This is a genomic window from Mesorhizobium sp. C120A (assembly GCF_030323105.1).
Taxonomy (GTDB): Bacteria; Pseudomonadota; Alphaproteobacteria; order Rhizobiales; family Rhizobiaceae; genus Mesorhizobium.
In genome coordinates, this window is the sequence record NZ_CP100476.1 from 4,366,234 (window position 1) to 4,478,003 (window position 111,770).

Consider the following 111,770-nt stretch of genomic DNA (forward strand, 5'->3'; position numbering starts at 1 on the left):
GGGCGAACCCGGCTTTTCAACATTCTCTGAAAAATTTTTAGTTGACCGCGTCCTTGAGGCCTTTGCCGGCCGAGAACTTCGGCACGGTACGCGCCGGAATCTTCACTTCCGCGCCAGTCTGCGGGTTGCGGCCAGTCGATGCCGCACGCTTGGAGACGGTGAAATTTCCGAAGCCGACGAGCCGTACATCGCCGCCCTTCTTCAGTTCGCCAGTGATGACGGAGAACACCGCCTCAACCGCCGACTGTGCGTCACCCTTCGAAATGCTCGCGGATTCAGCGACAGCGGAAACCAGTTCGTTCTTGTTCATAAAAATTCCCTTCCATGAGAAAACCGGAACTTTCGACTCATCCGGCAGGAGAGGGACTTTAGAAAGAAGCGCTCGCAAACCCAAGTCAAAAAGCCGGAAAAAAGTTGAAAAAAGCCCGGAAATGGTGGGTTTTTCACATGAAAAGCCGGGCTCAAGGCCCGGCTCTCTCTTTGTGCACTGCAACTTTAGTAGTTTCTAATGTGCAAGCGACTTTCCAGCATCGTCAACGGTATCGGTGGAAGCCGGCGGATTGACTGGCTCGACCCACTCGATTGGCTCCGGCATGCGCACCAGCGCGTGCCTCAGAACCTCGCCGACACGTGAGACCGGAATGATCTCCATACCGTTCTTCACATTGTCCGGTATCTCCGCCAGATCCTTGGCGTTGTCTTCCGGGATCAGCACCTTCTTGATGCCGCCGCGCAGTGCGGCGAGCAGTTTCTCCTTGAGGCCGCCGATCGGCAAGATGCGGCCGCGAAGCGTTATCTCGCCAGTCATCGCCACATCGGCCCGGACCGGAATACCAGTCATGACAGATACGATGGCCGTCGCCATGGCAGCACCTGCAGACGGACCGTCCTTCGGCGTGGCGCCTTCGGGCAAGTGGACGTGGATGTCACGCTTGTCGAACAGCGGCGGCTCGATGCCGAAATCGATGGCCCGCGAGCGGACATAAGAGGCCGCCGCCGAGATCGATTCCTTCATCACGTCGCGCAGATTGCCGGTCACCGTCATGCGGCCCTTGCCGGGCATCATGACGCCTTCGACCGTCAGCAGCTCGCCGCCGACTTCCGTCCAGGCAAGACCGGTGACGACACCGACCTGATCGTCAGCCTCGACCTGGCCGAAGCGGAAGCGCGGAACACCGAGGTAATCGGCGAGGTTCGCCGCCGTGATGCTCACCGTCTTCTTCTTCGTCTTCAGGATCTCGGTCACCGCCTTGCGCCCGAGCTTCATCAGCTCGCGCTCCAGGCTTCTGACGCCCGCTTCACGGGTGTAGGTCTGGATGATGCCGCGGATCGCGTCCTCGCCGACGGAGAATTCCTTCGGCTGCAGGGCATGATCGCGGATCACCTTGGGCATCAGGTGACGCTTGGCGATCTCGATCTTCTCGTCCTCGGTGTAGCCGGCGATACGGATGATCTCCATGCGGTCCATCAGGGGCGCAGGGATGTTCAGTGTGTTCGCCGTCGTCACGAACATCACGCTCGATAGGTCGTATTCGACCTCGAGGTAATGGTCCATGAACGTCGAGTTCTGCTCGGGATCGAGCACCTCGAGCAAAGCCGATGACGGATCGCCACGGAAGTCCTGGCCCATCTTGTCGATCTCGTCGAGCAGGAAGAGCGGGTTGGACTTCTTGGCCTTCTTCATCGACTGGATGACCTTGCCGGGCATCGAGCCGATATAGGTGCGGCGGTGGCCACGGATCTCGGCCTCGTCACGCACGCCGCCAAGCGCCATGCGGATGAACTCGCGGCCGGTCGCCTTGGCGATCGACTTGCCGAGCGAGGTCTTGCCGACGCCGGGAGGGCCGACGAGGCACAGGATCGGCCCCTTCAGCTTCTTCTGGCGGCTTTGCACGGCGAGATACTCGACGATGCGGTCCTTGACCTTGTCGAGGCCGAAATGATCGGTGTCGAGCACGTTCTGCGCAAACGCCAGGTCCTGCTTGACCTTGGAGTTCTTGCCCCACGGGATCGACAGGATCCAGTCGAGGTAGTTGCGCACGACGGTCGATTCCGCCGACATCGGCGACATCGTCCGCAGCTTCTTCAACTCGGCTTCCGCCTTTTCGCGGGCCTCCTTGGAGAGCTTGGTCTTCTTGATGCGCGCCTCGATCTCGGCGGCCTCGTCGCGGCCGTCCTCGCCTTCGCCGAGCTCCTTCTGGATCGCCTTCATCTGCTCGTTGAGGTAATATTCGCGCTGCGTCTTCTCCATCTGGCGCTTGACGCGCGAGCGGATGCGCTTCTCCACCTGCAGGACGGAGATTTCGGCTTCCATGAAGCCCATCGCCTTTTCCAGCCGTTCCTTGACGGACAGCGTGGCCAGCATCTCCTGCTTCTCGGGGATCTTGATGGCGAGGTGCGAAGCAACCGTATCGGCGAGCTTGGAATAGTCGTCGATCTGGCTGGCGGCGCCCACCACTTCAGGCGAGATCTTCTTGTTCAGCTTGACGTAGTTTTCGAAGTCGGTGACGACCGAACGGGCGAGCGCCTCGACCTCGACCTCTTCCTCCTCCGGCTCGACCAGCGCCGTGGCGGTAGCTTCGTGGAAGTCCGGACGGTCGGTGAACGAGACGATCTTGGCACGCGACGCGCCTTCGACCAGCACCTTGACGGTGCCGTCGGGCAGCTTCAGCAATTGCAGCACATTGGCGAGCGTGCCGATGTCGAAGATCGCATCGGGCTCGGGATCGTCATCGGCGGCATTCATCTGGGTGGCAAGCAGGATCTGCTTTTCCTGACCCATAACCTCTTCCAGCGCCTTGATCGACTTTTCACGCCCGACAAAGAGCGGAACGATCATGTGCGGGAACACCACGATGTCGCGCAGTGGGAGGACTGCGAAGACGCCGTCGCTGGGAGCCTTGGATATTTTGGCCATTGTCCAACCTTTCATGTCGCGGCCGCTAATCGAGCCAACCGCGAATCTCATATTAACGACCGAGGATCGTTCCGCCTACCACCGTTTGTGACGGGAGTTTTACAGCACAGAATTCGGCACCACGGCCTTCCGATGTTAGTTGGATGCACGAGGGGCAAAGATCAAGGGTCGACACGTTCGTTCATCCACTCCGTCACAAGGATCGGTACCTCACCACAGCAAAACGGCGCCCCGCGGGCGCCGTTCCATAAAAAGGTTAGGCCAGATGCCAGATCAGGCGCTGACGTTGCCCTTCTTTTCCTTCTGCTCGGAATAGATGTAGAGCGGCCGGGCGCTGCCGGTCACCACTTCTTCCGAAATCACCACTTCGCGCACGCCTTCCAGGGCGGGCAGTTCGAACATGGTGTCGAGCAGGATCGCTTCCATGATCGAGCGGAGGCCACGGGCGCCGGTCTTGCGCTCGATGGCGCGCTTGGCGATCGCCGACAGCGCATTCTCATGGAAGGTCAGGTCGACACTTTCCATCTCGAACAGCCGCTGATACTGCTTGACCAGCGCGTTTTTCGGCTCGGTCAGGATCTGGATCAGAGCCGGCTCGTCGAGGTCTTCCAGCGTCGCCAGGACCGGCAGACGGCCGACAAACTCGGGGATGAGGCCGAACTTCAAGAGATCCTCGGGCTCGACCAGGCGGAACACGTCACCGGTGCGGCGATCCTCGGGCGAAGCGACGATGGCGCCGAAGCCGATGGAAGTCTTCCTGCCGCGATCCGAGATGATCTTGTCCAGCCCGGCGAAGGCGCCGCCGCAGATGAACAGGATGTTGGCGGTGTCGACCTGCAGGAACTCCTGCTGCGGATGCTTGCGGCCGCCCTGCGGCGGCACGGAGGCAACGGTGCCTTCCATGATCTTCAGAAGCGCCTGCTGCACGCCCTCGCCCGACACGTCGCGGGTGATCGATGGGTTGTCGGACTTGCGCGAGATCTTGTCGATTTCATCGATGTAGACGATGCCGCGCTGGGCGCGCTCGACATTGTAGTCGGCCGACTGCAGCAGCTTCAGGATGATGTTTTCGACGTCCTCGCCGACGTAACCGGCTTCGGTCAGCGTCGTCGCGTCGGCCATGGTGAAGGGCACGTCGATGATGCGGGCCAGCGTCTGGGCAAGCAGCGTCTTGCCGCAGCCGGTCGGGCCGATCAGCAGGATGTTGGACTTCGCCAATTCGACGTCGTTGTTCTTGCCGGCATGCGCGAGGCGCTTGTAGTGGTTGTGGACCGCCACCGACAGCACGCGCTTGGCGTAGGGCTGGCCGATGACATAGTCGTCAAGAACCTTCAGGATCTCCTGCGGGGTCGGCACGCCCTCGCGCGACTTCACCATCGAGGTCTTGTTCTCCTCGCGGATGATGTCCATGCATAGCTCGACGCACTCGTCGCAGATGAACACCGTTGGGCCGGCGATCAGCTTGCGCACCTCGTGCTGGCTTTTGCCGCAAAACGAGCAATAAAGCGTGTTCTTCGAATCACCGCTGTTGTTGCCGACTTTGCTCATTTTCCTGTCCTTTCATGGCCGCCCGCCGATGGTCTGGCTGAAAGGGCGCATATTCTATCTATCGCGGGAATTCGCCGCCGCCAGTGTCCCGGCTCCCGCAACGCATTCCGTACGAAACACAAATCAGAAAACGTCGCAATGATTCGCGCCAACCCTGCACAAAGCTAAGCCGTCGAAAATCAACATAGCCTTAACGTAGGCAATCCCATCCACCGAGGGAACAGCCAATTGTGGCCGAAATGCCGCAAATCCCAGCAAAAGCGCGTTATCCCGCCACCCAACTGCCATGCAGCGATTATGCCGCAGCGCCTTCGACCGGCTCGCGCGACGAAATGACCTTGTCGATGAGGCCGAAATCCTTGGCTTCGTCGGCTGTCATGAAATGGTCGCGGTCAAGCGTCTTTTCAATGTCTTCGTAGCTCTTGCCGGTGTGTTTGACGTAGACCTCGTTGAGGCGGCGCTTCAGCTTGATGATGTCCTGCGCGTGCCGCTCGATGTCGGAGGCCTGGCCCTGGAAACCGCCGGAAGGCTGGTGAACCATGATACGGGCGTTCGGCGTGGCAAAACGCATGTCCTTGTGGCCGGCGGTCAGAAGCAGCGAGCCCATCGACGCCGCCTGGCCGATGCACAGCGTCGACACCGCCGGCTTGATGAACTGCATGGTGTCGTAGATCGCCATGCCCGAGGTCACCACGCCGCCCGGCGAGTTGATGTAGAGATTGATCTCTTTCTTCGGGTTCTCGGCCTCGAGGAACAAAAGCTGTGCACAAACCAGCGTCGCCATACCGTCTTCGACCGGGCCGGTGATGAAAATGATGCGCTCTTTCAGCAGGCGCGAGAAAATGTCGTAGGCCCGCTCGCCGCGATTGGTCTGCTCGACCACCATCGGAACGAGGTTCATGTAGGTTTCGACGGGGTTCTTCATGGACTACCCTTTTTGGAGATGGGGATTCCGGCGCCGGAACATCGGGCAGAATCGGTTCTTGATGGTTAGAATGTAAATAGGATGCCGGCTCACCCTAGCGCAAGGCCGCCTCCTCCTAGCCATCTGGTTAAGTCGAATCAAGGTTTCCGCGCAAGGGAAAGTCCGAACGCGGCCAGCGGCGTTTTTGCGGTGTAGCAATTCCTTAACCGCGTCGCTTAACGAAATGCGGCGAAACCGCTTTCCCCCGGAGAACCTTCCCCTACAATTCAACATTGAACCTCACGTTTCGGGTTCAAACAGGGGGAGTGCCATGATCAGGAAAACTGCTTGCCTCGCCATCTCCGGCCTTGCCGGTCTCGGCATGGTGTCCGATGCGGTTGCCGGCGGCCGGGCCGCCGAATGCTATGAGCCGGTGCACAGGCCGGCGCTCTATGACGCCGTCTATGAAGACGTCATGGTCAGTCCCGGCGGGCAGTTGGTCGACTATGATCCGCCGATCTATGGCACCATGGAGCGCGTCGAGCAGATCGCGCCGCCCCGAGTCACCTATGACATCGTACCGGCGAGAACCCGCACCGTTTACCGCACGGTCCAGGTCGACGATGGCGGCTATGCCTGGGAATGGCGCGTCATCCACGGCCGCAAGGTGCTGTGCAAGGTGTGGCGCAAGGCCCGCTACGCGCGTGTGGCCGAAACAGTGGTGGTTGAACCGGAGCGCACCCGCCGGGTTGTGCTGCCGGCCGAATATGAGAGCGTCGCCCATGAAGTGCTGGTGCGGCCCGAGCGGCGGCACGTCACCCAGATAGCGCCGTCATACCAGAGGATGGCGCGCCGGGTGGTGGTGCAGGAAGGCTCGACCAGCTGGCGCCGCGTGCATATTGCCAGGCATTGCGAGGATTAGACTTCGGTACTTCGCCGAGGTCCGCCTCGGTTGGCTCAATCCATAGGGCCGTCGGGTGCCAACATCCGGTCTGGCACCAAGCCGGCAAGCCGCGGTAATGGTCTGGCATGACCACATCCATGCCGCCCTACCTCGCCTTTGATCCAGCCACGCGCCGCCTGCGGCTCGATCCGCACGAACCGGCGTTTTTCCAGAACCCCTACGACGCCTATGCCGTCCTGCATGGCGCATCGAATGCCTTCTTCTGGGAGGAATTCGGCTTTTGGTGCTTTGGCGGCTTCGACGACGTCAACCGGCTGTTGCGCGACCGCCGCTTCGGTCGCCAGAACCCGGCCGGCATTCCCGACAGCCGCGGCATCGGCGAGGATCGCTCGCATTTGGCCGCTTTCGACGGCATCGAGAGCAATTCGATGCTGGAGCTGGAGCCGCCGGTGCACACCAGGCTCAGAACCCTGGTCAACCGCGCCTTCGTCTCGCGCCAGGTCGAGCGGCTGCGGCCGCGCGTGGAGGCGCTGGCCAATGAGCTGATCGACCGTTTCGAACCGCGCCAGGTCGATCTATTGCCCAGCTTCGCCGCACCTTTGCCGATCACCATCATTGCCGAAATGCTCGGTGTGCCGGTCGAAATGGGGCCGCAACTGCTCGACTGGTCGCACCGGATGGTGGCCATGTACATGCATGGCCGGACGCGCGAGACCGAGGAAGCGGCCAATCGCGCCGCGCACGATTTTTCCGACTTTTTGCGCGGCTATGTCACCGAGCGGCGGAAGAAGCCTGGCGACGACCTGCTATCGCTGCTGATCGCGGCACAAGAGGATGGCCAGAAGCTGTCGGAAGACGAGTTGGTCTCGTCTGCCATCCTGTTGCTCAATGCCGGCCACGAGGCGACCGTCCATCAAACCGGCAACGCCGTGCGCACGTTGCTGGCCCAAGGCGGCGACCCCGGCCGTTTCTTCACCTCGCCGGAAGCAACCGCTGCGACGGTCGAGGAGTGCCTGCGCTTCGACGCGCCGCTGCACATGTTCACCCGCTACGCCTATCAGGAGGTCGAGGTGACATCCGGGGTTGTCGTACAACCGGGCGAGACGGTCGGCCTGCTGCTCGGCATGGCCAATCATGATCCGCTTGCCCTTGCCGAACCCGGCGCCTTCCGGCCCGGCCGACCAGACCAGAAGAATGTCTCGTTCGGCGCCGGTATCCATTTCTGCATCGGTGCGCCGCTGGCGCGGCTGGAATTGCAGGTGTCGCTGAAAACCCTGTTCGAGCGGCAGCCGCAACTCCATCTTGCGGAGCAGCCGCGCTTCCGCGACACCTATCATTTCCATGGGCTGGAAAGGCTCATTGTGAGCTTGTGAGGACGGCGGAGCCGACGCATGCCCGAGAAAATGAGATTCGCCTTTCTACAGGAACCACCCTTCTGCTTTATCGACGGATCGGGACGTCTGGGCGGCAGCGATGCCCAACTGGCCAAGAGGTCTGCCTGACGCTCGGGCTGGAACTTTTGCCCATCGAGACCGAGTTTGCCGAGCTGCTGCCTGGGTTTGCCGAAGATCGGTGGGACATAACCACCGGCCCTGTTCATTTCCGACGACCGCCGGAAGCTGGTCGACTTCACAAGGCCGATCTGGATGCTGGCGGATGGATTGCTGGTCGCGAAAGACAATCCCCGCGCCTTCGATAGCTATCGGTCCGTCGCCAATGATCGGACGGCGCTGATCGGCGTCATATCGGGCCAGATCCAGCACCGGACGGCCCTGCAAAACGCTATTCAGCCCGAACGGCTAAGGATATTTGCCACTCAGGCCGAAGCAGCTAACGCCGTCGCGGCCGGCGTGGTGCATGCCTATGCGAGTGCAGCGCTCGCGCATCGCGGCTATCTGAGCCGGCGACCCGACGCGCCTCTCGACGTCCCGACAGTCGAAAAACAGCCAGCGCCCGGCGCTTTCGCTCTCGCCAAAGGCAGTGCCACCCTGCTCCAGCGCGTCGATTTATGTCTCAGTGATTTGCTTGGAAGTCCCTGGCACAGGGAGATGATGAGCGGATACGGCTTTCCGACACTGACATCGATCGGCTTTTGTGAAGTCCAAGCGCGACCGAGCGGTCAGAGCTTGATCACATACTCCTTGCGGGTCGTTTCAAGCACTTCCCAGCTGCCCCTGAAGCCTGGCCTGAGCACGAAGCTGTCGCCGGCCCGGACCGTGCGCGCCTCGCCGCCATCCTCGGCAACCACCGAGACGCCGGACAGGATGTGGCAGAACTCCCATTCGTCATATTCGATGCGCCATTTGCCCGGCGTCGCTTCCCAGATGCCGGCATAGAGCCCGCCGTCGCGCTCCTCGACATTCCAGGTGCGGAACTTCGGATCGCCCGCAATCAGACGATCCGGCGCCGGGGCGCCAATCTCGGCGTCGACGCTGTCGGTCAATATGGCCAGGTAATGCGCGGACAGGATTTGCCTCCAACAGGTTAGTGAGTAGTGAGTAGTGAGCGGAAAGCGCTCCCTCGAACGGGTGGCTAATCACTAATCACTGCTAACTAGTGAATACCGACCACTACTCACTACTCACTACTCACTTCAAAAAATCAAACCTTGGCCAAAGCCTGTTCCAGATCGGCGACGATGTCGTTGACATCCTCGATGCCGACGGAAAGCCGGACCGTGTCCGGTCCCGCACCCGCCTTGACCTTCTGCTCGTCGGAAAGCTGGCGATGCGTGGTCGATGCCGGATGGATGACCAGCGACTTGGTGTCGCCGACATTGGCGAGGTGCGAGAACAGTTCGAGCGCCTCGACGAACTTGATGCCGGCCTCGTAGCCGCCCTTCAGGCCGAAGGTGAAGACAGCACCGGCGCCTTGCGGCGAGTATTTCTTCTGCAGCGCGTTGTTCTTGTCGCTGGGCAGGCCGGGATAGTTGACCCAGGCGACCTTGGGGTGGTTGGACAGCCAGCCGGCTACGGTGATCGCATTGTCGCAATGGCGTTGCATCCTGAGCGGCAAGGTCTCCAGCCCGGTCAGGATCAGGAAGGCATTGAACGGCGAAATCGCCGGGCCGAGGTCACGCAGGCCAAGCACGCGCGCGGCGATGGCGAAGGCGAAATTGCCGAAGGTTTCGTGCAGGACAAGGCCGCCATATTCGGGGCGCGGCTCCGACAGCATCGGATATTTGCCGGATTTCGACCAGTCGAACGTGCCGCCATCGACGATGGCGCCGCCGATCGAATTGCCGTGGCCGCCGATGAACTTGGTCAGCGAATGGACGACGATGTCGGCGCCATGCTCGATCGGCCGCACCAGATAGGGCGAGGCCAGCGTGTTGTCGACGATGAGCGGCAAGCCGTGCTTGCGGGCGATGTCGCCGATTTTCTCTATGTCGACGAAGGTGCCGCCGGGATTGGCCAGGCTCTCGATGAAGATCGCCTTGGTCTTGTCGTCTATCTGGCTTTCGAAGGTGGAGACGTCGTTGGTGTCGGCCCAACGCACCTCCCAGCCGAAATTCTTGAAGGCATGGCCGAACTGATTGATCGAACCACCGTAAAGCCTTGTGGCGGCGACGAAATTATCGCCAGGCCGCATGAGATTGTGGAACACGATCACCTGTGCGGCATGGCCGGAAGCAACGGCAAGTGCAGCCGTGCCGCCTTCGAGCGCCGCGATCCGCTCTTCCAGCACCGCCTGGGTCGGGTTCATGATGCGGGTGTAGATGTTGCCGAAGGCCTTCAGCCCGAACAGCGAGGCGGCATGGTCGGCATCGTCGAACACAAAGGAGGTCGTCTGGTAGATCGGCGTGGCGCGTGCGCCCGTTGCCGGGTCGGGCTTGGCGCCGGCATGGACGGCGAGCGTGTTGAAACCGGGCGTGCGGGTCATCGAAAACCTCCCTGAGCGGTAAACGTGTGAATGGTGAAATGATGAATGGTGAGCGATAAATGGTGGTCGCAAAGTCGGCCAGTCCCACCTTGATTGCAAGCCGCTCATATGCGGCTTTACCCGGCTTCCAGGAAAATCCTTCTATTCACCATTCACCATTCACTGCCTTACTTCTGGCGCACACCGAAACTCTGGAATCCCGACCGCATCAGCGGCTTCTTCGACGAAAGCACACCGGAGTTGACGCCGGTCCAGCCGATCTCGCCCGACAGCTTGCCATATTCGATCTTCGGGCAGCGGTTCATCACCACCTTGATACCGGCCGCCTCGGCACGCGCGGCCGCCTCGTCGTCGCGCACGCCAAGCTGCATCCAGATCACCTTCGGCAAGGGGTCGAGCTTCAGCACCTCATCTACAATGCCGGGCACCGCTGCAGAGGCGCGAAAGATGTCGACCATGTCGACCGGCTCCGGCAGATCGGCAAGGCTGGCATAGGTCATGCGGCCGAGGATTTCCTTGCCGGCCTGCCCCGGATTGATCGGAAACACCGAAAAGCCCTTGGCCAGCAGATATTTCAGCACGAAAAAGCTCGGCCTGACATCGTTGGCCGACGCGCCGACCATGGCGATGGTCTTCACAGAATTGAGGATGCCGCCGATATAGGCATTGTCGTAGCTATCGTGATTCACTCGTCGGTCTCCCTCAGTGCTTCCTCCATAAAGGACTGCGGGTCCGTGCAGAAGTCGCGCATCATGCGAAAATGATCGGTATCGGTGAAATCTGTGGGGTCGAGGCCGAAGCGGCTGATGCGGAACAGCCGCGCGCCCGGACAGGCCATCAGCAGCGGCGAGTGCGTCGCCATGATCACTTGAGCCGTGCCGGACCGGTCCATGCGCCGCAGCATCTTCAGCAGCTCGATCTGCCGCGATGGCGACAGCGCGCTTTCGGGCTCGTCGAGGATGTAGATACCTTGCCGGCGGCAGCGCTCCTCGAAGAAGCGGATGAACCCTTCACCATGCGACCAGGACAGGAAATCCGGCGGCGCCCCGCCAGATTCCAGCGCCGCCTGATCGAGATAGCGGGCAACCGTGTAAAAAGATTCGGCGCGGAAGAACCAACCCGCTGTGACCTTCGGCAGCCAGTGGCCGCGCAACGTGTCGGCAAGCGCTGCACCACTCTCGTCGATGGCGCCGGAGTGGTCGACGGGCATGTAGCCCTTGCCGCCGCCGGCTTCGTCGTAACCGGCCACCGCGCCGATCGCTTCCAGCAGCGTCGATTTGCCGGTGCCGTTTTCGCCGACAATGATGGTGATCGGCGTGGTGAATTCGAGCTCGAATTCGCGGCCGCGGAACAGCGGCAGGTTCCAGGGATATTTTTCCCAATCTTCCACGCGCTCGGGGTCAATCAGGATGCGTTTGAGATAAGGCGCCTTAAGCCGGGTCAGTTGCTTGCGATAGCCCATGCGGACGCTCAATCCGGCAGCGAGATGGTGCCGTCATCCGCGATCGGGAAGGCCGGATTGTGCGCCACTTCCCAGACATGGCCGTCGGCATCGGCGAAATAGCCGTACCAGCCGCCCCAGAAGGCACGGCCGGCCGGCTTGACGATTGTGCCGCCGGCCTTCTCGGCTGCGGCCAAGACCTCGTCAACCTCGGCATCGGAGCGGGTGTTGTAGGCGAGGTAGACCGCCGACGGTGCTGCGGCGAAGGCAATGCCTGAATCCTCCTCGGCGCTTGGCCGCGGGAACAGGCCGAGAATGGCGCCGCCCATCTGGAAGAAGGCGACGCCATCGGTGATGCCGGCGTGGCGCTTCAGGCCCATGCCCTCGTAAAAGCGCACGGCGCGCTCGAGATCGTCGGTGGCGATGGTGATGATGGAGATGCGCGGTTCCATGGATCGAAAACCTATTCGTCCGTCCATTCCGGTTTGCGCTTGCCGATGAAGGCGCCGATGCCTTCCTCGGCGTCGCGGGCCAGCATGTTCTCGACCATGACGCGGCCGGTATAGGCATACGCGTCCGCCAACCCCATCTCGGCCTGCGCGTAAAAGGCTTCCTTGCCGGTCTTGACCACCAGAGATGATTTGGAGGCAATGGTTTGCGCGTATTTGGTGACGATCTGATTCAGGTATTCGCGCGGCACGACGCGGTTGACCAGGCCGAATTCCTTGGCGGTTGCGGCATCGATGGTCTCGCCGGTGAGCAGCATTTCCATGGCGTGCTTGTGAGACACGTTGCGTGACAGCGCCACCATCGGCGTCGAACAAAACAGGCCGATATTGACGCCCGGCGTGCAGAAGGTCGCTTCATGCGAGGCAATGGCGAGGTCGCAACTGCCAACCAGTTGCAGCCCCGCAGCAGTGGCGAGGCCATCGACTTCGGCGATGATCGGGAGCGGATGGCGCACGATCTGCTGCATCAACGCCGCGCAAGCCGAAAATGTCTGCTCGAAAAACCCCTTGCCCTTGTCTGCGTCGGCGCGGCGCGCGGTCATTTCCTTGAGATCGTGGCCGGCGCAAAAGACTTTCGCGGCGGCCGCCAGGACGATGACGCGGACCGATTTGTTGGCCTTGGCATGGTCGAGCTCGGCGCTCAGTGCCGCCATGACGGAAAGCGACAAGGCATTGGCGGGCGGATTGGCGAGCGTCAGGCGCAGCACGCCCTTGTCCAGCCTGGCGATGACCGGCCCGTCTATGGCAACAGGTTTGATAGAAAGGATTTCGGCCATGACAAGGTCTCCGCGATTCCGCCGGCGCGCCAGACTATCTAATATCGGATCGAGTTTCATCAACACCCATCGCTTGCGCCAGAGGTGTTGCCAGAAGCGCATCATTGAGTTCATACAGGCCCGGCATTGAACGAGAGACCGACATGCCCGCCCAGGACAATCTCAAGCCGGTGCTGACGGCGGCTGAAGTCAATGCGCTGATGGCCAGCGTCTACCCCCAGCTCAACGACGAGTTCACGTCGTATGAGGCGCTCGATGTGTTTCCCGGCGGCTGCACGGTGCGGCTCAACGCCAGCGAACGGCATTTGCGTCCCGGCGGCACGGTGTCCGGGCCCTCGCTGTTCACGCTGGCCGACATTGGCGGCTATGTCTGCGTGCTCAGCCATGCCGGGCCGGATGCGCTTTCGGTTACCGTCAACCTCAACATCAATTTTGTCCGCAAGGCCGAAGCCGGGCCGATCGACGGCCATTGCCGCATCCTGAAGCTGGGCAAGAGCCTGATGGTGTTCGATATCGACATCGTCGCCGGACCGAAGGGACACACGGTAGCGCATGCGACCGGCACCTATTCGATCCCGCCGAAGCGCGCCGCCGATGTGGTAAAATAATACCTTTTGATCAAACCTTTGTTTTTATTACACTTTACGAGCAGACGTGCTTTTCCCGCGCCTTGACGTGCACCACCCCCTCGCCTATAAGCCGTCACGAAGCAGCGGCCCGCAAAGGCCGCCGTTTTGTTATTGGCGGCGGGCAAGTGCCTTGTCGCCAATCCAAGCAACAAGAAACGCCTTCTTCGGAAGGTCAAAATCGAAAGCAGAAAATCCATGGCAACCTTTTCGCAGAAGCCTGCGGATGTGGTGAAGAAGTGGGTGCTGATCGACGCCGAGGGTCTCGTCGTCGGCCGTCTCGCCACTGTCATCGCCAATCATCTTCGCGGCAAGCACAAGCCCACCTTCACCCCGCATGTCGACGACGGCGATAACGTCATTGTCATCAATGCCGACAAGGTGGTGTTCACCGGCAAGAAGTTCACCGACAAGGTCTATTACTGGCACACCGGTCACCCCGGCGGCATCAAGGAGCGCACCGCGCGCCAGCTGCTCGAGGGCCGTTTCCCCGAGCGTGTCGTCGAGAAGGCCGTCGAACGCATGATCCCGCGCGGGCCGCTCGGCCGTCGTCAGATGAAGAACCTCCGCGTCTATGCAGGCACGGAACATCCGCATGTCGCCCAGCAGCCCGTCACCCTCGACGTCGGCGCGCTGAACGCCAAGAACAAGAAGGTTGCATAAGATGGCTGAGCTTTCCTCGCTCGCAGAATTGGGCGCCGCCACCGGCAACACCAACACCCAGCCGGCAGCACCCGTCCATGTCCAGAAGCTCGACAAGTCGGGCCGCGCCTATGCCACCGGCAAGCGCAAGAACGCCATCGCCCGCGTCTGGGTGAAGCCGGGTTCGGGCAAGATCGTCGTCAACGACAAGGAATTCGCGACCTATTTCGCGCGTCCGGTCCTGCAGATGATCCTCAACCAGCCGATCATCGCTTCCAACCGCGCCGGCCAGTACGACATCGTCGCCACCGTCATCGGCGGCGGCCTGTCCGGCCAGGCCGGTGCCGTTCGTCACGGCATCTCCAAGGCGCTGACCTACTATGAGCCGGCACTGCGCGCCGTGCTCAAGAAGGGCGGCTTCCTGACCCGCGACAGCCGCGTCGTCGAGCGCAAGAAGTACGGCAAGGCGAAGGCCCGTCGTTCCTTCCAGTTCTCGAAGCGCTAAGCGCTGCGACGTTCCAGACATCGAAAGGCCGCCTCCGGGCGGCCTTTTCTTTTGGGTCTCGGCAGTCACCCCACCCGGCGCTTCGCGCCGACCTCCCCATCGAGGGGAGGTAGGAGGTCGCGGCAGTTTTGCCGCCCGGACAATCCACGATGGTCCAGCGGCTACAAACCAGTTCGACCATAAAAACGCGGCACCCTACCTCCCCTCGATGGGGAGGTCGGCGCGAAGCGCCGGGTGGGGTGATGGCGCCGGCCTCGGTTCAAGTCTCAGAACTTGCCGGCCTTGATGTAATCGATAAACGCCCGTAGCGGCGCTGGAACCAGACGCCGTCCGGGATAGTACAGAAATGGTCCGGGAAAACTCTGCCACCACGGTTCGAGCACGGGCTCCAGGGCGCCGCTTTCGAAGTGAGGGCGAAGCCAGCCCTCGAAGAGAGCGACGATGCCGCTGCCGGCAATGGCCGCATGGACGGCAAGATCGCTCGCCCCGCCGATCCGCACGATCAACGGCCCCGTCGTGTCGACACGCACCACCTCGCCGTCGCGCTCGAATTCCCACGGCAGCATCGCACCGCTGGCAAAACGACCGCGCAGACAAGCATGGCCAAGCAGGTCGCTCGGGTGCTGCGGCCGCCCATGGCGCTCGAGATAGGCGGGGCTGGCGCCAGTGGCGAAGCGCTGGACGCGCGGTCCGATCGGCACCGCGATCATGTCCTGCTCCAGTCGCTCGTCATAGCGGATGCCGGCGTCGCAGCCCGCCGCCAGCACGTCGACGAAGTTCTCATCGGCGATGACCTCCAGCCGAATGCCGGGATAGGCGGCGAGGAAGCCCGGAACGATGTCGGGCAATATCAGCCGCGCGGCGCTGACCGGGACGTTGAGGCGCAGCGAACCAGCCGGCCTGTCGCGAAAGCCATTGACCACGTCGAGGGCCGCCTCCACCTCCGACAGCGCCGGGCCAAGCCGTCCGAGCAGGCTGAGACCTGCGTCGGTCGGAACGACGCTGCGTGTCGTGCGGTTGAACAGCCTGACGCCGAGCTGCGTCTCCAGGCGGCGCACCGCTTCGCTCAGGCCCGACGCGCTGCCGCCGCCGGCGCGAGCCCCTTCGCGAAAGCCGCCGGCACGCGCCACCGTCACGAAAGCGTTCAGATCGCCAAGGTCCATCATTGTTCGCCATTCCGCACAAGCTGTACGGATTGTACCTTATTATCCCGAGGTTGAGCAGCGTCTATCTTCGCCTCCTCAAAGGAGACCGACCATGTCCACCATCCAAAAATCCGGCACATTCACCCTCGGCAGCCACACCGTGAAACGGCTCGGCTACGGCGCCATGCAACTTGCCGGCCCGCACGTTTTCGGTCCGCCGAAGAATCATGACGCGGCCATTGCAGTGCTGCGCGAAGCGGTGGCCTCCGGGGTCAACCACATCGACACCAGCGACTATTATGGCCCGCATGTCACCAACCAGCTGATCCGCGAAGCGCTGGCGCCCTATCCGCAAGACCTCGTCATCGTCACAAAGATCGGGGCGCGGCGCGGCAGCGACGGCTCATGGCTGCCTGCCTATTCCGCCAAGGAACTTGAGCAGGCCGTGCACGATAATCTCAGGAATCTCGGTCTTGAGGTGCTGGATGTCGTCAATCTGCGCATCATGTTCGGGGTGATGGGTCCCGCCGAGGGCTCGATCGAGCCGCAGTTGACCGCGCTTGCCGAACTGCAGCGCAAGGGTCTGGTGCGCCATATCGGCCTGAGCAACGTCACCCCAGCGCAGGTCGAGGAAGGCCGTGGGATCGCCGAGATCGTCTGCGTGCAGAACCAGTACAATCTGGCGCATCGCGACGACGACGGGTTGATCGATGAACTGGCGCGCGCCGGTATCGCCTACACGCCGTTCTTCCCGCTCGGCGGTTTCAGCCCGCTGCAGTCGTCGACCTTGTCGGATGTGGCCGCGCGGCTCGGCGCCACACCCTTGCAGGTTGCGCTCGCCTGGCTGCTGCGCCGCTCGCCGAACATCCTGCTGATCCCGGGGACGTCGTCGATCGGGCATTTGAGAGAGAACCTGGCGGCGGCGGAACTGGAGCTGTCGGCCGATGTGCTAAGGGAATTGGATGGGGTGGCGAAAGCGGCGTGAAGATTTTGCGGGCGGCGCTGTCACCCCACCCGCGCCTTCGGCGCGACCTCCCCATCGAGGGGAGGTAGGAGGTCGCGGCAGCCTTGCATGCCTCGCAATCGCTACGACTGTCGGAATCTAAAGCGCCAACGCCCTACCTCCCCTCGATGGGGAGGTCGGCGCGCAGCGCCGGGTGGGGTGATGGCGCCGACGTACGATTTCTAATTGATACTCGCCGTATTCGCGGCTCGGCCGGCTTCGCCTCATCCACATAAGGCACCTTAAACCCGTTGGCCCCCAGCCAGCCAATGGCAGCCTTCGGTTCGTCGGTCTGGATGATGGTGGCGCCGCGTTCGGCCCAGAAACCGTGGTCTCGGCCGGCATGCCGGCCTGCACCGCCAGTTCATCGCCGCAGCCGCCGGAGAGGAAGCCGCCGGGCCTTGCACCTTGGCGATACAAGTCCTTCGCCAAGCTGTGACTGGCATCTTGCGTGCCGGTTCTGTAGTTGTGGCAGCCCGATGAACAAAGAAGGACCCGTAATGGCGAACCAGACCATCGACAACGCGTTCACCGCCCGCTCCAAGACGGGGCCTTCCTTCGAGCCGACCTATGCCGGCGCGCTGTCGTTCATGCGGCGCAAATACACCAAGGATGCAAAGGGCGCGGACGCCGTCGTGTGGGGCATTCCGTTCGATGCCGCCGTCACCAACCGGCCGGGCGCGCGCTTCGGGCCGCAGGCGATCCGCCGCGCCTCGGCGATCCTCGACAACGACCCGCAATATCCGTTCTCGCGCGACCTGTTCGAGCATCTCGCCGTCATCGACCATGGCGATTGCCTGCTCGATTCGGGCAATCACCAGAAGACACCAGGCACGATCGAGCGCGAGGCGGCGAAGATCCTGAAATCGGGTGCCTTCCTGTTGTCGCTCGGCGGCGACCATTTCGTCACCTGGCCGCTGCTCAAGGCGCATGCCGCCATCCATGGGCCGCTGGCGCTGGTGCAGTTCGACGCGCATCAGGACACCTGGCCTGACGATGGCAAGCGCATCGACCACGGTTCGTTCGTCGGGCGCGCCGTCAATGAGGGCATCATCGATCCTGATCGTTCGATCCAGATCGGCATCCGCACGCATGCCCCCGATACGTTCGGCATCAAGATCCTTTACGGTCACGAGATCGAGGAGATGCGGGCTTCCGACATCGCCTATGCGATCGTCGACCGCACCGGCGGCAGGAAGACCTATCTCACCTTCGACATCGACTGCCTCGACCCGGCCTTTGCGCCCGGCACCGGCACGCCGGTTGCCGGCGGACCGTCCTCGGCGAAAATCCTGTCGACGCTGCGCCAGCTCGGCCAAGTCGATATTGTCGGCGCCGACGTCGTCGAGGTTGCGCCGGCCTATGATCACGCCGATATAACGGCGATCGCCGGCTCGATGGTGGCCATGCACTATCTCGGCCTGGTGGCCGAGCGAAAAGCGCGGGCGGAAGAGCTGAACAGCGGCAACCATGGCGCGGCAAACCATGGCCAGGGCATATAGGCCTGAATTAGCAGGGAATTGACGGGCACATGAAACCGAAAATCTTCATCGATGGCGAACACGGCACCACCGGCCTGCAGATCCGGGCGCTGCTGGCCGAGCGCGGCGACCTCGAGATCATCTCGATCCCGGCCGAGCGCCGCAAGGAAACGGCGGCGCGCGCCGAGTTCCTCAATGCAGCCGATGTCGCCATCCTGTGCCTGCCGGATGCGGCTGCCAAGGAAAGCGTATCGCTGATTGCCAACGACACCACCAAGGTGATCGACGCCTCCACGGCACATCGCGTAGCCGAGGGCTGGGAATATGGCTTTGCCGAGATGGAAAAGGGCCAGGCCAAGATCATCGCCAATGCAAAACGCGTCGCCAATCCCGGCTGCTGGCCGCAAGGACCGATCGCGACACTGCGGCCGCTGGTCGCCGCCGGCCTGCTGCCGGCGGATTTCCCGATCACCGTCAATGGCATTTCGGGCTATTCGGGCGGCGGCCGGCCGATGATCGAGGACTATGTCGCCAAGGGCGAGGATGCCTCTGAATTCCAGGTCTATGGGCTGACCCTGCAGCACAAGCATGTGCCGGAGCTGCGCACCTATGCGAAGCTGTCGCACGATCCGATCATGCAGCCGGCGGTCGGCAATTTCGCCCAAGGCATGATCACAGTGGTGCCGCTGCAGCTCGGCGGGCTCGACCATGTGCCGGCCGGCGCCGAACTGCACGCGGCAATCGCCGACCATTTTGCCGCCATCAAGGGCGGCGTGGTCGAGGTAGCTCCTTACGAGCACGTGGAGCGCCTGCCCGAGATCAATCCCGAGGTCTATAACGGCACCAACCGCATGAAGGTCTATGTCTTTGCCAATGACGACAGGGCGCAGGCGCTGCTGATTGCGGTCTATGACAATCTCGGAAAGGGCGCCTCGGGTGCTGCCGTTCAGAACATGGATCTGATGCTCGGCCTTTAATTCAGTTGGAGAGAGCATGTTGCCCGAAAACCGCTTAACACTTTTCGGCACCACGCTCTGAATGGACGCGCCTGCATTTCCAAAGCGCTGGAAGATCAGCGCGCCCGAGCTCATTGCGGAGACGTTTTCGAGCCGCATCTGGAAGGTGCGGCGTGAGGACGGCTCGCCGGCCATCGTCAAGGCGCTCAAACCATTCGACGATGTCGAGGACGAGTTGCGCGGCGAGCACTATCTCGCATGGCGGCGCGGCGAAGGCGCGGTGCGGCTGCTTGGCCGGGACGGCCACCGCATGCTGCTCGAATATGCCGGCGACACCCTGCTTTCCGACGTTCTGGCCAAAGAAGGCGACAACGCCGCGACCGCAATCGCGGCCGAGTTGATGGGGAGACTGTTCTCGCCCTCAAGACACCCTGCCCCGCCGGACCTGCAGCCGCTGCGGACACGGTTTGCCAGCCTGTTCAAAAAGGCCGGAGCCGATCGCGACGCCGGAGAGCACAGCCTCTATATCGAGGCCGCCGAAATCGCGCGGACCGGCTGCTCGATGCCCCGCATGCGGTCAAGCCGCTGCATGGCGACCTGCATCACGACAACATTTTGCACGGTGCGCGCGGCTGGCTGGCGATCGACCCGAAGGGCGTGCTCGGCGATCCCGGCTTCGACGCCGCCAATCTGTTCTACAACCCACTGGGGCGCGACGACCTCTGCCTCGATCCCGAGCGCATCGCGCATATGGCTGAGATCTTCGCCAGGACACTCGGCCAGACGCCGGCTGCCATTCTCGACCATGCCATCGCCTATGGCTGCCTGTCGGCCGCATGGCATCATGAGGACGAGAATGCGGTCGACGAGAACCGCGAGCTGTCGGTTGCGGGAGTGATCCGAAAGGTGCGGCTCAGCTTCTGACCGGCGCAGCCTCGCGCTTTAGACGTAGCGAGGCAGTTCGTTCGCGAAATAGATTATTGCGACGGCCAAGACACCGTAGACGATGTACCTGCGTTCATGGGCGGCCGCGTTGGCAGTGGATAGGCGCCCTTGTTGCCGCGCCAGTGGGCGGCGGCAAATCCCAGCAGGACCAGCGCGAAGGCCTGATGGGTCAGCGCCATGTGCAGCGGCACCTGCATCAGCAGCGTGCCGATGCCGATCGAGGCCTGCACCAGCACCAGCAGAAACAGCAGCGTTGCGCGGCGTGCGTGTGTCGTGCCCGGCAGCCGCCGGCGCGTCGCTATCATATGCCAGAGCGCGATGGCAAAGACCGTATAGGCGCCGAGCCGGTGGACGAACTGCACCGTCTTCGGGTTCTCGAAGAAATTGCGCCAGGCCGGTTCGAGCAGCAGCAGCTCGCCGGGGATGATCTTGCCGTCCATCAGCGGCCAGGTGTTGTAGCTCAGGCCGGCGTCGAGCCCTGCGACCAGCCCGCCGAGATAGATCTGGACCAGCGCCAGCAGCACGATGAAACCGGCCAGTCTTTGCGTCGACCGGCCGGCGGCAGGCTCCGAATGCGGCGCCAGCCCGCGCGCGACCACCATGGTGGCAGTGAAGATCAGGGCGGCAAGCGTCAAATGCGTCGCCAGCCGGTACTGGCTGACGGAGACGCGGTCGACCAGGCCGGAGGCCACCATCCACCAGCCGATGGCGCCTTGCAGGCCACCAAGCAGCAGAATACCGACCAGCTTTGGCCCAAGGCCGCGCTCGATGCGGCGCGTCGCCCACAAGACCAGCAACGGCAGGCCGAAGACCAGGCCGACACTGCGCGCCAGGATACGGTGCGCCCACTCCCACCAGAAGATCGACTTGAAGGCATCGAGGCTCATGCCCTTGTTGAGCTCGGCATATTGCGGAATCTTCTGGTAGAGCTGGAATTCCTCCTGCCACTCCGCGTCATTGAGCGGCGGTATCACACCGTGGATCGGCTTCCACTCGGTGATCGACAGGCCGGAATTGGTGAGCCTGGTGGCGCCGCCGACCAGCACCAGCGCAAACAGCACCAGAAGCACGACATACAGCCAGCCGCGCACCAGCGCCCGATTTTTCAAGTCGCGATCGCGGTCAATGTAAGGCGCGGCGGCTGATATGGCGGCCATGGTTGGTCCCGGCAGGTTGACGTGGCGGATTGGTGAACCATCGCAACCCGGCTGACAAGACCGGACGGCGCGGCACGCCGTCGCGCCGCATCTCCCGGGTTGCACAGGCGCGCGGTTGGGCCTAAGCGGAGGCGATCAACGAGAACGCTCATGCCCATCCGCCTGAAAAAGCTGATCGGAACTTTCCTGCTGGTGGCGCTGGTCATCATCTATGCGCTGGTCGCGTCGATCATAGCGGTCGCGCAGCTGTCGCAATCCAGCCCGCTGGTGCACTTCCTGTTCTTCCTGTTCAGCGGCCTGTTCTGGGTGCTGCCTGCGATGGGCATCATCAAATGGCTGATCCTGGAGCCGCCGCCGAAAGGCTGAAGAGCCCGCCCCAGGTTAGATGGTGACCACCATTTTGCCGGCATTGGCCAGCGGCGTCGTTAAGCCCGACAACATGGTGCGGATATGGGCGACGCTCTGGTAGCGGCCGTTGATCGAAATGCGCGGCAGCGCGTGCAGGAAGCCGGCGTGCTCGGCGTGCAGCACGCCGTGGCGAGTGGTCACCGCCGAGGCGTAGCCGGCGTCGCGGGCAAAGCCCACTTCGCGGCAGCCGACAGCGCTGGCGTAACCATAGGGGTAAGCGAGATGACGGGGGTCTTCACCGAGCTGCGCCTGCAGTTGGCGCCTGACGTCGACGATCTCATGGCGCGCATCGCCTTCGTCGAGCCGCTTCAGATTGCGGTGGTTGACCGTATGCGCGCCGATCGTCACCAGCCTGTGCCCGGCCACGGCGCGGATGTCGTCCCAGGTCATCAGCGTGCTTGGGCGCAAGCCATCGAGGTCGATGCCGTTCGAGTGCGCCAGATCGCGCAGCACGGCGCGCTGATCCTCCTCGCGCACCTCGAGCGTCAGATAGGCATGCAGACGCGCATTGGCGTGGAGTTTCTTGCCGTGGGTCGAGCAGTCTATGGTCACCGGCCCCTTCGGCGTCGCCAGCGTCAAACGCTCCCGCGCGTTGACGATATCCTCGACCACGTCCCACCATAAATCGGCGCTGCCGTCGATCAGACCCGGCGCGACATAGATGGTGATCGGCGCGTCGTGCTTTTCGAGCACTGGCAGCGCTTCGGTCATGTTGTCGCGATAGGCGTCGTCGGCGGTGATGGTGGCGAACTGGCCGTCCTTGCCGCCGGCCTTGATGCGCTCGATCGCCTCGTCGAGGGTGACGAAGGCATAGCCCCTCGACTTCATGTCGGCGACGAGAGCGTCGAGGAATCGCGGGGCGATGTTGAGGTGGCGGTTAACGCCGTCCGGCTTCTCCGGCGTGGCGGTGACCCGATGCAACATGAGGATGGCGCCAATGCCGCCGACAAACGGCTTGGCCAGCGGTGCAAGGCCGGTAAAGCGGGCGATATTAAGCGCCAGTTTCCGAACTGCCTCACCACCGTCGATCATTCATTCACCTTTTGCGCCTAGGCTCGATCCAAGCACGGAACGCGCCGACGCGAACTCCTGATCGCGACGAATACGCCTTAAGGATTGAGGTATGGTTGACGCCACCGCGTCATTTGACGGCAATCGGCTCGCCGCAAGCAAGGCGTCTGCGCGCACGCCGGCTGCCGACCAGACCAGTCTGTCGGTGTCGATCGCAGATGCTGCCGCGCTCGCCTCTTACGGCGAATTCTGCCGTTCGGCGCTGTTTGCGCCGGCGCAAAGCGCGGACTGGGTTCGTGCCTGGACGGCGCAGGCTAATCCCGATGCCGTCATTGCCACGCTGACAATCGAGGACAGGCCGGTCTTTGCACTGGCACTGGAAATCACGCGAACTGGTCCATTCCGCGTCGCCCGCTTCATGGGCGGGCGCCATGCCAACGGCAATTTCGCCGCCGCCGATCCGGCATGGCTGGCAAAGGCAGATGCTGGGGGATCCGCAGGCTGGTGACGGCGATCGGCAAGGCGCGTCCCGACATCGATCTCGTTGCCTTGGAAAGGCTTCTGCCCGACCTCGATGGCGTTGCCAATCCGCTGGTGGCGTTCTCCAACTTTCCGAGCCCAAACCTGTCGCTCGCCGTCAATCTCGACGGTGGTTTCGATGCGCTGCTGTCGCGTGTGGGCGGCAAGCGCAAGCGCAAGAAGCACCGTTCGCAGACACGAAAATTCGAGGCGGTCGGCGTTCATCGCCGCATCGAGGCGCAGACACCCGAAGACGTGAACCGGCTGCTCGACGCTTTCTTCGAGATGAAGGAGTTCCGCTTCGCCAAGATGGGCATCGCCAATGTCTTCGGCGAGCCGGAGGTGCGGGCTTTCTTCCGTGCCCTCTTCGCCGGCGCGCTGGCCGAGGAGAAACCGGCCTTTGTGCTGCATGGGCTCGAAGTGGCCGGCAAGCTGCGTGCAATCACCGGCTCGAGCCGCTCGGGCAAACGCCTGATCTGCGAATTCGGCGCCATCGCCGAGGACGATCTCGGCCACACCAGCCCCGGCGATTTCCTTTTCTTCGACATCATCGAGGAAGCCTGCCAAACAGGCTTCGATGTCTATGATTTCTCGGTCGGCGACGAGCCCTACAAGCGGCTCTGGTGCGATATCGAGACCCAGCATTTCGAGGTGCTGGCGCCCCTGACGCTGAAGGGACGCGCCCTGGCGTCGGCGCTGCGGCAGGGCGCACGGGCGAAAGCCTTCATCAAGAACAACCCGACGGTCTGGAAACTGACCAAGATGCTGCGCCGCAAGGCCGCCGGACAGGCAGCGCCCGCTCCCACGGACGACGAAAACTAGCGTTCAGAAATTCAGCGCTTCGCGGAGCGCCGGGCCGGCCCTGACCCGCAGGTCGAGATCCGCCTCGATGTGGTCGATATGGTGCAGCATCAGCCGGCTCACCAACCCGCAATCGCCGCTCTCCAGCGCGCCGACCATTTCCGTGTGCTCACTGTGCCCGCAGGCCGACACGCCGGATCGTCCGTAAAGGGCGATCACCAGCGACGAACGCGCCACCAGCTCCTCCATGAAGCGCTGCAGGATGGCATTGCCGGCGACGGAGGCGAGCAGCAGATGGAAATCGCCCGACGCCTTGATTTCGGAGCGCCGCGCGGTTGGGCCGCGCTCGGCGATGAAGCGGCCTTCCTCGTCGAGCTGCGCGCGGAACGCAGCGATATCGGTGGCTGTGACCCGCCCACAGGCGGCAATGGCTATGCCCGGCTCGATCAGCCGGCGCGATGCGAACACCTGGCGCGCTTCCTCGGGCGAAGGGTTGGCGACGAAGGCGCCACGGTTGCGCTCGGTACGCACCAGCCCCTCGAAGGACAGCATCTGCAGCGCCGCGCGCGCGACGGTGCGCGAGACGTCGAACAGCGTGCCGACCTCGCCTTCCGACAGCTTGGTGCCGGGCGTCAGCCGACGGTCGACGATGGCGTCCCGCAGATTGTCGCGAATCGCCTGGGCGCGATCCTGGTTGGCGCTGTCGGCGGAATGGATCTGATCGGCAATGTTCATGGCGATGATGGTTCCCAGCCTCTTCTAGCGCGACTCGTCGCCTGCGCACGAGAGGCAAAGTGGACACGAAGCCAAAAAAGATTGCATACGATTCTTGTGCAGATCGCGCACAATCGCCCATAATTTGTGCAATGCACAAGATAGCCTACCGGCTAGGCAGTGGGCAAGAACCCCGATTTCGCTGTCGATTCAAACGCTTGGGCCGATTGCCGCCGATTGGCACGCATAATGCATTGGTTAATGCGACCAAACGGGGAAGCCTGAATGTCCAAAGCCGCCGAGATCGACATCGTCTCCGTTTCGAAAGTGTACGGAACGACGACTGCCGTCGAGGCCATCAGCCTGAAAATACCGGCAGGCACCTATTGCTGCCTGCTTGGCCCCTCCGGCTGCGGCAAGACCTCGACGCTGCGCATGATCGCCGGCCACGAAAGCATTTCGTCGGGCGATGTCCGCCTCGGCAACATTGTCGTCACCGACCTGCCGCCGGCAAAGCGTGGCACGGCGATGATGTTCCAGTCCTATGCGCTGTTTCCGCATCTCGACCTTGTCGACAATGTCGCCTTCAGCCTGAAGATGAAGGGCGTCGACAAGGAGCAGCGCCGTGCCAAGGCGCTCGACATGCTCAAGCTGATGCAGATGGAGGCCTATGCGACGCGCCGGCCGGCGCAGCTTTCCGGCGGCCAGCAGCAGCGTGTTGCACTCGCCCGCGCTCTGATCACCGATCCCGAGGCGCTGCTGCTCGACGAGCCGCTGTCGGCACTCGACCCGTTCCTGAAGATACGCATGCGCGCCGAGCTGAAGAAATTGCAGACCTCGCTTGGCATCACTTTCGTCCACGTCACCCACAGCCAGGAAGAGGCCATGGCCTTGGCGGACCTGATCGTGGTGATGAATGACGGCCGCATCGAACAGGCGGCGCCGCCGCGAGATGTGTTCGAAAGGCCGGCCACCGCCTTCGTCGCGCGCTTCATGGGTGACCACAATGTCATCTCCGGCCGGGTTACCGGCGCGCGCGACGGCATGGTCGTCTTCGACGTCAATGGTGGCGCCTCGCTCGCCGCCCGCGGGCAAGGCCGGGAGGCGGGCCAGGAGGTGGGCACGCCGATCGACATCGCCATCCGCACCGACCATGTGCGCATCGGCGAAGCACCCTCTCCCGGCCTCGGCTTCACCGGCATCGTCTCCAACATCGAATATCGCGGCGCCACGGTGAAGCTGTCGGTCACCGGCGGCGGCATCGACGATTTCACCGTTATCATCGACGATTCCGACTTCTTCGCCAAACCCGTCGCCCTTGGCGACGCCGTACCGCTCGCCTGGGATTCCGAGGACGCCATCGTCCTCGGCCGCCTTCATTCATGAATTCAACGAAGCAAAACAAAACAGGGGAATAGGAATGACAAAAACAGTAGAAACAAAGACCGGAATTTCGCGCCGTTCGTTGCTCAAGACAGGTGCGGCCGCCGTCGGCCTCGCCGCAGGCTCGGGCGCCATTACAGGCTTCCCGACCATCTGGGCGCAGTCCAACATCACGCTGCGCCAGTTCGGCACCGGCGTGTCGAACCTGAACGCGATCGCCGACAAGTGCAAGGCCGACCTCGGCATCACGCTGGAAATGACGGCGACCGATTCGGACGCGGCCGCCCAGCGCGCCGTGACCCAGCCCGACAGCTATGACATCGCCGACATCGAATACTGGATCTGCAAGAAGGTGTTCCCGAGCGGCGTGCTGCAGCCGATGGATGTCAGTAAGCTGAAATACTACGACGAACTGGTGCCGTTGTTCAAAACCGGCAAGCTGACGCCCGACAGCATCATTGCCCAGGGCACCGCGCCGCACACGGTCGGCTATGTCGAAGCGCAGGACTCAAAGACCTTCGCCAAGGCGCCGACCAAGTGGTTCACCATGGTGCCGACGATCTACAACGCCGATACGCTAGGCATCCGGCCCGACCTCGTCGGCCGCGACATCACCACCTGGGCCGACATCATGGACCCGGCCTTCAAGGGCAAGACCGCGATCCTCAACATCCCGTCCATCGGCATCATGGATGCGGCCATGATCATGGAGGCCACAGGCAGCATCGAATATGCTGACAAGGGCAACATGACCAAGGAAGAGATCGACAAGACGATCGACTTCCTCATCAAGGCCAAGCAGGCCGGCCAGTTCCGCGCCTTCTGGAAGTCGTTCGACGAGAGCGTCAACCTGATGGCATCGGGCGAAGTGGTCATCCAGTCTATGTGGTCGCCGGCCGTCGCTGCCGTGCGCTCCAAAGGCATCGCATGCCGCTTCCAGCCGCTCAAGGAGGGCTATCGCTCATGGGGCGGCGGCCTTGGCCTTGCCGCCCATCTCAAGGGCGCCGAGCTCGACGCCGCCTACGAATACATCAACTGGTATACGTCGGGCTGGGTCGGCGGCTATCTCAACCGCCAGGGCTACTATTCCGCCAATATGGTCTCGGCCAAGAAGTTCATGTCCGAGGACGAATGGGGCTACTGGATCGAAGGCAAGCCGGCCAAGGGCGAGATCAAGGCGCCGGACGGCACCGTCATGGAAAAGGCCGGCGCCGTGCGCGACGGCGGCTCGTTCGAAGAGCGTATGGGCAAAGTCGCCTGCTGGAACTCGGTCATGGACGAGGACCGCTACATGGTGAAGCGCTGGAACGAATTCATCGCGGCGTAGAGCGGACGCGTTCACTGTGATGTTGCGATCCTTCGCGCCCCCCTCTGTCCTGCCGGACATCTCCCCCACTTGGGGGGAGATTGGCAGCGTCATGGCCGGCTCTTCGTTAGCAACGTTGGAGTTTGGCGAAGGCCGTTATGAGAGTTCGATCTCCCCGCTCGTGGGGGAGATGTCCGGCAGGACAGAGGGGGGCGCGAAGGATCGCAAGTCATCGCGATCACGCGGAGGATTTTCCCAATGACAGTCGCGCTCGAACGCCCCGCCATCGCAGCAGCCAAGCCCGCCAGACGCCGCCGCGTCTCCCTTGGCGCCGTCACGCCCTATTTGCAATCGGCGCCGCTGGCGGTCATCCTCGGTGCGTTCCTGCTCTTGCCAATCATCATGATCGTCGTCGTCTCCTTCTGGGACTACGACTTCGCCGCCATGTATCCGGATTTCCTGACGACGAACTATTCCGACGTGCTGGGATCATGGGTCACCTGGAAGACCTATCTCAACACCATCAAATTCGCTGCCATCGTCTGGGCTCTGACCTTGTTCATCGGCTTCTGGGTCGCCTATTTCCTCGCCTTCCATATCCGCACCACCGCCATGCAGATGGTGCTGTTCCTTGTCTGCACGGTGCCGTTCCTGACCTCCAACATCATCCGCATGATCTCGTGGATCCCGGTGCTTGGCCGCAACGGGTTGATCAACTCGACGCTGGTGCAATTGGGGCTGGTGCCAAAACCCATCGAATGGCTGCTCTATTCGGAATTCGCCGTGGTGCTGGCCATGGTGCATCTCTACACGCTGTTCATGGTAACGCCGATCTTCAACACGTTGATGCGCATCGACCGCTCGCTGGTCGAGGCCGCGCGCGATGCCGGCGCGTCCGGCTGGCAGGTCTTGTGGAACGTCGTCATCCCGCTGGCCAAGCCCGGCATGGCGATCGGCACCATCTTCGTCGTCACGCTGGTGATGGCCGATTTCTCCACTGTGCAGGTGATGTCGGGCGGCCAGAGCGCGTCGGTCGCACTGATGATGAAGAACCAGATGTCGCTGCTGCAGTATCCCGCAGCCGCCGCCAATGCCGTAGTGTTGCTGGTGTTGGTACTGTTGATGGTCGCGGGCATCCTGCGCATCGTCGACATCCGCAAGGAGCTTTGAGGTGAGCCACGAAAAACGCACCCTCGAATTCTATGTGCTTGCGGTCTTCTTCACTCTGTTCGTGCTGTTCCTCTACGGCCCGCTGTCGGCGATCCTGATCCTTTCTTTCCAAGGCGAGACCGGCGGCCTCACCTTCCCGCTCAATGGCGTGTCGCTGCACTGGTTCGCCAATCTGTTCGAGCGCCAGGCGGTCGGCGATTTCGGCGGCAGCTTCAAGCGCTCGCTCGTGCTCGGCCTCATGGTGATGATCGTCACCGTCGTCGTGTCGCTGCTGGCAGGGCTCGCTTTCCGGCAAAAATTTCGTGGCGCCACCGCTTTGTTCTACCTGGCGGTCGCCAGCCTCGTCGTACCCTCGATCATCATTTCGCTCGGCATCGGCGTCGTCTTCCAGCAGGTCGGCTTCCGCCCGGCCTGGTACACATCGGCCTTCGGCGCGCACCTGACCTGGACCTTGCCCTTCGGCGTGCTCATCATGTTCGCCGTCTTCAACCGCTTCTCGCCCGCCTATGAGGAAGCAGCGCGTGACCTGGGCGCCAACTCCTGGCAGACCTTCGCCCATGTCGTGCTGCCGATGATCGCGCCGAGCCTGATCGGCGTCGGCCTGTTCGGCTTCACGCTGTCCTATGACGAGTTCGCCCGCACGCTGATGACGTCGGGCACCTTCAACACGCTGCCGCTCGAGATCTACGGCATGACCACCAATGTCACGACGCCGGTGCTCTACGCGCTGGGCACGGTGACCACCGTGTTCTCCTTCCTGGTGATCCTGGCCACACTGGGCGCCATCCTCTATGTTGGCCGCAGGCGGGCCAGGGTTTGATTGTGCAGATACTGGTGGTGAACCCCAACACGACGGCGAGCATGACCGAGACGATCGCGGCGGCGGCGCGCGGCGTTGCCGGCGCCGGGACCGAGGTGATCGCGGTCACCTCCTCGATGGGCCCGGCCTCGATCGAGGGCTATTATGACGAGGCATTGGCCGTGCCCGGCCTTTTGATGGAGATCGCCGCCGGCGAACGTGCCGGGGCTCAGGCCGCCATCATCGCCTGCTTCGACGATACCGGCCTGGATGCGGCACGCGCCATGGCCTCCATTCCGGTCATCGGCATCTGCGAGGCCGCACTCGGTGTCGCCTCCTACATTGCCCAGCGATTCACAGTGGTGACGACCACCGAACGCTCGCGTGTCCCTGTCGAGGGGCTGGTGCAGCGCTATGGCATGGCCGGGCGTGCCCGCGTGCGCGCCGCCGACATTCCCGTACTCTCGCTTGAAGACGCTGCTTCCGGCGCTGTCGAGAAACTGCGCGCCGAGATCGCCCGCGCCATAGCGGAAGACCGCGCCGAGGCCATCGTGCTCGGCTGCGCCGGCATGGCCGACCTGGCACACCGGTTGCAGCAAGAGTTCGACCTGCCCGTCATCGACGGCGTCGGCGCCGCCCTCAAACAGGCCGAGGCGCTGATCGCATTGGGCCTGTCGACCTCGAAGCGCGGCTCCTATGCCAGTCCGCTGGCCAAGCCCTATCGCGGCGTGCTGAAATCCTTCTCGCCGGGGGTGGTCGCCGCGGAGTGAACGCTATGAAGCCTACCGTCCGCGCATTGTCTCCGCCGGAACTGACCGTTCTCATCGACTGGGCGGCGGCTGAAGGCTGGAACCCTGGCCTTGATGATGCCGCCGCGTTCCGGCCAACCGATCCTGAAGGGTTCATCGGCGCTTTTGTCGACAACGAGATGACCGCCGCCATCTCGGCTGTCGCCTATGGCGGCAACTTCGGTTTCATCGGTCTCTACATCTGCCGACCAGACATGCGCGGCAAAGGCCATGGCAAAGCAGTCTGGAATGCGGGCATGGCCAGGCTGGCCGGCCGAACGGTCGGCCTCGACGGGGTCGCCGCGCAGCTGGCGAATTATCGCCGCACGGGATTCAGCTCGGCGTACGAAACCATCCGCTTCAGCGGCCGTATCGCGACCCCGCCCGTCCGAAGCGAAGGGGTGCGCATGATAACCACGCAACTCGTGCCCGACATCATCGCCTATGACGCCCGCTGTTTCCCCGCGCCTCGACGAGCCTTCCTGCACCGCTGGGCGCAGCCGCCGCATTGCGGGTTCGCCGCGATCAGTTCACTCGGCACCATAGGCTACGCCGTGGCTCGTCCCTGCCGTTCGGGTTACAAGATCGGCCCGCTGTTTGCCGACGACACCGAGACGGCGATGCAGCTCATGGGCAGTCTGGCTGCCGCATGCGAAGGTGGCGACCTGCATATCGACGTTCCTGCCGAAAATTTCGATTTCACCACGGCGCTTTCAGCAATTGGTTTCAGGCCGACCTTCACCACCACGCGCATGTACAAGGGCCCGCCTCCGAAGGTCGACTCGCGCCGAATATTTGGCGTGACGACCCTGGAGTTGGGGTAGATCCCGGCGCCGACTGACAGGCTTGGTTTTTCGGGAGCCGGCGGGCGATGGACGAGCCGATCCGTAGTAGCGCCGCCTAAGTCGAATTGTCTGATGTCTCAGGCGGCGCTACGTCGTCCCGGCACGGGGTTACCCGGCGTCTCGTGGCCGATCGGCGTCACCAGAGTGAGGTCGGGATAGCCGCTTTCGATCAGCTCGACGGCGGCCTGCGCCACCTCATCGTCCGCCTGCAGCATGGACATGAAGACCTCAGTGCTGTCGCCGACCAGTCGGCTGATGCCTTGCGCATCGGCCGGTCCGCATTCGACAATGACCAGATCATAGGCAGTGGTCAGCGACTGCATGATGATCGGCAGCCGGTCGGCGGCGCGCATGGCGCGAACCGGATCGGCGGTGCCGACGGGAACGACATGGCAGTCGGAATAGAGGTCGGCGTGAATGACGTCGCTGAACTGCGCTTCCGAAGCCAGCAGATTGGTGATGCCGGGGAAAAGTCCGCTGTCCAGCATCGGCCGCGAGGCGGCACCTGACGCCGTGAGATCGAGCAGCAGCACACGCAGGCCAGCGTCGGAGACTTCGCGCGCTACCAGCACTGCCGATGCAGCCGCCTCATCGCCTTCGGGCGACACGAAGATGGCGCGCGCAGCACCGCTGGCGATCAGCTTTTCCGCCGCCTTCTCGACATCGATCTCGCCAAGGCTGGAGCGTACCCGCTCGGGTTCGGATTGCGGTTCTGGATCGGCAGCCGCTGCTCCTTCCAGCACTGAAGGAGCCGGCTCCTGCTCCGGCTCGGGCGCCAGTTCAGACTCCATGGCCGTCCGCTGATCGACCACCTCCTCGGCCACGACTGCGGCCGGTTCCGGGTCGACGACCGGCGCCGACATTGCCGGCATCGCAACCTGTTCGATGCGGTCCAAGCGGGCCCCTGGGGCCGGACGCATGGCGCGGCCGGAAAACAGCTCCTGCAGCAGCGTGATGACCGACATCAGCAGCAGCGAGCCGACTAAGGCGGCGCCGACGATCGGCACGAGCTTGGGGAAATAGGGTTCCGACGGCACGCGCGCCTCGGAAAACACGCTGGCATCGACCGGCAGGTAATTCTTGCGCGAGGACACTTCGCGGAAGCTCGCCATATAGGATTCAAGCTGCTGGCGCCGGACGTTCGCCTCGCGCTGCAGCGCATCCAGCTGGACCTGCTCCTCGCCGGCCCGCGACGACGCCGCTTTCAGCTTGTTGACGTCCGATATCAGCTGGTTTTCGCGCGCCTGGGCGGTCTGCGCCTGCGTCAGCAACCCGCGCATGATTTTTTGCGCTTCGTTGCGGATCTGGCCGTCGAGATCGGCAAGCTGCGACCTCATCGCCCGCAGGCGGGGATGGTTGTCGAGCAAGGTGGTGGAAAGATCGGCGATGTTGGTTCTGAGCTCGATCTGACGCTCACGCAGCCGCTGGATCAGATCGGAAGACAGCACTTCGGGTACAGCGTCCAGCGAACCGCCATTCTGCAGAGCCTGGCGCACCCTTTCGGCCGTCGCCTCGGCCGAAGCGCGGCTGGCGCGCACACGCGACAGTTCGGTCGATAGCTCGGACAATTGCTGTGTCGCCAGCACCGAATTGTTGCCGCCCATCAACAGGTCCGACTGGGCGGAACGGAAGGCCGCGACCTTGGCCTCTGCATCCCTGACCTGCTTCTGCAGATCGTCGATTTCCGGCCCGAGGAAGGCGGTCGCGGCGGCGTTCGACTTGGTCTTGGCGTCCGCCTGATAGGCCAGGTAGGCCTTGGCGATGGCGTTCGGAATGTCAGCGGCAAGCTGGGGATCTTCAGAGGAAAATTCGACGGCGATGACGCGGGTCTTTTCCACGCCATAAACATTGAGCTTGTCGCGCATCTTCGTCAGCACGCGCTCTTCGAGCGGAATTTCTTCCGGATCGCTCTTCAGCCCGGCAATGACCAGGAGCCGGGTGACCGGCGACATGCCGAGCGCATAGTTGAACTCGGGCTTGTCGCCCAGCTTAAGGTCGGCAGCCACCTGCTTGAGAATGTCGGACGAGGAAATGACCTGAACCTCGGTTGCTACACCTTCCGCATCGAGCACAGGTTTGTCGTCTTCATTGGTACCGGCAGGCCGCGTATAGGCCGACTCGCTCAACTGGATTTTCAGCTGCGTCGTCGCCTTGTAATGCGGCGTGGCAAGCCACGCGAACGCGAAGGCGAGACCAGTGACGAGAAGCGTGATCACAAGAATGCGCAGCCAGTTCCGCGCCAGGCTGGCGAAGAGCTGTCTCAGGTCGACATCGACATCTGCGGCCGCGGACTGGTCGGACATGCATTCCTGCTCCGGAACATGAGGCTAGATGGTAGCGTAAACAACTATGGTAACTCAGCCGTTAAGATCGCGGTAAGCAGCTGTTAGGGTTTGCTGACATCCGGTAAACAAAGCCAGCAAAACTATACGGCTTTTTGTCGATTGCCGCCAAATCGGCCGCGTCCCTTTACCGGCCATTAACCCTAACAGGATGATAACGAACCCAGATCCTTAAGGTTTGCCGCTGTGTCCTGGCGGCCATAGCGACGAAGGTGTGTGTCCGATCATGAAAAGCGCTGCTGGTCTGTTTCGCGCTCTGCTGGCCGTGTCGATGCTCGCCGGCTGCTCCAGCTACCGGCCGACGCCGGCGGCCTTCCACGAGGTACTCGACCAGCCCTATCGGCTCGGCGCCGGCGACCGTGTCCGCGTCACCGTGTTCGAACAGGACGGTCTGACCAACACCTACAGTGTCGATCAGTCCGGCTACATGTCCTTCCCGCTGGTCGGCGCGGTGCCGGCGCGCGGCCACACGGCCCAGCAGCTGGAAAAAGCGCTCGCCGACAAACTGCGCCAAGGCTATCTGCGCGACCCCGACGTGTCGGTCGAGATCGATCGCTACCGGCCGATCTTCGTCATGGGCGAAGTGGGCGCCGCCGGCCAGTATTCCTACGTGCCGGGCCTCACCGTGCAGAAGGCCATCGCGATTGCCGGCGGTTTCTCGCCGCGCGCCAACCAGGAAAGCGTCGACATCACCCGCGACATCAACGGCAAGGTGATGACAGGCCGGGTGGTTACCTCCGATCCGCTGCTGCCGGGCGACACGGTCTACGTTCGCGAACGCCTGTTCTGACATCAACGTGGCGGACCAGCTCAGGATCGTCCACTGCTTTCGCTCACCCGTCGGCGGGATCTTCCGGCATGTGCGCGACCTGACGGAGGCCCAGCTCGCCGCCGGACATGTTGTCGGCATCGTCTGCGATTCGACCACCGGCGGCGAATACGAGGAACGCCTGTTCGACCAGATGAAGGACAGCCTGGCGCTCGGCATCCATCGCACGCCGATGCAGCGCCATGTCGGGCCGGGCGACTTCGCCTCGGCCTGGCGTACCTATCGAATCATCAAGGAATTGCGGCCGGACGTGTTGCACGGGCACGGCGCCAAAGGTGGCGCCTATGCCCGTCTGTTCGGCTCATTGTTGCGGGTATCTAGGTCTCGCGTAGCCCGCCTCTATTCGCCGCATGGCGGCTCCCTCCACTATGACGAAACGACGACGACCGGGAAGCTGTTCTTCGCGCTCGAGCGCTTCATGGCGCGCTTCACCGACTGCCTGCTGTTCGTCTCCGACTATGAGCGGCGCACCTATCGCAAGAAGGTCGGCGAACCGCCTATCCCGAACACGCTGGTCTATAACGGCCTGCGCGCCGCCGAGTTCGAACCGGTGGTCGCACAGCCCGACGCAGCCGACCTGCTCTACATCGGCATGATGCGCGACCTCAAAGGGCCTGACATTTTCATCGAGGCGCTGGTGCTGGCCGGGTCCCAGCTTGAGCGCCGCTTGACCGCGGTCATGGTCGGCGATGGCGACGACCTGCCGCGCTACCATGCGCAGGTGAAACGGCTGGGCCTCGAAAAACAGGTCCGCTTCTTGCCGCCTATGCCAGCCAGGGAGGCATTTTCGCTGGCCGATCTGGTCGTCGTCCCCTCCCGCGCGGAAGCCATGCCCTATATCGTTCTGGAGACGCTAGCGGCCGGCAGGCCGATGATCGCCACGGCCGTCGGCGGCATTCCCGAAATCTTCGGTGAGGGATCCCCTGCCCTGATCCGTCCCGATCCGCGCCAACTCGGCGACAAGGTGGGTGAAGCGCTGCGCGATCTCGACGCCTACCGGCGCGTCATGCCCGATACGGCCAGCCTCAAGGCGCGATTCGGCGCCGATGTGATGGCCGCCGAAATCGAAAAGGCCTATTTCGCCGCGCTTAACAGATAGAGGACCCTCCAAAACCACAAGTTGTCTCAAGGTTTTTTTAGCTCTCTTTCTGCTATCGTCATCGCGGAAGCTTGTGGGAAACCCGATGAACGAGACCGACCCCACGCGCCGCTTTTCGGCCGATGCGGTGCGCAAATTCGACAGTCCTGCCGAGAGCCCCACGCCCGGCGGCATGAACAGTGTTGCCCGCCAGGTCGCCTCGCAATACCGGCGCGATACGATGTCGCCGGTCATGGTCAGCGGCGTATTGCGCATAGGCGAATTCGGCTTGCTGTTCCTGTCGGGGCTCGCGCTCTACTTCCACTTTGTCGGCTTCTTCAACTATCTCGCCTGGCAATATCCGCTGACCATTGCCGCGGCGTCATTCGTGGCCGTGGTGCTGCTCGACGTCAGCGATTGCTACCAGATCTCCGCCTTGATGCGACCGATCTCCAATCTCGGCCGCGTGCTGATGGTCTGGGCCGGCACCTTCGCGCTGATGGCGCTGACGGCCTTCATCATGAAAATGTCGGAGGATTATTCGCGTCTGCTGTTCGGCACCTGGTTTGTCGTCGGCCTGCTTCTGCTGTTCGGCCTCAGGCTGGTGATGTCGAAGCTGATCCGGCGCTGGGCGCGCAACGGCCGCATGGAACGCCGCGCCGTCATCGTCGGCGGCGGCAAGGCGGCCGAGATGCTGATCCGCTCGGTCGAGAAGCAGCCAGACAACGACATCCGTATCTGCGGCATCTTCGATGACCGCGGCGACAAGCGCTCGCCGCCGATCGTGGCCGGCTATCCCAAGCTCGGCACCATTTCGGAGCTGATGGAATTCGCCCGCATCGCGCGCATCGACATGCTGATCGTGTCGCTGCCGCTGACTGCCGAAACGCGCGTGCTGCAACTGCTGAAGAAGCTGTGGGTGCTGCCGGTCGACATCCGGCTCTCGGCGCATTCCAACGCGCTGCAGTTTCGCCCGCGCGCCTATTCCTACATCGGCTCGGTGCCGATGCTCGACATCTTCGACAGGCCGATCAACGACTGGGATTCGGTCGCCAAGCGCGCCTTCGACATCGTCTTCTCGCTGATCGGCATCATCCTGTTTTCACCGGTGATGCTGGCGACTGCCATCGCCATCAAGCTCGACAGCAAGGGTCCGGTGCTGTTCAAGCAGAAGCGGCACGGCTTCAACAATGAGATCGTCGAAGTCTACAAATTCCGCTCCATGTATACCGACCGCTCCGACCCGACCGCCAAGCAGACGGTGACCAAGAACGATCCGCGCGTCACCCGCGTCGGCCGCTTCATCCGCAAGAGCTCGATCGACGAGCTGCCGCAGTTCTTCAACTCGCTGTTCGGCACGCTGTCACTGGTCGGTCCGCGCCCGCATGCGATTGCCGCGCAGTCGCACAACCTTCTCTACAATGAGGTGGTCGACGGCTATTTCGCCCGCCACAAGGTCAAGCCCGGCGTTACCGGCTGGGCGCAGATCAATGGCTGGCGCGGCGAGATGGACACCAATGAGAAGATCCGCATGCGCACGGAATACGACCTCTATTACATCGAGAACTGGTCGATGCTGTTCGATCTGCGCATCCTGCTCATGACGCCGCTGCGGCTGCTCAACACGGAAAACGCCTATTGAGCGCGATTTCCCATGATGTGCCGCAGGCTGCGGTCAATGCCAAGCTGATCGGGCTGATATCCTCCGGCGCGGTGTTTTTCGGCGTCTTCCTGTCAGGCTTCGTCATCGACGAACCGGCGCCCTACGATCTTTTCATGCTCGGGCTGATCGGGGTGTGGGTGCTGTTTGGCCTGCGCATATCGCGCGCCGCCGTGCCGCTGCTCGTGCTGCTGATCACGATGAACATCGGCGGCATGATTGCCATGACGCAGATGGCCGATCTCGCCAACACACCGCTCTATCTCGCCGTCTCGCTGTTTCTCGCGTTCACCGCGGTGTTCTTCTCGTCGGTGACGGCGGTGCAGCCCGGCCTCTACCGGCTGATCTTCATCGCCTATGTCGTCTCCGCGGTGGTGACCTCGCTGCTCGGCATTGCCGGCTATTTCCACGCTTTCCCGGGCGCTGAAATCTTCACCAGATACGACCGCGCCCAGGGCGCCTTCCAGGATCCGAACGTGTTCGGGCCGTTCCTGGTGCTGCCCGGCATCTATCTGCTCTATCTCCTGTTGACCGGCTCGATCGCGCGCATGCCGCTTCTGGCGGTGCCGCTGCTGATCATCACCGCCGGCATTTTCTTCTCCTTCTCGCGCGGCGCCTGGGGCATGTTCGCCGTCTCGGCCATCCTGCTCACCGGCGCCCTGTTCCTGCAAAGCAACAGCGGCAAGTTCCGGCTGCGCGTCATCATCATGACCATTGCCGCCGTCACCCTGCTGGTGGTCGCCATGATCGTCATTCTGCAGCTGCCCGGCGTCGGCGAGATGTTTTCCAGCCGCGCCCAGCTCGAACAGAGCTACGACACGGCGCGCCTTGGCCGCTTTGCCCGCTACACGATCGGCTTCGAGATGGCGCTCGAACATCCGCTCGGCATCGGCCCGCTGGTGTTCGGCACCATTTTCGGCGAAGACACGCACGACATCTGGCTGAAGACGCTGATGGATTATGGCTGGCTCGGCTTCGTCTCGTTCCTGTCGCTGACGCTGTGGACGATCGCGGCCGGCTTCCGCATCCTTTTGCGCGACCGGCCATGGCAGCCCTATCTGCTCTGCGCCTACGTCGCTTTCATCGGCAATATCGGGCTCGGCACCTTCATCGACATCGACCACTGGCGCCATGTCTACCTGCTGCTCGGCCTGATCTGGGGCGCGATCGCGCTGGAATACAGGCATCAGCGCGGGTTGCGGGCGGTGGCGCAACGCTAAACCGATGGGAAAGCCGCCGAGTTCGGATGACTTCGCCTTCGGAACGAATTGCGACCGACGATTTCGTCTATCTCGCGATACCGGTCACCCGCTCGGGATACCGCACTGCCAGCATCGATTTGGTGGCGTGATCGGCAAAGATGGCGCTGACCTTTTCGGCGTCGAACCGCGCCCTGCGTTTGCGCTTCTCGTCGTCCAACAAGATGCCGCTGATGGCATCGAACTTGCGGCCAAAATTCTTCATCAACCCTCTCTTGACCGGCCAGCTGCGGCTGAAGCGTCCGGCCCAGGGGGTGCCTTTCGCCAGGTCGCGATAGACAGCCATGGCGTCGACCTCGACACCGACTGGCCGAGGCTCCCAAGGTTTGCCCCACGCGAAGTGCCGCGCATAGCACCTGCTGAAAGGGATCTGGCTGCTGTAGTTGGTCATCACGTTCCAGAACGGGTGCATCGTCTGCCATCGGCCTTCGAAGGCCACGTTCAATGCGCCCTGATCCATTCCGTAGACATGCTCGGACGCCAGCTGCCGCGTGCGCTCCAGAAGCCCCTCAGCCCTGAGCAGGGGCATGTTGAAGAGAAGAACGCCGGCGTTGAATTTCGGCGCTCCAGGCTGCATCGGCAGATGTTGCCTGTACTTTGCATCGAAGTAACTCTGCTCGTCGTGAGCGGCCAGCAACGGTGCATTGAGCGGGGTGTTGCAGAGATCGGCTATCGATCGGTTGAAAAGCACGTCGGCGTCTGAATAGGCGATGCGGTCGTATGGCTCGAATTCAGGCAATTGATCGGCAAACAGCCTGATGTAGGTCGCAAGGGTGGGATGCGTTCCACGGTTGAAGTTCGTCGCCTCCATGAATTTCGTTACGTCGATGATGCCGATCCTCCCATCGAACAAACGCTCACCGGCAGACCGGTCTTCGGCGGAGATCATGCCAGTGTGCAGGATAAAGCCGTCGACCGGTGCCGAAACATCCAGGACGCGGCGAGCCGCCAGACAGGCAAAGGGGAAGAATTTTTGGTCGGCAGCAAAAAAGAAACATGATCTCTGTTGCATGCTACAATGCCCGCCCGTTGACTGTGGCCCGTCGTAGCGGCTCAAGCGAACCCTCCCAGTACTTCTGGGAAACTGACGGCCAGGGCCCCGGAATCAGCTTGCTCCGCATAGATCTTGTGGGTCTTGCGGCCATCATAGTAAGCCCGCCGTTTCTTTCTCTTATCGTTGAGCAGAAGCCCCCGAGCGGCATCGATCCGGCGCCCCAGCCTCTTCAGCACGCCTCGCTCGAATGGAATGCGTTGCCGAAAGCGTTGAAGCCAAGGCGTGTCCTTCGCAAGGTCGCGATAGACCGCCAAGGCGTCGAGCTCTACGCCGACCTGGCCTCCCCATGGCTTGCTGCCTGAAAAATGCCGGGCGTATGCCTGAGAGAATCGATACTCTTTCGTGTAGTTGGACATCAAATTCCAGTTCGGATGCATCGTCTGCCACTTGCCTTCGAAAGCGATGTTTAGCGCGTTCTGGTCGTTCAGCTTTTTCTCGATGGCGACTTGACGGGTATGCTCCAAAAGCGATTGCGCACGCACAGATATCATGTCAAACAGCAGCACGCCCGAATTGAAGTACGGAGCTCCCGGCTGCATCGAGAGCTTCTGCCGATAGGTCGGCAGGAAATACATATAATCATCATGGGCCGCCAGCAGCGGGGCCTGAAGCTTCTGGCCTGTCAGGTCGCCAATGTCTCGGTTGAACAACACGTCGCAGTCCGTGTACGCGATACGATCATAAGCTTCGAATTCAGGTATCTGGTCCGCAAACAGTCGAATGAACGCGGCAATGCCGCTGTCGCGAAATCCGGATCTCACCTTCTCCATGAACGACGAAACGTCGACCAGTTCGACTTGACCCTTGAGCAGGCGCCGCGCCACCCGCATGTCATCGTCGCCTGCGTCAACGTAAAGAATGAAGCCTGGCGTCGTCGCCGCCGAGACGTCCAATATTCTGCGCGCTGTCAAGCATGCATACGGAAAATAGCCCCCGTCAGCCGCAAGAAAAAAGCAGGAGTTCACGTCCAATCCTTCTCGTCGCTCGAGCGCGAGCCATATCCTCTTGGTGTTTCATCGACAAGTTGGATGTTGGTGCTCACTATTGAACGTTTGCCTGGATATTTGGGTGCGTCCCACTTTCTCAGCTATCCGCAGAGCCGCCGCGATTCCGCACGCTGTCGCCAAGCGAGGTGATATTCGTTCGGCTCGTTCACATGCACCGTTTTAGCCCTTGCACCACAACTCTCGAAAATATAAGGCTTTGCGCGGTCCGGAGTGTAGCGCAGCCCGGTAGCGCACTTGACTGGGGGTCAAGGGGTCGTCGGTTCGAATCCGGCCACTCCGACCAAACAACACAGGCGACTAGCTGCTTCCCCCAAGTGGCCATGCAATTTCTCAGCCCCACTGCAGCGACCAGCAAGATGCGTTCTTACGGTGTCGCACCGGCATGTCGCTCCAAGAAAAATTCGATCGGGCCGGTAAGAAAAGCAGCCTCCTGCTTGATCTTCTCGTCGCTCCATTCCCACCACCGGATCGCCAGCAACCTCCCAATGACATCATCTGAAAAGCGATAGCGGATGAGCTTGGCCGGGACCCCGCCGACGATGGCGTATGGCGGCACATCCCTGGTGACGACGGCCCCGGCCGCGACAATGGCGCCATCGGCGATGTGAATGCCTGGCATGATCAGCGCATCGCGGCCGATCCAAACATCATTGGCAATGGTGATGCCCACGGGTTCGCCACCGTGTTCAGTGGGATCAACTGATTCCATCAAGCGGCTATGGATCGGGAATGTGGTTGCAGCCCAGGGCGTGTGACTTCCTCCCGAACACTCAAAGCTGACATTGCCGGCCACCGAACAAAACGCCCCTATGGTCAACGGAGTGGCGGCAGACGTTCCAAACACCTTCCTCCGGCTCACCCCATAGGTGTGACGTCCGAGGATCACGGTTGAGGGCAGCCTGGATCGAAACGGATTCCTCATGCATAGCCATCCCGTCACAGTGACTTCCTATGCTTCTGATGCCATAAATCCAAGGGCGTCCGCCACAGACGATATCTACCGGCCTTTGCAACCTGCTGGCCGACTGGCACCGAGCCGTAAGCATTAAAGAACGCATGTACGCGCGGCTCAGCGAACTGCTTTTTGCCTCGGGTGTTGTAGTGCCGGATCGGCAGGCGATGCGGGCTGATGGTTCGGCCGTTTTGAGAAAGGGCTACCCCGAGGCAAAACTGCTCCGGCGCCCATGTGTCGGTCACCTCATGAACCACCTTGATAGCGGCGAAAGCGTCAACCATAGCACTGAGGCTTTCTCGGTGAATTCCAACGATGCCGCTGTTCCACATCGGCTCCTGGCCGGTCAAAACCTGGCCGCCGATGCTGATGTTCTTGCCCGGCAGCGCACGTTGATAGATGCGGTGCTTCCCTTCGCACAGGCGCATGATGGAGTGGATCGCAGAAATCGAGTGGAAGCCCTTCGACGGGTCACCCACCGGGTACATGTCGGTGTCCATGAAAAGCAGCCGATCAGCTCGCCGCAAAAGCTCACGCATCGTCCCGGCCTTGATGCCGAAATGATATCTTCCACCGAAAGACCACTGCTCTTTCTGTTCGGTCGTTATAAGCATTGTCTCAATGGGATAACCGCGAAAGAGTTCAGACCTGTCCGTTGCGACAGTTATTCTGGCGGTCGGGCAATGGTGCAAAAGCTTGAGGGCGCTGAGCAGCGCGCCGCGATGGTAAAGCTCGTTCTCACCATAGGCGATGTAACCAAAAACGTCGTTCATTCCGCCACGTATAATGGGTCGTTCAATCTTCTACTAGCTGCGCTCGCAGTCGTTTTGCTCCCAGAAATCTCCTGCTGAAATCAGCCGACGATTCGCTACTGGCACACATCGACCCATTCGGCGCCGACGATCTGTGCCATGCGCTGCGGGCTGAGCCTTACAGCGGCGTTGGTGGCGCCGGCCGCGGGCACGACTTCATCGAAGGCGCGCAGCGAGACGTCGCAATAGACCGGCAGCGGCGCCGGCAAGCCGAATGGGCAGACGCCGCCGACGGGATGGCTGGTAATCGCGACAACCTCGTCGGCGTCAAGCATGCGCGGCTTGCCGCCGAAACGGTCCTTGAATTTGCGGTTGTCGAGCCTCGACATGCCGCCGGCCACGATCAGCATGGTCTCACCGCCGACGCGCAGGCAGATGGTCTTGGCGATCTGCGCCGGCTCCACGCCATGCGCCTCAGCCGCCAGCGCCACCGTCGCGGAACTCGCTTCGGTGACGAGCACTTCGACATCGGGCGCATGGGCAGCCAGGAAGGCGCGCACGGATTCAAGGCTCATCTCGGCATTGTCCCATTCGAAAACGGTTAGCGTTCACACTGGATAGCTTCACGCTCGGTCGGCGGCAACCTCCCCGCCCCTCGACGGCTGCAGCGGTACCAGGCCGGGCGGGTCGCGCCGCATGTCAGCAACACAAGGCGCATCCCCCGTGCGGGAGATGTGTTCGGGCTGCTGCATTGGTAGGTCGCAATGGATCAGGGCCGGCGCTGATGCTGTGCTCCCACGACCAACCGGAGAGATCATCATGCTCAAGCTCGCCTCGGCTCTGGCGCTGCTGCTTATCGGGACGGCACCGCTGCTTGCCGACGACATGCCGATGAACGCGGACGCCATCAAATGGGGCCCTGCTCCTGCTGTGCTGCCCGCCGGCGCGGACATGGCTGTCATCGCCGGGGACCCCTCGAAGGATGGCATCTACGTGCTGCGGTTGAAGCTGCCGGCCGGCTACAGGATTGCCGCGCACAACCATCCCACCTCGGAATATGTGACGGTGATTTCCGGCAATTTTCATATCGGCATGGGCGACAAGCTCGACGAGACCAAGGGCATCGAACTGACCGCCGGCGGCTTCGGCGTAGCCCACAGGGAATGAACCATTACGCCTGGACGACAAGCGCTACGATCGTCCAGGTTCATGGCGAGGGGCCGTTCGCGATCACCTACGTCAACCCGGCGGACGATCCGAGCAAGAAGTGACATTCGCCGTTGGGCGAATGCAACAAGCCCGCCAGGGCAAACCATGGCGGGCTTGTTGAACGACGCTTGGCCGTTGTTTATGAAACGGACCGGTTTTCCACAGGCGCCGTGGGCGCCGGGGCATCGATCAGGGCCGTTTCCGGCAATTGCAATGCTGCGGCGATCCGGCGAAGTTTCGTCGGATCGGTGTCCTTGCCGCTCTCTATGTCGGCAATCTCGCTGGTCGACAGACCGCAGGTCAGGGAAAGCTCTTCAATACTGTATCCCTTTGTCTCCCGGATGGCTTTGAGGCCGGGGTGCTCGAGCGCAACGTCGGCCGCCAGCCTGGAGAAGGGTTCGTGTTTTGCAGTTTGGGCCATTGGCAACTCCATGGGGCTAAAGAGTTTTGGATCAAATGATAGGGTGTTGCCTGAGAGCCGGGACAATGCCCGCTTGACGGCGATTTGCCAAGGCCCAAACCGACCGTCACAGCATCGTGAACCGGCGTCAAAACCGCAGGCGCCAGGGCACATATAGGATCTCCGCCCCGATCTCCCAATCAAGTTCTTTTGAAGGGCCGCAGGCCGAAGTGTTCAGCGGTTTTGCGCCGCTCGCGCGTTAGCCTGATGTTGCTGGCAGCCGCATCGGGCCAGCTTTTCCCAAGAGGATCAGATCCATGACATTCAAGACATCAGCCATCGTGCTCGCCACGATTTCAGGCCTCGCTGGCGCGAGCATGGTCGCGGCGCAAGCCGCCGAGGCCGTGCGCATTCGCGGCACGGTGACCGCCTTTGCCGGAGCGACGCTGACGGTGAAGACCCGCGAAGGCGCTACCGACGCCATCGCGCTGGCTGAAGGGTGGAAGATTTCCGGCGTCGCCAAGGCGGATGCCGGGGATATCAAGCAAGGCGATTTCCTCGGCATTGCCTCTGTTTCGAAGGCCGATGGCGGCAGCGGCGCGCTCGAGGTGGTGATCTTCCCGGCCGCGCTGAAGGGCGCCGGCGAAGGCGACCGCCCGTGGGATCTCGAGCCCAACAGCCGGATGACCAACGGCACGGTCGCCGATGTCACCGAGATTGCAGGTCGCACGGTGACGCTGACCTACGACAATGGCCAGAAAAAGCAGATCGCGATCCAGCAGACGACGCCGGTGGTGACCTTCGCGCCGGCGACGCCCGCCGACCTCAAGCCTGGCGCTGTGGTGTTCGTCAACGCCGAGCGCGGCAGTGACGGCAAGCTGACCGCGGGCCGGGTCGTTGTCGGCACAAACGGCGTCATTCCGCCGATGTAAGTTGCCGACGAAGCCGCCAGACACAATCCAGAAACAAAATTCTACAGTCCGGAAAAACTGTCGAAAAGTTCGGAGGCGATAGTCATGACTGCGGGGTTCACCGGCACCGATCTTGCTCGGTGACGGCCAAATTCAGCCCGCGCAGAAAAGGAAACGAAGTCATGAAGAAGTCCCTCCTGTCGGCTCTCGGGCTGGCTTTTGCCCTGGCTGTCTCTCTGCCGCTCATCGGCGCCAGCAGCGCCGACGCAGCACCGCTGCACAAGAAGCATCACCACCATCATCATCATCACAACAAGCATCACCGCCATCACCATCACCACCACCACCACCACCACCACAAGAAGGTGGAGGCCAAGAAGGCCTGACACGGCCGACTTGCCCAACGGGAAGGCTGGCCCTGGAGTCCTCGCCAAGGCCGCCTTCCCGTTGGTTTTGCCAGGCGACACGTGGAAAAGCTGAAGGCAGGATTCGATGGCGCCGATGCGCCAGAACGCGAGCAACCACAGCGCACCCCAACGAACGTATCAGGCGCAAGGCCGACAACACAGCGGTTGCCAGTTGCAGGACACCACGGGTCTCTCAATGCTGTCGGAACCCGCTAGGACGGCGCCGCGAACGCGAGCACTATTGCGATCAAAATCAAAAGCGGTCCCATCCATTTGAAATGCTTCGCGACCTGCAGCCACCATGGCTGCTGACCTTTCTGGGCCTGAAAAGGACTTTGGAGCAGCCCAAAACCAACGCCTGTCATCCACAGCCCAGCGCAGAACATGATGAACTCGTCGATGTAATTTGCGACCACGCCCGTCTCCTCCGCCGGTACCTTTGGACTGGCGTTATAGTCGCAGCCGGGAGTGGCAGAAAGCGCGGTGCCAAGTGGCGGCAATGACTGCTGCCGCTACCTGACAAGAGCCGGGCGCGGACTAGGTCTTGGCCGGCCATTTGGGCACGCCACGGTGTGACCTTCGCATGGGATGCCGCGCCGCTACCTCAGCGGCCTTCACGCGAAAATGCATGATCGATGCCGGCCCCGCCAGGCGCCGTCCGTTGGCGAAGGCTAAAAATCGACGTCGCGAAAAAACGCGAAGAAAATTCGAACCACGCATGAACCTTTGCTTTGGAGGCCGCACTAACCGGCATGGACGCCGAGAAGGCGATCCCAACACAGAAGGACGCCATGGTGGCGATCCTCGATCCAGAGAAGGAAATGCTCAAATGACCAACTTCAAGCGCATCACGCTCGCCGCGGCCCTCATCGTCTCGGCCTTCGGTTCGGCTTCCGTTCCGACCTCGGCTTTCGCCAACGGCACGCATCCCACGGGCGACGGCGGCGCGGTTTGCAAGGGCTCCGGTCATTGCCTGGTGCTCTCGATCGAGTGCAAAGGCACCTATACCGACGCCACGGACAAGAATGGCACTGTCTATGGCAAGTGCAGCCAGACCGCGCAGGTTTCACCGCAGGCCAAGATCAAGCTCGCCAAGTAATCGGCCGCAGATCAGGGAAATGGCGGTCGTCCGCGGGACGGCCGCCATTTTCTTTTTGTTTTCGTGAATTGTTTTAGCGCCGGCTGAGCAACAAGCTGGCGAGAAGGCCGACCACGACCAACCCAACAGCAGCGGCTGTTGCCGGACGATCGCGCGCCGTCTTTTCGATCGCCCTGCCCTGCTTCCTGATCGCCGGCAGCGCATCGCTGACAAGGTCGGCAAGCTGCCCATAATAGTCCGAAGCGGCATCGCGCCCGTCCTCGTAGTAAGCACCGCCGCGTTTGGCCACGACTTTGCGCAAGGCGGCGAGCTCTTTGGAAAGGGTCGCGACCTGCTTTTCGAGATCGAGATCGGAGAGGGTCGAAAGCGATGCCATGATTGTTTTCCTTCTTTTTGAGAGAAGGCCAAACGCATGGCCGCAGAACCGGTTCCGGTCTGCTTGCCCGAGGCAGCGGAAAGGTTAGCGCACCTGGTCGAGCAGGCGCTTGCACTCCAGGAGGTCAAACAGCGCCTCCTGCAGCAAGGCCCGGTTGTCGCGCGACAGTTTCGATGCGCCGGGCTGGACCGGACCTTCCTCCTCGGTCTTGCCCAGGCCGAAAAAGCGGCGGCTGGGTTTTACCTTGGGCTGGCCGACCAGCATCTCGTCATCCATGCCGCGCGGCTGGGCGGCTGGCGTCAGCGGCACCTGATCGGCCTGCCTGCGCTGCGAGATCGCTTCGACGGCAGCCATGTCGCCATTGCCGATGGCGACCAGGAAATGGTTGCCGTTCTCGCGCAGCAGTTTCTGCACGCCCTTGATCGTGTAACCCTGGTCGTAGAGCATGTGGCGGATGCCCTTGATCAGTTCGACATCCTGTGGCCGGTAGTAGCGGCGGCCGCCGCCGCGCTTCATCGGCTTGATCTGGTTGAAACGGGTTTCCCAGAAGCGCAGCACGTGCTGCGGCAGATCGAGATCCTCCGCGACCTCGCTGATGGTGCGGAAAGCGTCGGGGCTCTTGTCCATGGGCGAAATCCTCACGCTGGACGGCGATCCGGCCCAGTCTGCCGAATCGGGTATCATTTCAGCGGTTTATGAAACAATATTCAAGCCCGGCGTCAAAACGGCCCGGCGTTTTCAACCGAAGCCTGCGGCAGAACCTATTTGCCGCCCTTGGCCTTGCTGTTCTGGTGCGAGCGCAGGATACGGCTTTTCAGCACGTTCGACGACTTGAAGGTCATCACCCGGCGCGGCAGGATCGGCACTTCCTCGCCGGTCTTGGGATTGCGGCCGATGCGTTCGTTCTTGGAACGGACGTGGAAGGTGGCGAAGGACGACAGCTTCACCGTCTCGCCGCGTACGATGGCTTCACAGATTTCGTCCAGCACCGCTTCGACGAGTTCTGCCGATTCAGTGCGTGACAAGCCGACCTTACGGTAAACAGCTTCGGCAAGGTCGGCGCGCGTAAGTGTCTTTCCCCCCATGCGACCGTCCCATCAGTTCAAAAAACATAAATCGATACAGGTAAAGGCAGAGCCTAAGTAATTGATCCGGCAAGGTCAAGGACCGAAACCGGACCGTTCGGCACTTACCAGCGAACGAGAACCGCGCCCCAGGTGAAGCCGCCGCCCATCGCTTCCAGGAGCACGAGATCACCCTTCTTGATGCGACCGTCGGCGACGGCCACCGAAAGCGCCAGCGGCACGGAAGCAGCGGAGGTGTTACCGTGCAAATCGACGGTGACCACCACCTTTTGCTCAGCAATCCCGAGCTTCTTGGCCGAAGCGTCAATAATGCGTTTATTGGCCTGATGCGGCACGAACCAGTCGAGGTCGTCGGCGGTTATGCCGGCCTGCGAAAACGTCGCCTCGATGACGTCGGTGATCATGCCGACGGCGTGCTTGAACACCTCGCGGCCTTCCATCCTGAGATGGCCGACGGTGCCGGTGGTCGAGGGACCGCCATCGACGAAAAGCTTGTCCTTGTGGGCGCCGTCGGAGCGCAGGCTCATCGCCAGCACGCCACGGTCGGCAATGCCGCCAGTGCCCTCATCCGCTTCCAGCACCAGCGCGCCGGCGCCGTCGCCGAACAAGACGCAGGTCGAGCGGTCGCTCCAGTCGAGGATGCGGGAAAAGGTCTCCGCGCCGATCACCAGCACGCGCTTGGCGAGGCCGCCTCTGATGTAGAGGTCGGCGGTGGTCACCGCATAGACGAAGCCCGAGCACACCGCCTGCAGGTCGAAGGCAAAGCCGTGATGCATGCCGAGCCGGTTCTGGATCTCGACGGCGGTCGCCGGAAAGGTGTTGTTGGGCGTCGAGGTCGCCAGCACGATCAGGTCGATGTCGGCAGCCGTAAGACCAGCATTGTCGAGCGCTGCGCGCCCCGCCGCCTCGCCCAGCGACGCCGTCGTCTCGTCATCGGCGGAGATATGACGCTGGCGGATGCCGGTGCGCTGGGCGATCCACTCGTCCGAGGTCTCGACCATGCCTTCGAAATCGGCATTCTTCATGATGCGGCGGGGCAGCGCAGCACCGGTGCCGCGCACGACTGATCTGATCAAAGCTCTTTCCTATTCCTTTTCGTCGACGGTGGCGTCGGATTTCCTGCTTGCCTGGGCATGCGGGTTGCGCGCATGGAACAGGTCGAGATCGGCCTCGATGCGGTCGATCAGATTGTTGCGCACCATATCGTAGCCAAGCTCGATCGCTGCCGCGAAACCGTCCGAATCGGCGCCGCCATGGCTCTTCACCACGATGCCGTTCAGACCCAGGAAAACGCCGCCATTGGAGCGGCCCGGATCGAGCTTTTCGCGCAGGCGGTCAAAAGCGCCCTTGGCGAAGACATAGCCGATCCTGGCCATCAGCGTGCGGTTCATCGCGGCGCGCAGATAGCCTGAGATCTGGCGCACAGTGCCTTCTGCCGTCTTGAGCGCGATGTTGCCGGCAAAGCCCTCGGTGACGACCACGTCGACCGTGCCCTTGCCGATGTCGTCACCCTCGACGAAGCCATGATAATTCATCGAGGCCATGTTGGCCTCGCGCAGCATGCGCCCGGCTTCCTTGACCTCTTCCTGTCCCTTGATCTCCTCGACGCCGACATTGAGCAGGCCGACTTTCGGCCGGTCGATGCCGAACACCGAGCGCGCCATGCCGGTGCCGAGAATGGCAAAGTCGATCAGCTGGTGCGCATCGGCGCCGATGGTGGCGCCGACATCCAGCACCACGCTCTCGCCGCGCATCGTGGGCCAGATCGCCGCGATCGCCGGACGGTCGATGGTCGCCATCGTGCGCAGGCAGAATTTCGACATCGCCATCAGCGCGCCGGTATTGCCGGCCGAAATGCAGGCCTGCGCGCTGCCACTCTTGACTGCTTCGACAGCCTTCCACATCGACGACTTCCAGCGGCCGTGGCGCAGCGCCTGGCTCGGCTTGTCGTCCATCCTGACCGCGACTTCGCAGTGGTGGAACTCGCTGACCTCGGCCAGTTTGGGGAATTTGGCGAGTTCGGGGCGCACCAATTCCTCGCGCCCATATATGACGAAGCGGATGTCGGGACGCCTGACGGCGACCGTCATGAGTGCCGGGATGACCACGTTTGGCCCGTGATCGCCACCCATGGCATCGATGGAAATCCTGATCACGCGGTCTTTATCTCACTAGCTTGGGCCAGGGCACATGGCCCGCGAAAGAAATACTAAACTCGCGAAATTCGGGGGCTCGCGAAGGTTCGGCGAAAATAGCGGTTTTGGGCTGCCGCACAACCGGCTTTTCTCCGATCGCTTCGTGTTTTAGGATTTTCCAAGCAAGGATCGCAGCTTTTGCTGGAATTCATTCTCGACGGGCTCGTCCGGGCCGGCGGCATCGAGAGAGGCGCCTGCCTTGCGCGGATAGGGATCGATCGCCAGCCCGAAGAACTGTTCGGCGAGCGCGCCGACGTCGATCGTGTCGCCGGAGAATGTTTCCGGGCCGTCTGGCCCGTCGGCGTCGAGCAGGATCTCGCCGCCGCCTTCGAACCCTTGCCGTCCGAGCTTGGATTGCTCCGGCAGGAACAGCGCCTCGACCTCCTCGTCGATATGGGCCGCGACCGGCTCAAGGGTGACGATGCAGGCCTGGGTGATATCAGCCTCGACGCGGCCGCTGACCTTGACGCCATTGCGCTTCCACGGCGCCACCAAAAGCTCAGCACGGTAGTTTTCGACCGAAAGCAGCTCGTGCTCGCGCGCAAGCGTTGCGCGCTGCGCGGCGTCGGCGTCGATCACCACCTGCAAACCTTTGTGCGGCAGGCGGCCGACATTGGCCGCGAATGAGACCGGGCTAGGCGTGTCCACATGTTTCATCTTGGTCTCCCCTCCTCATCCGCTTTCGCGACGGGAAACGCCACGGCACCGGAAACGATCGATTCGGACGGCTGTGCTTCAAGCTGCCTTGCGGCATCGATTACATAGGACGCCAGCGGCAAGGCTTGCGGCCAGGCGCCGGCATCGGGTCTGACATTGCGCGCCAGGGCGGCAGCAAGCGCGTCGCGGTCGCTGCGTTCCAGCGCGTCGTCATAGGCGGCGGTACGGCCGTAGAACATTTTGGCCAGCCTCTTCATGCGCTTGGGCACGCCGACATCGCCAACGCCCAGTTCCCGCAGCGAATGCTCGACATCGAGAAAGAACTCGTCGATCAGCACCTGCGCGACCTCATGCGCGACGCCCTCTTCGCCGCGCAGCCGGTGCTGAAACAGGAACATATGCAGCGACAGCATCTCGAAACGGCCGAGCGGCGTATCCGGCACATTCCAGTGGGAATAAAACACGGTCTGCCGCGCCGCCGCCACGATTTGTGCGTAAAGCGCCTCGGTGATAGCGCGGTTGGCGTTGCGTTCGCGGCCAAAAAGGCGCTGGAACATTGAGGGTGGTCTCCTGGGGACCGATTGTTTGAATGGGCCTTGTTGCATCGGCAAGCAAGCTGGTTTACCGGTTTTGCCGCCCAGCGCAAGTTGCGGCCAGCTAATGGAGTTGTTGTTGCGCGCGCTGAGATTCAAGTCGACTTTTCTGCCTGGGGCCACCGCCGCGGTTTCGCTGGTGCTGGTGGTTTCCGCGCTGTCGGGCTGCAATTCGTCCAAGATGTTCGGCGACCTTAACCCTAGCGAGACGCTGACGCAGGGCTATGTTATCGACCAGCAGGCGGTCGATTCGGTGCCGGTGGGCTCCAGCCGCGAACAGGTGCTTCTGGCGCTCGGCACGCCATCGACGAAAGCCACCTTCGACAATGAGGCGTTCTATTACATTTCGCAGACGCGCAAGCGCTATGTCGCTTTCGACAAGCCGCGCCTGGTCGACCAGAAAGTGCTCGCGGTGTATTTTGGCGAGGACGGGCGCGTCACCCAGATTGCCAATTACGGTCTGAAGGACGGCAAGATTTTCGACTTCATCTCGCGCACCACGCCGACCGGCGGCAAGGACCAGAACTTCCTCAGCCAGATCATCAAAGGCGCCAGCAAACTGGCGCCCCCCATTCCTGGCGGCGGCGCCTAAGAAGCGACCGCCTTCCTTAGATTTTTGCTTCCCCCGAAGCGACACCATCTCAGGCGACCAAAAGCCCGCGGGAGCGATCCTGCGGGCTTTTGTTTTGAGGTCATGCGGCCGCAACACCCGTCGCGCTTTGCCGCGCGTGGCCTGTTCGGCCGCCGGGCTCCAGCGAGGCGCGGTGCACAGCCGCACTCTGCCGCGCTTCCGAAGGCGTCATGCCAAAATGCCGGCGGAAGGCGTGGTTGAAGGTCGAGAGATCGCCGAAGCCGGCGTCGAAGGCGATGGCGCCGATGGTGCGGTGTGCCAGGCGCAGGTCGGATAGCTTGCTGCAAACCAGCGCCAGCCGCCGGCCAAGCACGAACTGCGACAGCGAGGTACCCTCACCCTCGAACAGCTTTCTGATATAGCGCGCGCTGACGCGGTGGCGCCCGGCCAGGGCGTCCGACCCGACATCGCCGGAAGCCAGATTGCTTTCGATATCGGCTTTGATGGCGCGCAGCCGCGCGGCGCGTATGCCGCGGCCTGCGGCGACCTCGGTGGCGTCCTGCGTTGCCCCGACCACGACCGCGACAAGGTCCTGTATGTGCTTGGCGGCAAGCCAGCGCAATTCGGACGCGGCCAGGTTCGGCTCCTGCATCAGCAGACGGACATAGCTGGTCAGCAGCAAGAACTTTTCGCCCACGCATGACATCGGCGTCATCAGGGCGGCGTCCGCATTCGCAGCCATGGGCCCGAGCGCTGCCTTGGGGATGGTGATGAAGAGATGATGCGACATCGCCCGCTCGATCACATGCGGATCAGAGGAGGACAGAAGGATTGCCTGGCCGGCCTCGATGCTGGCCTCGCGGCCGAGATGCGAGAAGGTGGCAGCGCCCTCCAGACACATGAAGAAAATGTAATCATCGGTCCCCTTGGCCATGGCGCGGGAACGGATGGTGCGGAAGGCGGTGGTCCTCGAATCGGCAATGCCGACGCCCGGCAGCCGCAGGATGGTCGCGTCGACGGAGAGCTTTTCCTCCGTGACGTTAAAATCCATGTCGGTCACCATCCGGCGCAAGGTCGCAATAGACGTTTCTCCATTCGGCTCGGGGCCACATGGCGGTCGAAAAGCGCGCATGCGCAAACTCGGGGGGTCGAATAGTCATGGGGTACTCCCAAGCGATTGTCTTCATTTCACTGTCGTTCGTAGTCGAGGCTCGTTCCATGAACGGCCTCTCATTCCGACGGCGGCAATCGGGGGGCAGTGGATGGCTACAATGATTTGCGCACTTGGACAAAAGACTATTTACGAAGCTATGGATGAGCTTAGTTCATTCATGCTAAGGAACCCAGGGGCAGGATAGGGTAACGGCAAATGACAAGACGGCTTCCACAACTGGAATCCATTCGGGCTTTCGAGGTCATTGCCCGGCTGGGCAGCTTCAAGCGCGCCGGCGATGAGCTGAATGTTACGCCAAGCGCGCTCAGCCACCGCATCGCCGATCTCGAAGCCGATCTCGGCGTGCTTCTGTTCACCCGCCATGTCCGCCGCGTCGAACTCACGCTTGAAGGCGAAAGATTGTCCGCAGGCGTGCGACGCGCATTGCTGGAAATCCAGAGCACGATCGCGAGTGTCGCGCGCAACGAGCGCACGAGGCTGAGGGTCACCGCCATTCCTTCGCATGCCGTACGCTGGCTGGCCCCGCGCCTGCACAGGTTTCGCAAAAAGCATCCCGAAACAGAGATCGACATCAATGCGGATCTTGCAGTCGTCGACCTTTCGCAGCGAACAGTCGACATCGCATTGCGCTTCGGCGGCGGACACTATCCGGCCGTCGAGACCGAATGGCTGATGGCAGATGCGATCTTTCCTGTCGTCAGTCCCGACTATCTCGCCGCCAACGGCCCGGTCAGAGACCAGCACGATGTGCTGCGACTGTTTCGCATCCTCGACACGACGGCCGAAAATGACGAGAGCGGCGCCAATTGGCGCCACTGGTTCGAGAGAAACAATCTGCCGCTGGATACGGTTGGCGACGGCATGAATCTGAACGGCACCTTGCTGGCGGTCGAAGCGGCGGCGAGCGGTCTGGGCGTCGCCATCGCGAGGAAGTCGCTGGTCGAGAGCGATTTGCGCACCGGCAGGCTCGTCCGCCTCCTGACAACGGACATACCGACGAACTGGAACCACTACGTCGTCGTCCACCCGTCCATCTCCGCCTGGGAGCCTGCCAGATCGTTCATCAACTGGCTGAAGGCGGAAGCCGGCGACAGCGCCGGCGCCGGTTGACCTCGGCGGCCGTTTGGGAACTCTCCTTGGGAGGTCAGCAGAAGGCGCCCCCCGGTGCTCACGGACTCATTGCACCGGCCGGTTGGTCATCCTTGCGGCCCGACTGGTTCGCGGCCTTGGCGGCAAGCGCTGCCGCCATCTGGCTCTCCAGCTCGCGCAGCTTGGCGTCGAGTGTCGCCATGCCGCCCCAGCCGAATGTCGCGCGGTACAGCGGTGCGATCTCGGGCGTCAGGAATTCGACGAGGGTTTCGTCCTCGACCCAGACCTTGAGCACCTTGAACAGGCGCGCATCGATCAGCTCGCTATGCCAGCCCATGCGGGCGGCAATGCCCTGGATGGTTTCGGTCGAATTGGGCGTGCTGAGCAGCACATGCGAGCCGGAGCGCAGGCGCATGTTCGGGTCGAAGCCGATGCCGAGCGGCGCTTGCTGGTCCAGAACCGTGCCGCACGGCAGGATTTCGATCAGCGAGCCGAAATCGTCGCCGAGGCAGACGAACCATGCTCCCTCAGGAAATGGCGGCGACGGCGCACGAACCGCGGTGGCGACAAGCATTTCGGCAAGGACGCTGGCGACGGCCTGCGGATCGCGGGCGTTGAATGAAGCGTGGTGCAGCATGGCAATACTCCTGTTTTCAACGGCGGCGGCCGGCAGAAGTGCCGACCCATGCCGCGGCGTTCCGCGAAAACTGAATCACCGGCTGAGCGTCAGGATGACCGCGGCAAACAGGCAGGCGTATTCGGCCAGTCCAAGCACAAGGCGCAGATTGTGGTTGGCCGCCCAGCTGTCGCGCGTCTGCGCCCAATCATCGGGGATGGTCACCGGCGTCCAGCTCTGCACCTGTTTGTTGAGCGGCACCTGACGGCTGACGGTGAAGCCAATGTCGATCACCACCAGCGCCGCGGCGACGATCGTCAGGATGCGCGGCAGGCCGGCATCGACCGCAAACATCGCCGTCGCCGCGATCAGCACCAGCGTCGTCAGCCTGACGACCGGCATCACCCGGGTAAACGTCCGGTCGCGCATCTGATGCATGGCCATGTACTGGCCGGCGGTAAGATCATCGATGCGAAAATCGTGGATTACGCCCGAGACGTAGATGCCGGCAATAATTCCAGCCAGCGCAAGCGAAGCCGTCATCAAAAACATGTCCATGTCTTTTCCTGCCGAAATGCCTTTCCCTGCCCGAAATCGCCGCGAGGGCGAGCAGACACCGCGTCGATCGCAATGTCCTGGCCATGGCCGGGGTATTAAAGCAGGCGAACGGTCCGGGCTTGGGCAGAACGGAACGATGTTTTGGGCAATGCGGCTCTCCGATTGCATCAAAACATCAAGTGCCGTGAGATCGAAACCCATCAGCAAACCTTGACGCGTACTTGCCAGCGACCGGTCAAATTCGTATCAGACCGTGCTGGCCAATGGCGCATCACGCTGAATTGGGAGGAGCATCCGTGCCGGAAAAAACCCGGACAAAACCGACAGGCTGGATGGCGACCGGAACGGCTGACGGCCAGGTGGTCACGCCTGACTGGATGCCCATCGAGCCGGTGGCGATCGATGGCGTGAGGGTCAAGGAGATAAGGCCGGTCGCAACCTCCACCGGCTATCTGACCGAGATCTTTCGTGAGGAGTGGGAGCTCGATTCGGAGCCGGTCGGCCAGGTCTTCCAACGCACCTTGTATCCCGGCGCGGTGACGGGCTGGCATGCCCATGCGGTGACGACCGACCGGCTGTTCTGCTGCGTCGGCAGCGTTCGCATTTCGCTGTTTGACGGACGCAAGGCCTCGCCGACCTTCGGCGCCGTCTGGCACAAGATTATCGGCCCGCTGCGCCCGGCGGTCGTCATCATTCCGCCCGGCATATGGCATGGTGTTGTCTCGCTCGGAGCGGAGACGGCGGTGCTGCTCAATCTCGTCGACAAGGCCTATGCCTACGATCAGCCCGACCATTGGCGCCTGCCGCCAGACACCGACCACATTCCCTACAGACTGGTGTAGCGTGGAAGCATCGGCGCAGCGCGACCAGGCCGGCGGCGAACCGCTGGTCTCGATCGTGATCGCGACGCACAACCGGCCGGCAGCGCTGCGGCAGGCATTGACCAGCGTCATGCGCCAGACGTTGCAAGACTGGGAAGCCTTGGTCATCGGCGACGATTGCAGGCCGGATACGGCGGCCGTTGTCGCTGAATTTGACGATGCCCGCATCGTCTACATCGATCTTCCCGTCAATTTCGGCGAACAGTCCGGTCCCAACAATATCGGCTTTGCCAGGGCGCGTGGCCGCTTCGTCGCCTTGCTCAACCACGACGATCTGTGGTTTCCCGACCATTTGGCGGCGATGACCGGCTGGATCGACGCCTCGGGCGCCGACGTGGTACTGGCGCGCGGTGCCGTCATCCAGCCGCCGTCGGCGGCCGGCAATCCTGTCAATTCGATCTTCGGGATCGGCAAGGATGGTTTTTACGACCCCGTCACGACGGAAGGATTTGGCTCGGCACACATGTTTCGCCGCGCTTCGTTCAGCCTGCTCGGACCTTGGCGACCCGCCAGCCAGTGCTTTTGCGAAAGCTCGCAGGACTGGCTGTTTCGGGCATGGCGAAAGGGCGCGGTGATCGCGACGATGCCGCACCTCACGGTGATCAAGTTGCATTCCGGCATACGCAAGGGTTCCTATCTCGGCGACAATGCGCAGGAACAGAAGGATCTTCTGGATGCCATGCAGACGCCGGACGCCTTGCGCGTGAAAATCCTTGGCTGCGCGGGCGAACCCATTCGCCTGGCGGCATCGAGTTATCTCAGGCGCAGGCTGATGGCGGCTCTTGGCATCCATCCCCGCGCCCGCGCCTTCCGCCGCAAGTATAAGCGAGGCGCCTTCCTTGCCAAGCTGCGGCGCCTGCGTGGCCTGGCGCCGATGCCTGAGCGCGAACCTGGCGTGAGCGAATTGCTGGATCGCTACAGCAAGCGCGGCGATGTGGGGACCGAGCCGGATGAGGGTTGACTGCCACCAGCGTAAATCTCAAACAAAAACCCGCGGGATCGCTCCCGCGGGTTTGTTCCTGAAGCAGTGGCGTTGCCTTAGCCGTGCGCGAGCACGGCCAGCAGCAGAAGCGCCACGATGTTGGTGATCTTGATTGCCGGGTTGACCGCCGGGCCGGCGGTGTCCTTGTAGGGATCGCCAACCGTGTCGCCGGTGACCGAAGCCTTGTGCGCTTCGGACCCCTTGAGGTGCTTGACGCCGTCCTTGTCGACAAAACCGTCCTCGAACGACTTCTTGGCATTGTCCCAGGCGCCGCCGCCCGAAGTCATCGAGATGGCGACGAACAGGCCGTTGACGATGACGCCGAGCAACGAGGCGCCGAGTGCCGCAAAGGCGGACGCCTTGGAGCCCGAGATCAGCTGCACGCCGAAATAGACGACGAGCGGCGCCAGCACCGGCAGCAGCGAGGGGATGATCATTTCGCGGATCGCCGCCTTGGTCAGAAGGTCGACGGCGCGGGCATAGTTCGGCTTGGAGGTGCCGGCCATGATGCCCGGATCCTCGCGGAACTGCTTGCGCACCTCCTCGACGATGGCGCCCGCCGCGCGGCCGACGGCCGTCATGGCGATGCCGCCGAACAGGTACGGGATCAGGCCGCCAAAGATCAGGCCGGCGACAACATAGGGATTGGAGAGGTCGAAGGAGACATCGCCCATGCCCTGGAAGTATGGATATTTGTCGCCATTGGCGGCAAAGAACTTCAAATCGTTCGAATAGGCCGCAAACAGCACCAGCGCGCCAAGACCGGCCGAACCGATGGCATAGCCCTTGGTCACCGCCTTGGTGGTGTTGCCGACCGCGTCGAGCGCGTCGGTGGAGTGGCGCACTTCCTTGGGCAGGCCGGCCATTTCGGCAATGCCGCCGGCATTGTCGGTGACCGGGCCGAAGGCGTCGAGGGCGACGATCATGCCGGCCAGGCCGAGCATGGTGGTGACCGCGATCGCCGTCCCGAACAGGCCGGCGAGCTGGTAGGTCGAGATGATGCCGCCGACGATGACGATTGCCGGCAGTGCGGTCGATTCCAGCGACACCGCAAGTCCCTGGATGACGTTGGTGCCGTGACCGGTCACCGAGGCCTGGGCGATGGAGTTCACCGGGCGCTTGTTGGTGCCGGTATAGTATTCGGTGATCACCACGATGAGACCGGTCACAACGAGACCGATCAGGCCGCAGATGAACAGGTTCTTGCCGATGATGGTCATGCCGGCGACGGTGCCGACCTCGCCCCAGCCGACGGTTGCCGAGGTAGCGACACCGAGACCGACGATCGACAGCAGGCCGGTGACGATCAGGCCTTTGTAGAGGGCGCCCATGATCGAGCCGTTGGAACCGAGCTTGACGAAGAAGGTGCCGACGATCGAGGTCAGGATACAGGCGCCGCAGATGGCGAGCGGATAGAGCATCGCCGCACCCAGAGCGGCGGTTCCGCCGAAGAAGATGGCAGCCAGCACCATGGTGGCAACGACGGTCACCGCATAGGTCTCGAAGAGGTCGGCGGCCATGCCGGCGCAATCACCGACATTATCGCCGACATTGTCGGCGATGGTGGCCGGGTTGCGCGGATCGTCTTCGGGAATACCGGCTTCGACCTTGCCCACGAGATCGCCGCCGACGTCGGCGCCCTTGGTGAAGATGCCGCCGCCCAGACGGGCGAAGATCGAGATCAGCGAAGCGCCGAAGCCGAGCGAAACCAGCGCATCGATGACGATGCGGTCATTGGGCTGCAGGCCCATCGGGCCGGTCAGAATATAGTAGTAAATCGACACGCCGAGCAGCGCCAGGCCAGCCACCAGCATACCGGTGATGGCGCCCGACTTGAAGGCGATGTCGAGACCGGCGGCGAGGCTGTTGGACGCCGCCTGCGCGGTGCGCACATTGGCGCGCACCGAGACGTGCATGCCGATGAAACCGGCGGCGCCCGAAAGCACGGCGCCGATCAGGAAGCCGACTGCGGCGGTGATCGAAAGCAGCCACCAGGCGAGCACGAGCACGACCACGCCGACGATGGCGATGGTGGTGTACTGGCGCGCCAGATAGGCCTGCGCGCCTTCGCGGATGGCGGCGGAGATTTCCTGCATGCGTGCATTGCCCTGATCGGCTGCAAGAACCGATCGTGTCGCCCAGATGGCGTAAAGGATTGAAAGCAAGCCGCAGGCGATGACGGCAGAAATGATGGTCATTGCCGAATTTTCCTCGATTGATGGCCCAAAAGAACCCCTCCCTGGGCCGTTGGTGCGGGGAGCGGATAAGCCTAGGCGGAATCCGTCCTTCGCAGCGGTGTATGCGAAACACGGCTCGGAACGTCAAGATATTGTTCGGTTTTTGCCCCGCTTTCAGCCAAAAGGTTTAGGCCACAACATTCCCATTGCCGATGCCCTGCTATTAGATCGATTGAAATCACGCCGCGTCAGTCAATGCTTTGCCCGCAGTCCAGCGAAGGTCAGTCGCCAGTCTCCTGCCCCATCTTGCGCGCCGTATAGCGCTCGATGGCGGACAGTCCGTCATAGATCAGCACCGCCAGCGCCGCGACGATCAGGCCGCCTTGCAGGACGAAGGCGAGATTGTTGGACAGCAGGCCGGCGATGATCACCTCGCCCAGCGTCTTGGCGGCAACCGTCGAGCCGATCGTCGCCGTGGCCAGGCTGATCACCACCGACAGCCTTATTCCTCCCAGAATGATCGGCGCGCTCAGCGGCAATTCGACCTTGACCAGTCTTTGCCAGCCCGTCATGCCGGCGCCGCGCGCGGCCTCCATGATGTTGCCCGGCAGCGTTGTGAGGCCGGTCAGCGCGTTCTCGAAGATCGGCAGCAGGCCGTAGAGAAACAGCGCAATCAGCGTCGGCTTCTCGCCGAAACCGACGGCGGGCACCGCCAGCGCCAGCACCGCCACCGGCGGAAAGGTCTGGCCGATATTGACCAGACTGCGCGACAGCGGCAGGAATTCGGCGCCCGCCGGCCTGGTCACCAGGATGGCAAGCGCCACGGCAACGATGGTTGCGGCGACGGTAGCGATCAGCACGGTCCTGAGATGCACCAGGGTCAGCGTCAGCAGGCTGCCCTGATTGTAGATCGCCGGCGCATTGTTTTCGGTCAGCGGCTTCAACAGCGGCTCGAACCAGCCGGGATTGGTAACGAAGGCTATGAGAAGCACCACCAGGGCAAGCCTGAGCAGCGAAGGCAGCCAGGCTTTTAGACCGGCCCCTTTCATGCCGGTCTCGCCGCGCGCTTCACCAGCCCGTCGACGGTGACGCGGCCGAGAGGCTTGCCGTCTTCGCCCTTGACCGGCAGCGCCGGCCGGCCCGACCACAGAAGCTCGGCCAGCGCGTCGCGCTGGCTGGCGTCGCCTGGGATCGCCTCGCCTTCGGCAGTCCCCTTTTCCACGGCGTCGCGCACGCGGCCGAGCGACAAGAGCCGGAACGGCTTTTCGCTGGCGCCGACCAGGGTTTCGACGAAGGCGTTCGCCGGCCGCGCCAGGATCTCTTCCGGCTTGGCGTATTGCACCAGCTTTCCGGCATCCATGACGGCGATCTTGTCGCCCATGTGGACCGCCTCCTCCATGTCGTGGGTAACGAGGATGATGGTGGTGCCGAAGCGCTTCTGGATTGCCAGCAGGTCCTCCTGCGCCTTGGTGCGGATGATCGGGTCGAGTGCGCCGAACGGTTCGTCCATCAGAAGCACATTGGGCTCGGCGGCGAGCGCGCGGGCGACGCCGACACGCTGCTGTTGCCCGCCGGACAGTTCGTGCGGGTAGCGCGGGCCATAGGCCTCGGGGTCGAGCTGGTAGAGTGTCATCAACTCATCGACGCGGGCCTTGATGCGGTCCTTGTCCCAGCCCAGCAGGACCGGCACGGTGGCGATGTTCTGCGCAACGGTGCGGTGCGGGAACAGGCCGTGGCCCTGGATAGCGTAGCCGATGCTGCGGCGCAGCTCGTAGCCGGGCAGCGTGCGGTTGTCGTTGCCGTCGAGCTTGATGACGCCGGCGGTCGGCTCGACCAGCCGGTTGATCATTCGCAGCAGCGTCGTCTTGCCGGAACCGGAGGTACCGACAATGACGCAAACCGTACGCGGCTCGACGACCATGGACACGTCGTCGACCACGGTCGTCGCGTCATAGCGCTTGGTAATGCCTTCGATCTCGATCATGCCGTTTCAACCCTGCGCCTGGTGGCGGTCATTTCGATCACTGCGTCGAGGATGATGGCCGCGGCGAAGGCCAGCGCCACCGTCGGCACGGCGCCGAGCAGCACCAGGTCCATTGCGGTCTGGCCGACGCCCTGGAAGACGAAGACGCCAAAGCCGCCGCCGCCGATCAGTGCGGCGATGGTGGCCAGGCCGATGTTCTGCACCAGCACGATGCGGATGCCGGTGAGGATCACCGGAAAGGCCAACGGAAACTCGACGCCGAACAGGCGCTGGCCATCGGTCATGCCCATGCCGCGCGCTGCATCATTGGCCGCGCGGGGTACGCCGGCAAGCCCGACCACGGTGTTGGCCACCACCGGCAGCAGCGAATAGAGGAACAAAGCCACGAAGGCGGGCGCGGTGCCGATGCCTCTGATACCGAGCGCTGCGGCACCCGGAACATGCGCGGCGACCCAGCCCAGCGGCGCGATCAGCAGGCCGAACAGCGCGATCGAGGGTATGGTCTGGACGATGTTGAGCACATTGAGCACGCCGGCCCGCAACCGTTCGACGCGGTGGCACAGGATGCCGAGCGGCAGGCCGACGATCACCGCCGCCGCCAGCGACCCCAGCGCCAGCGTGATGTGCTTGGAGCCTTCGGCCCAGAAACTATCGGCGCGGTTTGCATATTCCTTGAGGATCGACAGGCTGTCCCACTGCCCCGATATCAGCAACAAGCCGATGGCCAGCGCCGCGAGGACGAGCACGCCGACGCGGGCCGGTGGCGACAGGTTGAGCCTGGTCAGCACGTCGGCGAGCAACAATGTGAAGGCAAAGATCAACAGCCAGAACCCGGAAGCCGGCGAGATGCGGGCGAAGGTGTTGCCGGCCGGCGTCAGGAAGGTGCCGGCGACACCGATCAGGATGGCAAGGGCGGCGAGCGCCACGACGCTTGCGGCCAGGCGCAGGACAAGCGGGGTTTTCAGCAAGGCAACAATTGCGGCCACGACGACGATCGCCAGCAGTAGCGGCCCGACTGTGGCCGGCAGCGCCTCCAGGATCGAGCGCGCCTGACCGGGAACGATACGATTGGCGCGGAAGGTGGCGAACGGAGCCAGAAACGCCGCATAGGCAACGATCGCCGCGATAACCATGCCGAGCTTGTCGAAACGCAGGGTCATGGATGCCCCTCATGAGGAGCGATTTTCCACGTTGCGCAGACTACGCTGGTGATCGGTGCAAGCCGACGCGAAGTCCGATCTCCCCCCTTGCGGGGGAGATGGCCGGCAGGCCAGAGGGGGGTGTGAAGGATCGTCAGCTCTCGAGCGTCGGCCTGTTCGGAAGCAACCCTGTCGAGGCACGCACCTGCTACCGGTTGTGAGGTCGGCGGGACAGCGCCCCCCTCTGTCCTGCCGGACATCTCCCCCGCAAGGGGGGAGATCAGCAGCTTCCAGAGAGGGGTGTCTCGCACCAGCGTCACGATCAGCTATGCGCTGACTACTTCAAAAACCCGTTCTTCTTCAAAAAGTCCTCGGCGACACCCTTGACCGGCTCGCCGCCGACCTGGACGCGGCCGTTGAGTTCCTGCAGCGTGACGAGGTCGAGCTTGGCGAACACCGGCTTCAACAGCGTCTCGATCTCCGGATGCTCTTTCAGCACCGCTTCGCGGATGATCGGCGCCGGCTGGTAGACCGGCTGCACGCCCTTGTCGTCGGCGAGCACGACCAGGCCGGACGGCGCGATGCCGCCGTCGGTGCCGTAGACCATGGCGGCGTTGGCGCCGTTGGTCTGGTTGGCGGCAGCACCGATTGTCGCGGCGGTGTCGCCGCCCGAAAGCGTGATCAACTGCTCCGGCTTCAGCGTGAAGCCGTAAGTGGTCTGGAACGCCGGCAGGGCTGCCGCCGAATTGACGAACTCAGCCGACGCCGCCAAAACCACCGTGCCGCCGCCGGCGACGTATTTGCCGAAGTCGGTCAGGGTCGCCAGCTTGTTGGTCTCGGCAACCTCCTTGCGCAGCGCGATCGCCCAGGTGTTGTTGGCCGGTGACGGCGACAGCCAGACGATCTTGTTGGCGTCATAGTCGAGCTTCTTGGCGGTCTCATAGGCCTTGGCGGCATCCTTCCAGACCGGATCGTCGGCCTTCTCGAAGAAGAAAGCGGCATTGCCGGTGTACTCGGGATAGATGTCGATCTCGCCGGCGGTGATCGCCTTGCGTACCACCGGCGTGCCGCCGAGCTGGATGCGGTCGGTGGTCTTGATGTTGTTGGCGTTGAGCACAAGCTGGATGATGTTGCCGAGCACGCCGCCCTCGGTGTCGATCTTCGAGGAGACGACCACCTGGGCATTGGCGGAGGCGGCCGTGATGCCGAGCGCCAACGCCGCGCCGGCCAGAATCTTGACTGAAAACATTGTGAAAACCCCTTGCTTTGGACCGAAATGCGGTGGCCGCATATGAGCATGGCTTCAACGCCCCGTCGGGGCACACGGTTTCATAACAATGGGTACAGACGCAATAATTTTGTGCGGTCGCCGCGATTCGGTCGGCGCCATGCTGACAGGTCGTGCCAAGCCAAAGATAGAACCGGATCAGGCGCGGGCTTTGCGCGATCCGGTCAGTTTGAGCGCGCCAAGGGCGACGAAACACAGGGCGACGACCGGGAAAACCAGCCAGTTCAGCATCTCCCAGCCCCAGGCATTGTAGATGGCGCCCGACATTAGCGAGGCGAAGGCGACGGAGCCGAACAGGACGAAGTCGTGGAAGCCCTGCACCTTGCTCTTTTCGGACGGATGGTAGCTGTCGGCGACCATGGAGGTGGCGCCGATGAAGGCGAAATTCCAGCCGAGGCCAAGCAGGATCAGCGCCGTCCAGAACTGCCACAAATGCAGGCCGGACAATGCCACCGCGGCGCAGCCGATGAGCAGGACCAGGCCGATTGCGACGATGCGTTCGGCGCCGAAGCGATGGATCAGCGATCCGGTGAAGAAGCTCGGCGAAAACATCGCCATCACATGCCAGGAAATGCCGAGCGTGGCGTCGTCCGTCGACAGGCCGCAGCCGACCATGGCCAGCGGCGCGCCGGTCATGACGAAACTCATCAGCGCATAGCTGCCGACGGCGCAAAACAGTGCCGCGACGAAACGCGGCCGGGTGACGATCTCGGACAGCGGCCGGGCGTCGCTTGACGCGACTTCCGCGTGGCCGGGAGCCTTGGCCGGGATGCGCAGGAATGACAGGATGATGGCGCCGGCCGCCGCCAGAACCGGAATGGCCACGAACGAGCCGGCAAACATCACCGGCGCCAGCAATTCGCGGGTGAAGATGACGATCTGCGGCCCGAGAATCGCGGTGATGACGCCGCCGGCCAGCACGAAGGAAATGGCGCGCGCCTTGAATTCGGGCGGAGCATTATCGGCGGCGGCGAAGCGGAACTGCTGGACGAAGGCGCCGCCGACGCCGATCACCAGCAGCGCGAAAGCGAACAGCCAGAAGCTGGCGTGGAACAGAGCCAACGTGGAGATGACGCCGCCAAGCGCGGTGACGATGGTGCCGGTCATGAAACCGCCGCGCTGGCCGAGCCAACGGATGATGGCCGCGGCCGGCAACGCGCCGAGCGCCACGCCGATGTTGAAGCCGGTGATTGGCGCCGTTGCCAGCGACTTATCGGGGCCAAGCAGATATTGCCCGGCCAGCCCGCCCATGGAAATGGCAATCGGCGCGGCCGAACCGATAATCGCCTGCGACGTCGCCAGGATGATCGCCGTGCGGCGCGCGTCCCGTGCTGCGCCGGCGACGGTGCCGGTCACAATGCGTCCTTGCCGCGCCCCTCGCCCCGCACCCGGCGCGACACACGGTCGAGCACGGCGTTGGTCAGCTTCGGCTCGTCTTCCTCGTAGAAGGCCTTGGCGATGTCGACATATTCCGAAACGATGACGGCCACCGGCACGTCGTCGCGCTTCATCAGTTCGTAGACGCCAGCGCGCAGGATGGCGCGCAACGTCGAATCGAGTCTGGACAGCGGCCAGTCTTCCGTCAGCGCCTGGCGTATGATCGGATCGATGGTCGTCTGGTTCTCGACGACGCCGGCCAGGATGGCGCGGAACCACTGCGCGTCGGCCTCCCGATAAAGCGCGCCGTCGACTTCCTTGCCGAGCCGGAACGCCTCGTATTCGGCGGTGATCTCGAAGACGCCGCTGCCGGCCACGTCCATCTGGTAAAGCGCCTGCACGGCGGCCAGACGGGCGGCGCCACGCTTATTGGCATGGCGTGTCGCGGGCTGGCCGGGCGAAGCGGGTTCGCTCACGATTGCGCTCCCAGCTTCTCCTTGAGCGCGATCATGGTCAGCGCCGCGCGCGCGGCAAAGCCGCCCTTGTCGCCCTCCGAGCGCTTGGCGCGCGTCCAGGCCTGCGCGTCGTTCTCGGTGGTCAGGATGCCGTTGCCGATCGCAATCGCTTCCTGCACCGAGAGATCCATCAGCGCGCGGCTCGATTCATTGGCGACGATGTCGAAATGATGAGTGTCGCCACGAATGATGGTGCCGAGCGCGACAAAACCATCATAGTCCTTGCCGCCCTCGCCCATGCCGTCGAGCGCAAAAGTGATCACTGCTGGAATTTCCAGCGAACCGGGAACGGTGATGACGTCATAGGTCGCGCCGGCTTCGTCGAGCGCGCTCGTCGCGCCGTCGAGCAGCGCGTCGGCAAGATCGTCATGAAAGCGCGCCTCGATAATCAGAAGGTGGGCCTTCTTCTTCGGGCGAATGAACGCTTTGCCGTGTTGGGATGTGCCTGCCATGAATGTCTCCGGGGGTAGCCGGTGACTTAGGCCGAAGCCGGTTTGATCGCAAGCGGAAGATTGCTGGAGGTGAGGCCGTCAGATACCGGTAGCCTCGCGATACCGACGCACTGTATCGCGAAGACGATCGTTTATGAGCTGAGCATTGATCAGAGCTTCAGGGAAAACCTTGCGATCGTTGACCGACAAACTGAGGCCGAGCGCGTCCTCAGTGTGGAGCTCTTCCCGCTGCCCGAAGTGAATTTCGTCTTTTGTCATCACAAACCTTCCTTCGCGGCCTCGACCAGCCGCGCGGCGTAGCGGGCCATGGTGTCGATCTCGAGGTTGACCTTGTCGCCGACCTTGCGCTCGCCCCAGGTGGTCACGGTCAGCGAATGATGGATCAACAGCACGTCGAAACGGGCGCCTTCGACCTTGTTGACGGTGAGTGAGGTGCCGTCGAGTGCGACGGAACCCTTGGGCGCGATGAATTTCGCCAGTTCGCGCGGCGCCTCCAGCGTGAAGCGAACGGCATCGCCTTCATCCTTGCGCTCGGCGATTTCGGCCATGCCATCGACATGACCCGACACGATGTGGCCGCCGAGTTCGTCGCCGATCTTCAGTGCCCGCTCGAGATTGACCTTGGTGCCTGATTTCCAGCCCGACGCCGTGGTCAGCCTCAGTGCCTCTTCCCAGGCTTCGACCTCGAACCAGCGGGCGTTCGAGCCGCCATCTGGCAGCGCCGTCACCGTCAGGCAGACGCCGCCGCAGGAGATCGAGGCACCGATGGCGATCGTCGCGGGGTCATAGGCGGTGTCGATGCGCAGGCCGACGCCTTCGCTCAGCGGCTTGACGGCCGCGACGGTGCCGATATCGGTGACAATTCCAGTGAACATTTCAGATATCTCTCACCCATTCGGCATAGCTGTCTTCCCCGAAGCGCATCTCGCGCAATTTGCGGAAGCCTGCCGGGATATGGTTGGCGTCGATGGGCGATGCAATGCCGCCCTCGCCGATCGCTTCCGGTCCCTGGAACAGCACGATGCGGTCGACCAATCCCTCGGCGAGGAAGGCGCTGGCCACCTTGGCGCCGCCTTCGACCAGAACGCTGGCCATGCCGAGCGCGCCGAGATCCTCGAGCAGTTCCGGCAAGGCAATGCCGCCTTCATGGGTTTCGGTGCCGATGAAGCGCACACCGGCACGCTCCAGCACCGACCGCCGCAGCGGGTCGGCCTCCAGGCTCGCGGCGATATAGAGCGGCACCCGGTCGATGCCGGAGACCAGCTTCGAGGCTTCGGGCAGCCTGATCTGGCGGTCGAGCACGATGCGCGCCGGCGAGCGGTTCTCCAGTCCCGGCAGCCGCACGGTGAGCGCCGGATCATCCTCCAGCGCCGTGCCGATGCCGACCAGGATGCCATCGGCTTCGGCGCGCATCAGATAGACTTCGCGGCGGGCGACATCGCCGGTGATCGCGACCTGGCCGGCGCCATGCCTGCCGATCTTGCCGTCGCTGGAAAGCGCAAGCTTCAGAGTCACTTCCGGACGCTTTTTCAGGGATCGAATCAAATAGCCGGCCATCTGCTCGGCGGCTTCCTCAACCAGCACCTTTTCGACCACTTCGATGCCGGCGGCGCGCAGGATGGCATAGCCCTTGCCGGAGACGCGCGGATCGGGATCGCTGGCGGCGCCGACGACCCGCGCCACTCCGGCATTGACCAGCGCGTTGGCGCAAGGCGGGGTGCGGCCATGGTGGGCGCAGGGCTCCAGCGTGACATAGGCGGTGGCACCGCGGGCCAACTCGCCGGCTTCAGCCAGCGCCTCGGTCTCGGCATGCGGCCGGCCGCCAACAGCGGTGACGCCGGTGCCGACGATCATCGGCCCGGCGCCATCGTCGCGAACGATGATGGTGCCGACCGAAGGGTTGGTCGAGGTGCGGCCGGCATTTCGGCGCGAGAGTCTCAGCGCTGCCGCCATGAAACCGCGATCGAGAGCCTGCTGATCGGCCTTCCCTGACGTTTGGGTTGCCATGCTCAGCCGGCGTCCTCTTCGCTCTTCAGCTCGTCGCCCTTGAGCTCGTCGCCTTTGAGCTCACCCAGCACATCGTGGAAATCCTTGGCCTCACGGAAATTGCGATAGACAGAGGCGAAGCGGACATAGGCGACGTCGTCGAGCGACTTCAGCGCTTCCATGACGAGCCGGCCGACCTCGCCCGAGGCGATTTCCGTCTCGCCGGAGCTTTCGAGCTGGCGCACGATGCCGGTGACGGCGCGGTCGATGCGCTCGGGATCGACATTGCGCTTGCGCACCGCGATCTCCACCGAACGCAAGAGCTTGTCGCGGTCGAACGGCACCTTTCTGCCGGACTTCTTCACCACCACGAGGTCGCGCAACTGGACGCGCTCGAAAGTGGTGAAACGGCCACCGCAATCGGGACAGACGCGCCGCCGGCGGATCGCCGCGCCATCCTCGGCGGGGCGCGAATCCTTCACCTGCGTATCTTCGGACTGGCAATAGGGACAGCGCATGGAGAGCCTTCAGGTTGGCGATTCTGGCGGAACGATAGGCTTAGAGGTTTTTGCCGGGACGGCAAAGGTTCGGCAACGGCCGCTCGCGCCCTCAGAGATAGCGAGGCGGGAGGAAAATTGCCAGCCGCGCCAGATATGTCAGGGCGCGACGTCCTTGGTCGGGAAGCCGCAGGACGTTCCGAGGTTGCGGTAGGCCTTGGTGAAGCCATCCATCGGGATGCTGGCGACGGCTTGCTTGCCGAACGTCACGTCGAGCGAGATGACCTGGCGCATGGCCCGCAACAAAGCGAGACTGGTCTTGGCCTGGTTGTCGACGGTCCAGCTCGGGCGGCCGGCATCATTGGAATAGATGGTCGCGGAAACCTTGACGCCGGGGTCGCCGAAGGTCGCGGCGATCTTCTTGCCGGTCGGCAGCTCCTTGTTGGCGATAGTGAACATGATCGCCGGATAGGCATCGGGCGGCAGGGCGTCGCCAGTCGAGATCGAAAGCGTCAGCGTGCCGGCATTGCCGTTGCCGTCGACAAAGGCTGTCGAGGCCGCACAGGTCTTGTGCGAATCCTGGCCGGTGTCGAGCGCATCGATGATGGTGGTCCACCTGCCAAAGGTGTTGGTGGCCGGGATATCCGTGCCCGGCTGCGTCTGCTCCTGGGCGATCGCGCCTGACGCGGTGAAAGCGGCAAGCGAGCCGATGAAGGCCAGAACGGCAGGACGGAACATGCGCATCGTCAGATCTCCAACAGGCCGCGCCGCCCGGACAGCAAGCGGCGCAGAGCGCGGGATAAAAGACGAAGCGCCGCTGGTGGTCAACCGAGATAGGGATAGAGCGGGAAACGATCGGTCAGCGCCACGACCTTTGCCTTCACCGCCGCTTCCACAGCCGCATTGCCTTCGTCGGAATTGGCGACCTTCAGCCCGTCCAGCACTTCGGCGATCAGCTTGCCGATCTCGCGGAACTCGGCCTGGCCGAAGCCGCGCGTGGTGCCGGCCGGCGTGCCTAGACGCACGCCAGAGGTGACGAAAGGCTTTTCCGGATCGAACGGGATGCCGTTCTTGTTGCAGGTGATGTTGGCGCGGCCGAGCGCTGCCTCGGCGCGCTTGCCGGTGGCGTTCTTGGGCCTGAGATCGACCAGCATCAGATGGTTGTCGGTGCCGCCGGAGACGATGTCGAGGCCGGTTTCCTTGAGGCTCGACGCCAGCGCCTTCGCGTTGGCGGCGACACTCTCGGCATAGAGTTTGAAGCTCGGCTTCAGCGCCTCGCCGAAGGCGACCGCCTTGGCGGCGATGACATGCATCAGTGGCCCGCCCTGCAGGCCGGGGAAAACCGCCGAGTTCATCTTCTTGGCGATGTCCTCGTCATTGCACAGGATCATGCCGCCGCGCGGGCCTCGCAACGATTTGTGCGTGGTCGTGGTCACGACATGGGCGTGCGGCAGCGGTGACGGATGCACGCCGCCGGCAACCAGGCCGGCGATATGGGCCATGTCGACCATCAGATAGGCGCCGACCGCATCGGCGATCTCGCGAAAGCGCTTCCAGTCCCAGATGCGCGAATAGGCGGTGCCGCCGGCCAGGATCAGCTTCGGCTTGGTCTCATGCGCGGTCTTTTCGATCGCGTCCATGTCGAGCAGATGGTCGTCCTTGCGCACGCCATAGGAAACGACCTTGAACCATTTGCCGCTCATATTGACGGGCGAGCCGTGAGTCAGGTGGCCGCCGGAGTTCAGGTCGAGGCCCATGAAGGTATCGCCCGGCTGCAGCAGCGCCAGGAAGACCGCCTGGTTCATCTGGCTGCCGGAATTCGGCTGGACATTGGCGAAGTTGCAGCCGAACAGCTTTTTGGCGCGCTCGATGGCGAGTTCCTCGGCGACGTCGACGAACTGGCAGCCGCCATAATAGCGCTTGCCCGGATAACCCTCGGCGTATTTGTTGGTCATGATCGAGCCCTGCGCCTCGAGCACGGCGCGCGAAACGATGTTTTCCGAGGCGATCAGCTCGATCTCGTGACGCTGGCGGCCAAGCTCGTTGCGGATCGAGCCGAAGATCTCCGGATCGGCATCTTCCAGCGTGGTTTCGAAGAAGGATTCGAATTTGTTCGACGCTGCCGCTGCAGTTGCCATGGCCTGAAATCCTTCGGTTCGGGGCATTTATCTATGTATATCGTTGCCCCGAAACCGCTGCACGGTTCCGGGCGACATGCATTGCCGCGCCATTAACACAGTTGTTTTCGCCTCGCCACGTTTGCAGCGCGAAATTTGCTGGCCGGATTGCGCCAGAGCGGCCCTGAACCGCTATTTTCGCTCCTGCCGCCCCTGCAGCAAGGCTTCGGTGAGCGTGATCTCGGTAAACAGCGCCCGCGCCGTATGGTCGTTGATCGCGCCGCTGCTTAACATGTCGCGCACGGCGATGCGCTCGGCCTCGATGCCGGCAAGCCGCATTTCGAGCTCCAGCCGCCCGGCTTCGCGGGCCTCCGCCCGGGCGTCGTCGGCCTCGTCCGAGGTGGCGATGCGGCGCCGGTAGCCGGCGACGATGTTTTCGGCGGCGGCAAGCCTGGCGCCGGGGACCTCGCCCTGGTCGTCGTCGCTGGCGCCCGCCATGCTTTCGACGCGGGCGATGGCCGCCTTGGCGGCGCCGATGCGGGCGAGACGCTCCTCGATGGCGCTGCCATCCTCGCCCGGCTCGACCAGTCCGTGCGCTATCTTCGGCAGCGCCACGCTGGCGATGGCGAGCGAACAGATGATGACGCCGGCGGCGAGGAAGATCACCAGGTCGCGCGCCGGAAAAGACGAGCCGTCCGGCATGGCAACCGGCAGCGACAGGATGCCGGCCAGCGTGATCGCGCCGCGCACGCCCGCCACCGAGCCGGCAAGCCGCACACGCATGCCAAACGGCTCGGCCTTGCGCTTTCCCCATTTTGCCTTGAGGCCTGCCGCGATATCGCCGACCCAGATCCAGAGGAAGCGCAGCGCGATCAGGCACAGCGTCAGCGCTATCACCGTCGCGACCGGCTGGATGATCGGGTAATGGCCGGTCAGTTCGGGCGGCACGCGGCGAATGATTTCGGGAAGCTGCATGCCGAGCACGATGAACAGCGCGCCATTGTAGACGAAGGACAAGGTCGTCCACAGCGAGATCGTCTGCATGCGCGCCGAGACGCCGAGGAAGCGGAAGACGCCGGAGCCGCCGGTCAAAAGCCCGGCGGTGACCGCCGCCAGAATACCTGAGGCATGCAGATGTTCGGCGACGAGATAGGCAATGAAGGGCAGCAGGACCATGACCAGAACCTGCGCCTCGGCCGGAACGCCGCCGATGCGATTCAGAAGCTGCAGCAGCCTGGCGGCGATGAACAACGCAGCGATGCCGGCCAGGATGCCGATGGCGACGGCATAGACGAAGGACAGCGATGCATCGGCGAAGGAAAAGCTGCCGGTCACGGCGGCGGCGACGGCGAAGCGGAACATGACCAGGCCCGAGGCGTCGTTGAGCAGCGCCTCGCCTTCCAGAATATGCATCAGCCGCGCCGGCACCAGGCTTCTGTCGACGATCGAGGACACCGCCACGGCGTCGGTCGGGGACAGCACGGCGGCGAGCGCGAAGGCGACGACCAGCGGGATGCTCGGCACCAACCAGTGCAAGGCATAACCGAAGCCGACAATGGTAAAGAAGACCAGCCCGATGGCCAGATCGAGGATCGGTCCGCGCAGCGCGATCAGCTCGCGTTTTGGCGCTCCATAGGCATCGCCGAACAAAAGCGGCGGAATGAACACCAGCAGGAAGAGTTCGGGGTCGATCTCGACATGGATGCCTTTCACCGGCCAGGCGAGCGCGGCGCCGATGGCAATCTGCAGCACCGGCAGCGGCACCCGAACCAACCGCACCAGTGCGCCGGAAAGAGCGACGAAGACCAGCACGGCGAGGATGAAGATTGCGACCTGCATGGCGCGATTCCGGCTGTTTTGAGGACCATGCGCAATTGCCGTTAGTCCGTCCAGATGGGCCTGCGGCGCAACGTCCGGCAGTGTTCATGGCCTGCATGGCTGGCGGCCACCAGTCTTCTTCTGTTGGGATGTCGAACGGAAAAGGCCACCTTGCGGTGGCCTTTCCTGAAGGAGATCAGCAGCTTAGAGCGAAGAGGTGATCTGCAGTTCGCTGGCGCCATCGAGCGCGTAGACGTCGTCGCGGAACTGCACGACGCCCGGACCCGTCGACCAGGCCGACACATAGAGGAAGTGGACCGGAACCGGGTTGACGACCTGCACCGGCGTGTTCTCGCCGGTCTTGATGGTCGCCTCGAAATGCTGGCGGTCCCAGCCGGGTGTGTCGCGCAGGATCCATGTGACGAGGTCGCGCACGTTCTGGACACGCACGCAGCCCGAGGAATCGAAGCGCATCATCTTGCCGAACAGGCTTTGCTGCGGCGTATCGTGCATGTAGACGCCGTCGGGGCTGGGGAAGTTGATCTTGACCGAAGCCATGGCGTTGCCGGAACCCGGATCCTGGCGGAAGCGGTATTTTGCGGCATCATCCGTCGACCAATCGACAGTCATCGGATCGACTTCGCTGCCATCCGGCGCAAACAGGCGGATATGGCTGTCCTTGAGATAGTCGGGGTTCTTCCGCATCAGCGGAATGATGTCCTTGCGCACGATCGAGACCGGCGCGTTCCAGTAAGGATTGACGATGATCTCGTTGATCTTGGAATTGACCACCGGGGTCTGGCGGTCGATCTTGCCGACGATTGCGGTGTGGCGCAGCACGACGCGATCGTTCTCGACCGCCTCGATCTGTGCCGCCGGGATATCGACCAGCACATAACGGCTGCCCAGCGTGCCGGCCTTTTCGCGCAGGCGCTCCAGATTGGTCTGCAGCTGACCGAGGCGGATCTGCGCCGAAACGTTCATCGCGGCATAGGTGTATTTGCCCATGGCGCCGTCGGCCGGCAGGCCATGGCGCGCCTGGAAGCGCTTGACCGCGGCGTCGACGTAGGAATCGAACGACGTCGAAATGCCGGCGCTCTGCGCCAGGTCGCCCGAAACCATCAGCCGCTTGCGCAGCGGCACCACGTCCGGATCGTCGACGCCAAGCTGCAGCTTCTTGGTCGCTGGCACCTCGCCCCAGCCGCCCTGGGCGACGATGTTCTGATACTGCGCCACCGCCTGTTCGGTGAAGGCGACCGTCTGCAGGCTGAAGATCGGCAGCGTCGAGGCGACCTTGCCGCCTTCGGAGGCGCGGGCGTCGAACTGGTCGTCCCAATTGCCACGGTTCGAAGACTTCAGGATATCGTCGATCACATCCTGCGCGCTGGCGGCATTGGCAACCATGGCAACGGCGAGCGCGGAAGCTCCGGAAAGGAAAAAGCGGCGGCTGGTTCTCATGGACGTTCCAGACATTCTTGTCGTGTTTGGCTTGTAGCGTTTGGCTGTTGCAGCGTTCGGCTACGTGCTCGATGTTGGGCGATATCGCCCGCACTCTAAAGTTGGCACTGTTAACAATTAGCCAACCATGACCTGCGTCACCTGGCCGTCAAAAGCGGACGGCGATGCGACCTTACAGGCGCGCGAACAGCTTTCGCCGCCGCATACCCACAGCCCTCGCTTCCACCGCGAATATGGCGGCAACGTGGCTTTGCGCCGAATTGGAAGCGCAGGCGGCTCGAAAAAGAAAAGGCCGGTGCTTTTCGGCACCGGCCTGTTGACTGAGACTTGCCTCCGGCCGCGCTTCTTCCGGCGCAGCTGCTATTCAATGGCCCGCTGATTACATCCGGTAGGCGATGGTGTCGTTCCAGAAGCGGTCGAGGCGCTGCAGCGCGCGGTTCATCTGCTTGAACTCTTCGCTGTTGATGCCGCCGACCTGTTCGATCGAGCCGACATGGCGCTCATAGAGACCGGCGACGACTTCCGCCACTTCATTGCCCTTCGGCGTCAGCGAAACGCGGACCGAACGGCGGTCGATGCGCGAGCGCTGGTGGTTGATGAAGCCGAGATCGACCAGCTTCTTCAGATTGTAGGAGACGTTCGAGCCGAGATAGTAGCCACGCGAGCGCAGCTCGCCGGCGGTCAGCTCGGAGTTGCCGATGTTGAACAGAAGCAGCGCCTGGATGGCATTGATGTCGGAACGGCCATTGCGGTCGAACTCGTCCTTGATCACGTCAAGCAGACGGCGATGCAGACGCTCGACCAGCTGCAGCGATTCCATGTAAAGCGAACGGATAGCCTCGCGGCGATCGTCGGATACGTGGGCGGTCTTCGCCGCCGGACGCGAATTGATCATTGTCTTTGCCTCTCGTTTGTCGCCCTGGTGATTTTTTGTTTTTCACCTTGATTGCGACACTATCGAATACTCATAAAATTCGACTTAAACGCTAGGGCTAACAAGAGCTTACCGGTAATAGGTTTCGCAAGACGCTTAACGAACGGTCACCCGAGCAAGGATAATTAACCTAAAGATTTAGCCAATGGCTGCGGGGCGGCGTTTCAGGCGCGCGCAGGGCGCTTGCGCATCCAGATGACGACGCGGAAGGCGATGTAGAGCAGCGCGACCGCGGCATGCGAGAAGACGATCAGCGGCCGGTGGCCGTAGAGATCGGGGAAGCCGGCATACATTATGGTCTCGGTGACAGCACAGATGAACCAGATCACCGGGCCCCACGACGCCAGCATCCACAGGCCGGCGGCGGCGAAGGGGAAGAACACGGCCAGCATCACCGCCACGACCTGCCAGTGCACCGGCATCAGGTCGAAGCGCCACAGCGGGCCGGGATAAAAACCGATCAGCCGGATCCAGTACAGGATGCCGAACAGCAGGCAATAGCCAGCTATGACGCGCTGGAACCAGGCGAAGATGATCTCGACGCCCGAGGGCTGCAGCACGATGCGCCGCGACGTGACCTCGCTCACAGTTCGAGCTCCCGTTCGAGCGGCGCGAAATAGGCGTCCACCGAAGCAGCGTCGACCTCGGCCAGGCTTGCCGGCCGCCACTGCGGCGTCGAACCCTTGTCGACGAGGACGGCGCGGATGCCTTCATAGAAGTCGTGCCCGGCCAGCATGCGGTTGAGGATGCGGAACTCCATCTTCATGCAGGCTTCCATCGACAGCGTCAGCCCGGCGCTGATCTGGCGCCACGCGACATTGAGGCTGGTCGGCGAGCGGGTGCGGATGGTGGCCAGCGTCTTGGCGGCAAACTCGTCGGCGCCTGCCGCCCGCTCCAGGCTCTTGAGGATTTCGGCGAGCGAGGGTTGGGAAAAATGCCGGGCGATGGCTTCCAGCACCGGCTGGGCGGTTTCGCGCCGGGCCGGCACGAAGAAGCCGCGCAGCACCGATTCCGGATCGCCATTGGCGCAGAGCCGATCGAGAAAGGCGGATTGGTCGGCGGCCTTTATGGTGTGGGTGGCCAGGCCAGACCACAGCGCATCGCCATAGCGGATGCGGTTGCCGGTCAGCGCCAGATACATGCCGAAACTGCCGCCAAGGTCAGGCAGAAGATGGCTGCCGCCGACATCCGGGAAGAAACCGATGCCGACTTCGGGCATGGCGAACTGGGCGTTCTCGGTCAGCACGCGCTGCGAGCCGTGGAACGAGATGCCGACGCCGCCGCCCATCACGATCCCGTCGATCAGCGCGACGTAGGGCTTTTTGTAACTGTTAATGCGGGCGTTAAGCCGGTATTCGTCGGCGAAGAACTCGACCGGCGGCTTTCCGGCGCGGGCCTCGTAGACGTGCATGATGTCGCCGCCGGCGCAAAACGCCCTGCCCTCGGCCTTGACGACGACGACATCGATGCCGGCGTCGCGCTCAAAAGCGTCGAGCGCCTTGTCCAGCGCCTTGATCATGCGATGTGTCAGCGCATTGAGCGCCTGCGGCCGCGTCAGCGTGACGACGCCCGCCTTGCCCAACCGTTCGAAGCGGATCTCGTCGCCGCCAAAATCCATCGTCAGAGAATCCCTCCCCGCGCCTGCGGGACTGAAGTGCTAAAGGTGGCGCATGGGTGCGTCAACCGGCGGGCGCGGTTTGGATTTTCGCAAGGGAACGCGACCGTGCTTTGCCCCCGACAGAAATGCGCGCAAAATTGCCGGGCAAAACAGCCTTTCTTCTGATGCAGGGACAAACGCATGACGCTTGAAACCGCAGCGCCGAGCCATGGCTGGGAGATGCCGAAAAAGTTCGACCCGGATGATGTTCTCAGCCGCCCGCTGATGGCCAATCTGGCGACCGTGACCGCTGACGGCGCGCCGCTCAACGCGCCGATGTGGTTCATCTGGGAGGACGCTGCGATCTGGCTGCTCGGCTCGACCGGGGCAAGTGCTGTCAAACACCTCGAACGCGACCCGCGCTGCGCCGTGGAGATCGTCCATTTCGACAATGAGGCCGGCATCCTGCTGCATCTCGGCCTGCGCGGCTCCGCCACCATCGAGCCGATGGCGCCGAACCGCTTCAAACGGCTGCTGCACAAATATCTCGGCCCGGAGGCGACCTGGAACCGCTGGTTCATCGACAATGTCGCCGACATCGGCCATCCGGACGGGCGCCTGATCCGGCTTGCCCCGAAGAGCATCTTCACCAACAATGTGTCGTTCTTCAAAACCGGCCCCGAGCTGGCGTGGCCGCCGAAGCCGTAAGCAGCGCGTTATCGACTGGCACAATCGTGTCGCATTGGTCAGCGGCAAGGCCTCGTGGTAAAAGCCGCCCCGACCCGGAGTTTTTGCGATGAACAAATTCACCCCCGCGACGAGCAACAAATTCGCGCCGGCAAAGCCCGCCGGTGCGCGCAGCGTCGACGAGATCACCGGCAGCCGCCGCTTGCGGCGCATGCGCAAGGCCGACTGGTCGCGCCGCCTGGTGCAGGAAAACAGGCTTACGGTGAACGATCTGATCTGGCCGATCTTCGTCATCGACGGCAAGAACACGCGCGAGCCGATCGCCGCCATGCCCGGCGTCTTCCGCCTGTCGCTGGACCTCGCCGTCAAGGAGGCCGAGCGGGCCGCTAAGCTCGGCATTCCGGCGATCGCCACCTTCCCCAATGTTGAACTCAGCCTGCGCGACCAAACGGGATCGCACATCCTCGACCCGGAAAACATCATCAACCGCGCCACCCGCGCCATCAAGGACGCGGTGCCCGAGATCGGCATCATCACCGATGCCGCGCTCGATCCGTTCACCTCGCACGGCCATGACGGCATCTTGCGCGACGGCATCATCGTCAATGACGAGACAGTGGAACAGGTGACCGCCGCGGCCGTCATCCAGGCAGCGGCCGGCGCCGACATCATCGCGCCGTCCGACATGATGGACGGCCGCATCGGCGCCATCCGCGACGCACTCGACGCCAACGGTTTTTCGGATGTGGCGATCATGTCCTATGCGACGAAATTCGCCTCCGCCTTCTACGGCCCCTACCGCGAGGCGGTCGGCACCGCCGGCCTGCTCAAGGGCGACAAGAAGACCTACTATCTCGACCACGCCAATTCCGACGAAGCGGTGCGCGAGGCCGAGCAGGATATCGCCGAGGGCGCCGACATGCTGATGGTCAAGCCCGGCCTGCCCTATCTCGACATCATCCGCCGGCTGAAGGACGAGTTCCAGATGCCGACCTTCGCCTACCAGGTGTCAGGCGAATATTCGATGATCAAGGCGGCGGCCGCCAATGGCTGGATCGACGGCGAAAAGGCAATGCTGGAGAGCCTGCTCGCCTTCAAGCGCGCCGGCTGCGACGGCATCCTGACTTACTTCGCGCCGGAAGTGGCGCAAATGCTGAAGGGATAGCCGGAACCTGGATGCTCCGGGTTCCGGCTTTTCCTCACGCCTTTGGCAAATAAGGAATCGTTCCGGCGAGATCGGTATCGTCGATCAGTTGGAAGCGGCTGTCGCTGCCCTTCCGGCGCTCCGCCACAAACGGAGCGTATTGCGGATCGTTGGTGAAGGCTTCGGCTGCCTTTGCCGACGGAAACGCCATGATGGCGATCAGGCTGGTGTCGAGCGGCTTGCCCTCCAGCGTCTTCACATTGCCGCTGCGGGCGAGATACTTGCCGCCATGCTTGTGGACGAGGTCATGCACCGAAGCGGCATAGGCCGGCACCCATTTGTCGTCCTTCACCTTGATGTCTGCGATCACGTAAGCGGTCATTGTCCAACTCCTCATGGATCGGCACCGGACTGCCCGGTGACGTGACCGCTGCCTCGCATGGCGGCGCCGGACCGCTCCAGTCACAGAACTGTACCGGGGGTGCCAGTACAGCTTCTGTACTGGCTGAACTCAGGTTTTCTGAATAAGGTCCGGCAACATCTTTTGGAGCTCACCACATGACACAAGCCGGTTACAAGCAATTCTGCCCGCTCTCCATGGCCGCCGAGCTGCTCTGCACACGCTGGACCATGGTGCTGCTGCGCGAACTGGTGGCGGGATCGACCCGCTTCAACGATTTGCGCCGCGGCGTGCCGAAAATGTCGCCAACCCTTCTGTCGCAACGGCTCAAGGACCTCGAGGCCGGCGGCATCGTCGAGCGGACCGAGATCGCGACCGAGAAGGGCGTGTTCGAATACCGGCTGACCGAGGCGGGCCGGGATTTGCGCCCGGTTGTCGAGGCGATGGGGTTTTGGGGCCAGAAATGGGTCGAGGCCAGGCTGTCGCTCAAAAACCTCGATCCGTCGCTGCTGATGTGGGACATGCGGCGCAATCTGAACCCCAGCCCGCTGCCGGACGGGCGCACCGTGATACAATTCCTGTACCATGACCTGCCGGCGTCAAAACGATCGTGGTGGCTGATCGTCGAAAAGCAGGGCGAGGTCGATCTTTGCTGGTACGATCCGGGCTTCGACGTCGATCTCTACGTCTCGACCGATCTGTGCACCATGACCTCGATCTGGATGGGGCTGACGACAGTTCATAAGGAACGCGACAAGATCAGCCTGACCGGCGATCTCGACGTCGCCGGCAAGATGCAGATCTGGCTTGGGCTCAGCCCGTTTGCGGTGATGCCGAAGCGCGTGGCGGCTTGAGGTCCCTGCGCATTCCACAGATCGGCTTGCCTCTAAAAACTACTTGCGATATGCAATCGGTTTGGATACTGATTGCAAATCGCAACTGGTCACCAAAGGGAGTCTTCCATGTCCAAACTGCGCGTCAATGCCTTCACCCTGTCGCTCGACGGTTTCGGCGCCGGTCCTGACCAGGACCTGCAAAATCCGCTCGGCGTTGGTGGCGAAGATCTGCACAAATGGATGACCGGCACCCGCACCTTCCACGAGATGGTCGGCAAGGATGGCGGCACCACCGATGTGGACGACCGGTTCACCATCGGCAGCTTCCACAATGTCGGCGCCTGGATCCTCGGCCGCAACATGTTCGGCCCAATCCGCGGCGAATGGCCGGACGAGAGCTGGAAAGGCTGGTGGGGCGACAACCCGCCCTATCATGTGCCGACCTTCGTGCTGACCCATCACAAGCGCGACCCCATTGCGATGGAAGGCGGCACCGTTTTCCACTTCGTCACCGGCGGCATCCACGCCGCGCTCGAACAAGCAAAGGCCGCGGCCGGCGGCAAGGATGTCCGCGTCGGCGGCGGCGTTTCCACCATCCGGCAATATCTGCAAGAGAAGCTCATCGACGAGTTGCATCTGGCGGTGTCGCCAGTGTTGCTCGGGAGGGGCGAGAGCCTGTTTGCCGGGCTGGATATGCTGAAGCTGGGTTACCAGTGCACCGAGCAGGTGGCGACAGCGCTCGCCACGCATGTGACGATCAAGCGGGTGTAGTGGCGAAGTGATAGGCGCAGGCTTCTTTCTCCCCGTTCTACGGGGAGAAATGCCCGGCAGGCAATGAGGGGCAGCGCTGCTTTGGAGGTTAGCAGCGTCCGACGGCTGTGAATTCGTCGCCGGAGCTGCCCCTCATCCGCCCTTCCGGCACCTTCTCCCCGTGAAACGGGGAGAAGGAAAAGTGCTCAATACTTCTCCGGCACGTAAAGCTCGCGCGGCAGGACCTGGCGCTCGTACTCCGGGTTGAACACCCGCTCGGGCAGCGTGATTTCTTCGTGCGGCACGTCCTCATAGGGCAGCTGTTTGAGGAGATGGTCGATGCAGTTCAGCCGCGCCCGCTTCTTGTCGTTGCCTTCGACGATGTACCACGGTGCCTCTGGGATGTTGGTGCGGGCAAACGTCTCTTCCTTGGCCTTGGTGTACTGCTCCCAGCGCACGCGCGACTGCAGGTCCATCGGCGACAGCTTCCACTGCTTCATCGGGTCGTGGATGCGCATCATGAAGCGCATCTGCTGTTCCTCGTCGGTGATCGAGAACCAGTATTTGACCAGCGTGACGCCGGAGCGGACCAGCATGCGCTCGAACTCCGGCACGTCGCGGAAGAACTCTTCGACCTGATCGGGTTCGGCAAAGCCCATCACCCGCTCGACGCCGGAGCGGTTGTACCAGGAGCGGTCGAACAGCACGATCTCGCCGCCGGCCGGCAGATGCGGCACGTAGCGCTGGAAATACCACTGCGATTTTTCGCGCTCGGTCGGCGCCGGCAGCGCCACGACGCGGCAGATGCGCGGGTTGAGGCGCTGGGTGATGCGCTTGATGACGCCGCCCTTGCCGGCGGAATCGCGTCCTTCGAAAACCACCACCAGCTTCTTCTTGTGGTAGGCGACCCAGGACTGCAGCTTGATTAGTTCCGACTGCAAGCCGATCAGGTCGCGGAAATACTGCATGCGGTCGATCGACGGCGGATGCGCGTTCTTGTAGATCTTGGAGATCTCCAGCGACAGCGCCGGCTCCGACATTTCAAGCTCATAGTCCTCGTCGAGCATGTCGGCGAGTTCGGCTTCCAGCCAATCCCTGGCCGGAGAATTCTGCTTCAACTCGGTCATTTCCACTGCTCCGCTTGCCGGCTGACATGAAACCCTGAGCCGACTTGATATAGGCCGGCAATGACGGTTTTATTGCAACCCGCCAGCCAGCCGATCATCGCTGCAAATCGGCGAGGCATGGCTGATCCATCGCCGTGGCATGGCGACAAGCCGCTCAAATTGTCCTACAAATGGCGGACCCGTTCGGGCTTCCCCGCCCTTTCCTGCTAAAACCACCTCCCCACCAAAACTACGAGGATCTGACATGGAATACCGCACGCTTGGCCGTTCCGGCTTGAAAGTTTCGACGCTGACCTTGGGAACCATGACCTTCGGCGGCAGCGGGCCGTTCGCTGCCGTCGGCAATTCCGATCTCGCGGAGGCCTCGCGCATCATCGACACTTGCATCGATGCCGGCATCAATCTCATCGACACCGCCAATGTCTATTCGAACGGATTGTCGGAAGAGATCATCGGCGAGGCGCTCGGCGGCAAGCGCAAGAACGACGTGCTGATCGCCTCCAAGGCGCGCATGCGGATCGGCAAGGGCCCCAATGACGAGGGCCTGTCGCGCCATCATCTGATCCGCGAATGCGAGAAGAGCCTGAAGCGCCTCAGGACAGATGTCATCGACATCTATTTCCTGCACGAATGGGATGGCGCGACGCCGCTCGAGGAAACCATCGCCGCGCTCGACACGCTGGTTGCCCAGGGCAAGATCCGCTATGTCGGCTGCTCCAACTATTCCGGCTGGCAGGTCATGAAGGCGCTCGGCATCAGCGACAGCCAGCACCAGCCGCGCTTCGTCACCCAGCAGATCCACTACACGCTGGAAGCACGCGAGGCCGAGTATGAGCTCTTGCCGATCTCGGTCGACCAGGGCCTTGGCGTGCTGGTGTGGAGCCCGCTCGCCGGCGGCCTGATGTCGGGAAAATACCGCCGCGACAGTCCGACGGCGCGCCAGATCGGCGGCTGGTCGGAACCACCGATCCGCGACGAGGACCGGCTGTGGCGGATCGTCGACGTGCTGGTCGACATCGGCGCCACTCGCGGCGTCTCGGCGGCCCAGGTGGCGCTGGCCTGGCTGCTTGGCCGGCCGGCCGTCAGTTCGCTGGTGATTGGCGCACGCAACGAGGCCCAGTTGAAAGACAATCTCGCCGCGGCAAGCCTGACGCTGTCCTTTGATGAACGCCAGCGCCTCGATGCCGTCAGCCGGCCGCCGGTGCTCTATCCCTACTGGCACCAGCAGTTTACGGCGAAGGACCGCTTCGGCCCGGCCGATCTGGTTATGGACCGCAGCGTTATCTGACTTAAGGGCGCCGGAAGCGGCTAGCCCGCGATAAACCGCCAGACCTGCGGATCGGGCTCGATCTGGCCGCTGAGCACGAAATATTTGTAGAGCACGAGCAGGCAGATCGCCTGCTCGGCCCGCTCGTCGGCGAATTTGCGGCAATAGGCGTTGGCCGCCGCAACGATGCGCTGGGCCTCGGCCGGATGCTGCTCGAGATGATGCACCCGCTCGGCCAGATCGCTGAAGTCGGGCGCCAGCGGCACATAATGGACATCGGGCTCGAGTTGCCCCTCGGCGAACCAGGTCTCGTAAGTCGGCGGCGGCATCAGGCAGAGCGAGTTCGAGCTCATGATCCATTTCAGATTGGTCGCGACATCATTGCCTTCGAGCGAGATGATGTAGCGGTAGCGGCGCTGCTGATCGATGCTGAGATAGGGCTTGCGGTATTCCGCAAGTGCTGTCGCCCTCGGCGTGCCGACATCGCAGAACGGCAGATTGCGGGCTGCATCCAGCAACAAGGTGCGGATCGGATTGTTGAGTTCGCCGCGCCAAACGACGAGCGGATGCTTGTCGGCGAAGGCGACATCGTCGGCCGGCATGTAGAAATGACGGAACTTGTTCAGCTTGAACAGGACGCCGTTGCCGTTGTCGCCCGCTATCGGCCGGTCCTTGACGATCGACGGCATCTTCGGCACTTCGATGACGTCGCCGAATTCCAGGTCGATGCGCAGATCTGGGTCGAAATAACGGGTGAACTCCTTCAGATCGTAATAGTACATGCTGCGGTCCGACGGCAGCCGGCTGACCGGCACGGCCTCGGGGCTGGGGCTAAAAGGCTCCCGCAGCGTGTTGTAGTAATTGAGCCGCTGGCGGACCGATGCGTCGGAAAGCCTGGCCTGATCGAGCAGCCGGCCGAGCCGGCGCCGGAAAAGAACCGGCGGCGCGATGTCGCGCATGGCGTTGCGCGCATAGTAGATCAGCTTCTGTGCGTTTCTTTGAAGCGTGGCCATCGGTCGTTTTGATTCGAAATCGGTCGGCGGCGGCTCCAGCAACTGTCCCGCAGCCTTTTCTAAACCATTGTGTTCGCCATCACGCAAGTCCAGAACCGCTGGCATCTGCCCTCGCGGCGCTGTTGTGTTTGCCGGCCAATGCTTCTAGGCAGGATCAGGCACAGCGAAAGGAAACGATATGGCTCGACCACCGAATTACGGTCAGGAACGCAAAGAGCGCGACCGGCAGAAGGCCGCCAAGAAGGCGGAGAAGCTCGCCGCCAAGGTCGCGGCCAAGGAGCGCGCCGAGCCTGAGAACGAGGCAAGTTCCAAAACCGACACCGAGACAGAAAAATAGGCAAGACAGGATCACCGGCCCGCGAAACGGGCCGGATCCTGGCAAAATGCCGGTGTGATCAGGCCGATGTGATCAGGCCGGGGCCTTGTCGCTGACGAAGACGTTCACCTCGCGCGCGGCGGCGATGAAGGCGCGTCTTGCAATCATCGCCGGCTTGTCGCCGGCCAGCGCGTCATGGCAGGCCTGCAGCGCTTCGCGGTGCTTGGGGCTGCGCTTGCCGGGCCAGCTGTTGAGCAGGTAATCGGAAGCCTCGCGCACCGTACGCAAGAGCTGAGTGCTTCCCTCCGTGCCCGACTTAACGGTCACGGGTGTTTCAAATCGGTTGTTTTCCATGGCCGCCTCTTACGCCATCGGCGTCCGCGAAGCGAGGCCGAAAGCGGATCGCGACGGCGTTCTTTCGTTTTCGTGACCAGTATCAAGCGGCGACGACGGCAAAACCCCTGGCGCGTAGGCCGCGCCGGTCATTGTGCAACGACGTCACCAGGCGGGCGCGGCTGCCGGCTATATGGGCGGAAAGTCGCGCCGCCGCCGCATCGGCATCGCCGGCCCGCACCGCTGCCAGAATGGCGTGATGCTCGCTCCAGGCGCGGCCAAGAGCCGCCTCGTCGCGCACCTCCAGCCAGCGCGCCCGCGACAGCCGCGTCATGGCATCGCGCACGGCCCGAAATAGGAACTCGTTGCCGGAGAGCCGCGCCAGTTCGATATGGAAATCCATGCCGACGCGGTGCCATTCCTCGCGCGGCGTGGCAGTGTCGCAGGAGTCCAGCATCGCCTCGATGACATCGGCTGCGCTCCTGTCGGCCAGCGCCGAAGTCAGCCTGACCGCCGCGACCTCGACCGCTTCGCGGTACACCGCGATCTGTTCCAGTTCGGCAAGGTTGATCGGCGACACGGTCCAGCCGCGCCCGTCGCGGCAGATCAGCCCTTCCGTCTCCAGCCGCAGCAGGGCTGCCCTGACCGGCGTGCGCGAGGCGCCGAAGCGGCTCTCGATCCAGCGCTCCGTCAGCCGCTCGCCAGGACCGACCTCAAGGCCAAGGATCATCTCGCGAAGCGCTTTTTCGACGATCTGCATCTGCGACATAGTTGCTTCCATTGCTGGCGATCGGCCTTGCCCGTTGGTCTTGCCGATCACATTGAGAGCGCCTGATTGACAGCAGCCGGGCTTTGCGTCCATGAGGTACCAAGTTGGTATCCCAAAATGGTATCCGCAGCAAGCGGACAGGATAGGACATGCCGCAGGACAGTGCAGCGCAGGCCGCCGAAGCGCCTTCCACCTACAACATTCATTGGCGGCGCAACCTGCTCGTGTGCTTTGCCGGATCGTTCAGCACGCTTGTGGCGATGACGCTGTTGCTGCCGTTCCTGCCGCTCTATGTCGAACAGCTGGGCGCCGTGGGCCACGCGGCGATCGTGCAATGGTCCGGCATCGCCTTCGGCGCCACCTTCCTTGCCGCCGCCCTTGTCGCACCGCTGTGGGGGCGGCTCGGCGACCGCTACGGCCGCAAGGTGATGCTGGTGCGCGCCAGTTTCGGCATGGCGATCTGCATGTCGCTGACCGGCATGGTGCAGACCGTCTGGCAATTGGTGCTTTTGCGCCTGCTGATCGGCTTTGCCGGCGGTTATTCCTCAGGCTCGACGATCCTTGTCGCCATGCAGACGCCGAAGAAGCGCTCCGGCTGGGCGCTCGGCGTGCTGTCGGCCGGCATCACCGCAGGCTCCCTGGTCGGCCCGTTGCTTGGCGGCGCGCTGCCGCCATTGATCGGTATTCGCGCCACCTTCCTCATCGCGGGCGGCGTCATTTTCCTGGCGGCGCTGGCGACGACGTTCCTGATCAAGGAGATGCCTCGCCCGCCAATGCAGGCACAACCCAAGGAGAAACCAAAGGGCGGTTGGGCGCAGATCCCCGACAAACGCCCTGTCGTGGCGATGCTGGCAACCGGCATGCTGTTCACCTTCGCCAACATGTCGATCGAGCCGATCATCACCGTCTACGTCCAGCAACTGGTCGCGGACGCAAGCCGGGTGACGCTGGTCTCCGGTGTCGTCATGTCGGCGGCGGCGCTGGGCGCCATCCTGTCGGCGTCACGGCTGGGTAAGCTCGCCGACCGCATCGGCCACTGGAACGTCATCGTCGCATCGCTGGCCGTCTCGGCGCTGCTGTTGATACCGCAGGCCTTCGTCACCGAGAGCTGGCAGTTGGTCGGGCTGCGGTTCCTTATGGGTCTGGTGCTGGGCGGGCTGTTGCCCTGCATCACCAGCGTCATCCGCCACAATGTTCCCGATGGGGTCGGCGGCAATGTGCTGGGCCTGGCAATCTCGGCGCAATATGTCGGCCAGGTCGCGGGGCCGCTGCTGGGCGGCTTCGTCGGCGGCCATTTCGGCATGCGCGCGGTGTTTCTCGGCACGTCGGTGCTGATGGCGGGCGGTGCCGCGTATAATTGGCTGGCCCAGGCGCGCCGCACGCGCGACATGCTGGCGATATCGGAAAAATCCTGACAGACAGGTCGCGCCGCCTATCGTCAATCACGGAGCCCGAGACATGAGCATAGCCGAGTCAGCACCAGCAAACAGCGCGCGCATCCTCGTTTTCGCCGGCGGCCTCGCCGGCGCGGCGGGCGTGGCGCTGTCGGCGGCATCAGCGCATCTCGGCGGCGCCTTCGTCGGCACGGCGGCATCCTTCCTGATCATGCATGCGCCGGTGTTTTTGGCCGTCGGCCTCGCCGGCGCAAGCCGGATCTTGCGGATCGGCAGCCTGGTGCTGCTCGTCGGGCTTGTTCTGTTCTGCGGCGATCTGCTGGCACGGGATTTCGTGGGATCGCGGCTGTTCCCGATGTCGGCGCCGATCGGCGGCACCTTGCTCATCGCGGGCTGGCTGGTGATCGCGGCCTCGGCGCTCGTGCGGCAACGGTCCTGACGGGGCAAGAACCCTGCCCCATCAAATATCGCAGATTTAATCCTGCCGGCTTTCCGGCAGCAGGTCGCGGTTGCGCTTGGCAGGCTTGGTCGGCCGCCGCCGTTGCGGCTGCTCCGTGGCAGGCGAGATACCCCAGTAATTGCGATAAATGTCTTCGAACAGATGCTTCACGGGATGCATGGTCGTTCCTCTTCAAGAACTTGAATCGATCCAATCAGCTGGCACGAAAATGTCTGGCCGATCAGCTGCGCTTGCGTTTCACAAGGTATTGCAGGTCACGCCTCCACGGCCCGACCTTGTCGCGGCGCCTGCGGGTGGCGGCGTCGGAGACTATGCCCCAATCATTGCCGTAGATGTCTTCGAACAGATAATTCACGGGATGCATGGCACCGTCCTCTTGAATCGATCCAAGTTGTACTTGATGAATCCCTTGGATCGATTCAAATATAGACCCTCTCCGCCGTCCGATCAAGGGAAAATTTGAACCGATCCAACGAAAGTGCTAAACAGGCTCCGGTTCAGGAGACGAAAATGACGGCATTGACCTCCGGCAAGACGAGACCAGTGCGGCTTGCCGACATCGCCAAGGCGGCCGGGGTCTCGCACGGTACCGCGTCCAACGTGTTCGCTCGCCCGGAAATCGTGCGCGAAGAGGTCCGCGAGCGGGTCAAGGCGGCGGCGGAAGCGATGGGCTATGCCGGCCCGGATCCCAAGGGCCGGCTGCTGCGCGCCGGCAAGGTCAACGCCATCGGCGTGGCAACGGCAGAACCATTGTCCTATTTCTTCGACGATCCCTTTGCCCGCGTCATGATGGCCAGCATTTCGCAGGCCTGCGACGCCACCGGCGCCGGAATTTCGCTGGTCTCGGCCGCCAACAGCGAGCAGCTCGCCTGGAACATCCAGAGCGCCCTGGTCGACGGCTTCATCGTGTTCTGCATCGAGGGTGGGTCGCGGCTGGTCGAACTGGCGCGCGAACGCAAACTGCCTTTCGTGGCGCTTGATCTCGATTCGGAAAATGAGGCGGTCGCTGCGATCGGCGTCGACAACGTCGCCGGCGCGGGTCTGGCGGCGCGCCATCTGGCCGAGTTCGGCCATCGCAGCTTTGCCGTACTCGCCCTGGAATCTGCCGACGCTGGCTTTGGTCCCGTCACGCAGGAGCAAGTCGAGACGACATCCCTCTACTCGGGCACACGCGACCGTCTGCGTGGCTATTTCGGCGAGCTCTCCCGCTTCGGCATCGACGTCTCGCAAGTGCCAATCTACGAAACCCTCAATGACGAGGCGAGCGTGCGGGCCGGCCTCGATCATATTTTCGCGCTGCCGCAGACGCCGACGGCAATCCTGGCCATGTCGGACAAGATTGCGCTGCATGCGCTCGACTGGCTGCGCGAGCGTAACATTGCCGTGCCGGGCGATGTGTCCATCGTCGGCTTCGACGGCGTGCCGGAAGGCGCCGACTCCGAGCCGCCACTAACCACCGTCGCCCAGCCGATCGCCGAGATGGGACGCCTGGCCGTCAAGGCGATCCTCGAAAATGACGGCTCGCAGCACCGGCAATTGCTGCCGGTCGATCTCGTGGTGCGGGGGTCGTCCGGCCCCTCGCCTGCTAGCCAGGCGGCTGATGTGGGATCATCGGCTTAGCCTTGGCATCGCGGGCATGCCGAAGGTCTGGTGAACGGCTGGCGCTTCTTTGCGAACCGGCTTTTTGCTCGAGCCGATGCCGGACAGCCACTCAAGATAGAAGGCGAGCACGAATTGCATGGCGATGCCGGCCGAAATCAGCAAGGCGTCATATGCAAAGCCGCCCGGATTGATCAGCTTCATCACCTGCGCCGCCATGGCGATCAGCGTGCCGGCGAGGAACACCGGCAAGGAGCGCTTGCCGAGCAGCGCTAGCGGATGATCCGGGCTGAGACGGAACAGGTTCGAGAAAGCCGGCAGGGCGACGATCAGATAGCTCACCGCCAATATGTGCAGGAGCCGCGGCAGCGACAGGAACGTCTTGTCGAAGCCGCCGATCACCACGGGCAGGTTAAACCACGTTATCTCGCCCCAGAGCGGGCTGTGCACCCAGACCGCCGCTGCCGCGACATAGGCCGCCGCGGCGCCCACCAGCCAACGATTGACGGGAATTGTGCCGCCGCGCCTGACATGCAGCATGCCGGCAAGGCCGATGTTGAACAGGAATTGCCAGGACAGCGGGTTGAGGAACCAGAAGCCGGGCTCGGGATAGTTCGGCGGCGCGATCTGCCAGAGGCCGGCGGCAAGCCACAGCGCGCCGGAAAAGACCAGCGCCGGGAGCGGCCGGTAGCTGACGAAGAGCAGGAAAAGCGGCGCCATCAACAGCAGCGCCGCATAGACCGGCAAAATGTTGTTGTAGCCAAGCTGGTGGCCGAGCGTGACAATGCCGATCATGACCTCCGGCGTGTTCTTCATCAGCGGCTCGATGTTGATCAGCTTGAGCAGTTCCGGCCGCCGGCCGTACACCGCCGCGGCGCAGAACAACGCCATCACAACCATGGTGGTGACGATGTGGGCACTGTAAAGCACGCCGGCCCGGCGCCACATCTTCAACATCGCCAGCAGCCGGCCGCCCGGCTGGAACTTGTTGCCATAGGCGAGTGCGACCGACATGCCGGAAATCAGCACGAAGGCTTCCGCCGCGTCCGAGAATCCGAAATTCTTGTAGGTCAGCGTTTCGAAGACGGTGCCCGGCACGTGGTCGATATAGATGGTCAGGAGTGCGAGCGCACGGAACACGTCAATGCGCGTGTCGCGATCGGCGATACGCGGGGCGCGATCGGGCGGAACTGGCAGGGTCATCGACAAAAGGCCTCAAAGGAGAGCAAGGGTGCTCGCGTTGTTCATGCCGGGATGCGACCATCGGCGCACACCGCTTCGATTCCTCCCGCAGGGAGCATATCGGCGCAGAAACGGTCTGAAATGAGCCTGTTGCAATCACATTTGGCGGAGCGTGAAAATATTCCGTTTTGAAGCTGGCAAAGGACCAATGTCTCCGTGAAAACAACGAGATATGAGCGTGCATCGATATAGCGACGAGAACGCCTTTCTGCACCAGGATCTGGCCTTTCCCTACCGCCTCCTCAAGCCGGAGAATGCCGGCGGCGAGAGCCTGTTTTTACTGCACGGATCGGGTGTCGACGAAACGACGATGGTCCCGACTGCGAGGCAGATCGCCCCTAACGCCACGCTGGTCGCGGTGCGTGGCCGCATCCGCCAAGAAGACGGCTTCCGCTGGTTCGAGCGGATCACGCCGACCAGTTTCGAACAGGCGAGCATCCGTGCCGAAACATCGTACTTTGCCGCCTTCGCAAGCGAGGCCGCAAAGCGCCACGGGCTCGACCTCGCCCGGGCGACTTTCCTCGGCTATTCCAACGGCGCCAATCTGGTTTCCAGCCTGATGCTGCTCAACTCCGGCCTCGTCCGAAAAGCGGCGTTGCTGAGAGCAATGCCCGTGCTTGACGATGCGCCGGCAACCAATCTGACCGGAACGCGCGTCCTGATTGTCGCCGGTGCCGCCGATGAGACCTACGGGCCGTTTGCGCCGCCACTGGTGACGCTGCTCAACAAACATGGCGCCGAGGTCGATGCGCGCATCGTGCCTTCAGGTCACGAAATCGGCGACCCGGATGCCGCCATCGTCCGGCAGTGGCTTGCGGGACCAGCATTGGCCGCACGCCAGGCAGGCTAGGAGACCTTGGTAGACCGCATCGGCGCCCGGCGGAACAGCTGAGCAGATGCTCGTCGCCTAGCCCTGTCCCATCCGGTTCCAAGCATCGAGCCCGGCGATCTTGTAGGCTTCGGCCAGCGTCGGATAGTTGAAGGTGTTGTTGACGAAGAAATCAACCGTGCCGCCGAGGTTGATCACCGCCTGGCCGATATGGATCAGTTCGGTGGCGCCTTCGCCGACGATGTGGGCGCCGAGCAGGCGGCGCGTTTCGACCGAGAACAGCAGCTTCAGAAAGCCGGAGTTGACGCCCATGATGTGGCCGCGCGAGGTTTCGCGGAACCGCGCCAGACCGACTTCATAAGCAGCGCCGCTCTCGCGCACCTGCTCCTCCGACTGACCAACGGTGGAGATTTCCGGCACGGCGTAGATGCCATAGGGGAAGGTTTCCGGCGGCGGTGGCAGTTGCACGCCGAAGGCGTGGCAGGCGGCCACCCTGCCTTGCTCCATCGATGTCGAGGCAAGGCTGGGGAAACCGATGACGTCGCCGGTGGCATAGATGTTGGGCGCACTGGTCTGGAAGGTCTGCGGATCGACCTTGATGCGGCCCCGGGAATCGGCCTCGATGCCGACCACGTCGAGGCCGAGGCTGCCGAGATTGCCGCTGCGGCCGGCGGCGTAAAGCACGATCTCGGAGCGGATGGTGCGGCCATCGGCGAGCGTCACTTCGGCATAGTCGGGTTTTGAGACGATTTCCTTGACCGTACTGCCGAGGCGAATGGTCATGCCGCGGTCGCGCATCTGGTGGATGAAGTCGTCGACGATCTCGCGGTCGACGAAATCGAGGATGGTGTTGCGCGGCTCCACCAGCGTCACCGGCACGTCGAGCGCCGAAAAGATCGTCGCATATTCAACGCCGATGACGCCGGCGCCGATCACCGTCAGCGTGCGCGGCAGATGGTCGAGTTCCAGCATCTCATCGCTGTCGAAGACGCGGATCTTGTCGAAAGGCACGTCGCGCGGCCGGTGCGGCCTGGTGCCGACCGCGATCAGCGCATTGGTGAAACCAACCTCCGAGTAGTCGCCATTGTCTGCCGTCAGGCTGACCTTGTTTGGGCCGACGAATTTCGCCATGGCGCGGACGCTTTTGACGGCGTTGCGCATAAACTGGTGCTGCAGCACCTCGACCTCGTGGTCGAGCGTCTTGTGCAGCCGCTCGACCAGGTCGGCGATGGAGATGTCCTGCTTGACCCGGTAGCCGCGGCCGTAAAAGCCCCGCTCGCGCCAGCCGGACAGGTTCAGCACCGTCTCGCGCAGCGTCTTCGACGGGATGGTGCCGGTGTGCACCGAGACGCCGCCGAGGCGCCGGCCCCTGTCGACCACCAGCACCGATTTGCCGAGCTTTGCCGATTGCACCGCGGCGCGGCGCCCGGAAGGGCCGCTGCCGATGACCAGCATGTCGTAATCCATGTAACCCCGTCCCCTCGGCGTCTTGTTGCGCCGCAGCAAGCTAACGCCATCCGTCCACCAAATTCAATCGGCTCAACCGCGCCACACTGCCGACCCGGACCGATGGACGAACCGATCTTGATTCCGCCCGCGGTCTTCACCATTTCAGTGGCGGCGCACCCTAGCGTGGCGCCTGTTACGAGGACATGACATGAACGCGCGCGTACTTGACGGCGAAATCATCACCAGCAGGCTCGACGACGTCAGGGCCTATGACGGTGTGCGCACGCGGCGCATCCTGGCCTTCATCATCGACTATTGCATCGTGGCGCTGCTCACCATTCCGTTCGCGATCCTGGTGGCCGTGCTTGGCCTTTTGACATTCGGTCTTGGCTGGGCGCTGTATTCCATCCTCGTGCCGGCGGTCGCCATTCTCTACATCTGGAACACGCTGGGCGGTCGCAACCAGGCCACATCAGGCATGAAGATGATGGGCATTCGGCTCGATCGTCTCGACGGCAGCCGTATCGACGGCCTCACCGCCGTTGTCCATTCGGTGCTGTTCTGGGCGAGCACGGTCATCCTGACGCCGCTCGTCCTCCTGGTGACGCTGTTTTCCGATCGCAAGCGCACACTGCACGACCTGCTGCTTGGCACCGTCGTCAGCCGCAGCGACCGTTGAACCGGCGTCCAACCGACGCCAACAGGCATTTGTGCGCAAATGTGAAGGGGTCCGTTCAACCCCGCCTTCACAATCCTGTTGAATTTTTCGCCAGCCAAGCCAAAGGTAGAGCGATTCGCAGGAGTGTTCCCAAGGTTCGATGACGCACCATCCGACCCAGTCGCCGCAGTTCTTCCTGACCGCGCCATCGCCGTGCCCGTATCTCGAGGGCCAGTTCGAACGCAAGGTGTTCACGCATCTGGTCGGCGACAAGGCGCCGGAGATGAACGATCTGTTGACGCAAGGCGGTTTCCGGCGCTCGCAGAACATCGCTTACCGTCCCGCCTGCGAGACCTGCCGCGCCTGCGTCTCGGTGCGTATCCTGGCGCAGGAGTTCACCGCCAGCCGCAACATGAAGCGGGTGATCCAGCGCAATTCCGATCTGATCGGCGCCATGCACGACGCGCAGCCGTCGACCGAGCAGTATTCGCTGTTTCGCGGCTATCTCGACGCTCGCCATCGCCGCGGCGGCATGTCCGACATGACGGTGCTCGACTACGCCATGATGGTCGAGGATACCCATGTCGACACCAAGGTGATCGAATACCGGCGCCGCGGCCCCGACACATTCATCACCGGCAAGGGCCAGGGCGAGCTGATCGCCGTGGCGCTGACCGACAAGATGGCCGATGGCCTGTCGATGGTCTATTCCTACTTCAATCCCGAGTTCGAGGACCGTTCGCTCGGCACCTTCATGATCCTCGACCATATCGCCCGCGCCCGGGCCATGGGCTTGCCCCATGTCTATCTCGGCTACTGGGTCAACGGCTCGCGCAAGATGAACTATAAAATGCGCTTCATGCCGCAGGAGCATCTCGGCCCGAAGGGCTGGGAACGCTACGCCCACGAAGCGGTCACGCGCTGATTTTTCTTCTTACCAGATCCTGATCTAAACATTTTCAGCCGAGACGATGCTGGTCTTTCCGACCGTTGGCGGGGCGATTGCGCCGACCGGCATCTGCTCAAATCATCGCGAAAGCCGTTGCATGTCCTCTCACAATGCCCACACCAAAGGACTTCTGCTCACCGCGCTTGGCGGGCTGGCGCTGACCATCGACATTCCCCTGATCCGGCTCGCCCATGGCGAAGCCTGGACGATCCTTTTGCTGCGCACCGGCTGCACCTTCGTGGCGGGGCTGATCGTATGGGCCATCTGGCGCTCGTTCAGCAAGAATGCTCCGCAGCTGATACCCGGCTGGTCGGGGCTCGTGGTCGCCACACTCTACGGGCTCGGCGCAATCGCCTTCATCACCGCCGTCTACAACACCTCGACCGCCAATCTGGTTTTCATCCTGGCCTTCTCCACCATGTTCTCGGCGCTGCTGTCGTGGCTGTTCCTGAAGGAGCGACCGCAGCCGCTGACGCTTGCGGCAATGGCGCTGATGATCGTCGGCATCGCGATCATCGTCGGCGATTCCGTCGGCACGGGAAATCTGTTCGGCGATGTGATGGCGCTGTGTTCGGCCTTGGCGATTGCCTGCGCCATCACCGTTTCACGCGCCAGCGGCAGGGATATGGGATTCACCGCGCTGACCGGCGTCCTGCTGCCGTTCGGGCTGGCGGCGCTCATGGTCTCCAAGACCGGTTTTCAGGTGGAGGCGCCATGGTGGATCGTTTTCAACGGCGCCGTCATCATGCCGTTCGCCTTCTTCTGCCTCGCCAACGGGCCGAAATACATTTCAGGCCCGGAAGTGGCGATGTTCTATCTCCTGGAAACGGTTCTGGCGCCGGTCTGGATATGGATGATCTTTGCCGAGACGCCGTCGCGCAACAGCTTGATCGGCGGCGTGATCCTGATCGTCACGCTGGTTGCCCATTCCCTGTGGCAGTTGCATGAAGGGCGCAAGCGCCGGGCAGCGCTCGCCGTCGCTTACCCAGCCTGACTTTTCTTCGCCGGGCCGGCGACAATCTCGATCTGCGGCGGCCCGCCTTCGAGCTCGGCCGCCGCGTCGGGAACGGTGTCTTCGGCCAGTTCCACCTCGCGCAGCCATTCGCGCCATATCGCCACCAGCAGCGCCATCAGCACGGGGCCGATGAACAGGCCGAGAAAGCCCATCGTCTTGACGCCGCCGATCAGGCCGAAAAAGGTGGGCAGGAAGGGCAATTTGATCGGTCCGCCGACCAGCTTCGGGCGCAAGGTCTTGTCGACGATGAACAGTTCCACCGCGCCCCAGATGAACAGCGCCAGACCCGCCATCGGCGAGCCGCTGGCGGCGAGGTAGATCGATACCAGCGTAAACGACAGCGGCGCGCCACCGGGGATCAGCGCCATCACGCCGGTGAGCGCGCCGAGCGTCACCGGCGAGGGCACCCCGGCCAGCCAGTAGGCGATGCCCAGCACCAGCCCCTCGCCGATGGCGATCACGGTCATTCCGGTAACGGTCGAGGAAATGGTCGCCGGAACCACGCGCGAAATCCGCTCCCAGCGTGTCGGCAGGATGCGTTCGCCGAGCCGGTCGATCTGGCTGGCAAAGTGTTCGCCGTCGCGGTAGGCGAAGAACAGCGCGATCATCATGAACAGCAGCGTCAGCAACAGGCCGAATGCGCTGCCGCCGGCAGCCAGCACGCCGCGATAGATGCTGCCGATATTGGCGCCGCTGACCAGCTGGATCAGCTCGCCGATGCCGCCGGGATGGCCGAAATTGTCGATCCACTGTTCGTTCAGCCACTCGCCGACGACAGGCAGCGAGGTGATCCAGTGCGGTGTGACCGCGCCGTGCCTGTTGGTCTCGATCGCCCAGCCGACCCATTCGCGGACCTCGTTGATGGCGTAGGTGCCGGCGAGCGCTATCGGCACCACCAGGAAGGCGAGGATGAACAGGATGGCGAGCGTCGCGGCGACGGTGCGGTTACCGCCGACACCGGCAAGCAGCCGGCGGTAGAGCGGCCAGCTGGCAAAAGCAATGACGAGGGCTGCCAGCACGGGAAACAGGAACCCGTGGAAGAAATAAACGCCGGCGGCGACGATCAGCACCAACAGCCAGCGCGCCGCCGACAGCGGCGGGATGACGGCGGCCCGCAGCGGTGTCGACAGGCCGAACAGGCGCTGCTGACGTTCCGGCTTCTGGATCTTCGCTTCCTTCAAACGGTCAATTCTCCCCAGCCTACACAGCGTTTATGCACTGTTATAGTGCCGCAATCGTGACGATAGTCCAAATGGTTGGTGAAGCTGCCAATCTCCCCCTTGTGGGGAGATGTCCGGCAGGACAGAGGGGGGCGCGAAGGATCGCCAGCCTGGCACCCGACATTGAAGACCCAAGAGTTGCGACCGAGTGGCGAGCCATGACCATTTGATGCGCTGGCGGGACAGCGCCCCCTCTGGCCTGCCGGCCATCTCCCCCACTTGGGGGGAGATCAGCAGCTTCAACCAAATTTCCCCGTCCGCGGGAATCCCTTCGGCACCATCCGTCCGGCCGACGCTCTCGCGCCGATCCATTCCGCCAGCTCCTCGCGCGACCTGACGAAGGTGCGGTCGGCGGAATCCTGCCAGGACAGGCCGCTCGCCAGCGTGAAGGGTTTCAGGTCGAGCAGACCGCCATCCTTGTATTTCTGCAGGCGAACGCCCTTGCCGCGGCCCATCTCGGGAATTTCGGAGAGCGCAAACACCAGCATCTTGCGGTTCTCGCCGACAATGGCGAGATGATCGCCTGACACCGGGACGCAGGCCTTGGCCTCGTCGGGCGCCTTGACGTTCATCACCTGCTTGCCCTTTCGGGTGTTGGCGACGACCTCCTCCTCCGGCACGACGAAACCATTGGCATCGTAGGAGACGAGCAGCAGCTTGCGCTTCGGGTCGTGGACGAAGGCGGTGACGATGTCCTGGTCGTTGTCCATGTCGACGATGATGCGGATCGGTTCGCCATGGCCGCGGCCGCCCGGCAGCCGGTCGGCGCCGATGGTGTAGAATTTTCCGCCGGTGGTGAAGACCAGGATCTTGTCGGTGGTCTGGGCATGGAAGGCGAGCTTGAGGCTGTCGCCTTCCTTGAAGGTGAGCGTGGAATGGTCGGCCAGATGGCCTTTCATCGCCCGCAGCCAGCCCTTTTCCGAGACCACCACGGTGACCGGCTCGCGCTCGATCATGGCGTGCGCAATGTCGGTCAGATCATGCTCCGGCGCGTCGGCGAACTGGGTGCGGCGCTTGCCGAGTTCGGTCTCGGGGCCGAACTTGTCGCGAACCTGCGTGACTTCCCATTTGATCGTCGACCATTGCTTGGCGTCGGATGCGAGCAATGCCTCGATCTGCTTCTTCTCGGTGGTGAGACCGTCGAACTCCTTGCGGATCTCGAACTCTTCCAGCTTGCGCAGGGCCCGCAGCCGCATGTTGAGGATGGCTTCGGCCTGGGTGTCGGTGAGCGACCAACGGGCCATCATCACCTGCTTGGGCTCATCCTCCTCGCGGATGATCCTGATGACCTCGTCGATGTTGAGATAGGCGATCAGGTAGCCGGCAAGGATTTCCAGCCGCTTCTCGATCTCGCCAAGCCGATGCTTCGAGCGGCGGATCAGCACATCGCGCCGATGGTCGAGCCACTCCTTCAGCACGCCCTTCAGCGACAGGACGTTAGGCACCTTGCCCCGCGACAAAACGTTCATGTTGAGGGGAAACCGGCTTTCGAGCTCGGTCAGCTTGAACAGCGATTCCATCAGAATGCCGGGATCGACCGAACGGCTCTTCGGTACGAGCACAATGCGGACGTCCTCGGCGCTTTCATCCCTGACATCCTCAAGCAGCGGCAATTTGCGCGCGATCAAAAGCTCGGCGATCTTCTCGATCAGCCTGGCCTTCTGGATGCCGTAGGGGATTTCAGTGACGACGATGCTCCAGGTGCCCCTGCCCTGATCCTCCTGGCCCCATTTGGCGCGCACGCGAAAACCGCCGCGGCCGGTCTCATAGGCCTCCAGGATGGATGCGCGGCTGTCGACGATGATGCCGCCGGTCGGGAAATCCGGCCCCTGGACGAACTCCATCAGCTTTGTCACCGGCGCGTCCGGCTGCTCGATCAACTGCAGCGCCGCGTTGCAAAGCTCGGCGGCATTGTGCGGCGGGATGGACGTGGCCATGCCGACCGCAATGCCGGAGGAACCGTTGGCGAGCAGATTCGGGAAGGCGCCGGGAAGCACTACGGGCTCCTCGTCCTCCTCGTTGTAGGTTGGCCGGAAATCGACGGCGTCCTCGGTGATGCCGGCAAGCAAATCGCTCGCCACCTCGGTCATGCGCGCCTCGGTATAGCGCATGGCGGCGGCGTTATCGCCGTCGATATTGCCGAAATTGCCCTGCCCGTCGACGAGGGGATAGCGCATGGAGAAATCCTGCGCCAGGCGCACCAGCGCGTCGTAGATCGACTGGTCGCCGTGCGGATGGAACTTGCCCATCACGTCGCCGACAATGCGGGCGCATTTGGCAAAGCCCTGGTCGGGGTTGAGCCTGAGCAGTCGCATGGCATGCATGATGCGACGATGCACAGGCTTCAGCCCGTCGCGCACGTCAGGCAGCGCCCGGTGCATGATGGTCGACAGCGCATAGGCGAGATAGCGCTCTTCCAGCGCCTTCTTCAGATCCACCGGTTCGATGTGGTCACCGCCGCCATTTTCAGGCGGCAAAATCCTTTTTCCCATGCGGCTGGACTAGCCGAGCGGGTGATTCGCGGCAAGGCGGGGCTGCGGAAATCCGCACTTTGCAGCCTTTGGCTTACGAGGGCGGCTCAAGGTCCGACGATGGATGTGACGAACTTCATGTTCCAGCTTGCCGTCCCTGTGCAACAGCACCGGTAGCAGCGCTGTTGCCAACCAACATCAATCTGTTACACGCCCTCTCTAAGGCAGGAGACGGTACGCAGGGGAGCCCGACCTTCATGACATATTCACCGCATCGAGCGAAGGCTCCCGCTCCGATTTGCCTTTCGCCGTGATTTTCGACAACTCTGCGGGAAAGCGCCTTTTTCCCGTCCAGTTCGTCACGGAATAGTGATGGCGTAGAATTGAGAAAACACTTTTTCAGGACTCTCTCAGGGAACTCGCGATGACAATCCAACGTTCGACACTCAAGAAACTTGCTTTTTCGACCTTTTTGCTGACGCTGCCGCTGAATGCCGCCTTTGCGCAAGACACGGCGGTTGCCGACCGACTGAAGGCCGCACTTGCCGTCCAGGGCGTCGATATCACCTGGACCGGCGTTACCGGCGACAATTCCAGCATGGTGCTGCAGGGCGTGTCGGTCAAACCGGCGGCCGAAAAGGAGGCGCTGCCGATCGGCGACGTCAAGCTCGAGGGCGTGACCGAAGCCAATGGCGGCTTCGATGTCGCCACCATCACGACTTCGGCCTTCGAGCACAGCAAGGACGGCGTCACGCTCAACCTCACCCCCTTCGTCATCCACGACGCCAACATCCCGGCCGAGGGCGCTACAGGCCCGCTCGGCTCGATGATGATCTACAAGTCGGCCGAACTCGAAAACCTGACGGTCAAGGTTGCCGACAAGACCGCCTTCTCGGTGGATGGGCTTGCTGTCCAGATCACGCCGCCGGCCGACGGCAAGGCGATGGAGTTTTCCGCCACCACGGAAAAGTTCAACGCCGACCTGACCCTGGTCGACGATGCGAAGTCCAAGGAAGCCATCGAGGCCCTCGGCTACCAGAACATAACGGGCAATATCGAGATCGGCGGCACCTGGCAGCCGAGCGACGGCAAGATGGACCTGTCGAAATACGATATCTCGGTCGAGAATGCCGGCACGCTCGGCATGACCTTCGGCCTCGGCGGCTACACGGTCGACTTCGTCAAGTCGCTGCAGGAGATGCAGAAAAAGATGGCGGCGCAGCCCGAAGGCGCCGACAATTCGGCGCAAGGCATGGCCCTGCTCGGCCTTTTGCAGCAGCTTTCCTTCAACAGCGCCTCGATCCGCTTCGACGACGATTCGCTGACCGGCAAGGTGCTTGAATATGTCGGCAAGCAGCAGGGCATGTCGGGCAAGGACATCGCCAACCAGGCCAAGGCGATCGTGCCGTTCGGCATGGCGCAGCTCAACAATCCCGAACTGACCGCCGAAGTGACGGCCGCGGTGAGCAAGTACCTCGACGATCCGAAGAGCCTCGAGATTTCGGCCGAGCCGCCGGCAGCGGTGCCGTTCGCGCTGATCATGGCCGGCGCCATGTCCAACCCGGCCGACCTGACCAAGACGCTGGGCGTCCACGTCAAGGCCAACGAAGACTGATCGAAGTTCGCTCCCTTCTCCCCGTCACTATACGGGGAGAAGGTGCCGGCAGGCAGATGAGGGGCGGCGCCAACGCGTGCAAATTGTAGTTCGATGCTGAACCGATTGTCAGAAGGCGCCAACTGCTAAGGCCGTTCGCCAATCGCCTGCATGCGTGCTGCCCCTCATTGTCCTGCCGGACATTTCTCCCCGTATAGAGACGGGGAGAAAGGGCAGCTGCAACGCTGCCGTCAGTCCTTCTTCACTGCCGCGACACGCAGCGACAGATCACGCAACTGCTGCGGCGAGGCTTCCGAAGGCGCGTTCATCAACAAATCGTAGGCCTGCTGGTTCATCGGGAACATGGTGATCTCTCGCAGGTTCTTGGCGCCGACCAGCAGCATGACGACACGGTCGACGCCGGCCGCCATGCCGCCATGCGGCGGGGCGCCATACTGGAAGGCGCGGTAGAGGCCACCAAAGCGTTCTTCCACCGTGGCGCGGTCGAGGCCAACCGTCTCGAACGCCTTGACCATGGTTTCCGGCAAATGGTTGCGGATACCGCCAGAGGCGATCTCGAAGCCGTTGCAGACCATGTCGTACTGGAAGGCCTTGATGCCGAGCAGGTCGTCGCCGTTGAGCGCGTCGATACCGCCTTGCGGCATCGAGAACGGGTTGTGGGCGAAGTCGATCTTCTTCTCCTCCTCGCTCCATTCGAAGAACGGGAAGTCGACGATCCAGCACAATTCGAAGCGCTCGCGGTCGACAAGGTTCAGTTCTTCGCCGGCACGCGTACGCGCGGCACCGGCGAAGGTAACGAACTTCTTCGGATCGCCGGCGACGAAGAAGGCGGCGTCGCCATCGGCAAGGCCGAGCTGCTGGCGGATCGCCTCGGTGCGCTCCTCGCCGATGTTCTTGGCCAGCGGACCGGCGCCTTCAAGCTTGTCGCCTTCCTTGCGCCAGAAGATGTAACCCAGTCCCGGCTGGCCCTCGCCCTGCGCCCACGAGTTCATGCGGTCGCAGAAGGCGCGGCTGCCGCCGGTCTTGGCCGGAATGCCCCACACTTCGGCCTTCGGATCGTTGGCCAGGATGTTGGCGAAGACCTTGAAGCCGGAATCGCGAAAATGGTCGGAGACGGCCTGCATCTCGATCGGGTTGCGCAGGTCCGGCTTGTCGGAGCCATATTTGCGCATGGCGACATCGTAAGGAATGCGCTGGAATGTCTGCGTCACCGGCTTGCCGTTGGCGAAGGTCTCGAAGACGCCGCGCATCACCGGTTCCATGGTCGACAGCACGTCGTCCTGCTCGACGAAGCTCATTTCGAGGTCGAGCTGGTAGAATTCGCCGGGCAGACGGTCGGCGCGCGGGTCCTCGTCGCGGAAGCAGGGCGCGATCTGGAAATAGCGGTCGAAGCCCGAAACCATGATCAGTTGCTTGTACTGCTGCGGCGCCTGCGGCAGCGCGTAAAAGGTGCCGGGATGGATGCGCGACGGCACCAGGAAGTCGCGCGCGCCTTCCGGCGACGAGGCCGTCAGGATCGGCGTCGAGAATTCGGTGAAGCCGACATCGGTCATACGCTTGCGCATCTCGGCGATGATTTTCGTGCGCGCCACGATGTTCCTGTGCAGCGTCTCGCGGCGCAGGTCGAGAAAACGGTACTTCAGGCGGATGTCTTCGGGATAGTCGGGCTCGCCGAACACCGGCAGCGGCAATTCCTTGGCTGCCGACAGCACCTCGATCTCGCGGGCAAAGATCTCGATCTCGCCGGTCGGCAGGTTGGCGTTGGTGGTGTCCGGCAGGCGCGCCTTGACCTCGCCGTCGACGCGGATCACCCATTCGCCACGCAGCGTCTCGGCCACCTTGAAGGCGGGCGAATCCGGATCGGCGACGATCTGGGTCAGGCCGTAATGGTCGCGCAGATCGATGAACAGCAGGCCGCCATGGTCGCGCACGCGATGCACCCAGCCCGACAGGCGAACCGAAGAGCCGACATCGCTCTTTCTCAACTGGGCACAGGTGTGGCTGCGGTAACGATGCATTGTCATGTCAAAATTCCGGGGTGCTGGGTTGTGGGTCGAGCATCAAAGCCCGGTCCAAAATTTGCGCGAAAAGCGCATGGGAGGCCCGATTTGTCAAGGCAAGCCGGGTTTGGGTCGTCTCTCTATCCGCTAGTCAGTGTTGAAGTCTTTGCCAGGCTTGGCGCATTGCCGCCAGAAGTGTTTCTCGCGACAGTGCAGTCATCGAATGATCTGGAGATACTTCATGCCAGAACCCACAGTCCCGCCGGGTGTCGGGCCACATAATGGCCGCGAATTGGAGCTGATGCTTCAGGGCGACAAATCAATGGCCTTGTTCGCGGCGGAACCGGGTATGGACGCCGACGATATTGGCGATGCAGGTTTTGCACCGTTTGTCGACGAAGGTCGCATCCTGAAGTTCACCCAGATTGTTCCTAAAACCTCAGTGGAAGAGCGCTGCTACTGCCTGCCGACAGAAGAATGGCGCTGCAAACTGAGCTTGTTGATCTCCAGAATGTGCCGCAGCGGAGAGGCCTTTGACATCTTCACATCGAATGATCTGGCGAGGCTTGAAGGAGCCCTTCTCGGCTATTCAAAGGAAGATGTCGAAGTGTTCGTCGCCCATGCTGCGTCCCGGACTGCCCGCGCGCCGAGCTCCGTTTAAGCCAAATGGATTTCGGCGCCCTGGCGTTCGAAGTCGGCGAGGATTGCGGCCGGCGCGGTCTTTTCGACCACGAGGTGGCGGATCGCCTCTGGCCTGGCAACCCGGTAGGGTGCGGCTGTGGCCAGCTTGTCGTTGGTTACAGCGATGACGATGCCAGCGCTGTTCTTGGCCATGGCCCGCTTTACCTCGGCCTCAGCCGAATCGAAGGCCGTGACGCCGCGCGACGCATCGAGACCGCAGGAGCCGAGAACAAACAGGTCCGCGCCAAGTTGCGCGACAGCGGCAAGCGTGTCGGCGCCGACGCAGGCGCCGAGATGGCGGTCGAACCGCCCGCCCAGCACAATCAGTTCGACCAAAGCGTGGTCTGACAGGACGGAGGCAATTTCGAGCGAATTGGTGGCGACGGTCAGATCGATGTCGCGCGGGATGGCCCTGGCGATCGCGGCATTGGTCGAGCCGCTGTCGATGAACAGGGTCTGTCCGCGCGAAAGCAGTGCCACGGTCGCGCGGGCCAGCCGCGTCTTTTCTTCGACCGCATGGCCGGCGCGCAGGCCGACCGGCGTGGCCGCGAAGGGTGCGGCCGCGACCGCGCCGCCATAGACGCGGCGGCACTGCCCGGCCTTGGCCAACTCCCTGAGGTCGCGCCGAACCGTGTCTTCCGAAACGCCGAAGCGGCCTGCCAGCTCGCCGGCCAGCACCCTTCCCTCGACGGCCAGGCGATCGCGAATAATTTGATGCCGCTCATCGGTCAGCATTGCATGATCCTGTTTTTTTCCATGCACGTTCTTGCACGATTTGCATGTTTGTGCAAGATGTAGGCATATCAAACAGTGACAACCGTCGACTCTCTTCCCCGAAAGCATCGTCATGACCTTTGGCCTCCGCCTCGCTCCGCAACACCGGGTCTACGCCGGCTTTGCGATCTATTCGTTCGCCATGGGCCAAATCTTCCCGCGGCTGCCCGACATCAAGCACGCCATGGGCATCGGGGACGGCACGCTCGGGCTAAGCCTGATCGGGACGCCGATCGGCACCTTGACCGCGCTGACGCTGGCGGCGCCGATCCTGGAGCGCATCGGCTTCCGCCGCGCGCTGCTCGGGCTGGTGCCGCTTTTGTCGGTTGTCTTTGCCATTGCCGTGCATGCGCCTGGGCCGCTTGCGCTGTTCCTGATGCTGTTTCCGGTCGGCCTGATGATCGGCAGCGTCGAGATCATTCTCAATGTCGAGGCCGATAGAACCGAATTCCTGCTCAAGCGCCGGATCATGAACCGGGCGCATTCGTTCTGGAGCATCGGCTTTTTCGGCGCCGGCCTGTTCGGCGCCGCGCTTGCGCATCTCGGCATTTCGCCGCAACTGCACCTGGCGATTGTCGTACCGATGGTGGCGACAGGAATCGCGCTGTTTCTCGGCGGTTACGAACCGGCGCCGAGCCGCTTCGCCGGCAATGACGAGACGGCGCCAAGGCTGGCGCGGCCGACGCTGCCGATCCTCGTCCTCGTCGCGGTGACACTGTCGGCGATGCTGATGGAAGGCGCCAGCATCGACTGGTCGGCAATCTACATGCGCACCGTGTTCGATGCGGGCCCTTTCGTCGCCGGCTTCACCGTGGCGCTGTTTGCATTCTCGCAAGCGAGCACGCGCTTCTTTGCCGACTCCTTTGTCGACCGCCACTCGCCGAGCGTCGTGGCGCGGGTGCTGCTGGCGACGATGGCGGTGGGCGTGCTGCTCGTCTTCTTCTCGCCTGCCCCGCTCGTATCGATGCTGGGCTTTGCGCTACTTGGCATTGGCAGCAGCGTGCTCTTTCCGCTGGCGATCTCGGCGGCAGCCCAGCGGACGGACCGCTCCGCGACGATCAATGTCGCGGCGCTGTCGCAGATTTCCTTCGTCGCCTTCCTGCTCGGCCCGCCGCTGCTCGGTTTCGTCTCCGACCATTGGGGCATCCGCTCGGCCTTCGGTATCGGCATCCCGTTCATCATGCTCAGCCTGCTGACCGCCGGCTCGCTTGGCCGAAGGGCTGCCCGGGGCAAGCCTGCGCCGGCGAGCGAAGCTTTGGCGAGGGCCGACGGAGCTTGAACGGCCGCACTTGAAGCCACACACCTGTTGGCGGCGGGACAAGCCACTGGCATTGGCCACACCGATGGTTCAGAACTGTGGAGCCACCTAAGCAACGGTTCCGTATGTCCTCCATCCGCCCGCTGATCCCGCTCCTCATCGCCGCCGGCATCCTGCTTGGCGGCAACGGGCTGCAGGGCACGCTGATCGCGCTGCGCGGCGCGCAGGAAGGATTTTCGGCCTCCGACATCGGCCTGATGGGCACGTTCTATTTCGCCGGCTTCCTGTTGGGGTGCCTGGCCGTCACCCGTATCCTCAAGGCAGTCGGCCATGTCCGGACGTTTTCAGCACTGGCCGCCATCGCCGCGGCCAGTACGCTGCTCCTGGTGCTGGTGATCGATCCGGTGATGTGGTGCGCGGTGCGCTTTGCCGGCGGTTTCTGCTTTGCCGGCCTGTTCACCGTCATGGAAGCCTGGCTGAACTCCGGCGTCGAAAACAAGGATCGTGCGCGCGTGCTGGCCATCTACCGCATGGTCGATATCGGCTCGGTGACCGGCGCACAGTTCCTGATCCCGATCTTCGGCCCCGGCGGCTTTGCCATCTTCGCCATCATGTCGATGATGATCACGCTGTCGCTGGTTCCGGTGTCGCTCGGCGACCGCTCCAACCCGACGCCGCCGGAAGACGTCAAGCTCGATCTCGCCCGCGTCTGGCGGATTTCGCCGCTCGGCTGCTTCGGCTGCATCTGCGTCGGCGTCACCAACAGCGCGTTCCGCACGCTGTCGCCAGTCTATGCCGAACAGATCGGCATGTCGGTGGCCGATGTCGTCACCTTCGTCAGCGTCGGCATCTTCGGCGGCGCCCTCATCCAGTATCCGCTGGGCTACCTCTCCGACCGCTGGGATCGGCGCGCGGTGCTTTTGGCCACGACATGCGGCGCCATGTTCGCCGCGCTGGCGCTGGTCTTCGTCGCCGGCGCCGATCCGACCCTCAATTTGATCATCGTCTTCATCTTCGGCAGCTTCGCCATGCCGCTCTATTCGCTGTCGGCGGCGCATTCCAACGACCGCGCCGACAAGGGCGAGTTCGTGCTGATCAACGCCGCCTTGATGCTGTTCTATTCCTTCGGCGCCATTGGTGGCCCCTTCGCGGCGTCCGCAGTGATGCAACATTTCGGACCGGGCGCCCTGTTTGTCTTCAGCGCAGTCGTCTACGCCACCCTCATCGCCGTCATTCTCTACCGCATGCAGGTGCGCGGCAGCGTGCCGGCGGGCAAGCGCAGCCGCTTCACGGCGCTGCTGCGCACATCAACCGTCTTCGCGCGGCTGGCGCGCAGGAATGGCGATTCCGACGGATCGGCTGATACTTGACCGAAGGGCGGCTTGACGAAAGCGCCCATGGCTGAAATTGAAAGAGAACCTTACCCGTTACTAAAAAGCGATTTGATGCACGTCATCACCACCCAAAATGAGCTCGAGTCCGTTCTCGCCGCTTTTGAAAAGTCGGATTTCGTCACCGTCGACACCGAATTCATCCGCGAAACGACATTCTGGCCGATTCTGTGCCTGATCCAGATGGCGGCGCCAGGCGTCACCGCGCTGGTCGACCCGCTGGCGCCCGACATCAACCTCGCCCCATTCTTCCGGCTGATGGCCAATGAAGCGGTGGTCAAGGTTTTCCATGCCGCGCGCCAGGACATTGAAATCATCGTCCATCTCGGCGATCTGGTGCCGCATCCGGTGTTCGACACCCAGGTCGCGGCCATGGTCTGCGGCTTCGGCGACAGCGTCTCCTACGATCAGCTGGTGCAGCGCATCACCGGCGCACGGCTCGACAAATCCTCGCGTTTCACCGACTGGCGCCACCGGCCGCTGTCGGACAAGCAGCTCGACTATGCCTTGGCCGACGTCACCCATCTGATCGACGTCTACAAGCATCTCAGCGCCGAACTGGAGCGGGAAAACCGCGCCCATTGGCTAAACGAGGAAATGGAGGTGCTGACTTCGCGCGAGACCTACGATCCGCACCCCGAAGACGCCTGGAAGCGGCTGAAGATGCGGCTGCGCAAGCCGCAGGAGCTGGCGATCGTGCAGACGGTGGCGGCATGGCGCGAACGCGAGGCGCGCGAGCGTGACGTGCCGCGCGGCCGGGTGCTCAAGGACGACGCCATATACGAGGTCGCCCAGCAGGCGCCGCGCGATGCGGCAGCCCTTGGCAAGCTGCGCACCACGCCGAAAGGCTGGGAACGGTCATCGACGGCAACGGCGCTGCTCGGCGCGGTCAACACGGCGCTCGCTTTGCCCCGCGAAGAAATGCCGAAGCTGCCCAAGAGCTTTCAGCCGCCCGAGGGCTCCAATGCCGCCTCCGAGCTGTTGAAAGTGCTGTTGCGGATCGTCGCCGAGAAGGAAGGCGTCGCCTCGAAAGTGCTGGCGTCCAGCGACGACATCGACCGCATCGCCGCCGAGGGCGAGGATGCCGACGTGCCGGCCCTGCAGGGCTGGCGACGCGCCGTGTTCGGCGAAGCCGCACTGAAGCTGGTGCGCGGCGAAATCGGCATCAAGTTCGACAAGCGCAAGATCGCGGTGTTCGATTTGTAGACCCCCACCCCGCTCCGCTGCGCGGAGCGACCCTCCCCACAAGGGGAGGGTAAACGACTGCCCTACACCGCTCCGAGCAGGTGTAGCGCGAACCAGATCCATGCCAACAAGAGAATGATCGCGCCGACGTAGAAGGCGCGGCTGCGAAACCGCAGATTGTTGCTGGTGAGGTGGACCCAGGCGTGGCCATAGCGGGAAATCACGAAAATCCACATCAACGCCAGGGTCAGATAATTGACGCCATTGGTCGCGTGCAGCGCCAGGCACAGCACATAGAACAGCACCGGCAGTTCGAACTGGTTGATGAGATTGTTGGCAACCGTGACGCTCGACCCGGGCTCGGTCGTGCGCACCTTGTATTGACCGACCTTGGCCTCGCCCGATTTGACCGCGCCGTAGCGGCGCCGGCCCATCACGACATAGACGATATAGACGAGCAACACCTGCGCCAGCATCGGCCAGAAAATCGCGGTCTGGCTCATGGCGTTGCCCCTGCTCTGTCGTTCATGCCTGTGGACGCCGCTGGGCGGCAAGGATCAAAAACGCGATGACGATGACGGGGATCGCCAGCAGCGCGAATTTGGTGACGATCAGCGACGAGGCGAAAGACAGAGAATCCGGGTTGGCCGACAGCGCATCGGACAGAAGCCGCGCCACCGCAATGTTCTGGGCGTAGTCGGCGCACGTGTAGGGCAGCACGATGACCAGCGCGAACAGCGCCTGAAGCTGCACCGGCATGGCACGAAAATTCTTCAGCCGCCGCCCGGTTGCCAGGATCAGGCTGACCATGGTCAGCGACAGCAGCGCCGGGAAGAGAAGGTCGAAAGTCAAATAGTGCCAGACCAGGATGATCTCGCTGCCGCGCCGGCCGAGTGCCGTCAGCCAGGCCATGCCCTCGTCGGGCGTGAACCCGCCAAGGCGCACGTCGAGCGACGGCAGGCCACCGCTCAGCCGGCGGAAATAGAAGAATTCCAGCAGCGTCATGATGATGAAAACCGCCGCGGCGGCAAAGCACAGCGCGCCGGCATGGCGCGCCAGCCGCAGCACGATCGTCGCCTGGTGGCGCCAGAGCATGTACCGCTCTGGCTGCCGGTCAGGCTCCGCCAGGATAGTTCGGGCTTTCGCGGGTAATCGTGACGTCATGGGCGTGGCTTTCACGAAGTCCGGCGTTGGATATGCGCACAAAGGTGGCGCGTTCGCGAAAATCGGCAAGGTCGCGGCCACCGACATAACCCATAGCGGCTTTTAGCCCGCCCGCAAGCTGGTGCAGCACGCCAGACACAGGTCCCTTGTAGGGCACCTGCCCTTCAATGCCTTCCGGGACCAGTTTCAGCGTGTCGCGAACCTCGGCCTGGAAGTAGCGATCGGCCGAGCCGCGCGCCATGGCGCCGACAGAGCCCATGCCGCGATAGGCCTTGAAGGAGCGGCCCTGATGCAGATAGACCTCGCCCGGGCTTTCGTCGGTGCCGGCCAGCAGCGAACCGATCATGGCCGCACTGGCGCCGGCGGCAAGCGCCTTGGCCAGGTCACCCGAATATTTGATGCCGCCGTCGGCGACGACCGACACGCCTGATCTATGCGCCGTCTCGACCGCCGACATGATCGCCGAAAGCTGCGGCACGCCGACGCCGGCGACGATGCGCGTGGTGCAGATCGAGCCCGGGCCGATGCCGACCTTGACGGCATCGGCGCCGGCGTCGATCAGCGCCTGCGTGCCTTCGGCGGTGGCGACGTTGCCGGCCAGGATGCGGACGGAATTGGAAAGCTTCTTGGCCCGCGTCACCGCATCGAGCACGCGCTGCGAATGGCCATGCGCGGTGTCGATGACCAGGAGGTCGACACCGGCATCGATCAACCGCTCGGCGCGCTCGAAGCCGTCATCGCCGACGCTGGTGGCTGCCGCCGCCCGCAGGCGCCCCTGCGCATCCTTGGTGGCGTGCGGGTTGAGCTGCGACTTCTCGATGTCCTTGACGGTGATCAGGCCGACGCAATTGCCGGACTTGTCCACGACGACGAGCTTTTCGATGCGGTGCTGATGCAGCAGCCGCTTGGCCTCGTCCTGGTCGACATTCTCCTTGACCGTGATCAGGTTCTCACGGGTCATCAATTCGTAGACTTTCTGCCCCGGATCGGAGGCGAAGCGCACGTCGCGGTTGGTCAGGATGCCGACGAGGCGGCCGATCTTCTGGCCGCCGGTGCCGCCATTCTCGACCACCGGAATGCCCGAGATGGAATAGGTGCGCATCAGCGCCAGCGCGTCGGCCAGGGTGGCGTCGGGGCCGATGGTGACCGGATTGATGACCATGCCCGATTCGAACTTCTTGACCTGACGCACCTGCTCGGCCTGTTCGGCCGGCGAGAAATTGCGGTGGATGACGCCGATGCCGCCGGCCTGCGCCATGGCGATGGCAAGCCTCGCCTCGGTGACGGTGTCCATGGCGGCCGACAGGATCGGCACGTTGAGGTCGATGTCGGTGGCGATGCGGGTGCGGATGTCGGTCTCACCGGGCATGACCTCGGAATGACCGGGCTGCAACAGCACGTCGTCAAAGGTCAGCGCCAGCGCGCCGGTGGACGTTTCGATGATTTTTGCCATGGCCAGTCCTCGGATACGAAAAGCGCCGGGAGAATACAAAAAAGCGCTGGACCGAAATGGACAGCGCCGACTCGTTTCTTCCCTTTCAGGATTGGCGCTGGCTGGTAACACGTCGCGGCGTGGTTGAAAAGCCGGTCGTGGCCTATTCGGCGGACTTGCCCAACAGGGCATCGAGCAAGACATGGCGCGGTGACGCGAAAGGATTGACGACCGTTACGCCGCCCCAGGTGAAGCCGTCCTGCAGATCTTCCGACAGCAGCAGCCGGCAACCGGTTTGCGAGGCAACAGACAGGATGGTCGCATCCCAGATGCCGAAATGGTGATCGGTCGCAAGATCAGCCGCGACCGTCATCACCTCCGGCGTCGTGCCGACAACCGGAAACGCGTCGCGCCAGCTCAACAGGGCGTCGCGCGCTTGTGCACGTGATCGTCCGGCCTTGCGTGTGAGAACGGTGAACAATTCGCCGAGCACTTGGACTGGAATGACGGCTGCCTCTTGCGCAATGTCGTGCAGCAGGCCGAAAACGATGTCGCGCTTCTCGGCTCCGTTGATCCCCTCGGCATAAACAAGGATGTTGGTATCGAGCGCGACCTTCACCGCTCGTCCTCGTAAAGCTCGTCGCGGCTCCAGCGCCCGGCTTCTACAACAGGCTGGCGTTCGAGGCGCGACAGCAGCGCTGTGCGCGAACGAGACGCCGCAGGGTCGGGCTGCCCTGCAGGCACGATCCGCGCCACGGGGCGCCCATGGCTGGTCACGACATAGCTCTGTCCTTCGCGGACACCGCGCAGGAGGAGCGAGAATTTGCGGTTGGCGTCGGCTGCGGAAACGGCTTCTTCCATGGCATTGTCCATATAGTAGTTATATTCACTACAGCATAGTGAACCCGGTCAATTTTCGCAAGTTCATTCAATGTGGCGAAACGCAGCGACGGCTCTTGTCCGCCCACGGTCGCACAAAAGTGACAGCAAATTAATGCGACATCGCGCCTGAGGCGTGATAACCGCCCGTTTGTATCGGCTTGCCCGCCTTTTCATTGTTTGGATTGGCCGGCAGGCACATTTAGACCAGTTCGGACGCGTTCGTTGAACCGCATCATTCCGCTCATTCTGGCGGTCGCCTTGTTCATGGAGAACATGGATTCGACCGTCATTGCGACATCGCTGCCGGCGATCGCCGTCGACATCCACACCAGCCCGATCGCGCTCAAGCTGGCGCTGACCGCCTATCTGGTGGCGCTGGCCATCTTCATTCCGATCAGCGGCTGGATGGCCGACCGGTTTGGCGCCAAGACCATTTTTCGCGCCGCGATCGGCGTGTTCATCGTCGGCTCGGTCTGCTGCGCCATCTCCAATTCACTGCCGGCCTTCGTCGTCTCGCGCTTCCTGCAAGGCATAGGCGGCGCCATGATGACGCCGGTCGGCCGGCTGGTCCTGGTGCGCGCGACGCCGAAGAGCGAGCTGGTTGCTGCCATGTCGTGGCTGACGGTGCCGGCGCTGGTCGGCCCGCTTGTGGGACCACCGATCGGCGGCTTCATCACCACCTATTTCACCTGGCACTGGATCTTTCTGATCAACGTGCCGATCGGCCTGATCGGCATCTGGCTGGCGACGCGCTTCCTGCCGCAAACCGACTCGATGGAGACGCCGCCGCTCGATTTCGTCGGTTTCGTGCTGAGCGGGCTGGCGGCCTCCGGCGTCGTCTTCGGCCTGTCGGTGGTCAGCCTGCCCTATCTGCCGCCGGCGACCGGCCTCATCACCGTGGCGGTCGGGCTGATTTCCGGCGTGCTCTATCTGCTGCATGCGCGGCGCGCCAAGAATCCCCTGCTGGCGCTGGAACTGTTCCGCAACCAGGTGTTCCGCTCCTCGGTGCTCGGCGGCTCGCTGTTTCGCATCGGCATCGGCGCGGTGCCGTTCCTGTTGCCCCTGATGTTTCAGATCGGCTTCGGGCTGACGCCGTTCCAGTCGGGCATGATCACCTTCGTCTCGGCCATCGGCGCCATTGGCATGAAGTTCGTCACCGCGCTGATCTTCCGGCTTGCCGGCTTCCGCCGGGTGCTGATCTGGGGCTCACTGATCGCCGCGGCAACGATCGCCATCTACGGCCTGTTCACGCCGGAGACGCCTTACGCACTGATGCTGGCGATATTGCTGGTCGGCGGCT

The 111,770-nt window shown here is 63.0% G+C and carries 114 protein-coding genes, 1 tRNA gene and 4 pseudogenes (1 of these 119 running past the window's edge); 49 read left to right on the forward strand and 70 right to left on the reverse strand.

Annotation, left to right across the window (positions count from 1 at the left end):
- Positions 1-37 precede the first annotated feature (37 nt).
- The 4 genes from NL532_RS21220 to clpP form a co-directional block, all read right to left on the reverse strand.
- A complete protein-coding gene (locus tag NL532_RS21220) occupies positions 38-310 on the reverse strand; it encodes an HU family DNA-binding protein (protein WP_023669423.1) in 273 nt (90 codons plus the stop codon).
- Between the two features lie 195 nt (positions 311-505).
- Positions 506-2,917, reverse strand: coding sequence for an endopeptidase La (gene lon, locus NL532_RS21225; protein ID WP_023682304.1), 2,412 nt, complete (start codon positions 2,915-2,917; stop codon positions 506-508).
- Between the two features lie 273 nt (positions 2,918-3,190).
- A complete protein-coding gene (gene clpX / locus NL532_RS21230; RefSeq protein WP_023682305.1) occupies positions 3,191-4,465 on the reverse strand; it encodes an ATP-dependent Clp protease ATP-binding subunit ClpX in 1,275 nt (424 codons plus the stop codon).
- Positions 4,466-4,760: 295 nt separating this feature from the next.
- Positions 4,761-5,390, reverse strand: coding sequence for an ATP-dependent Clp endopeptidase proteolytic subunit ClpP (clpP, locus tag NL532_RS21235; RefSeq protein ID WP_023682306.1), 630 nt, complete (start codon positions 5,388-5,390; stop codon positions 4,761-4,763).
- A gap of 310 nt (positions 5,391-5,700) precedes the next feature.
- Between clpP and NL532_RS21240 the strand changes: the two genes are divergently transcribed.
- Positions 5,701-6,291, forward strand: a complete 591-nt coding sequence (locus tag NL532_RS21240) for a hypothetical protein (protein WP_023829447.1) — start codon at positions 5,701-5,703, stop codon at positions 6,289-6,291.
- A 107-nt stretch (positions 6,292-6,398) separates the two neighbouring features.
- Entirely contained in the window at positions 6,399-7,646 is a 1,248-nt protein-coding gene (locus NL532_RS21245) for a cytochrome P450 (RefSeq protein WP_023829446.1), read from the forward strand.
- A gap of 746 nt (positions 7,647-8,392) precedes the next feature.
- On the opposite strand, the gene NL532_RS21255 is transcribed toward NL532_RS21245, so the two are convergent.
- From NL532_RS21255 to NL532_RS21280, 6 genes are all read right to left on the reverse strand, one after another.
- On the reverse strand, positions 8,393-8,719 hold the full coding sequence (locus NL532_RS21255) for a cupin domain-containing protein (protein ID WP_502882008.1): 327 nt from the start codon (positions 8,717-8,719) through the stop codon (positions 8,393-8,395).
- A 155-nt stretch (positions 8,720-8,874) separates the two neighbouring features.
- Positions 8,875-10,155: an O-acetylhomoserine aminocarboxypropyltransferase gene (locus tag NL532_RS21260; RefSeq protein WP_023829445.1), complete on the reverse strand. Its 1,281-nt coding sequence runs from the start codon at positions 10,153-10,155 to the stop codon at positions 8,875-8,877.
- Positions 10,156-10,322: 167 nt separating this feature from the next.
- On the reverse strand, positions 10,323-10,844 hold the full coding sequence (locus NL532_RS21265; RefSeq protein ID WP_023829444.1) for a CoA-binding protein: 522 nt from the start codon (positions 10,842-10,844) through the stop codon (positions 10,323-10,325).
- Entirely contained in the window at positions 10,841-11,617 is a 777-nt protein-coding gene (locus NL532_RS21270) for an AAA family ATPase (protein ID WP_023682312.1), read from the reverse strand. Before NL532_RS21270 ends, NL532_RS21265 begins: the two co-directional genes overlap by 4 nt.
- A gap of 8 nt (positions 11,618-11,625) precedes the next feature.
- The gene (locus NL532_RS21275) at positions 11,626-12,048 is read right to left on the reverse strand and encodes a VOC family protein (RefSeq protein ID WP_023682313.1); all 423 of its coding nucleotides are present in this window, start codon (positions 12,046-12,048) and stop codon (positions 11,626-11,628) included.
- 11 nt (positions 12,049-12,059) lie between these two features.
- A complete protein-coding gene (locus tag NL532_RS21280; RefSeq protein WP_023829443.1) occupies positions 12,060-12,881 on the reverse strand; it encodes an enoyl-CoA hydratase in 822 nt (273 codons plus the stop codon).
- Positions 12,882-13,024: 143 nt separating this feature from the next.
- Between NL532_RS21280 and NL532_RS21285 the strand changes: the two genes are divergently transcribed.
- The 3 genes from NL532_RS21285 (at position 13,025) to rpsI (ending at position 14,654) form a co-directional block, all read left to right on the forward strand.
- Positions 13,025-13,489 carry a PaaI family thioesterase gene (locus NL532_RS21285; RefSeq protein ID WP_023693292.1) on the forward strand — a complete coding sequence of 155 codons (465 nt, stop codon included), beginning with the start codon at positions 13,025-13,027 and terminating at the stop codon, positions 13,487-13,489.
- Between the two features lie 216 nt (positions 13,490-13,705).
- Positions 13,706-14,170: a 50S ribosomal protein L13 gene (rplM, locus tag NL532_RS21290; RefSeq protein WP_023669409.1), complete on the forward strand. Its 465-nt coding sequence runs from the start codon at positions 13,706-13,708 to the stop codon at positions 14,168-14,170.
- Between the two features lies 1 nt (position 14,171).
- Positions 14,172-14,654, forward strand: coding sequence for a 30S ribosomal protein S9 (gene rpsI / locus NL532_RS21295; protein ID WP_023669408.1), 483 nt, complete (start codon positions 14,172-14,174; stop codon positions 14,652-14,654).
- 266 nt (positions 14,655-14,920) lie between these two features.
- Here rpsI and NL532_RS21300 read toward each other — a convergent pair whose 3' ends face one another.
- Positions 14,921-15,820, reverse strand: a complete 900-nt coding sequence (locus NL532_RS21300; RefSeq protein WP_023693291.1) for a LysR family transcriptional regulator — start codon at positions 15,818-15,820, stop codon at positions 14,921-14,923.
- A 91-nt stretch (positions 15,821-15,911) separates the two neighbouring features.
- Between NL532_RS21300 and NL532_RS21305 the strand changes: the two genes are divergently transcribed.
- Positions 15,912-16,784: an aldo/keto reductase family oxidoreductase gene (locus NL532_RS21305; protein ID WP_023689475.1), complete on the forward strand. Its 873-nt coding sequence runs from the start codon at positions 15,912-15,914 to the stop codon at positions 16,782-16,784.
- A gap of 200 nt (positions 16,785-16,984) precedes the next feature.
- Here the strand turns inward: NL532_RS21305 and NL532_RS21310 are convergent.
- A pseudogene (locus NL532_RS21310) lies at positions 16,985-17,204 on the reverse strand (glycerophosphodiester phosphodiesterase family protein); the annotation flags it as partial.
- Positions 17,205-17,302: 98 nt separating this feature from the next.
- Here NL532_RS21310 and speB point away from each other — a divergent pair.
- The 3 genes and pseudogenes from speB to NL532_RS21325 all read left to right on the forward strand — a co-directional run bounded on the left by speB (position 17,303) and on the right by NL532_RS21325 (position 20,163).
- Entirely contained in the window at positions 17,303-18,304 is a 1,002-nt protein-coding gene (gene speB, locus NL532_RS21315; protein WP_023829442.1) for an agmatinase, read from the forward strand.
- 29 nt (positions 18,305-18,333) lie between these two features.
- Positions 18,334-19,260, forward strand: coding sequence for an N-acetyl-gamma-glutamyl-phosphate reductase (argC, locus tag NL532_RS21320; RefSeq protein WP_023669404.1), 927 nt, complete (start codon positions 18,334-18,336; stop codon positions 19,258-19,260).
- A 61-nt stretch (positions 19,261-19,321) separates the two neighbouring features.
- Positions 19,322-20,163 (forward strand): annotated as a pseudogene (locus NL532_RS21325) (aminoglycoside phosphotransferase family protein).
- A 53-nt stretch (positions 20,164-20,216) separates the two neighbouring features.
- On the opposite strand, the gene NL532_RS21330 reads toward NL532_RS21325, so the two are convergent.
- Entirely contained in the window at positions 20,217-21,341 is a 1,125-nt protein-coding gene (locus tag NL532_RS21330) for a COX15/CtaA family protein (RefSeq protein WP_023669402.1), read from the reverse strand.
- Between the two features lie 150 nt (positions 21,342-21,491).
- Here NL532_RS21330 and NL532_RS21335 point away from each other — a divergent pair, with 150 nt between their 5' ends.
- Positions 21,492-21,707 (forward strand): DUF2842 domain-containing protein, encoded by a 216-nt coding sequence (locus NL532_RS21335; protein WP_023669401.1) that lies wholly within the window; start codon positions 21,492-21,494, stop codon positions 21,705-21,707.
- 15 nt (positions 21,708-21,722) lie between these two features.
- Here NL532_RS21335 and NL532_RS21340 read toward each other — a convergent pair whose 3' ends face one another.
- Positions 21,723-22,781 carry a polysaccharide deacetylase family protein gene (locus tag NL532_RS21340; RefSeq protein ID WP_023669400.1) on the reverse strand — a complete coding sequence of 353 codons (1,059 nt, stop codon included), beginning with the start codon at positions 22,779-22,781 and terminating at the stop codon, positions 21,723-21,725.
- Positions 22,782-22,872: 91 nt separating this feature from the next.
- Here NL532_RS21340 and NL532_RS21345 point away from each other — a divergent pair.
- Positions 22,873-24,101: pseudogene (locus tag NL532_RS21345) on the forward strand (GNAT family N-acetyltransferase).
- Positions 24,102-24,104: 3 nt separating this feature from the next.
- Here the strand turns inward: NL532_RS21345 and NL532_RS21350 are convergent.
- Positions 24,105-24,815: a GntR family transcriptional regulator gene (locus NL532_RS21350; protein ID WP_023669398.1), complete on the reverse strand. Its 711-nt coding sequence runs from the start codon at positions 24,813-24,815 to the stop codon at positions 24,105-24,107.
- A 264-nt stretch (positions 24,816-25,079) separates the two neighbouring features.
- Between NL532_RS21350 and NL532_RS21355 the strand changes: the two genes are divergently transcribed.
- From NL532_RS21355 to NL532_RS21380, 6 genes and pseudogenes are all read left to right on the forward strand, one after another.
- The gene (locus tag NL532_RS21355; RefSeq protein ID WP_023689478.1) at positions 25,080-26,180 is read left to right on the forward strand and encodes an ABC transporter ATP-binding protein; all 1,101 of its coding nucleotides are present in this window, start codon (positions 25,080-25,082) and stop codon (positions 26,178-26,180) included.
- A 34-nt stretch (positions 26,181-26,214) separates the two neighbouring features.
- Positions 26,215-27,504 carry an ABC transporter substrate-binding protein gene (locus NL532_RS21360; RefSeq protein WP_023700524.1) on the forward strand — a complete coding sequence of 430 codons (1,290 nt, stop codon included), beginning with the start codon at positions 26,215-26,217 and terminating at the stop codon, positions 27,502-27,504.
- 321 nt (positions 27,505-27,825) lie between these two features.
- Positions 27,826-28,653: pseudogene (locus tag NL532_RS21365) on the forward strand (ABC transporter permease); the annotation flags it as partial.
- Between the two features lies 1 nt (position 28,654).
- Positions 28,655-29,473: an ABC transporter permease gene (locus NL532_RS21370; RefSeq protein WP_023669394.1), complete on the forward strand. Its 819-nt coding sequence runs from the start codon at positions 28,655-28,657 to the stop codon at positions 29,471-29,473.
- 2 nt (positions 29,474-29,475) lie between these two features.
- A complete protein-coding gene (locus NL532_RS21375) occupies positions 29,476-30,222 on the forward strand; it encodes an aspartate/glutamate racemase family protein (RefSeq protein ID WP_023700526.1) in 747 nt (248 codons plus the stop codon).
- Positions 30,223-30,227: 5 nt separating this feature from the next.
- A complete protein-coding gene (locus NL532_RS21380) occupies positions 30,228-31,064 on the forward strand; it encodes a GNAT family N-acetyltransferase (protein ID WP_023700527.1) in 837 nt (278 codons plus the stop codon).
- 98 nt (positions 31,065-31,162) lie between these two features.
- Here the strand turns inward: NL532_RS21380 and NL532_RS21385 are convergent, their stop codons facing one another.
- Positions 31,163-33,388, reverse strand: a complete 2,226-nt coding sequence (locus tag NL532_RS21385; RefSeq protein WP_023829441.1) for a GumC family protein — start codon at positions 33,386-33,388, stop codon at positions 31,163-31,165.
- Between the two features lie 265 nt (positions 33,389-33,653).
- Here NL532_RS21385 and NL532_RS21390 point away from each other — a divergent pair, with 265 nt between their 5' ends.
- The 4 genes from NL532_RS21390 (at position 33,654) to NL532_RS21405 (ending at position 38,214) form a co-directional block, all read left to right on the forward strand.
- A complete protein-coding gene (locus NL532_RS21390) occupies positions 33,654-34,217 on the forward strand; it encodes a polysaccharide biosynthesis/export family protein (protein WP_023669390.1) in 564 nt (187 codons plus the stop codon).
- Between the two features lie 7 nt (positions 34,218-34,224).
- A complete protein-coding gene (locus NL532_RS21395) occupies positions 34,225-35,355 on the forward strand; it encodes a glycosyltransferase (RefSeq protein ID WP_023669389.1) in 1,131 nt (376 codons plus the stop codon).
- 85 nt (positions 35,356-35,440) lie between these two features.
- Positions 35,441-36,976, forward strand: coding sequence for an undecaprenyl-phosphate glucose phosphotransferase (locus NL532_RS21400; RefSeq protein ID WP_023669388.1), 1,536 nt, complete (start codon positions 35,441-35,443; stop codon positions 36,974-36,976).
- Positions 36,973-38,214, forward strand: coding sequence for an O-antigen ligase family protein (locus NL532_RS21405; protein ID WP_023829440.1), 1,242 nt, complete (start codon positions 36,973-36,975; stop codon positions 38,212-38,214). The genes NL532_RS21400 and NL532_RS21405 overlap by 4 nt, the downstream gene beginning before the upstream one ends.
- 67 nt (positions 38,215-38,281) lie before the next feature.
- Here NL532_RS21405 and NL532_RS21410 read toward each other — a convergent pair whose 3' ends face one another.
- Together NL532_RS21410 and NL532_RS21415 are read right to left on the reverse strand one after the other, a co-directional pair.
- Entirely contained in the window at positions 38,282-39,310 is a 1,029-nt protein-coding gene (locus NL532_RS21410; RefSeq protein WP_155923836.1) for a glycosyltransferase family 8 protein, read from the reverse strand.
- Positions 39,307-40,272, reverse strand: coding sequence for a glycosyltransferase family 8 protein (locus NL532_RS21415; protein WP_245270329.1), 966 nt, complete (start codon positions 40,270-40,272; stop codon positions 39,307-39,309). The genes NL532_RS21410 and NL532_RS21415 overlap by 4 nt, the downstream gene beginning before the upstream one ends.
- Before the next feature lie 248 nt (positions 40,273-40,520).
- Here NL532_RS21415 and NL532_RS21420 point away from each other — a divergent pair.
- Positions 40,521-40,597 (forward strand) — tRNA-Pro (locus tag NL532_RS21420).
- Positions 40,598-40,678: 81 nt separating this feature from the next.
- On the opposite strand, the gene NL532_RS21425 is transcribed toward NL532_RS21420, so the two are convergent.
- The 3 genes from NL532_RS21425 to NL532_RS21435 form a co-directional block, all read right to left on the reverse strand.
- On the reverse strand, positions 40,679-41,107 hold the full coding sequence (locus NL532_RS21425; protein WP_280799930.1) for a CatB-related O-acetyltransferase: 429 nt from the start codon (positions 41,105-41,107) through the stop codon (positions 40,679-40,681).
- Positions 41,108-41,250: 143 nt separating this feature from the next.
- The gene (locus NL532_RS21430) at positions 41,251-42,039 is read right to left on the reverse strand and encodes a hypothetical protein (RefSeq protein WP_023753638.1); all 789 of its coding nucleotides are present in this window, start codon (positions 42,037-42,039) and stop codon (positions 41,251-41,253) included.
- Between the two features lie 95 nt (positions 42,040-42,134).
- Positions 42,135-42,593, reverse strand: coding sequence for a YbaK/EbsC family protein (locus tag NL532_RS21435; protein WP_023669382.1), 459 nt, complete (start codon positions 42,591-42,593; stop codon positions 42,135-42,137).
- 244 nt (positions 42,594-42,837) lie between these two features.
- Between NL532_RS21435 and NL532_RS21440 the strand changes: the two genes are divergently transcribed.
- Positions 42,838-43,185: a cupin domain-containing protein gene (locus tag NL532_RS21440; RefSeq protein WP_245270328.1), complete on the forward strand. Its 348-nt coding sequence runs from the start codon at positions 42,838-42,840 to the stop codon at positions 43,183-43,185.
- Between the two features lie 181 nt (positions 43,186-43,366).
- On the opposite strand, the gene NL532_RS21445 is transcribed toward NL532_RS21440, so the two are convergent.
- Positions 43,367-43,648: a helix-turn-helix domain-containing protein gene (locus NL532_RS21445; RefSeq protein WP_023715403.1), complete on the reverse strand. Its 282-nt coding sequence runs from the start codon at positions 43,646-43,648 to the stop codon at positions 43,367-43,369.
- A 296-nt stretch (positions 43,649-43,944) separates the two neighbouring features.
- Here NL532_RS21445 and NL532_RS21450 point away from each other — a divergent pair, with 296 nt between their 5' ends.
- Positions 43,945-44,559: a hypothetical protein gene (locus NL532_RS21450; protein ID WP_023829437.1), complete on the forward strand. Its 615-nt coding sequence runs from the start codon at positions 43,945-43,947 to the stop codon at positions 44,557-44,559.
- A gap of 161 nt (positions 44,560-44,720) precedes the next feature.
- Positions 44,721-44,924, forward strand: coding sequence for a hypothetical protein (locus NL532_RS21455; RefSeq protein ID WP_081731016.1), 204 nt, complete (start codon positions 44,721-44,723; stop codon positions 44,922-44,924).
- Between the two features lie 233 nt (positions 44,925-45,157).
- Here NL532_RS21455 and NL532_RS21460 read toward each other — a convergent pair whose 3' ends face one another.
- On the reverse strand, positions 45,158-45,361 hold the full coding sequence (locus tag NL532_RS21460; protein WP_023669377.1) for a hypothetical protein: 204 nt from the start codon (positions 45,359-45,361) through the stop codon (positions 45,158-45,160).
- Positions 45,362-45,774: 413 nt separating this feature from the next.
- Here NL532_RS21460 and NL532_RS21465 point away from each other — a divergent pair, with 413 nt between their 5' ends.
- Positions 45,775-46,044 carry a hypothetical protein gene (locus tag NL532_RS21465; protein ID WP_023669376.1) on the forward strand — a complete coding sequence of 90 codons (270 nt, stop codon included), beginning with the start codon at positions 45,775-45,777 and terminating at the stop codon, positions 46,042-46,044.
- Positions 46,045-46,117: 73 nt separating this feature from the next.
- On the opposite strand, the gene NL532_RS21470 is transcribed toward NL532_RS21465, so the two are convergent.
- The 7 genes from NL532_RS21470 to NL532_RS21500 form a co-directional block, all read right to left on the reverse strand.
- Complete coding sequence (locus NL532_RS21470; RefSeq protein ID WP_023705060.1) at positions 46,118-46,420, reverse strand: hypothetical protein; 303 nt, start codon at positions 46,418-46,420, stop codon at positions 46,118-46,120.
- Positions 46,421-46,504: 84 nt separating this feature from the next.
- The gene (locus NL532_RS21475) at positions 46,505-47,047 is read right to left on the reverse strand and encodes a MerR family transcriptional regulator (RefSeq protein WP_023669374.1); all 543 of its coding nucleotides are present in this window, start codon (positions 47,045-47,047) and stop codon (positions 46,505-46,507) included.
- Positions 47,048-47,181: 134 nt separating this feature from the next.
- Positions 47,182-47,505: an integration host factor subunit alpha gene (locus tag NL532_RS21480; protein ID WP_006201891.1), complete on the reverse strand. Its 324-nt coding sequence runs from the start codon at positions 47,503-47,505 to the stop codon at positions 47,182-47,184.
- Between the two features lie 104 nt (positions 47,506-47,609).
- On the reverse strand, positions 47,610-48,581 hold the full coding sequence (locus NL532_RS21485; RefSeq protein WP_023734142.1) for a beta-ketoacyl-ACP synthase III: 972 nt from the start codon (positions 48,579-48,581) through the stop codon (positions 47,610-47,612).
- 9 nt (positions 48,582-48,590) lie between these two features.
- Complete coding sequence (gene plsX, locus NL532_RS21490; protein ID WP_023700539.1) at positions 48,591-49,661, reverse strand: phosphate acyltransferase PlsX; 1,071 nt, start codon at positions 49,659-49,661, stop codon at positions 48,591-48,593.
- A gap of 147 nt (positions 49,662-49,808) precedes the next feature.
- A complete protein-coding gene (locus NL532_RS21495; RefSeq protein WP_023753642.1) occupies positions 49,809-50,357 on the reverse strand; it encodes a YceD family protein in 549 nt (182 codons plus the stop codon).
- On the reverse strand, positions 50,354-50,914 hold the full coding sequence (locus NL532_RS21500; protein ID WP_023753643.1) for a ubiquinol-cytochrome C chaperone family protein: 561 nt from the start codon (positions 50,912-50,914) through the stop codon (positions 50,354-50,356). Before NL532_RS21500 ends, NL532_RS21495 begins: the two co-directional genes overlap by 4 nt.
- A 115-nt stretch (positions 50,915-51,029) precedes the next feature.
- On the opposite strand from NL532_RS21500, the gene NL532_RS21505 reads away from it, so the two are divergent.
- Positions 51,030-51,542, forward strand: coding sequence for an outer membrane protein assembly factor BamE (locus tag NL532_RS21505; RefSeq protein ID WP_023829435.1), 513 nt, complete (start codon positions 51,030-51,032; stop codon positions 51,540-51,542).
- Positions 51,543-51,642: 100 nt separating this feature from the next.
- On the opposite strand, the gene NL532_RS21510 is transcribed toward NL532_RS21505, so the two are convergent.
- On the reverse strand, positions 51,643-52,572 hold the full coding sequence (locus NL532_RS21510) for a helix-turn-helix domain-containing protein (RefSeq protein ID WP_196813872.1): 930 nt from the start codon (positions 52,570-52,572) through the stop codon (positions 51,643-51,645).
- 318 nt (positions 52,573-52,890) lie between these two features.
- Between NL532_RS21510 and NL532_RS21515 the strand changes: the two genes are divergently transcribed.
- On the forward strand, positions 52,891-53,805 hold the full coding sequence (locus NL532_RS21515) for a LysR substrate-binding domain-containing protein (RefSeq protein ID WP_023669366.1): 915 nt from the start codon (positions 52,891-52,893) through the stop codon (positions 53,803-53,805).
- Between the two features lie 58 nt (positions 53,806-53,863).
- On the opposite strand, the gene NL532_RS21520 is transcribed toward NL532_RS21515, so the two are convergent.
- Both NL532_RS21520 and NL532_RS21525 read right to left on the reverse strand, forming a co-directional pair.
- Positions 53,864-54,421, reverse strand: coding sequence for a hypothetical protein (locus NL532_RS21520; RefSeq protein WP_023705063.1), 558 nt, complete (start codon positions 54,419-54,421; stop codon positions 53,864-53,866).
- Between the two features lie 75 nt (positions 54,422-54,496).
- A complete protein-coding gene (locus NL532_RS21525) occupies positions 54,497-54,958 on the reverse strand; it encodes an anthrone oxygenase family protein (protein WP_023727523.1) in 462 nt (153 codons plus the stop codon).
- 296 nt (positions 54,959-55,254) lie between these two features.
- On the opposite strand from NL532_RS21525, the gene NL532_RS21530 reads away from it, so the two are divergent.
- The gene (locus NL532_RS21530) at positions 55,255-55,800 is read left to right on the forward strand and encodes a dTDP-4-dehydrorhamnose 3,5-epimerase family protein (RefSeq protein ID WP_245263480.1); all 546 of its coding nucleotides are present in this window, start codon (positions 55,255-55,257) and stop codon (positions 55,798-55,800) included.
- 1 nt (position 55,801) lies between these two features.
- Positions 55,802-56,800: a glycosyltransferase family 2 protein gene (locus NL532_RS21535; protein WP_023753647.1), complete on the forward strand. Its 999-nt coding sequence runs from the start codon at positions 55,802-55,804 to the stop codon at positions 56,798-56,800.
- A gap of 77 nt (positions 56,801-56,877) precedes the next feature.
- Here the strand turns inward: NL532_RS21535 and NL532_RS21540 are convergent, their stop codons facing one another.
- The 19 genes from NL532_RS21540 to NL532_RS21630 all read right to left on the reverse strand — a co-directional run bounded on the left by NL532_RS21540 (position 56,878) and on the right by NL532_RS21630 (position 76,181).
- Positions 56,878-59,019 (reverse strand): sodium-translocating pyrophosphatase, encoded by a 2,142-nt coding sequence (locus NL532_RS21540; protein WP_023689501.1) that lies wholly within the window; start codon positions 59,017-59,019, stop codon positions 56,878-56,880.
- A gap of 260 nt (positions 59,020-59,279) precedes the next feature.
- Complete coding sequence (locus tag NL532_RS21545) at positions 59,280-60,047, reverse strand: ABC transporter permease (protein WP_023829434.1); 768 nt, start codon at positions 60,045-60,047, stop codon at positions 59,280-59,282.
- Positions 60,044-60,982 (reverse strand): ABC transporter ATP-binding protein, encoded by a 939-nt coding sequence (locus tag NL532_RS21550; RefSeq protein WP_023747586.1) that lies wholly within the window; start codon positions 60,980-60,982, stop codon positions 60,044-60,046. Before NL532_RS21550 ends, NL532_RS21545 begins: the two co-directional genes overlap by 4 nt.
- Positions 60,979-62,142 carry an ABC transporter permease gene (locus tag NL532_RS21555; protein WP_023689504.1) on the reverse strand — a complete coding sequence of 388 codons (1,164 nt, stop codon included), beginning with the start codon at positions 62,140-62,142 and terminating at the stop codon, positions 60,979-60,981. The genes NL532_RS21550 and NL532_RS21555 overlap by 4 nt, the downstream gene beginning before the upstream one ends.
- 316 nt (positions 62,143-62,458) lie before the next feature.
- Positions 62,459-63,370, reverse strand: a complete 912-nt coding sequence (gene osmF, locus NL532_RS21560; protein ID WP_023689505.1) for a glycine betaine ABC transporter substrate-binding protein OsmF — start codon at positions 63,368-63,370, stop codon at positions 62,459-62,461.
- A 177-nt stretch (positions 63,371-63,547) separates the two neighbouring features.
- On the reverse strand, positions 63,548-64,765 hold the full coding sequence (locus NL532_RS21565) for an MFS transporter (protein WP_023829433.1): 1,218 nt from the start codon (positions 64,763-64,765) through the stop codon (positions 63,548-63,550).
- Positions 64,762-65,262 (reverse strand): transcription antitermination factor NusB, encoded by a 501-nt coding sequence (gene nusB / locus NL532_RS21570; protein WP_023669355.1) that lies wholly within the window; start codon positions 65,260-65,262, stop codon positions 64,762-64,764. The genes NL532_RS21565 and nusB overlap by 4 nt, the downstream gene beginning before the upstream one ends.
- A complete protein-coding gene (gene ribH, locus NL532_RS21575) occupies positions 65,259-65,753 on the reverse strand; it encodes a 6,7-dimethyl-8-ribityllumazine synthase (protein ID WP_023829432.1) in 495 nt (164 codons plus the stop codon). The genes nusB and ribH overlap by 4 nt, the downstream gene beginning before the upstream one ends.
- Positions 65,754-65,831: 78 nt before the next feature.
- Positions 65,832-66,011: a hypothetical protein gene (locus NL532_RS21580; RefSeq protein WP_032900137.1), complete on the reverse strand. Its 180-nt coding sequence runs from the start codon at positions 66,009-66,011 to the stop codon at positions 65,832-65,834.
- Positions 66,011-66,628: a riboflavin synthase gene (locus tag NL532_RS21585; RefSeq protein WP_023708666.1), complete on the reverse strand. Its 618-nt coding sequence runs from the start codon at positions 66,626-66,628 to the stop codon at positions 66,011-66,013. The genes NL532_RS21580 and NL532_RS21585 overlap by 1 nt, the downstream gene beginning before the upstream one ends.
- 1 nt (position 66,629) lies before the next feature.
- Positions 66,630-67,760 (reverse strand): bifunctional diaminohydroxyphosphoribosylaminopyrimidine deaminase/5-amino-6-(5-phosphoribosylamino)uracil reductase RibD, encoded by a 1,131-nt coding sequence (ribD, locus tag NL532_RS21590; protein WP_023829430.1) that lies wholly within the window; start codon positions 67,758-67,760, stop codon positions 66,630-66,632.
- A gap of 2 nt (positions 67,761-67,762) precedes the next feature.
- Positions 67,763-68,257 (reverse strand): transcriptional regulator NrdR, encoded by a 495-nt coding sequence (gene nrdR, locus NL532_RS21595; protein ID WP_023669351.1) that lies wholly within the window; start codon positions 68,255-68,257, stop codon positions 67,763-67,765.
- Positions 68,258-68,395: 138 nt separating this feature from the next.
- A complete protein-coding gene (locus tag NL532_RS21600) occupies positions 68,396-68,980 on the reverse strand; it encodes an invasion associated locus B family protein (protein WP_023829429.1) in 585 nt (194 codons plus the stop codon).
- A gap of 80 nt (positions 68,981-69,060) precedes the next feature.
- Positions 69,061-70,374, reverse strand: a complete 1,314-nt coding sequence (glyA, locus tag NL532_RS21605; RefSeq protein WP_023669349.1) for a serine hydroxymethyltransferase — start codon at positions 70,372-70,374, stop codon at positions 69,061-69,063.
- Positions 70,375-70,545: 171 nt separating this feature from the next.
- A complete protein-coding gene (locus NL532_RS21610) occupies positions 70,546-72,192 on the reverse strand; it encodes a Na+/H+ antiporter (protein WP_023826076.1) in 1,647 nt (548 codons plus the stop codon).
- 183 nt (positions 72,193-72,375) lie between these two features.
- A complete protein-coding gene (locus NL532_RS21615; protein WP_023682396.1) occupies positions 72,376-73,629 on the reverse strand; it encodes a L,D-transpeptidase family protein in 1,254 nt (417 codons plus the stop codon).
- A 379-nt stretch (positions 73,630-74,008) separates the two neighbouring features.
- Entirely contained in the window at positions 74,009-74,524 is a 516-nt protein-coding gene (ldtR, locus tag NL532_RS21620; RefSeq protein WP_023826077.1) for a transcriptional regulator LdtR, read from the reverse strand.
- Positions 74,525-74,727: 203 nt separating this feature from the next.
- Positions 74,728-75,150, reverse strand: coding sequence for a DUF6163 family protein (locus NL532_RS21625; RefSeq protein WP_023682398.1), 423 nt, complete (start codon positions 75,148-75,150; stop codon positions 74,728-74,730).
- Positions 75,147-76,181, reverse strand: a complete 1,035-nt coding sequence (locus NL532_RS21630; RefSeq protein ID WP_023826078.1) for an enoyl-CoA hydratase/isomerase family protein — start codon at positions 76,179-76,181, stop codon at positions 75,147-75,149. The genes NL532_RS21625 and NL532_RS21630 overlap by 4 nt, the downstream gene beginning before the upstream one ends.
- Before the next feature lie 180 nt (positions 76,182-76,361).
- On the opposite strand from NL532_RS21630, the gene NL532_RS21635 reads away from it, so the two are divergent.
- Positions 76,362-76,868 (forward strand): pyridoxamine 5'-phosphate oxidase family protein, encoded by a 507-nt coding sequence (locus NL532_RS21635; RefSeq protein ID WP_031203301.1) that lies wholly within the window; start codon positions 76,362-76,364, stop codon positions 76,866-76,868.
- 88 nt (positions 76,869-76,956) lie between these two features.
- Positions 76,957-78,012, forward strand: a complete 1,056-nt coding sequence (gene hemB, locus NL532_RS21640; protein WP_023826080.1) for a porphobilinogen synthase — start codon at positions 76,957-76,959, stop codon at positions 78,010-78,012.
- Positions 78,013-78,046: 34 nt separating this feature from the next.
- Here hemB and NL532_RS21645 read toward each other — a convergent pair whose 3' ends face one another.
- On the reverse strand, positions 78,047-78,373 hold the full coding sequence (locus NL532_RS21645; protein WP_023673003.1) for a DUF1330 domain-containing protein: 327 nt from the start codon (positions 78,371-78,373) through the stop codon (positions 78,047-78,049).
- Between the two features lie 176 nt (positions 78,374-78,549).
- Here NL532_RS21645 and NL532_RS21650 point away from each other — a divergent pair, with 176 nt between their 5' ends.
- Together NL532_RS21650 and NL532_RS21655 are read left to right on the forward strand one after the other, a co-directional pair.
- Entirely contained in the window at positions 78,550-79,245 is a 696-nt protein-coding gene (locus tag NL532_RS21650) for a winged helix-turn-helix transcriptional regulator (protein ID WP_023682403.1), read from the forward strand.
- Between the two features lie 108 nt (positions 79,246-79,353).
- Positions 79,354-79,998, forward strand: a complete 645-nt coding sequence (locus tag NL532_RS21655) for a dihydrofolate reductase family protein (RefSeq protein ID WP_023682404.1) — start codon at positions 79,354-79,356, stop codon at positions 79,996-79,998.
- Between the two features lie 185 nt (positions 79,999-80,183).
- Here NL532_RS21655 and ppk2 read toward each other — a convergent pair whose 3' ends face one another.
- On the reverse strand, positions 80,184-81,104 hold the full coding sequence (ppk2, locus tag NL532_RS21660) for a polyphosphate kinase 2 (RefSeq protein WP_023682405.1): 921 nt from the start codon (positions 81,102-81,104) through the stop codon (positions 80,184-80,186).
- A 244-nt stretch (positions 81,105-81,348) separates the two neighbouring features.
- Between ppk2 and NL532_RS21665 the strand changes: the two genes are divergently transcribed.
- A complete protein-coding gene (locus NL532_RS21665; RefSeq protein WP_023715391.1) occupies positions 81,349-82,392 on the forward strand; it encodes an aldo/keto reductase in 1,044 nt (347 codons plus the stop codon).
- Between the two features lie 20 nt (positions 82,393-82,412).
- Here the strand turns inward: NL532_RS21665 and NL532_RS21670 are convergent, their stop codons facing one another.
- Complete coding sequence (locus NL532_RS21670; protein WP_023682407.1) at positions 82,413-83,384, reverse strand: glycosyl transferase family 90; 972 nt, start codon at positions 83,382-83,384, stop codon at positions 82,413-82,415.
- Positions 83,385-83,562: 178 nt separating this feature from the next.
- Here NL532_RS21670 and NL532_RS21675 point away from each other — a divergent pair, with 178 nt between their 5' ends.
- Positions 83,563-83,721, forward strand: a complete 159-nt coding sequence (locus NL532_RS21675; RefSeq protein ID WP_023673009.1) for a hypothetical protein — start codon at positions 83,563-83,565, stop codon at positions 83,719-83,721.
- A gap of 72 nt (positions 83,722-83,793) precedes the next feature.
- Here the strand turns inward: NL532_RS21675 and NL532_RS21680 are convergent, their stop codons facing one another.
- Positions 83,794-84,054: a DUF982 domain-containing protein gene (locus tag NL532_RS21680; RefSeq protein WP_023682408.1), complete on the reverse strand. Its 261-nt coding sequence runs from the start codon at positions 84,052-84,054 to the stop codon at positions 83,794-83,796.
- 82 nt (positions 84,055-84,136) lie between these two features.
- A complete protein-coding gene (locus NL532_RS21685) occupies positions 84,137-84,802 on the reverse strand; it encodes a GntR family transcriptional regulator (RefSeq protein WP_023689520.1) in 666 nt (221 codons plus the stop codon).
- Positions 84,803-84,951: 149 nt separating this feature from the next.
- On the opposite strand from NL532_RS21685, the gene NL532_RS21690 reads away from it, so the two are divergent.
- Together NL532_RS21690 and NL532_RS21695 are read left to right on the forward strand one after the other, a co-directional pair.
- A complete protein-coding gene (locus NL532_RS21690) occupies positions 84,952-86,217 on the forward strand; it encodes a multidrug efflux MFS transporter (protein ID WP_023682410.1) in 1,266 nt (421 codons plus the stop codon).
- A 43-nt stretch (positions 86,218-86,260) separates the two neighbouring features.
- Positions 86,261-86,635, forward strand: a complete 375-nt coding sequence (locus tag NL532_RS21695; RefSeq protein ID WP_023826081.1) for a DUF423 domain-containing protein — start codon at positions 86,261-86,263, stop codon at positions 86,633-86,635.
- Between the two features lie 36 nt (positions 86,636-86,671).
- Here NL532_RS21695 and NL532_RS21700 read toward each other — a convergent pair whose 3' ends face one another.
- Positions 86,672-86,815, reverse strand: coding sequence for a hypothetical protein (locus tag NL532_RS21700; RefSeq protein WP_023697463.1), 144 nt, complete (start codon positions 86,813-86,815; stop codon positions 86,672-86,674).
- A gap of 61 nt (positions 86,816-86,876) precedes the next feature.
- Complete coding sequence (locus NL532_RS21705) at positions 86,877-87,020, reverse strand: hypothetical protein (protein WP_023673015.1); 144 nt, start codon at positions 87,018-87,020, stop codon at positions 86,877-86,879.
- A 146-nt stretch (positions 87,021-87,166) separates the two neighbouring features.
- On the opposite strand from NL532_RS21705, the gene NL532_RS21710 reads away from it, so the two are divergent.
- A complete protein-coding gene (locus tag NL532_RS21710; protein WP_023743624.1) occupies positions 87,167-88,276 on the forward strand; it encodes a LacI family DNA-binding transcriptional regulator in 1,110 nt (369 codons plus the stop codon).
- On the opposite strand, the gene NL532_RS21715 is transcribed toward NL532_RS21710, so the two are convergent.
- Positions 88,265-89,458: an OpgC family protein gene (locus tag NL532_RS21715; RefSeq protein WP_023826083.1), complete on the reverse strand. Its 1,194-nt coding sequence runs from the start codon at positions 89,456-89,458 to the stop codon at positions 88,265-88,267. The genes NL532_RS21710 and NL532_RS21715 overlap by 12 nt on opposite strands.
- A 217-nt stretch (positions 89,459-89,675) precedes the next feature.
- Here NL532_RS21715 and NL532_RS21720 point away from each other — a divergent pair, with 217 nt between their 5' ends.
- Entirely contained in the window at positions 89,676-90,347 is a 672-nt protein-coding gene (locus tag NL532_RS21720; protein ID WP_245270327.1) for an alpha/beta hydrolase, read from the forward strand.
- Positions 90,348-90,404: 57 nt separating this feature from the next.
- Here NL532_RS21720 and sthA read toward each other — a convergent pair whose 3' ends face one another.
- Entirely contained in the window at positions 90,405-91,793 is a 1,389-nt protein-coding gene (gene sthA, locus NL532_RS21725; protein ID WP_023682415.1) for a Si-specific NAD(P)(+) transhydrogenase, read from the reverse strand.
- 190 nt (positions 91,794-91,983) lie between these two features.
- On the opposite strand from sthA, the gene NL532_RS21730 reads away from it, so the two are divergent.
- The 3 genes from NL532_RS21730 to NL532_RS21740 all read left to right on the forward strand — a co-directional run bounded on the left by NL532_RS21730 (position 91,984) and on the right by NL532_RS21740 (position 94,376).
- Positions 91,984-92,454 (forward strand): RDD family protein, encoded by a 471-nt coding sequence (locus NL532_RS21730; RefSeq protein WP_023673020.1) that lies wholly within the window; start codon positions 91,984-91,986, stop codon positions 92,452-92,454.
- A gap of 139 nt (positions 92,455-92,593) precedes the next feature.
- Positions 92,594-93,358 (forward strand): arginyltransferase, encoded by a 765-nt coding sequence (locus NL532_RS21735; RefSeq protein WP_023829427.1) that lies wholly within the window; start codon positions 92,594-92,596, stop codon positions 93,356-93,358.
- A 121-nt stretch (positions 93,359-93,479) separates the two neighbouring features.
- On the forward strand, positions 93,480-94,376 hold the full coding sequence (locus tag NL532_RS21740; protein ID WP_023829426.1) for a DMT family transporter: 897 nt from the start codon (positions 93,480-93,482) through the stop codon (positions 94,374-94,376).
- On the opposite strand, the gene NL532_RS21745 is transcribed toward NL532_RS21740, so the two are convergent.
- On the reverse strand, positions 94,364-95,578 hold the full coding sequence (locus NL532_RS21745; protein ID WP_023727506.1) for an AI-2E family transporter: 1,215 nt from the start codon (positions 95,576-95,578) through the stop codon (positions 94,364-94,366). The two genes, NL532_RS21740 and NL532_RS21745, sit on opposite strands and share 13 nt — an antisense overlap.
- A gap of 278 nt (positions 95,579-95,856) precedes the next feature.
- Positions 95,857-98,109, reverse strand: a complete 2,253-nt coding sequence (gene parC / locus NL532_RS21750) for a DNA topoisomerase IV subunit A (protein WP_023694915.1) — start codon at positions 98,107-98,109, stop codon at positions 95,857-95,859.
- A 403-nt stretch (positions 98,110-98,512) separates the two neighbouring features.
- Between parC and NL532_RS21755 the strand changes: the two genes are divergently transcribed.
- Positions 98,513-99,703 (forward strand): aq_1923 C-terminal domain, encoded by a 1,191-nt coding sequence (locus tag NL532_RS21755; protein WP_023734156.1) that lies wholly within the window; start codon positions 98,513-98,515, stop codon positions 99,701-99,703.
- A 230-nt stretch (positions 99,704-99,933) separates the two neighbouring features.
- Here the strand turns inward: NL532_RS21755 and aspS are convergent, their stop codons facing one another.
- Complete coding sequence (aspS, locus tag NL532_RS21760) at positions 99,934-101,721, reverse strand: aspartate--tRNA ligase (protein WP_023682421.1); 1,788 nt, start codon at positions 101,719-101,721, stop codon at positions 99,934-99,936.
- A gap of 223 nt (positions 101,722-101,944) precedes the next feature.
- On the opposite strand from aspS, the gene NL532_RS21765 reads away from it, so the two are divergent.
- Positions 101,945-102,364, forward strand: coding sequence for a hypothetical protein (locus NL532_RS21765; protein ID WP_023734157.1), 420 nt, complete (start codon positions 101,945-101,947; stop codon positions 102,362-102,364).
- Here the strand turns inward: NL532_RS21765 and NL532_RS21770 are convergent.
- Positions 102,361-103,119: a DeoR/GlpR family DNA-binding transcription regulator gene (locus tag NL532_RS21770; RefSeq protein WP_023734158.1), complete on the reverse strand. Its 759-nt coding sequence runs from the start codon at positions 103,117-103,119 to the stop codon at positions 102,361-102,363. The two genes, NL532_RS21765 and NL532_RS21770, sit on opposite strands and share 4 nt — an antisense overlap.
- 112 nt (positions 103,120-103,231) lie before the next feature.
- On the opposite strand from NL532_RS21770, the gene NL532_RS21775 reads away from it, so the two are divergent.
- From NL532_RS21775 to rnd, 3 genes are all read left to right on the forward strand, one after another.
- Positions 103,232-104,437, forward strand: coding sequence for an MFS transporter (locus tag NL532_RS21775; RefSeq protein WP_023734159.1), 1,206 nt, complete (start codon positions 103,232-103,234; stop codon positions 104,435-104,437).
- Between the two features lie 104 nt (positions 104,438-104,541).
- Positions 104,542-105,786 carry an MFS transporter gene (locus NL532_RS21780; protein WP_023750462.1) on the forward strand — a complete coding sequence of 415 codons (1,245 nt, stop codon included), beginning with the start codon at positions 104,542-104,544 and terminating at the stop codon, positions 105,784-105,786.
- A 75-nt stretch (positions 105,787-105,861) separates the two neighbouring features.
- Complete coding sequence (gene rnd / locus NL532_RS21785) at positions 105,862-107,013, forward strand: ribonuclease D (RefSeq protein ID WP_023705815.1); 1,152 nt, start codon at positions 105,862-105,864, stop codon at positions 107,011-107,013.
- 62 nt (positions 107,014-107,075) lie between these two features.
- Here rnd and NL532_RS21790 read toward each other — a convergent pair whose 3' ends face one another.
- The 5 genes from NL532_RS21790 to NL532_RS21810 form a co-directional block, all read right to left on the reverse strand.
- Positions 107,076-107,495, reverse strand: a complete 420-nt coding sequence (locus tag NL532_RS21790) for an MAPEG family protein (RefSeq protein ID WP_023673032.1) — start codon at positions 107,493-107,495, stop codon at positions 107,076-107,078.
- A 22-nt stretch (positions 107,496-107,517) separates the two neighbouring features.
- On the reverse strand, positions 107,518-108,087 hold the full coding sequence (locus NL532_RS21795; protein ID WP_023749016.1) for a hypothetical protein: 570 nt from the start codon (positions 108,085-108,087) through the stop codon (positions 107,518-107,520).
- A 19-nt stretch (positions 108,088-108,106) separates the two neighbouring features.
- Positions 108,107-109,609, reverse strand: coding sequence for an IMP dehydrogenase (guaB, locus tag NL532_RS21800; protein WP_023673034.1), 1,503 nt, complete (start codon positions 109,607-109,609; stop codon positions 108,107-108,109).
- A gap of 142 nt (positions 109,610-109,751) precedes the next feature.
- Positions 109,752-110,207, reverse strand: a complete 456-nt coding sequence (locus NL532_RS21805; RefSeq protein ID WP_023673035.1) for a PIN domain-containing protein — start codon at positions 110,205-110,207, stop codon at positions 109,752-109,754.
- Complete coding sequence (locus NL532_RS21810) at positions 110,204-110,449, reverse strand: type II toxin-antitoxin system Phd/YefM family antitoxin (protein WP_023673036.1); 246 nt, start codon at positions 110,447-110,449, stop codon at positions 110,204-110,206. Before NL532_RS21810 ends, NL532_RS21805 begins: the two co-directional genes overlap by 4 nt.
- Positions 110,450-110,692: 243 nt before the next feature.
- On the opposite strand from NL532_RS21810, the gene NL532_RS21815 reads away from it, so the two are divergent.
- Positions 110,693-111,770: the 5' portion of an MFS transporter gene (locus NL532_RS21815; RefSeq protein ID WP_023697478.1), read on the forward strand. 344 nt of this gene lie beyond the right edge of the window; the window shows 1,078 of its 1,422 coding nt (coding positions 1-1,078); it begins with the start codon at positions 110,693-110,695; its stop codon lies off the right edge, out of view.

What these genes read in the sequence shown, in the direction of transcription:
- ldtR (WP_023826077.1), bottom strand. Translation starts at nt 74,524, where the DNA reads ATGATCAATTCGCGTCCGGCGGCGAAGACCGCCCACGTATCCGACGAT.
- clpP (WP_023682306.1), bottom strand. Translation starts at nt 5,390, where the DNA reads ATGAAGAACCCCGTCGAAACCTACATGAACCTCGTTCCGATGGTGGTC.
- NL532_RS21810 (WP_023673036.1), bottom strand. Translation starts at nt 110,449, where the DNA reads ATGGAAGAAGCCGTTTCCGCAGCCGACGCCAACCGCAAATTCTCGCTC.
- NL532_RS21300 (WP_023693291.1), bottom strand. Translation starts at nt 15,820, where the DNA reads ATGATGGACCTTGGCGATCTGAACGCTTTCGTGACGGTGGCGCGTGCC.
- NL532_RS21220 (WP_023669423.1), bottom strand. Translation starts at nt 310, where the DNA reads ATGAACAAGAACGAACTGGTTTCCGCTGTCGCTGAATCCGCGAGCATT.
- NL532_RS21630 (WP_023826078.1), bottom strand. Translation starts at nt 76,181, where the DNA reads ATGGATTTTGGCGGCGACGAGATCCGCTTCGAACGGTTGGGCAAGGCG.
- NL532_RS21515 (WP_023669366.1), top strand. Translation starts at nt 52,891, where the DNA reads ATGACAAGACGGCTTCCACAACTGGAATCCATTCGGGCTTTCGAGGTC.
- NL532_RS21495 (WP_023753642.1), bottom strand. Translation starts at nt 50,357, where the DNA reads ATGAAACATGTGGACACGCCTAGCCCGGTCTCATTCGCGGCCAATGTC.
- NL532_RS21555 (WP_023689504.1), bottom strand. Translation starts at nt 62,142, where the DNA reads ATGACCCTGCGTTTCGACAAGCTCGGCATGGTTATCGCGGCGATCGTT.
- NL532_RS21400 (WP_023669388.1), top strand. Translation starts at nt 35,441, where the DNA reads ATGAACGAGACCGACCCCACGCGCCGCTTTTCGGCCGATGCGGTGCGC.
- ribD (WP_023829430.1), bottom strand. Translation starts at nt 67,760, where the DNA reads ATGGCAACCCAAACGTCAGGGAAGGCCGATCAGCAGGCTCTCGATCGC.
- NL532_RS21540 (WP_023689501.1), bottom strand. Translation starts at nt 59,019, where the DNA reads ATGACCATCATTTCTGCCGTCATCGCCTGCGGCTTGCTTTCAATCCTT.
- NL532_RS21445 (WP_023715403.1), bottom strand. Translation starts at nt 43,648, where the DNA reads ATGGCCCAAACTGCAAAACACGAACCCTTCTCCAGGCTGGCGGCCGAC.
- NL532_RS21665 (WP_023715391.1), top strand. Translation starts at nt 81,349, where the DNA reads ATGGAATACCGCACGCTTGGCCGTTCCGGCTTGAAAGTTTCGACGCTG.
- aspS (WP_023682421.1), bottom strand. Translation starts at nt 101,721, where the DNA reads ATGCATCGTTACCGCAGCCACACCTGTGCCCAGTTGAGAAAGAGCGAT.
- NL532_RS21260 (WP_023829445.1), bottom strand. Translation starts at nt 10,155, where the DNA reads ATGACCCGCACGCCCGGTTTCAACACGCTCGCCGTCCATGCCGGCGCC.
- NL532_RS21350 (WP_023669398.1), bottom strand. Translation starts at nt 24,815, where the DNA reads ATGAACATTGCCGATCAGATCCATTCCGCCGACAGCGCCAACCAGGAT.
- NL532_RS21285 (WP_023693292.1), top strand. Translation starts at nt 13,025, where the DNA reads ATGCCCGCCCAGGACAATCTCAAGCCGGTGCTGACGGCGGCTGAAGTC.
- NL532_RS21730 (WP_023673020.1), top strand. Translation starts at nt 91,984, where the DNA reads ATGAACGCGCGCGTACTTGACGGCGAAATCATCACCAGCAGGCTCGAC.
- NL532_RS21380 (WP_023700527.1), top strand. Translation starts at nt 30,228, where the DNA reads ATGAAGCCTACCGTCCGCGCATTGTCTCCGCCGGAACTGACCGTTCTC.
- NL532_RS21680 (WP_023682408.1), bottom strand. Translation starts at nt 84,054, where the DNA reads ATGGAAAACAACCGATTTGAAACACCCGTGACCGTTAAGTCGGGCACG.
- NL532_RS21520 (WP_023705063.1), bottom strand. Translation starts at nt 54,421, where the DNA reads ATGCTGCACCACGCTTCATTCAACGCCCGCGATCCGCAGGCCGTCGCC.
- NL532_RS21755 (WP_023734156.1), top strand. Translation starts at nt 98,513, where the DNA reads ATGACAATCCAACGTTCGACACTCAAGAAACTTGCTTTTTCGACCTTT.
- NL532_RS21355 (WP_023689478.1), top strand. Translation starts at nt 25,080, where the DNA reads ATGTCCAAAGCCGCCGAGATCGACATCGTCTCCGTTTCGAAAGTGTAC.
- hemB (WP_023826080.1), top strand. Translation starts at nt 76,957, where the DNA reads ATGAACAAATTCACCCCCGCGACGAGCAACAAATTCGCGCCGGCAAAG.
- rnd (WP_023705815.1), top strand. Translation starts at nt 105,862, where the DNA reads ATGCACGTCATCACCACCCAAAATGAGCTCGAGTCCGTTCTCGCCGCT.
- NL532_RS21615 (WP_023682396.1), bottom strand. Translation starts at nt 73,629, where the DNA reads ATGAGAACCAGCCGCCGCTTTTTCCTTTCCGGAGCTTCCGCGCTCGCC.
- NL532_RS21690 (WP_023682410.1), top strand. Translation starts at nt 84,952, where the DNA reads ATGCCGCAGGACAGTGCAGCGCAGGCCGCCGAAGCGCCTTCCACCTAC.
- NL532_RS21480 (WP_006201891.1), bottom strand. Translation starts at nt 47,505, where the DNA reads ATGGGGGGAAAGACACTTACGCGCGCCGACCTTGCCGAAGCTGTTTAC.
- NL532_RS21455 (WP_081731016.1), top strand. Translation starts at nt 44,721, where the DNA reads ATGAAGAAGTCCCTCCTGTCGGCTCTCGGGCTGGCTTTTGCCCTGGCT.
- NL532_RS21525 (WP_023727523.1), bottom strand. Translation starts at nt 54,958, where the DNA reads ATGGACATGTTTTTGATGACGGCTTCGCTTGCGCTGGCTGGAATTATT.
- NL532_RS21790 (WP_023673032.1), bottom strand. Translation starts at nt 107,495, where the DNA reads ATGAGCCAGACCGCGATTTTCTGGCCGATGCTGGCGCAGGTGTTGCTC.
- NL532_RS21705 (WP_023673015.1), bottom strand. Translation starts at nt 87,020, where the DNA reads ATGCATCCCGTGAATTATCTGTTCGAAGACATCTACGGCAATGATTGG.
- NL532_RS21580 (WP_032900137.1), bottom strand. Translation starts at nt 66,011, where the DNA reads ATGACAAAAGACGAAATTCACTTCGGGCAGCGGGAAGAGCTCCACACT.
- NL532_RS21275 (WP_023682313.1), bottom strand. Translation starts at nt 12,048, where the DNA reads ATGGAACCGCGCATCTCCATCATCACCATCGCCACCGACGATCTCGAG.
- NL532_RS21585 (WP_023708666.1), bottom strand. Translation starts at nt 66,628, where the DNA reads ATGTTCACTGGAATTGTCACCGATATCGGCACCGTCGCGGCCGTCAAG.
- nrdR (WP_023669351.1), bottom strand. Translation starts at nt 68,257, where the DNA reads ATGCGCTGTCCCTATTGCCAGTCCGAAGATACGCAGGTGAAGGATTCG.
- NL532_RS21655 (WP_023682404.1), top strand. Translation starts at nt 79,354, where the DNA reads ATGTCCAAACTGCGCGTCAATGCCTTCACCCTGTCGCTCGACGGTTTC.
- NL532_RS21795 (WP_023749016.1), bottom strand. Translation starts at nt 108,087, where the DNA reads ATGCTCTGGCGCCACCAGGCGACGATCGTGCTGCGGCTGGCGCGCCAT.
- NL532_RS21335 (WP_023669401.1), top strand. Translation starts at nt 21,492, where the DNA reads ATGCCCATCCGCCTGAAAAAGCTGATCGGAACTTTCCTGCTGGTGGCG.
- NL532_RS21685 (WP_023689520.1), bottom strand. Translation starts at nt 84,802, where the DNA reads ATGTCGCAGATGCAGATCGTCGAAAAAGCGCTTCGCGAGATGATCCTT.
- NL532_RS21675 (WP_023673009.1), top strand. Translation starts at nt 83,563, where the DNA reads ATGGCTCGACCACCGAATTACGGTCAGGAACGCAAAGAGCGCGACCGG.
- NL532_RS21450 (WP_023829437.1), top strand. Translation starts at nt 43,945, where the DNA reads ATGACATTCAAGACATCAGCCATCGTGCTCGCCACGATTTCAGGCCTC.
- NL532_RS21775 (WP_023734159.1), top strand. Translation starts at nt 103,232, where the DNA reads ATGACCTTTGGCCTCCGCCTCGCTCCGCAACACCGGGTCTACGCCGGC.
- NL532_RS21435 (WP_023669382.1), bottom strand. Translation starts at nt 42,593, where the DNA reads ATGAGCCTTGAATCCGTGCGCGCCTTCCTGGCTGCCCATGCGCCCGAT.
- NL532_RS21650 (WP_023682403.1), top strand. Translation starts at nt 78,550, where the DNA reads ATGACACAAGCCGGTTACAAGCAATTCTGCCCGCTCTCCATGGCCGCC.
- rplM (WP_023669409.1), top strand. Translation starts at nt 13,706, where the DNA reads ATGGCAACCTTTTCGCAGAAGCCTGCGGATGTGGTGAAGAAGTGGGTG.
- NL532_RS21510 (WP_196813872.1), bottom strand. Translation starts at nt 52,572, where the DNA reads ATGGATTTTAACGTCACGGAGGAAAAGCTCTCCGTCGACGCGACCATC.
- NL532_RS21550 (WP_023747586.1), bottom strand. Translation starts at nt 60,982, where the DNA reads ATGATCGAGATCGAAGGCATTACCAAGCGCTATGACGCGACGACCGTG.
- rpsI (WP_023669408.1), top strand. Translation starts at nt 14,172, where the DNA reads ATGGCTGAGCTTTCCTCGCTCGCAGAATTGGGCGCCGCCACCGGCAAC.
- NL532_RS21440 (WP_245270328.1), top strand. Translation starts at nt 42,838, where the DNA reads ATGCTCAAGCTCGCCTCGGCTCTGGCGCTGCTGCTTATCGGGACGGCA.
- guaB (WP_023673034.1), bottom strand. Translation starts at nt 109,609, where the DNA reads ATGGCAAAAATCATCGAAACGTCCACCGGCGCGCTGGCGCTGACCTTT.
- clpX (WP_023682305.1), bottom strand. Translation starts at nt 4,465, where the DNA reads ATGAGCAAAGTCGGCAACAACAGCGGTGATTCGAAGAACACGCTTTAT.
- NL532_RS21330 (WP_023669402.1), bottom strand. Translation starts at nt 21,341, where the DNA reads ATGGCCGCCATATCAGCCGCCGCGCCTTACATTGACCGCGATCGCGAC.
- NL532_RS21245 (WP_023829446.1), top strand. Translation starts at nt 6,399, where the DNA reads ATGACCACATCCATGCCGCCCTACCTCGCCTTTGATCCAGCCACGCGC.
- NL532_RS21780 (WP_023750462.1), top strand. Translation starts at nt 104,542, where the DNA reads ATGTCCTCCATCCGCCCGCTGATCCCGCTCCTCATCGCCGCCGGCATC.
- NL532_RS21770 (WP_023734158.1), bottom strand. Translation starts at nt 103,119, where the DNA reads ATGCTGACCGATGAGCGGCATCAAATTATTCGCGATCGCCTGGCCGTC.
- sthA (WP_023682415.1), bottom strand. Translation starts at nt 91,793, where the DNA reads ATGGATTACGACATGCTGGTCATCGGCAGCGGCCCTTCCGGGCGCCGC.
- NL532_RS21270 (WP_023682312.1), bottom strand. Translation starts at nt 11,617, where the DNA reads ATGGGCTATCGCAAGCAACTGACCCGGCTTAAGGCGCCTTATCTCAAA.
- NL532_RS21340 (WP_023669400.1), bottom strand. Translation starts at nt 22,781, where the DNA reads ATGATCGACGGTGGTGAGGCAGTTCGGAAACTGGCGCTTAATATCGCC.
- NL532_RS21475 (WP_023669374.1), bottom strand. Translation starts at nt 47,047, where the DNA reads ATGGACAAGAGCCCCGACGCTTTCCGCACCATCAGCGAGGTCGCGGAG.
- NL532_RS21390 (WP_023669390.1), top strand. Translation starts at nt 33,654, where the DNA reads ATGAAAAGCGCTGCTGGTCTGTTTCGCGCTCTGCTGGCCGTGTCGATG.
- NL532_RS21240 (WP_023829447.1), top strand. Translation starts at nt 5,701, where the DNA reads ATGATCAGGAAAACTGCTTGCCTCGCCATCTCCGGCCTTGCCGGTCTC.
- NL532_RS21765 (WP_023734157.1), top strand. Translation starts at nt 101,945, where the DNA reads ATGCCAGAACCCACAGTCCCGCCGGGTGTCGGGCCACATAATGGCCGC.
- lon (WP_023682304.1), bottom strand. Translation starts at nt 2,917, where the DNA reads ATGGCCAAAATATCCAAGGCTCCCAGCGACGGCGTCTTCGCAGTCCTC.
- NL532_RS21360 (WP_023700524.1), top strand. Translation starts at nt 26,215, where the DNA reads ATGACAAAAACAGTAGAAACAAAGACCGGAATTTCGCGCCGTTCGTTG.
- NL532_RS21430 (WP_023753638.1), bottom strand. Translation starts at nt 42,039, where the DNA reads ATGAACGACGTTTTTGGTTACATCGCCTATGGTGAGAACGAGCTTTAC.
- NL532_RS21735 (WP_023829427.1), top strand. Translation starts at nt 92,594, where the DNA reads ATGACGCACCATCCGACCCAGTCGCCGCAGTTCTTCCTGACCGCGCCA.
- NL532_RS21545 (WP_023829434.1), bottom strand. Translation starts at nt 60,047, where the DNA reads ATGAAAGGGGCCGGTCTAAAAGCCTGGCTGCCTTCGCTGCTCAGGCTT.
- NL532_RS21280 (WP_023829443.1), bottom strand. Translation starts at nt 12,881, where the DNA reads ATGGCCGAAATCCTTTCTATCAAACCTGTTGCCATAGACGGGCCGGTC.
- NL532_RS21600 (WP_023829429.1), bottom strand. Translation starts at nt 68,980, where the DNA reads ATGCGCATGTTCCGTCCTGCCGTTCTGGCCTTCATCGGCTCGCTTGCC.
- ribH (WP_023829432.1), bottom strand. Translation starts at nt 65,753, where the DNA reads ATGGCAGGCACATCCCAACACGGCAAAGCGTTCATTCGCCCGAAGAAG.
- parC (WP_023694915.1), bottom strand. Translation starts at nt 98,109, where the DNA reads ATGGGAAAAAGGATTTTGCCGCCTGAAAATGGCGGCGGTGACCACATC.
- speB (WP_023829442.1), top strand. Translation starts at nt 17,303, where the DNA reads ATGGCGAACCAGACCATCGACAACGCGTTCACCGCCCGCTCCAAGACG.
- NL532_RS21695 (WP_023826081.1), top strand. Translation starts at nt 86,261, where the DNA reads ATGAGCATAGCCGAGTCAGCACCAGCAAACAGCGCGCGCATCCTCGTT.
- argC (WP_023669404.1), top strand. Translation starts at nt 18,334, where the DNA reads ATGAAACCGAAAATCTTCATCGATGGCGAACACGGCACCACCGGCCTG.
- ppk2 (WP_023682405.1), bottom strand. Translation starts at nt 81,104, where the DNA reads ATGACCGAGTTGAAGCAGAATTCTCCGGCCAGGGATTGGCTGGAAGCC.
- NL532_RS21305 (WP_023689475.1), top strand. Translation starts at nt 15,912, where the DNA reads ATGTCCACCATCCAAAAATCCGGCACATTCACCCTCGGCAGCCACACC.
- NL532_RS21700 (WP_023697463.1), bottom strand. Translation starts at nt 86,815, where the DNA reads ATGCATCCCGTGAAGCATCTGTTCGAAGACATTTATCGCAATTACTGG.
- NL532_RS21610 (WP_023826076.1), bottom strand. Translation starts at nt 72,192, where the DNA reads ATGCAGGTCGCAATCTTCATCCTCGCCGTGCTGGTCTTCGTCGCTCTT.
- glyA (WP_023669349.1), bottom strand. Translation starts at nt 70,374, where the DNA reads ATGGCAACTGCAGCGGCAGCGTCGAACAAATTCGAATCCTTCTTCGAA.
- NL532_RS21500 (WP_023753643.1), bottom strand. Translation starts at nt 50,914, where the DNA reads ATGTTCCAGCGCCTTTTTGGCCGCGAACGCAACGCCAACCGCGCTATC.
- NL532_RS21465 (WP_023669376.1), top strand. Translation starts at nt 45,775, where the DNA reads ATGACCAACTTCAAGCGCATCACGCTCGCCGCGGCCCTCATCGTCTCG.
- NL532_RS21740 (WP_023829426.1), top strand. Translation starts at nt 93,480, where the DNA reads ATGTCCTCTCACAATGCCCACACCAAAGGACTTCTGCTCACCGCGCTT.
- NL532_RS21470 (WP_023705060.1), bottom strand. Translation starts at nt 46,420, where the DNA reads ATGGCATCGCTTTCGACCCTCTCCGATCTCGATCTCGAAAAGCAGGTC.
- osmF (WP_023689505.1), bottom strand. Translation starts at nt 63,370, where the DNA reads ATGTTTTCAGTCAAGATTCTGGCCGGCGCGGCGTTGGCGCTCGGCATC.
- NL532_RS21710 (WP_023743624.1), top strand. Translation starts at nt 87,167, where the DNA reads ATGACGGCATTGACCTCCGGCAAGACGAGACCAGTGCGGCTTGCCGAC.
- NL532_RS21715 (WP_023826083.1), bottom strand. Translation starts at nt 89,458, where the DNA reads ATGACCCTGCCAGTTCCGCCCGATCGCGCCCCGCGTATCGCCGATCGC.
- NL532_RS21385 (WP_023829441.1), bottom strand. Translation starts at nt 33,388, where the DNA reads ATGTCCGACCAGTCCGCGGCCGCAGATGTCGATGTCGACCTGAGACAG.
- NL532_RS21670 (WP_023682407.1), bottom strand. Translation starts at nt 83,384, where the DNA reads ATGGCCACGCTTCAAAGAAACGCACAGAAGCTGATCTACTATGCGCGC.
- NL532_RS21645 (WP_023673003.1), bottom strand. Translation starts at nt 78,373, where the DNA reads ATGACCGCTTACGTGATCGCAGACATCAAGGTGAAGGACGACAAATGG.
- NL532_RS21635 (WP_031203301.1), top strand. Translation starts at nt 76,362, where the DNA reads ATGACGCTTGAAACCGCAGCGCCGAGCCATGGCTGGGAGATGCCGAAA.